The sequence below is a fragment of the Streptomyces fradiae ATCC 10745 = DSM 40063 genome (genome assembly GCF_008704425.1).
GTDB lineage: Bacteria > Actinomycetota > Actinomycetes > Streptomycetales > Streptomycetaceae > Streptomyces > Streptomyces fradiae.
Genome location: NZ_CP023696.1, coordinates 3,308,819 through 3,424,161 on the forward strand (window position 1 = coordinate 3,308,819; position 115,343 = coordinate 3,424,161).

The 115,343-nt window shown below is 72.0% G+C and carries 98 protein-coding genes, 3 tRNA genes and 1 pseudogene (2 of these 102 running past the window's edge); 48 read left to right on the top strand and 54 right to left on the bottom strand.

Translation table 11 applies throughout. From position 1 onward, the window contains the following. The 5 genes in view from paaA to CP974_RS14655 are tightly spaced (each overlapping or abutting the next) and all read left to right on the top strand, a layout consistent with a single transcriptional unit that may run on beyond the window. Window positions 1-646 carry the 3' portion of a 1,2-phenylacetyl-CoA epoxidase subunit PaaA gene (paaA, locus tag CP974_RS14635; RefSeq protein WP_031131854.1) on the top strand. It extends 344 nt beyond the left edge of the window, so the window shows 646 of its 990 coding nt (coding positions 345-990); its start codon lies beyond the left edge, outside the window; it ends in the stop codon at window positions 644-646. Next, window positions 643-930 carry a 1,2-phenylacetyl-CoA epoxidase subunit PaaB gene (gene paaB / locus CP974_RS14640; RefSeq protein ID WP_031131856.1) on the top strand — a complete coding sequence of 96 codons (288 nt, stop codon included), beginning with the start codon at window positions 643-645 and terminating at the stop codon, window positions 928-930. Before paaA ends, paaB begins: the two co-directional genes overlap by 4 nt. After that, window positions 927-1,667 carry a 1,2-phenylacetyl-CoA epoxidase subunit PaaC gene (gene paaC / locus CP974_RS14645; protein WP_031131858.1) on the top strand — a complete coding sequence of 247 codons (741 nt, stop codon included), beginning with the start codon at window positions 927-929 and terminating at the stop codon, window positions 1,665-1,667. The genes paaB and paaC overlap by 4 nt, the downstream gene beginning before the upstream one ends. Next, window positions 1,661-2,161, top strand: a complete 501-nt coding sequence (paaD, locus tag CP974_RS14650) for a 1,2-phenylacetyl-CoA epoxidase subunit PaaD (protein ID WP_031131859.1) — start codon at window positions 1,661-1,663, stop codon at window positions 2,159-2,161. Before paaC ends, paaD begins: the two co-directional genes overlap by 7 nt. Further along, on the top strand, window positions 2,162-3,223 hold the full coding sequence (locus tag CP974_RS14655; protein ID WP_031131862.1) for a 2Fe-2S iron-sulfur cluster-binding protein: 1,062 nt from the start codon (window positions 2,162-2,164) through the stop codon (window positions 3,221-3,223). Window positions 3,224-3,572: 349 nt separating this feature from the next. Here the strand turns inward: CP974_RS14655 and CP974_RS14660 are convergent, their stop codons facing one another. From CP974_RS14660 to CP974_RS14675, 4 genes are all read right to left on the bottom strand, one after another. Beyond that, window positions 3,573-3,917: a rhodanese-like domain-containing protein gene (locus CP974_RS14660; RefSeq protein ID WP_031131863.1), complete on the bottom strand. Its 345-nt coding sequence runs from the start codon at window positions 3,915-3,917 to the stop codon at window positions 3,573-3,575. Window positions 3,918-3,922: 5 nt separating this feature from the next. Then, window positions 3,923-4,930, bottom strand: coding sequence for a hypothetical protein (locus tag CP974_RS14665; RefSeq protein WP_031131865.1), 1,008 nt, complete (start codon window positions 4,928-4,930; stop codon window positions 3,923-3,925). Window positions 4,931-4,964: 34 nt separating this feature from the next. Next, window positions 4,965-6,437, bottom strand: a complete 1,473-nt coding sequence (locus tag CP974_RS14670; protein WP_031131867.1) for a DUF2252 domain-containing protein — start codon at window positions 6,435-6,437, stop codon at window positions 4,965-4,967. A gap of 373 nt (window positions 6,438-6,810) precedes the next feature. Continuing rightward, window positions 6,811-6,897: transfer RNA gene (locus CP974_RS14675), tRNA-Leu, on the bottom strand. A 757-nt stretch (window positions 6,898-7,654) separates the two neighbouring features. Here CP974_RS14675 and CP974_RS14680 point away from each other — a divergent pair. From CP974_RS14680 to pknB, 6 genes are all read left to right on the top strand, one after another. After that, window positions 7,655-8,527, top strand: a complete 873-nt coding sequence (locus CP974_RS14680; protein WP_031134840.1) for an FHA domain-containing protein — start codon at window positions 7,655-7,657, stop codon at window positions 8,525-8,527. Window positions 8,528-8,537: 10 nt separating this feature from the next. Next, window positions 8,538-9,032: an FHA domain-containing protein FhaB/FipA gene (locus CP974_RS14685; RefSeq protein ID WP_031134842.1), complete on the top strand. Its 495-nt coding sequence runs from the start codon at window positions 8,538-8,540 to the stop codon at window positions 9,030-9,032. Between the two features lie 132 nt (window positions 9,033-9,164). Beyond that, window positions 9,165-10,655 carry a Stp1/IreP family PP2C-type Ser/Thr phosphatase gene (locus CP974_RS14690; RefSeq protein WP_031134844.1) on the top strand — a complete coding sequence of 497 codons (1,491 nt, stop codon included), beginning with the start codon at window positions 9,165-9,167 and terminating at the stop codon, window positions 10,653-10,655. 28 nt (window positions 10,656-10,683) lie between these two features. Continuing rightward, window positions 10,684-12,126, top strand: coding sequence for an FtsW/RodA/SpoVE family cell cycle protein (locus CP974_RS14695; RefSeq protein WP_031134846.1), 1,443 nt, complete (start codon window positions 10,684-10,686; stop codon window positions 12,124-12,126). Beyond that, complete coding sequence (locus CP974_RS14700) at window positions 12,123-13,583, top strand: peptidoglycan D,D-transpeptidase FtsI family protein (protein WP_031134848.1); 1,461 nt, start codon at window positions 12,123-12,125, stop codon at window positions 13,581-13,583. Before CP974_RS14695 ends, CP974_RS14700 begins: the two co-directional genes overlap by 4 nt. A gap of 145 nt (window positions 13,584-13,728) precedes the next feature. Then, complete coding sequence (gene pknB, locus CP974_RS14705; RefSeq protein ID WP_031134849.1) at window positions 13,729-15,777, top strand: Stk1 family PASTA domain-containing Ser/Thr kinase; 2,049 nt, start codon at window positions 13,729-13,731, stop codon at window positions 15,775-15,777. 335 nt (window positions 15,778-16,112) lie between these two features. Here the strand turns inward: pknB and CP974_RS14710 are convergent, their stop codons facing one another. The 4 genes from CP974_RS14710 to CP974_RS14725 all read right to left on the bottom strand — a co-directional run bounded on the left by CP974_RS14710 (window position 16,113) and on the right by CP974_RS14725 (window position 19,968). Then, on the bottom strand, window positions 16,113-16,787 hold the full coding sequence (locus tag CP974_RS14710) for a class E sortase (RefSeq protein ID WP_031134670.1): 675 nt from the start codon (window positions 16,785-16,787) through the stop codon (window positions 16,113-16,115). Between the two features lie 23 nt (window positions 16,788-16,810). Further along, window positions 16,811-18,295: a class E sortase gene (locus CP974_RS14715; protein ID WP_031134671.1), complete on the bottom strand. Its 1,485-nt coding sequence runs from the start codon at window positions 18,293-18,295 to the stop codon at window positions 16,811-16,813. Next, window positions 18,292-18,930, bottom strand: a complete 639-nt coding sequence (locus CP974_RS14720) for an aminodeoxychorismate/anthranilate synthase component II (RefSeq protein ID WP_031134673.1) — start codon at window positions 18,928-18,930, stop codon at window positions 18,292-18,294. The genes CP974_RS14715 and CP974_RS14720 overlap by 4 nt, the downstream gene beginning before the upstream one ends. Window positions 18,931-19,200: 270 nt before the next feature. Beyond that, entirely contained in the window at window positions 19,201-19,968 is a 768-nt protein-coding gene (locus CP974_RS14725; protein ID WP_031134677.1) for a DUF881 domain-containing protein, read from the bottom strand. Between the two features lie 144 nt (window positions 19,969-20,112). On the opposite strand from CP974_RS14725, the gene crgA reads away from it, so the two are divergent. Beyond that, window positions 20,113-20,370, top strand: coding sequence for a cell division protein CrgA (gene crgA / locus CP974_RS14730; RefSeq protein WP_023587669.1), 258 nt, complete (start codon window positions 20,113-20,115; stop codon window positions 20,368-20,370). Window positions 20,371-20,661: 291 nt separating this feature from the next. Here crgA and CP974_RS14735 read toward each other — a convergent pair whose 3' ends face one another. Continuing rightward, window positions 20,662-21,540 (bottom strand): rhomboid family intramembrane serine protease, encoded by an 879-nt coding sequence (locus CP974_RS14735; RefSeq protein ID WP_031134679.1) that lies wholly within the window; start codon window positions 21,538-21,540, stop codon window positions 20,662-20,664. Window positions 21,541-21,647: 107 nt separating this feature from the next. Continuing rightward, on the bottom strand, window positions 21,648-22,175 hold the full coding sequence (locus CP974_RS14740; RefSeq protein ID WP_031134681.1) for a peptidylprolyl isomerase: 528 nt from the start codon (window positions 22,173-22,175) through the stop codon (window positions 21,648-21,650). Between the two features lie 194 nt (window positions 22,176-22,369). Between CP974_RS14740 and CP974_RS14745 the strand changes: the two genes are divergently transcribed. Then, window positions 22,370-23,056: a DUF5324 family protein gene (locus tag CP974_RS14745; protein ID WP_031134683.1), complete on the top strand. Its 687-nt coding sequence runs from the start codon at window positions 22,370-22,372 to the stop codon at window positions 23,054-23,056. Between the two features lie 85 nt (window positions 23,057-23,141). Here the strand turns inward: CP974_RS14745 and CP974_RS29630 are convergent, their stop codons facing one another. The 3 genes from CP974_RS29630 to CP974_RS14760 form a co-directional block, all read right to left on the bottom strand. Further along, complete coding sequence (locus tag CP974_RS29630) at window positions 23,142-23,708, bottom strand: DUF6344 domain-containing protein (protein WP_051839823.1); 567 nt, start codon at window positions 23,706-23,708, stop codon at window positions 23,142-23,144. Between the two features lie 340 nt (window positions 23,709-24,048). Beyond that, a complete protein-coding gene (locus CP974_RS14755) occupies window positions 24,049-25,143 on the bottom strand; it encodes a baeRF3 domain-containing protein (RefSeq protein ID WP_031134687.1) in 1,095 nt (364 codons plus the stop codon). A gap of 605 nt (window positions 25,144-25,748) precedes the next feature. Next, window positions 25,749-25,821 (bottom strand) — tRNA-Ala (locus CP974_RS14760). Window positions 25,822-25,970: 149 nt separating this feature from the next. Between CP974_RS14760 and CP974_RS14765 the strand changes: the two genes are divergently transcribed. Then, the gene (locus tag CP974_RS14765; protein ID WP_031137156.1) at window positions 25,971-26,519 is read left to right on the top strand and encodes a transcriptional regulator; all 549 of its coding nucleotides are present in this window, start codon (window positions 25,971-25,973) and stop codon (window positions 26,517-26,519) included. A gap of 30 nt (window positions 26,520-26,549) precedes the next feature. Then, window positions 26,550-27,881, top strand: a complete 1,332-nt coding sequence (locus tag CP974_RS14770; RefSeq protein ID WP_085921232.1) for a serine/threonine-protein kinase — start codon at window positions 26,550-26,552, stop codon at window positions 27,879-27,881. A gap of 205 nt (window positions 27,882-28,086) precedes the next feature. On the opposite strand, the gene CP974_RS14775 is transcribed toward CP974_RS14770, so the two are convergent. The 12 genes from CP974_RS14775 to dnaA form a co-directional block, all read right to left on the bottom strand. Then, window positions 28,087-29,499, bottom strand: coding sequence for a hypothetical protein (locus CP974_RS14775; protein WP_037938858.1), 1,413 nt, complete (start codon window positions 29,497-29,499; stop codon window positions 28,087-28,089). A gap of 405 nt (window positions 29,500-29,904) precedes the next feature. Then, on the bottom strand, window positions 29,905-30,033 hold the full coding sequence (locus CP974_RS30265) for a DLW-39 family protein (protein ID WP_010467770.1): 129 nt from the start codon (window positions 30,031-30,033) through the stop codon (window positions 29,905-29,907). Window positions 30,034-30,409: 376 nt separating this feature from the next. Continuing rightward, a complete protein-coding gene (locus tag CP974_RS14785) occupies window positions 30,410-30,601 on the bottom strand; it encodes a hypothetical protein (protein WP_031134796.1) in 192 nt (63 codons plus the stop codon). A 64-nt stretch (window positions 30,602-30,665) separates the two neighbouring features. Beyond that, window positions 30,666-30,739, bottom strand: a tRNA-Ile gene (locus tag CP974_RS14790). A gap of 58 nt (window positions 30,740-30,797) precedes the next feature. Further along, window positions 30,798-31,364: a DUF3566 domain-containing protein gene (locus CP974_RS14795; protein WP_031134794.1), complete on the bottom strand. Its 567-nt coding sequence runs from the start codon at window positions 31,362-31,364 to the stop codon at window positions 30,798-30,800. A gap of 96 nt (window positions 31,365-31,460) precedes the next feature. Continuing rightward, entirely contained in the window at window positions 31,461-34,121 is a 2,661-nt protein-coding gene (gene gyrA, locus CP974_RS14800) for a DNA gyrase subunit A (protein ID WP_031134792.1), read from the bottom strand. Between the two features lie 41 nt (window positions 34,122-34,162). Then, window positions 34,163-36,295 carry a DNA topoisomerase (ATP-hydrolyzing) subunit B gene (gyrB, locus tag CP974_RS14805; protein WP_078915795.1) on the bottom strand — a complete coding sequence of 711 codons (2,133 nt, stop codon included), beginning with the start codon at window positions 36,293-36,295 and terminating at the stop codon, window positions 34,163-34,165. 784 nt (window positions 36,296-37,079) lie between these two features. Next, entirely contained in the window at window positions 37,080-37,709 is a 630-nt protein-coding gene (locus tag CP974_RS14810; RefSeq protein WP_031128058.1) for a DciA family protein, read from the bottom strand. Further along, window positions 37,706-38,836, bottom strand: a complete 1,131-nt coding sequence (gene recF / locus CP974_RS14815; RefSeq protein ID WP_031128057.1) for a DNA replication/repair protein RecF — start codon at window positions 38,834-38,836, stop codon at window positions 37,706-37,708. Before recF ends, CP974_RS14810 begins: the two co-directional genes overlap by 4 nt. Before the next feature lie 32 nt (window positions 38,837-38,868). Beyond that, window positions 38,869-39,744, bottom strand: a complete 876-nt coding sequence (gnd, locus tag CP974_RS14820) for a phosphogluconate dehydrogenase (NAD(+)-dependent, decarboxylating) (RefSeq protein ID WP_031128056.1) — start codon at window positions 39,742-39,744, stop codon at window positions 38,869-38,871. 102 nt (window positions 39,745-39,846) lie between these two features. After that, window positions 39,847-40,977, bottom strand: a complete 1,131-nt coding sequence (gene dnaN / locus CP974_RS14825) for a DNA polymerase III subunit beta (RefSeq protein WP_031128055.1) — start codon at window positions 40,975-40,977, stop codon at window positions 39,847-39,849. 1,200 nt (window positions 40,978-42,177) lie between these two features. After that, window positions 42,178-44,022 carry a chromosomal replication initiator protein DnaA gene (gene dnaA / locus CP974_RS14835; protein ID WP_078915269.1) on the bottom strand — a complete coding sequence of 615 codons (1,845 nt, stop codon included), beginning with the start codon at window positions 44,020-44,022 and terminating at the stop codon, window positions 42,178-42,180. Between the two features lie 362 nt (window positions 44,023-44,384). Here dnaA and rpmH point away from each other — a divergent pair, with 362 nt between their 5' ends. The 9 genes from rpmH (at window position 44,385) to CP974_RS14880 (ending at window position 50,999) form a co-directional block, all read left to right on the top strand. After that, window positions 44,385-44,522: a 50S ribosomal protein L34 gene (gene rpmH, locus CP974_RS14840; protein ID WP_003975051.1), complete on the top strand. Its 138-nt coding sequence runs from the start codon at window positions 44,385-44,387 to the stop codon at window positions 44,520-44,522. Window positions 44,523-44,540: 18 nt separating this feature from the next. Then, window positions 44,541-44,912, top strand: coding sequence for a ribonuclease P protein component (gene rnpA, locus CP974_RS14845; RefSeq protein ID WP_078915268.1), 372 nt, complete (start codon window positions 44,541-44,543; stop codon window positions 44,910-44,912). Continuing rightward, window positions 44,909-45,235 carry a membrane protein insertion efficiency factor YidD gene (gene yidD, locus CP974_RS14850; RefSeq protein ID WP_031128053.1) on the top strand — a complete coding sequence of 109 codons (327 nt, stop codon included), beginning with the start codon at window positions 44,909-44,911 and terminating at the stop codon, window positions 45,233-45,235. The genes rnpA and yidD overlap by 4 nt, the downstream gene beginning before the upstream one ends. A gap of 3 nt (window positions 45,236-45,238) precedes the next feature. Continuing rightward, window positions 45,239-46,462, top strand: a complete 1,224-nt coding sequence (gene yidC, locus CP974_RS14855; protein WP_031128052.1) for a membrane protein insertase YidC — start codon at window positions 45,239-45,241, stop codon at window positions 46,460-46,462. Between the two features lie 14 nt (window positions 46,463-46,476). Further along, window positions 46,477-46,986, top strand: coding sequence for a Jag family protein (locus tag CP974_RS14860; RefSeq protein ID WP_031128051.1), 510 nt, complete (start codon window positions 46,477-46,479; stop codon window positions 46,984-46,986). A gap of 80 nt (window positions 46,987-47,066) precedes the next feature. Further along, a complete protein-coding gene (gene rsmG, locus CP974_RS14865; RefSeq protein ID WP_373276699.1) occupies window positions 47,067-47,801 on the top strand; it encodes a 16S rRNA (guanine(527)-N(7))-methyltransferase RsmG in 735 nt (244 codons plus the stop codon). Between the two features lie 232 nt (window positions 47,802-48,033). Then, window positions 48,034-49,119 (top strand): ParA family protein, encoded by a 1,086-nt coding sequence (locus CP974_RS14870; protein WP_078915271.1) that lies wholly within the window; start codon window positions 48,034-48,036, stop codon window positions 49,117-49,119. Continuing rightward, window positions 49,116-50,210 (top strand): ParB/RepB/Spo0J family partition protein, encoded by a 1,095-nt coding sequence (locus tag CP974_RS14875; RefSeq protein WP_031128048.1) that lies wholly within the window; start codon window positions 49,116-49,118, stop codon window positions 50,208-50,210. The genes CP974_RS14870 and CP974_RS14875 overlap by 4 nt, the downstream gene beginning before the upstream one ends. Window positions 50,211-50,381: 171 nt before the next feature. After that, window positions 50,382-50,999, top strand: a complete 618-nt coding sequence (locus CP974_RS14880) for a GNAT family N-acetyltransferase (RefSeq protein ID WP_031128047.1) — start codon at window positions 50,382-50,384, stop codon at window positions 50,997-50,999. 81 nt (window positions 51,000-51,080) lie between these two features. Here CP974_RS14880 and trxA read toward each other — a convergent pair whose 3' ends face one another. From trxA to CP974_RS14915, 7 genes are all read right to left on the bottom strand, one after another. Beyond that, window positions 51,081-51,428: a thioredoxin gene (gene trxA, locus CP974_RS14885; protein WP_174887726.1), complete on the bottom strand. Its 348-nt coding sequence runs from the start codon at window positions 51,426-51,428 to the stop codon at window positions 51,081-51,083. A 40-nt stretch (window positions 51,429-51,468) separates the two neighbouring features. Next, on the bottom strand, window positions 51,469-52,443 hold the full coding sequence (gene trxB, locus CP974_RS14890) for a thioredoxin-disulfide reductase (RefSeq protein ID WP_031128045.1): 975 nt from the start codon (window positions 52,441-52,443) through the stop codon (window positions 51,469-51,471). A gap of 121 nt (window positions 52,444-52,564) precedes the next feature. After that, the gene (locus tag CP974_RS14895) at window positions 52,565-53,488 is read right to left on the bottom strand and encodes an RsmA family anti-sigma factor (protein WP_031128044.1); all 924 of its coding nucleotides are present in this window, start codon (window positions 53,486-53,488) and stop codon (window positions 52,565-52,567) included. Continuing rightward, on the bottom strand, window positions 53,485-54,186 hold the full coding sequence (sigM, locus tag CP974_RS14900) for an RNA polymerase sigma factor SigM (protein WP_031128043.1): 702 nt from the start codon (window positions 54,184-54,186) through the stop codon (window positions 53,485-53,487). The genes CP974_RS14895 and sigM overlap by 4 nt, the downstream gene beginning before the upstream one ends. A 33-nt stretch (window positions 54,187-54,219) precedes the next feature. Beyond that, window positions 54,220-55,956 (bottom strand): protein kinase family protein, encoded by a 1,737-nt coding sequence (locus tag CP974_RS14905; RefSeq protein WP_031128042.1) that lies wholly within the window; start codon window positions 55,954-55,956, stop codon window positions 54,220-54,222. Between the two features lie 120 nt (window positions 55,957-56,076). Further along, window positions 56,077-58,407 (bottom strand): murein biosynthesis integral membrane protein MurJ, encoded by a 2,331-nt coding sequence (murJ, locus tag CP974_RS14910; protein ID WP_031128041.1) that lies wholly within the window; start codon window positions 58,405-58,407, stop codon window positions 56,077-56,079. Between the two features lie 45 nt (window positions 58,408-58,452). Continuing rightward, window positions 58,453-60,813: a DUF6049 family protein gene (locus CP974_RS14915; protein ID WP_031128040.1), complete on the bottom strand. Its 2,361-nt coding sequence runs from the start codon at window positions 60,811-60,813 to the stop codon at window positions 58,453-58,455. Between the two features lie 180 nt (window positions 60,814-60,993). Between CP974_RS14915 and CP974_RS14920 the strand changes: the two genes are divergently transcribed. Then, the gene (locus CP974_RS14920) at window positions 60,994-62,439 is read left to right on the top strand and encodes a CCA tRNA nucleotidyltransferase (protein WP_031128039.1); all 1,446 of its coding nucleotides are present in this window, start codon (window positions 60,994-60,996) and stop codon (window positions 62,437-62,439) included. Window positions 62,440-62,524: 85 nt separating this feature from the next. On the opposite strand, the gene CP974_RS14925 is transcribed toward CP974_RS14920, so the two are convergent. From CP974_RS14925 to CP974_RS14935, 3 genes are all read right to left on the bottom strand, one after another. Beyond that, window positions 62,525-63,781, bottom strand: a complete 1,257-nt coding sequence (locus CP974_RS14925) for an MFS transporter (protein ID WP_031128038.1) — start codon at window positions 63,779-63,781, stop codon at window positions 62,525-62,527. 146 nt (window positions 63,782-63,927) lie between these two features. Continuing rightward, window positions 63,928-65,010, bottom strand: a complete 1,083-nt coding sequence (locus tag CP974_RS14930) for an inositol-3-phosphate synthase (protein WP_031128037.1) — start codon at window positions 65,008-65,010, stop codon at window positions 63,928-63,930. 50 nt (window positions 65,011-65,060) lie between these two features. Then, window positions 65,061-65,753, bottom strand: coding sequence for a PadR family transcriptional regulator (locus tag CP974_RS14935; protein WP_031128036.1), 693 nt, complete (start codon window positions 65,751-65,753; stop codon window positions 65,061-65,063). A gap of 355 nt (window positions 65,754-66,108) precedes the next feature. Between CP974_RS14935 and CP974_RS14940 the strand changes: the two genes are divergently transcribed. Both CP974_RS14940 and CP974_RS14945 read left to right on the top strand, forming a co-directional pair. Further along, window positions 66,109-68,856, top strand: coding sequence for a transglycosylase domain-containing protein (locus CP974_RS14940; RefSeq protein WP_031128035.1), 2,748 nt, complete (start codon window positions 66,109-66,111; stop codon window positions 68,854-68,856). 301 nt (window positions 68,857-69,157) lie between these two features. Further along, on the top strand, window positions 69,158-70,684 hold the full coding sequence (locus tag CP974_RS14945) for a glycosyltransferase family 87 protein (RefSeq protein ID WP_037936201.1): 1,527 nt from the start codon (window positions 69,158-69,160) through the stop codon (window positions 70,682-70,684). A gap of 75 nt (window positions 70,685-70,759) precedes the next feature. Here the strand turns inward: CP974_RS14945 and CP974_RS14950 are convergent, their stop codons facing one another. From CP974_RS14950 to CP974_RS14960, 3 genes are all read right to left on the bottom strand, one after another. After that, window positions 70,760-71,791, bottom strand: a complete 1,032-nt coding sequence (locus CP974_RS14950; protein WP_031128033.1) for an alanine racemase — start codon at window positions 71,789-71,791, stop codon at window positions 70,760-70,762. 101 nt (window positions 71,792-71,892) lie between these two features. Then, complete coding sequence (locus tag CP974_RS14955) at window positions 71,893-73,011, bottom strand: lipid II:glycine glycyltransferase FemX (protein WP_031128032.1); 1,119 nt, start codon at window positions 73,009-73,011, stop codon at window positions 71,893-71,895. Between the two features lie 110 nt (window positions 73,012-73,121). Beyond that, window positions 73,122-73,451, bottom strand: a complete 330-nt coding sequence (locus CP974_RS14960; protein ID WP_031128031.1) for a hypothetical protein — start codon at window positions 73,449-73,451, stop codon at window positions 73,122-73,124. Between the two features lie 278 nt (window positions 73,452-73,729). On the opposite strand from CP974_RS14960, the gene rpsF reads away from it, so the two are divergent. The 4 genes from rpsF to rplI all read left to right on the top strand — a co-directional run bounded on the left by rpsF (window position 73,730) and on the right by rplI (window position 75,419). After that, window positions 73,730-74,020 (top strand): 30S ribosomal protein S6, encoded by a 291-nt coding sequence (gene rpsF, locus CP974_RS14965; RefSeq protein ID WP_004950685.1) that lies wholly within the window; start codon window positions 73,730-73,732, stop codon window positions 74,018-74,020. 75 nt (window positions 74,021-74,095) lie between these two features. Beyond that, a complete protein-coding gene (locus CP974_RS14970; protein WP_031128030.1) occupies window positions 74,096-74,674 on the top strand; it encodes a single-stranded DNA-binding protein in 579 nt (192 codons plus the stop codon). 44 nt (window positions 74,675-74,718) lie between these two features. Beyond that, on the top strand, window positions 74,719-74,955 hold the full coding sequence (rpsR, locus tag CP974_RS14975) for a 30S ribosomal protein S18 (protein WP_005315025.1): 237 nt from the start codon (window positions 74,719-74,721) through the stop codon (window positions 74,953-74,955). A 17-nt stretch (window positions 74,956-74,972) separates the two neighbouring features. After that, on the top strand, window positions 74,973-75,419 hold the full coding sequence (gene rplI / locus CP974_RS14980; protein WP_031128029.1) for a 50S ribosomal protein L9: 447 nt from the start codon (window positions 74,973-74,975) through the stop codon (window positions 75,417-75,419). Window positions 75,420-75,562: 143 nt separating this feature from the next. On the opposite strand, the gene CP974_RS14985 is transcribed toward rplI, so the two are convergent. Further along, window positions 75,563-76,900, bottom strand: a complete 1,338-nt coding sequence (locus CP974_RS14985) for an MATE family efflux transporter (RefSeq protein WP_031128028.1) — start codon at window positions 76,898-76,900, stop codon at window positions 75,563-75,565. A 443-nt stretch (window positions 76,901-77,343) separates the two neighbouring features. Between CP974_RS14985 and dnaB the strand changes: the two genes are divergently transcribed. Next, entirely contained in the window at window positions 77,344-78,825 is a 1,482-nt protein-coding gene (gene dnaB, locus CP974_RS14990; protein ID WP_037936197.1) for a replicative DNA helicase, read from the top strand. Between the two features lie 171 nt (window positions 78,826-78,996). On the opposite strand, the gene CP974_RS14995 is transcribed toward dnaB, so the two are convergent. Further along, window positions 78,997-79,563, bottom strand: a complete 567-nt coding sequence (locus tag CP974_RS14995) for a GOLPH3/VPS74 family protein (RefSeq protein WP_078915267.1) — start codon at window positions 79,561-79,563, stop codon at window positions 78,997-78,999. Here CP974_RS14995 and CP974_RS15000 point away from each other — a divergent pair. Further along, a complete protein-coding gene (locus tag CP974_RS15000) occupies window positions 79,562-80,932 on the top strand; it encodes a serine hydrolase domain-containing protein (protein WP_031128024.1) in 1,371 nt (456 codons plus the stop codon). The two genes, CP974_RS14995 and CP974_RS15000, sit on opposite strands and share 2 nt — an antisense overlap. Window positions 80,933-80,951: 19 nt before the next feature. Here CP974_RS15000 and CP974_RS15005 read toward each other — a convergent pair whose 3' ends face one another. From CP974_RS15005 to CP974_RS15025, 5 genes are all read right to left on the bottom strand, one after another. Further along, window positions 80,952-81,404 (bottom strand): GNAT family N-acetyltransferase, encoded by a 453-nt coding sequence (locus tag CP974_RS15005; protein ID WP_031128023.1) that lies wholly within the window; start codon window positions 81,402-81,404, stop codon window positions 80,952-80,954. A 160-nt stretch (window positions 81,405-81,564) separates the two neighbouring features. Next, on the bottom strand, window positions 81,565-82,044 hold the full coding sequence (locus tag CP974_RS15010) for an NUDIX domain-containing protein (protein ID WP_031128022.1): 480 nt from the start codon (window positions 82,042-82,044) through the stop codon (window positions 81,565-81,567). Window positions 82,045-82,105: 61 nt separating this feature from the next. Continuing rightward, entirely contained in the window at window positions 82,106-82,999 is an 894-nt protein-coding gene (locus tag CP974_RS15015) for a LysR family transcriptional regulator (RefSeq protein WP_031128021.1), read from the bottom strand. Between the two features lie 215 nt (window positions 83,000-83,214). Next, complete coding sequence (locus CP974_RS15020) at window positions 83,215-84,357, bottom strand: cystathionine gamma-lyase (RefSeq protein WP_031128020.1); 1,143 nt, start codon at window positions 84,355-84,357, stop codon at window positions 83,215-83,217. Continuing rightward, on the bottom strand, window positions 84,357-84,737 hold the full coding sequence (locus CP974_RS15025) for a phage holin family protein (RefSeq protein WP_031128019.1): 381 nt from the start codon (window positions 84,735-84,737) through the stop codon (window positions 84,357-84,359). Before CP974_RS15025 ends, CP974_RS15020 begins: the two co-directional genes overlap by 1 nt. Window positions 84,738-84,787: 50 nt before the next feature. Between CP974_RS15025 and CP974_RS15030 the strand changes: the two genes are divergently transcribed. From CP974_RS15030 to CP974_RS15045, 4 genes and pseudogenes are all read left to right on the top strand, one after another. Beyond that, on the top strand, window positions 84,788-85,105 hold the full coding sequence (locus CP974_RS15030) for a cupin domain-containing protein (RefSeq protein ID WP_031128018.1): 318 nt from the start codon (window positions 84,788-84,790) through the stop codon (window positions 85,103-85,105). Between the two features lie 126 nt (window positions 85,106-85,231). Further along, the gene (locus CP974_RS15035; RefSeq protein ID WP_031128017.1) at window positions 85,232-85,453 is read left to right on the top strand and encodes a DUF5326 family protein; all 222 of its coding nucleotides are present in this window, start codon (window positions 85,232-85,234) and stop codon (window positions 85,451-85,453) included. Window positions 85,454-85,702: 249 nt separating this feature from the next. Further along, a pseudogene (locus tag CP974_RS15040) lies at window positions 85,703-86,065 on the top strand (helix-turn-helix domain-containing protein); the annotation flags it as partial. A 318-nt stretch (window positions 86,066-86,383) separates the two neighbouring features. Further along, window positions 86,384-86,818: an SsgA family sporulation/cell division regulator gene (locus CP974_RS15045; protein ID WP_031128015.1), complete on the top strand. Its 435-nt coding sequence runs from the start codon at window positions 86,384-86,386 to the stop codon at window positions 86,816-86,818. 128 nt (window positions 86,819-86,946) lie between these two features. Here the strand turns inward: CP974_RS15045 and CP974_RS15050 are convergent, their stop codons facing one another. Continuing rightward, window positions 86,947-88,326: a YibE/F family protein gene (locus CP974_RS15050; RefSeq protein WP_078915266.1), complete on the bottom strand. Its 1,380-nt coding sequence runs from the start codon at window positions 88,324-88,326 to the stop codon at window positions 86,947-86,949. 221 nt (window positions 88,327-88,547) lie between these two features. Between CP974_RS15050 and thiC the strand changes: the two genes are divergently transcribed. Then, entirely contained in the window at window positions 88,548-90,323 is a 1,776-nt protein-coding gene (thiC, locus tag CP974_RS15055) for a phosphomethylpyrimidine synthase ThiC (RefSeq protein ID WP_031128013.1), read from the top strand. Between the two features lie 165 nt (window positions 90,324-90,488). Here the strand turns inward: thiC and CP974_RS15060 are convergent, their stop codons facing one another. From CP974_RS15060 to CP974_RS15070, 3 genes are all read right to left on the bottom strand, one after another. Beyond that, window positions 90,489-91,256 (bottom strand): hypothetical protein, encoded by a 768-nt coding sequence (locus CP974_RS15060; RefSeq protein ID WP_085921233.1) that lies wholly within the window; start codon window positions 91,254-91,256, stop codon window positions 90,489-90,491. A 125-nt stretch (window positions 91,257-91,381) separates the two neighbouring features. Continuing rightward, a complete protein-coding gene (locus CP974_RS15065) occupies window positions 91,382-92,656 on the bottom strand; it encodes a metallophosphoesterase (RefSeq protein ID WP_031128011.1) in 1,275 nt (424 codons plus the stop codon). A 275-nt stretch (window positions 92,657-92,931) separates the two neighbouring features. Further along, a complete protein-coding gene (locus CP974_RS15070) occupies window positions 92,932-94,038 on the bottom strand; it encodes a LacI family DNA-binding transcriptional regulator (RefSeq protein ID WP_150485812.1) in 1,107 nt (368 codons plus the stop codon). Window positions 94,039-94,431: 393 nt separating this feature from the next. Between CP974_RS15070 and hisC the strand changes: the two genes are divergently transcribed. From hisC to CP974_RS15095, 5 genes are all read left to right on the top strand, one after another. Continuing rightward, on the top strand, window positions 94,432-95,517 hold the full coding sequence (hisC, locus tag CP974_RS15075) for a histidinol-phosphate transaminase (protein WP_031128009.1): 1,086 nt from the start codon (window positions 94,432-94,434) through the stop codon (window positions 95,515-95,517). A 530-nt stretch (window positions 95,518-96,047) separates the two neighbouring features. Beyond that, window positions 96,048-97,553, top strand: coding sequence for a cytochrome ubiquinol oxidase subunit I (locus CP974_RS15080; protein WP_031128008.1), 1,506 nt, complete (start codon window positions 96,048-96,050; stop codon window positions 97,551-97,553). Between the two features lie 16 nt (window positions 97,554-97,569). Then, complete coding sequence (cydB, locus tag CP974_RS15085; RefSeq protein WP_031128007.1) at window positions 97,570-98,571, top strand: cytochrome d ubiquinol oxidase subunit II; 1,002 nt, start codon at window positions 97,570-97,572, stop codon at window positions 98,569-98,571. Window positions 98,572-98,596: 25 nt separating this feature from the next. After that, window positions 98,597-102,241 (top strand): thiol reductant ABC exporter subunit CydD, encoded by a 3,645-nt coding sequence (gene cydD / locus CP974_RS15090; RefSeq protein ID WP_031128006.1) that lies wholly within the window; start codon window positions 98,597-98,599, stop codon window positions 102,239-102,241. A gap of 367 nt (window positions 102,242-102,608) precedes the next feature. Beyond that, on the top strand, window positions 102,609-103,766 hold the full coding sequence (locus CP974_RS15095; RefSeq protein ID WP_078915270.1) for a M23 family metallopeptidase: 1,158 nt from the start codon (window positions 102,609-102,611) through the stop codon (window positions 103,764-103,766). A gap of 174 nt (window positions 103,767-103,940) precedes the next feature. Here the strand turns inward: CP974_RS15095 and CP974_RS15100 are convergent, their stop codons facing one another. The 5 genes from CP974_RS15100 to CP974_RS15125 all read right to left on the bottom strand — a co-directional run bounded on the left by CP974_RS15100 (window position 103,941) and on the right by CP974_RS15125 (window position 110,047). Continuing rightward, complete coding sequence (locus tag CP974_RS15100; RefSeq protein ID WP_373276700.1) at window positions 103,941-104,855, bottom strand: Cof-type HAD-IIB family hydrolase; 915 nt, start codon at window positions 104,853-104,855, stop codon at window positions 103,941-103,943. 243 nt (window positions 104,856-105,098) lie between these two features. Beyond that, entirely contained in the window at window positions 105,099-106,004 is a 906-nt protein-coding gene (locus tag CP974_RS15105) for an LLM class flavin-dependent oxidoreductase (RefSeq protein ID WP_031128003.1), read from the bottom strand. Between the two features lie 258 nt (window positions 106,005-106,262). Then, complete coding sequence (locus CP974_RS15115; RefSeq protein ID WP_031128002.1) at window positions 106,263-106,805, bottom strand: RNA 2'-phosphotransferase; 543 nt, start codon at window positions 106,803-106,805, stop codon at window positions 106,263-106,265. A 188-nt stretch (window positions 106,806-106,993) separates the two neighbouring features. Then, the gene (locus tag CP974_RS15120) at window positions 106,994-107,974 is read right to left on the bottom strand and encodes a MerR family transcriptional regulator (RefSeq protein ID WP_051838827.1); all 981 of its coding nucleotides are present in this window, start codon (window positions 107,972-107,974) and stop codon (window positions 106,994-106,996) included. Window positions 107,975-108,277: 303 nt separating this feature from the next. Next, window positions 108,278-110,047 carry an SDR family oxidoreductase gene (locus tag CP974_RS15125; protein ID WP_031128000.1) on the bottom strand — a complete coding sequence of 590 codons (1,770 nt, stop codon included), beginning with the start codon at window positions 110,045-110,047 and terminating at the stop codon, window positions 108,278-108,280. 369 nt (window positions 110,048-110,416) lie between these two features. On the opposite strand from CP974_RS15125, the gene CP974_RS15130 reads away from it, so the two are divergent. The 5 genes from CP974_RS15130 to lpdA form a co-directional block, all read left to right on the top strand. Continuing rightward, window positions 110,417-111,388: an ABC transporter ATP-binding protein gene (locus tag CP974_RS15130; protein ID WP_031127999.1), complete on the top strand. Its 972-nt coding sequence runs from the start codon at window positions 110,417-110,419 to the stop codon at window positions 111,386-111,388. Beyond that, a complete protein-coding gene (locus CP974_RS15135) occupies window positions 111,385-112,263 on the top strand; it encodes an ABC transporter permease (protein WP_031127998.1) in 879 nt (292 codons plus the stop codon). The genes CP974_RS15130 and CP974_RS15135 overlap by 4 nt, the downstream gene beginning before the upstream one ends. A gap of 46 nt (window positions 112,264-112,309) precedes the next feature. Continuing rightward, on the top strand, window positions 112,310-113,221 hold the full coding sequence (locus tag CP974_RS15140) for an ABC transporter ATP-binding protein (protein ID WP_031127997.1): 912 nt from the start codon (window positions 112,310-112,312) through the stop codon (window positions 113,219-113,221). Window positions 113,222-113,236: 15 nt separating this feature from the next. After that, window positions 113,237-113,959, top strand: coding sequence for an ABC transporter permease (locus tag CP974_RS15145; RefSeq protein ID WP_031127996.1), 723 nt, complete (start codon window positions 113,237-113,239; stop codon window positions 113,957-113,959). 151 nt (window positions 113,960-114,110) lie between these two features. Next, window positions 114,111-115,343, top strand: partial view of a dihydrolipoyl dehydrogenase gene (lpdA, locus tag CP974_RS15150; RefSeq protein WP_031127995.1) — the 5' portion only. It continues 171 nt past the right edge of the window; the window shows 1,233 of its 1,404 coding nt (coding positions 1-1,233); its start codon is at window positions 114,111-114,113; the stop codon falls past the right edge of the window.

Consider the following 115,343-nt stretch of genomic DNA (forward strand, 5'->3'; position numbering starts at 1 on the left):
CATCTTCAACTACCCCACGCTGACCTGGGCCGACGTCGGCGCCATCGGCTGGCTCGTGGACGGCGCCGCGATCACCAACCAGGTGCCGCTGTGCCGCTGCTCCTACGGGCCGTACGCCCGCGCGATGGTCCGCGTCTGCAAGGAGGAGTCCTTCCACCAGCGGCAGGGCTACGAGGCGCTGCTCGCCCTCTCGAAGGGCACCCCCGCCCAGCACGCGATGGCCCAGGACGCCGTCGACCGCTGGTGGTGGCCGTCCCTGATGATGTTCGGCCCGCCCGACGACGAGTCGGCGCACTCCGCGCAGTCCATGGCCTGGAAGATCAAGCGCCACTCGAACGACGAGCTGCGCCAGCGCTTCGTCGACATCTGCGTCCCGCAGGCCGAGTCCCTGGGCCTGACCCTCCCCGACCCGGACCTCCGGTGGAACGAGGAGCGGGGCCACTACGACTTCGGCGCCATCGACTGGTCGGAGTTCCGCGAGGTCCTCAAGGGCAACGGCCCGTGCAACGAGCAGCGGATCACGCAGCGCCGCCGCGCCCACGAGGAGGGCGCGTGGGTCAGGGAGGCCGCGGCGGCGTACGCCGCAAGGCACAGCGATCGGAAGACGGGCGACGAGACCCGCGAGACCGGGGAGGCGACGGCATGACGACCAGCGACTGGCCGCTGTGGGAGGTATTCGTGCGCTCGCGCCGCGGACTGTCCCACACCCACGCGGGGAGCCTGCACGCCCCGGACGCCCAGATGGCCCTGCGCAACGCCCGCGACCTGTACACCCGGCGCAACGAGGGCGTGTCCATCTGGGTCGTCCCCGCCACCGCGATCACCGCCTCGTCGCCGGACGAGAAGGACCCGTTCTTCGAGCCGTCCGCCGACAAGCCCTACCGCCACCCGACGTTCTACGAGATCCCCGAGGGGGTGCAGCACCTGTGACGACCACCCTGAACGCGGCGGCCCTCGCCCTCGGCGACGACGCGCTGGTGCTCTCCCACCGGCTGGGGGAGTGGGCCGGCCACGCGCCCGTGCTGGAGGAGGAGGTCGCCCTCGCCAACATCGCGCTGGACCTGCTCGGGCAGGCCCGCGTCCTGCTCTCCCTCGTGGGCGACGAGGACGAGCTGGCGTACCTCCGCGAGGAGCGGGCGTTCCGCAACGTCCAGCTGGTCGAGCAGCCCAACGGCGACTTCGCCCACACGATCGCCCGCCAGCTCTACTTCTCCACCTACCAGCGCCTGCTGTACGGGCGCCTCGCCGCCGCCGCGCCCCGCCCCGGCGACGCGTCCGGCGAGGCCCTGCGGGGCCTGGCCGCGAAGGCGGTCAAGGAGGTGGCCTACCACCAGGACCACGCCGAGCAGTGGACGCTGCGGCTCGGCGACGGCACCCCCGAGAGCCACGACCGGATGCAGCGGGCCTGCGACGCGCTGTGGCGCCTCACCGGCGAGCTGTTCCAGCCCGTCGAGGGCGTGGACGTCGACTGGCGGGAGATGGAGGACGACTGGCTGGCGTCGGTCTCCGCCGTGCTCGCCCGGGCGACCCTGACCCTCCCCGAGGGGCCGAGGAACACGGCCTGGAGCGCGGGCGCCGGACGCCAGGGCGTGCACACCGAGCCGTTCGGGCGGATGCTCGCGGAGATGCAGCACCTGCACCGCAGCCATCCGGGGGCGTCGTGGTGACCATGACACCGCTCGAGGAGGAGCTGAGCCGGCTGGCCGGTTCGGTCCCCGACCCCGAGATGCCCGTGCTCACCCTGGAGGAGCTGGGCGTCATCAGGGGCGTGCGGGTGGAGGACCAGGGCAGGGTGACGGTCGAGCTGACCCCCACCTACACCGGATGCCCCGCCATCGAGGCGATGTCCTCGGACATCGAGCGGGTCCTGCACGACCGGGGCGTCGAGGACGTCGCCGTCGTCACGGTCCTCTCCCCCGCCTGGTCCACGGACGACATCAGCGACGAGGGCCGCCGCAAGCTCGCCGAGTTCGGCATAGCCCCGCCCCGGACGCAGCGGCAGCGGTCCGGGGACCCCGTGCCGCTGACGCTCGCCATCCGCTGCCCGCACTGCGGCTCCACCGACACCGAGCTGCTGAGCAGGTTCTCCTCGACCGCGTGCAAGTCGCTGCGCCGCTGCGCCACCTGCCGCGAACCCTTCGACCACTTCAAGGAGTTGTAGATGTTCCATCCGCTCCGGGTGACCGAGGTCGAACGGCTCACGGACGACTCGGTGGCCGTCACCCTCGCGGTGCCGCCAGAGCTCCGGGAGGCGTTCCGCCACACCCCCGGCCAGCACCTGACGATGCGCCGGACCTCCGCCGCCGGCGAGGAGATCCGCCGTACGTACTCGATCTGCTCCCCGGCCGCCGGTCCGGGCGAGGACCCGGTGCTGCGCGTGGGCATCCGGCTGGTCGAGGGCGGAGAGTTCTCCACGTACGCGCTGAAGGAGCTGTCCGCCGGGGACACGGTGGAGGTCATGGAGCCGATGGGCCGGTTCGTCCTGCCGCCCCGGCCGGGCCACTTCGCCGCGGTCGTCGGCGGCAGCGGGATCACCCCCGTGCTGTCCATCGCCTCGTCGCTGCTGGCGCGCGAGCCGAAGGCCCGCTTCTGCCTGATCCGCAGCGACCGGACGGCCGCCTCCACCATGTTCCTCGACGAGGTCGCCGACCTGAAGGACCGCTACCCGGACCGCTTCCAGCTGGTCACGGTGCTGTCGCGGGAGGAGCAGCAGACCGGGCTGCCGTCCGGCCGGCTGGACGAGGAGCGGCTGACCGGCCTCCTCCCGGCGCTGCTCGCCGTGGACGACGTGGACGGCTGGTTCCTGTGCGGGCCGTTCGGGCTGGTCCAGGGTGCCGAGCGGGCGCTGCGGGGCCTGGGCGTACCGAAGAGCCGGGTCCACCAGGAGATCTTCCACGTGGACGACGGCTCCGCCACGGCCCGCCGCCCCGCGCCGGGCGAGGTCGCCGCGGCGACGCTGACGGCGACGCTGGACGGGCGGTCCGGGTCGTGGCCGGTCCAGGACGGGGAGTCCCTGCTGGAGACGGTGCTGCGCGGCCGGTCGGACGCGCCGTACGCCTGCAAGGGAGGGGTGTGCGGCACATGCCGGGCCTTCCTCGTCTCCGGGGAGGTGCGAATGGACCGCAACTACGCCCTGGAGACCGAGGAGACGGAAGCCGGCTACGTCCTGGCGTGCCAGTCGCACGCGATGACCCCCGAGGTCGAGCTCGACTTCGACCGCTGACGGCACCGCGATCACCCACAGGTCCGCCCTGGGCCCGGCCCCGTTCGCGGGGCCGGGCCCACTCGCGGAACGGGTCCGCGTACGCATCGGGCCCGCGCACGGGCCGGGCTGAGACATCGGCGCCGGGTCGGCCCTGCCGCCCAGCCCGCCGCCCGGCGAGCGCGGCGCCATCCGGTACCGGAAGCGCCGGGAGCCGTTCCCTATCCGGTACTGGAAGCGCCGGGAGACCGTCCCTCCAGGTACCCGACGCGCCGAGGCCCGAGCCCTCCGGGCACCGGCGTTCCGCACCCCTCAAGGCCCGTCGCAGGACCCCGGAGCGGGGCCCGGCAGGAGCCCTGCCGGGCGTCGCTCAGGCGACGGCCGCGGGGCCTCCGTGCTCGCTGACCATGGGACGGCCGGCGCTCTCCCAGGCGAGCATGCCGCCGTCCACGTTCACCGCGTCGATGCCCTGCTGCACCAGGTACTGGGTGACCTGCGCGGACCGGCCGCCGACCCGGCACATCACATAGGCGCGCCGCCCGTCGGCCACCGCCTCCGTCACCTCGCCGAACCGGGCGACGAAGTCGCTCATCGGCACGTGCAGGGCGCCCTCGACGTGCCCGGCGGCCCACTCGTCGTCCTCACGCACATCCAGGACCAGGGCGTCCCCCGGTACGGAGGCGGCGTCCACGGTGGGCAGCGTTGCGAAGTTCATCGGGGTCATTCCCTTTCCTGGGGCGGGTACGGGGACGCCGTCAGCGAAGCCAGCTCCGCCTCGCGCTCGGACGTCCGGGCCAGCAGCTGCTCGGCGACCTCGTCGAGGAGGCGGTCCGGGTCGTCGGGCGCCATGCGCAGCATCGCACCGATCGCGCTGTCCTCCAGCTCCCGCGCGACGGCCGTCAGCATGTCCTTGCGCTGGGCCAGCCACTCCAGGCGCGCGTACAGCTCGTCGGCCGCCCCGAGCGCGGGCTCGGCGGGCGCGGGCCCGGCCTCCCACTCCTCGGAGAGCTGCCGCAGCCGCGCCTCGTCACCGCGGGCGTAGGCGGCGTTGACGCGGGTGAGGAAGTCCTCGCGCCGCTGCCGCTCCGCCTCCTCCGCGGTGAGGTCCGGATGGGCCTTGCGCACCAGCTCCCGGTACAGCTTGCGCGCCTCGTCGCTCGGCCGTACCCGGCGCGGTGCCTGCACCGGCTGCTCGTTCAGCATGGCCGCCGCCTCCGGCGACAGGCCGTCGGAGTCGATCCAGTCGTGGAAGAGCTCGTCCACCCCCGGCATCGGCATCACCAGGGCGCGGGCCTCCCGCGCCAGGCGCAGGTCCTCCGGGTCACCGGTGTGCGCGGCACGGGCCTCGGCGATCAGCGCGTCCAGCTCGTCGAGACGGGCGTACATCGGGCCGAGCCGCTGATGGTGCAGGCGGGAGAAGTTCTCCACCTCGACGCGGAAGGTCTCCACCGCGATCTCGAACTCGATCAGCGCCTGCTCGGCCGCCCGGACGGCACGCGCCAGCCGCGCCTCAGGCGCCTCAGCCCCCTCCCCGGCCCCGTCGTCACCGGCCGCACCGGAAGGGCCGGAAGGGCCCTCCGCGGCCGTCTCCGTGCCGGTCGCCCCCGCGGGGTCGCCGGGCGCCCCGCCGGCCTCGGGCGCGGCGGGTCGCGGGAGCCGCTCGGCAGCGGGCGTGGCGGCGGCCTCGTCCGCGGAGGCGCCGGTCAGGTCGTCGCTCGGGATCGTCACACGACCAGACTACGGGCGACCGGCACCCCTCCCGTCACACTCCCAGCTCGGCGGCGACCCGCCCGGACCGCACGGCCGCGACCAGATCGGCGTGGTCGGCCTCGGTACGGTCCGCGTACGCCACGGCAAACGCGGCGACGGCGGCGTCGAAGGCGTCGCTCTTGCCGCAGTACGCCGCCACCACCCGCGGATCGGCGCTGTGCGCGTGCGCCCGCGCCAGCAGGGCGCCGGTCATCCGCCCGTAGTCGTCCACCTGGTCCGCCGGCAGCACCGCCGGGTCGACGCTGCCCTTCCGGTTGCGGAACTGCCGCACCTGGTACGGCCGCCCCTCCACCGTCGTCCAGCCCAGCAGGCTGTCGCTGACGACCTGCATCCGCTTCTGGCCCAGCACGACGCGGCGTCCCTCGTGCCCGGCGTCCTCGGCGTCGAACCCGGCTTCCGGCAGGTACGGCAGGAGCACCGAGGGTCGCGCCTCCTTCACCTGGAGCACCAGCGGCTCGCCCCGGTGGTCCAGGAGCAGCACCACGTACGACCGGGTGCCCACGCTCCCCGTGCCGACGACCCGGAACGCCACGTCCTGGATGGCGTACCGGGCGAGCAGCGGCAGCCGGTCCGGCGGCAGCGTCGCCAGGTACGGGCCCAGCGCCGAGGCGACGGCGGCGGCCTCGGCGTCGGACACGCGCGACAGCACGGGCGGGGCGTCCACGAACCGCCGCGAGCCGTTCTCGCACAGCTCCGTCGCCTTCGCGGCGAAGCGGGCGCTCGTGTTCCGCCGGGCCTTCTCCGACACCCGCTCCAGCGTGCCGAGCAGGTCCCGCGCGTCCGTGTGCGAGACGAGCTCCTCGTCGGCGATCGCGTTCCACGCGTCCAGCACCGGCATCCGCGCCAGCAGCCGCATGGTCCGCCGGTAGGCGCCCACGGCGTCGTAGGCGGCCGCGCGGCACACGTCCTCGTCCGCCCCGGTCTCCCGCCCGGCCAGCACCAGGGAGGTCGCCAGCCGCTTGACGTCCCACTCCCAGGGGCCGAAGACGGTCTCGTCGAAGTCGTTCAGGTCGATGACCAGCCGGCCGCTCGCGTCCCCGTACAGGCCGAAGTTGGCCGCGTGGGCGTCCCCGCATATCTGCGCGCCCACGCCCGTCACCGGCGTGCCCGCCAGGTCGTGCGCCATCAGCCCGGCGGCCCCGCGCAGGAACGCGAACGGCGTCGCCGCCATGCGGCCCACCCGTATCGGCGCCAGTGCGGGCACCCGGCCCCTGCTGGACTCCTCCACGGCGCGCACCGCGTCCGGGCGCCCGGCGCGCAGCGCCACCATGTCGTGGGAGGCGCGCGGCACCCGCTCGCGCAGCGCCTTGCCGTGCGCCTTGGGCCCCCCGGCGCCGCCGGGTCCGGACGACACCGCGGGGTGCCGTGCGAAGCCCGGCACCACCGGGATCCGCACCCCGGCCGGCACCGGACCGCCACCCTCACCCGTACGCTGCGCGGGCACCGCGGCCCGGAACTCGTCCATACGCCCCCCATCACACGATCTCGACCAGATGTGCGACGACCGTACCCTTCCGCCCCCCACCCGTCTCCCCCTGTGGACGACCGCCACGGCCCCGCCGCACCACGCGTGCCGGAGCTCCGTCGGTACCGGGGCGTCATGGCCGGAACGCCCAACGCCCCCGCGCCTGCGGGCTGCTGGACCGGGCGGCGGCCGTCCCGCCGGGAGCCGGACGACGAACACGTCGGCCGCGTCAGGCACGTGAGGCGTACCGGGGCAACCGAGGAAGGTCGAGAAAGCGGAGAAGACGCTCGGCGGAAGACCACCCACGGGTCGGCCACTCCACGAGAAAGGGCCCCCACCTGGACTTCCGTCCTGGTGGAGACCCTGTCTCCTGTGGTGCGCGAGGGGGGAGTTGAACCCCCACGCCCTTGCGGGCACTGGAACCTGAATCCAGCGCGTCTGCCTATTCCGCCACCCGCGCATTTGGGTGTTGCCACCTCGGGCCCCACCTTCTCGGTGCGACCGCCTGGCGACATCAGAAGATTAGCACGTCGCGGGGGGTGGGTTCACATCCGTTGTTTCGGGGGCCCTCCGGGCGAACAAGGGACGGGGAGGGACACCCCCGAGACACCTCCGACCGCCCCAGGCCCCCGACCGCCCCGCCCACCCCCACCGAGCAGCCCCGCACCGCGCACCCCGCACACCCCACACGCCCCGTGCACATCACCGAAGTGGCACCGGATCGCCGGAACCCCCGCGCACCCGGGCACGGGGAAAGGGCCCGCGGCCACGACGGCAGAGGAACACAGGGACACAGGGACACAGGGGCACAGGGGCACAGGGGCACAGGGGCACGAGAGGACAGGAGATGCACGCACGTGGACGGAAGGGCCGCCGAAGGGAGATCGACGGAAGCACCGCGATGTCACCGGGGAGGCCCCGGGGGAGCACCAGGACCGCTCGGGAGGCATCGCGCCGCGGGGCAGCGGGCATGGACCGGCACGGAACGCACGCCGCGGCCCCGCTCGCCCGGGCCGCGACCCCCGGCCGCCGCCCCCACTCGCCCCGGCCGTGCCCCGAGTGCGGGACACTGTCCACAGGGCGCCTCTACGATCCGTACGGGAGATGTGAGAGGTGACACTTATCCACAGGGCAGAGAAGGGGAACCAGCCGATTTCCCGACGCGTGGATACGATCAGTAAGCAGTACCAGGACGGCAACGACGGAGGAGGTGCCCCATGGGAGTCCTGAAGCGGTTCGAGCAGCGTCTCGAAGGCCTGGTCAACGGCACCTTCGCCAAGGTCTTCAAGTCCGAGGTCCAGCCTGTCGAGATCGCCGGGGCCCTCCAGCGGGAGTGCGACAACAACGCGACGATCTGGAACCGCGAGCGGACCGTCGTCCCCAACGACTTCATCGTCGAGCTGAGCGCACCCGACTACGAGCGCCTCAGCCCGTACTCGGGCCAGCTCGGCGACGAGTTGGCCGGCCTGGTGCGGGACTACGCCAAGCAGCAGCGGTACACCTTCATGGGTCCCATCAAGGTCCACCTGGAGAAGGCCGAGGACCTCGACACCGGCCTGTACCGGGTCCGCAGCCGCACGCTCGCCTCCAGTTCCTCGCAGTCGGCCCAGCCCGTCGACGGCGCCCCGCCGGCCGGCCCGCCGCACGGAGCGGGCGGCCGCCCCGGAGGGTACGGGTACCCCCCGGCCGGCGCCCCGCCCATGCCCGCCGCCCCGCCGCCGGGCGGCGCCCCCGGCGCGCACCGCGCGGGTGCGGGCCCCGCCGCGCACCGCCCGCCGGGCGCCTCCGGCCACATGCCGGGCGCCGGCCAGGTGCGGCGCTGGATCGAGATCAACGGCACGCGCCACCAGATCTCCCGCCCCACCCTCGTGCTGGGCCGCAGCACCGACGCCGACGTGCGGATCGACGACCCCGGCGTATCGCGCCGCCACTGCGAGATCCGGACCGGAACGCCCTCGACGATCCAGGATCTCGGGTCTACCAACGGCATCGTGGTGGACGGGCAGCACACCACCCGCGCTACGCTCCGCGACGGCTCGCGGATCGTCGTGGGCAGCACCACCATCGTTTACCGGCAAGCCGAAGGGTGAAGCGGGGGCAATGTCAGAGCTGACCCTCACGGTCATGCGGTTGGGTTTCCTCGCCGTACTGTGGCTGTTCGTCATCGTGGCCGTCCAGGTCATCCGCAGCGACCTGTTCGGCACGCGGGTCACGCAGCGCGGTTCGCGCCGCGAGGGCGGGCGTGCCCAGCAGGGCGGCCGACAGGCGGCGGCACCGCCGCAGCAGCGCCAGCGCCGCGGCGCCCCGACCAAGCTGGTCGTGTCCGAGGGGACGCTGACCGGCACCACGGTCGCGCTCCAGGGGCAGACCATCACCCTGGGCCGGGCCCACGACTCGACCATCGTGCTGGACGACGACTACGCCTCCAGCAGGCATGCCAGGATCTACCCGGACCGTGACGGCCAGTGGATCGTCGAGGATCTCGGGTCCACGAACGGCACCTATCTCGACCGGACCCGACTCACCACCCCGACCCCGATTCCGCTGGGCGCGCCGATCCGCATCGGCAAGACCGTCATCGAGCTGCGGAAGTAGTACGACAATGAGCGAGCGGAGCGAGCGAGCCGCAGCGGTCCCAGGGGACCGGGGAGGGCTCCCGACCGGAGGGTGGGCAGTGTGGCTCGAGACCGGCTTTACCCCGGGGCAGAGTCGACGGGGCAGGTGCGCATGAGCCTGTCACTGCGCTTCGCCGCCGGGTCGCACAAAGGGATGATCCGCGAGGGCAACGAGGACTCCGGATACGCCGGCCCCCGCCTGCTCGCGATCGCCGACGGCATGGGCGGCCAGGCCGCGGGCGAGGTCGCGTCCTCCGAGGTCATCTCCGCGCTCGTCACGCTCGACGACGACGTCCCCGGCTCCGACATCCTCACCTCGCTCGGCACGGCGGTGCAGCGCGCCAACGACCAGCTCCGGATGATGGTCGAGGAGGACCCCCAGCTCGAGGGCATGGGGACCACCCTGACCGCGCTGCTGTGGACCGGCCAGCGGCTCGGCCTCGTCCACGTCGGCGACTCCCGCGCGTACCTCCTGCGCGACGGCGTCCTCACTCAGATCACCCAGGACCACACCTGGGTCCAGCGGCTGGTCGACGAGGGCCGGATCACCGAGGAGGAGGCCACCACCCACCCGCAGCGCTCCCTGCTGATGCGCGCGCTCGGCAGCGGCGACCACGTCGAGCCGGACCTGTCGATCCGCGAGGTCCGCGCCGGCGACCGGTACCTGATCTGCTCCGACGGCCTGTCCGGCGTGGTCTCCCACCAGACGATGGAGGAGACGCTCGCCGCCTACCAGGAGCCGCAGCAGACCGTGCAGGAGCTGATCCAGCTCGCCCTGCGCGGCGGCGGCCCCGACAACATCACGGTGATCGTCGCGGATGTCCTCGACGTCGACGGCGGCGACGGTCCGGCCGGGCGGCTCAGCGACACCCCGGTCGTCGTGGGCGCGGTGGCCGAGAGCCAGCCGCTGCTCAACGACGGCGGTGCCATGCAGACCCCGGCGGGCCGCGCGTCCGGCCTGGGCCGCTCCGGGCAGCCCCCGGCGGGCGGCTTCGGCCCGCCCGGCAGCGGCGACGACCTCGGCTACGGCGGCATGCCCCCCGAGGACGGCGGCTACGGCACGTACAGCGAGCGGGACCTCAGAAAGCCGCGCGGCGCCGGGCGCAGATGGTTCAAGCGGATCTTCTTCACCCTGCTGGTGCTCGCCCTCGTCGGCGCCGGCGCGTACGGCGGCTGGCGCTGGACGCAGACCCAGTACTTCGTCGGGGCGAACGACGGCCATGTCGCGCTGTACCGCGGCATCAGCCAGGACCTGGCCTGGGTCTCGCTGTCGAAGGTCGAGAAGGACCACCCCGACATCGAACTCAAGTACCTCCCCTCCTACCAGCAGAGGCAGGTCGAGGAGACCATCGCCGGCAGCAGCCTCGCCAAGGCGGAGGCCAAGATCAGGGAGCTGGGCGCCCAGGCGACCGCCTGCCGCAAGCAGGAGGAGGCCCGCGCGGCCGCCGCCGCCCGCCCGTCGGCGCCGCCCAGCGAGGAGCAGGCGGGCGGCACCGCCGGCTCCACCAAGCCCAAGCCCACGCCCACCACAGCCGTTCCCTCCCCGGGCCCCACCCTCACGGAGGACGAGAAGAGGCTGGCCTCGAACTGCGGCAAGCAGTAAGCACCCGTAGGGGGGCCTTTCCACCACCATGAGCGTTGTCACCAACACGACCACGATCGGCGCGATCGACGCGCCGAGCCGCCGCAACACCGAGCTGATGCTGCTCGGGTTCGCCGTGGCGATCCCGGTCTTCGCGTATCTGAACGTGGGCCTCGCCCTCGACGGCGAGATCCCGGCGGGCATGCTCGGCTACGGCCTGGGCCTCGCCCTCCTCGCGGGCATCGCGCACCTGCTGGTGCGCCGGTTCGCCAAGTACGCCGACCCGCTGCTGCTGCCGCTGGCGACGCTGCTGAACGGCCTGGGCCTGGTGCTGATCTGGCGCCTGGACCAGTCGCCGCGGCTGATCGCCGACTCGATGCGCCGCTACGGCACCCACAGCGGCGACGCCCCGCAGCAGCTGATGTACTCCGCGATCGGCGTGGCCCTGTTCCTGCTGGTGCTGGTGTTCCTCAAGGACCACCGCGTGCTCCAGCGCTACACGTACATCTCCATGGTCGTGGCGATCGTGCTGCTGCTGCTGCCGCTCGTTCCGGGGCTCGGCGCGGACGTCTTCGGCGCCAAGATCTGGATCCGGGTCGGCCCGTTCTCCATCCAGCCCGGTGAGTTCGCCAAGATCGTCCTGGCGGTGTTCTTCGCCGGGTACCTGATGGTCAAGCGCGACGCGCTCGCCCTGGCCAGCCGCCGCTTCATGGGCCTCTACCTGCCCCGCGGGCGGGACCTCGGCCCGATCCTCACCATCTGGGCGCTGAGCCTCGCCATCCTGGTCCTGGAGAACGACCTCGGCACCTCGCTGCTGTTCTTCGGCATGTTCGTCATCCTGCTCTACGTGGCGACGGAGCGGACGAGCTGGATCGTCATGGGCCTGCTGATGGCCGTCGGCGGCGCGGTGGCGGTCGGCTCCTTCGCCACGCACGTGCAGTCCCGTGTGGCCGCCTGGCTCGACCCGTTCGAGTGCCTGAAGACGGCTCCCCCGGACACCAACATGGCGTGGGCCTGCGACCAGATGACCCAGGTCCTCATGTCGTTCGGCTCCGGCGGCACGGTCGGCACCGGCCTCGGGCAGGGCAACTCCGACCTGATCAACTTCGCCGTCAACTCCGACTTCATCTTCGCCACCGTCGGCGAGGAGCTCGGGCTGGCCGGCGCCATGGCCTTCATCCTCGTGTACGGCCTGATCGTCGAGCGCGGCCTGCGCACGGCCCTCGCGGCGCGCGACCCCTTCGGCAAGCTGCTCGCGTGCGGTCTGTCCGGGGCCTTCGCGCTCCAGGTCTTCGTCGTCGCCGGCGGTGTGATGGGCCTCATCCCGCTGACCGGTATGACGATGCCGTTCCTCGCGTACGGCGGTTCGTCGGTGATCGCCAACTGGGCCCTGATCGCCATCCTGCTGCGGATCAGCGACACCGCGCGCCGCCCGGCGCCCGCCCCCGCCCCCAGCCCCGACGCCGAGATGACCCAGGTGGTCCGCCCGTGAACAAGCCCCTGCGCCATATCGCGATCTTCTGCGGCCTGCTCGTCTTCGCCCTGCTCCTGAGGGACAACTGGCTGCAGTTCGTCCGCGCCGACGAGCTGAACACCCACGAGCGCAACAGGCGCGTGACGATCGAGCGGTACGCCTCCGTCCGCGGCGACATCATCGTGGACGGCAAGCCGATCACCGGCTCCGTCGACTCGAAGGACCCGCTGTACCAGTACAAGCGGACCTACGTCGACGGCCCCATGTGGGCCCCGGTCACCGGGTACGCCTCCCAGGCGTACGGCTCGAACCAGCTCGAGAAGCTCAACGACTCGATACTCACCGGCAACGACGACCGGCTGTTCTTCGACCGCACGCTCTCGATGTTCACCGGCGAGCAGAAGAAGGGCGGCGACGTCGTCACCACCCTCAACGGCGCCGCGCAGAAGGCCGCCTTCGAGGGCCTCGGCAAGAAGAAGGGCGCCGTCGCGGCGATCGACCCGCAGACCGGCAGGATCCTCGCACTGGCCTCCACCCCCTCGTACGACCCGAGCAGCTTCGCCGGCTACTCCGGCAAGGACGAGAAGGCCTGGGTCGCGCTGGAGAAGGACAAGGACAAGCCGAAGCTGAACCGCGCGCTGCGCGAGATCTACCCGCCCGGCTCCACGTTCAAGGTCGTCACCGCCGCCGCCGCCCTCGAGAACGGCGTCATCAAGGACATCAACGCGCCGACGGACACGCCGGAGCCGTACAAGCTCCCGCTGTCGACCGTGCCGATGAAGAACCACGCCGGCGGCTGCGAGAACGCCTCCCTGAACTACGCGATGGAGGTCTCCTGCAACTCCGTCTTCGCGAAGCTCGGTGACGAGGTCGGCCGCGACAAGATGGTCGAGATGGCGGAGAAGTTCGGCTTCAACAACCCGGAGGTCGACACCCCGGTCCGCGCCGCCGCCTCCGTCTACGACAAGAAGATGGACCGGGGCGGCAACGCCCTCTCGTCCATCGGCCAGTTCAACACCGCGACCACGCCGCTCCAGATGGCCATGGTCACCGCGGCCATCGCCAACGACGGCAAGCTGATGAAGCCGTACATGGTGGACCAGCTCGTCGCTCCGAACCTGGACGTCATCGAGAAGCACGAGCCGGAGGAGATGAGCCGCCCGATGTCGCCGGAGACGGCGCAGCTCGTCCAGAAGATGATGGAGAACGTCGTCGAGAAGGGCACCGGCTCCAAGGCCAAGATCCGCGACGTCACCGTCGGCGGCAAGACGGGTACGGCGCAGCACGGCGAGAAGAACAAGGCTCGCCCGTACGCGTGGTTCATCTCCTACGCCAAGACCGACAGCGGCTCCCCCGTCGCCGTCGCCGTGGTCGTCGAGGACTCCGACGCGACCCGCGACGACATCAGTGGTGGCGGCCTGGCCGCGCCCATCGCGCGCCAGGTCATGAAGGCGGTGCTGGACAGCCGCAAGTGACGGCGAAGCCTGTGTACCGGTCCCGTATCAGCTTCCGGTCCCGGCCGGATCGGCTCGCCCTGGCCGGTAGCCTTTGCGCGGACAGCACACCGCCGGACCAGACACACGGTTGCGGCCGGGACTGACGGAGAGGGCTGGAACAGTTATGGATGAGCCGCGTCGCCTCGGCGGCCGGTACGAGCTGGGCTCGGTGCTCGGCCGTGGTGGCATGGCCGAGGTCTACCTCGCCCACGACACCCGGCTCGGTCGCACCGTCGCCGTGAAGACGCTGCGGGCCGACCTGGCGCGCGACCCGTCCTTCCAGGCCCGGTTCCGCCGTGAGGCCCAGTCGGCCGCCTCGCTCAACCATCCGGCGATCGTCGCCGTGTACGACACCGGCGAGGACTACGTCGACGGCGTGTCCATCCCGTACATCGTCATGGAGTACGTCGACGGATCCACCCTGCGCGAGCTGCTGCACTCCGGGCGCAAGCTGCTGCCGGAGCGCACGCTGGAGATGACGGTCGGCATCCTCCAGGCCCTGGAGTACTCCCACCGCGCCGGCATCGTCCACCGCGACATCAAGCCGGCCAACGTCATGCTCACGCGCACCGGCCAGGTCAAGGTCATGGACTTCGGCATCGCCCGTGCGATGGGCGACGCCGGCATGACGATGACGCAGACGGCGGCGGTGATCGGCACCGCCCAGTACCTCTCCCCGGAGCAGGCGAAGGGCGAGACCGTCGACGCCCGCTCCGACCTGTACTCCACCGGCTGCCTGCTGTACGAGCTGCTGACCGTGCGGCCGCCGTTCGTCGGCGACTCCCCGGTCGCGGTCGCCTACCAGCACGTGCGGGAGGAGCCGCAGCCGCCGAGCGTCTACGACCCGGAGATCACGCCCGAGATGGACGCGATCGTCCTGAAGGCGCTGGTCAAGGACCCGGACTACCGCTACCAGTCGGCCGACGAGATGCGCGCCGACATCGAGGCGTGCCTCGACGGGCAGCCGGTCGCCGCCGCGGCCGCGATGGGCGCCATGGCCGCGCCCGGCGGCTACGGCTACCCGCACCCGAACCAGCAGACGGCCGCCCTGCACCACCCGGCCGACGCGGGCGCGCAGACCTCGATGCTGCCCCCGATGAACCCGGACGACGGCGGCTACGGCTACGACGACCGGGGCGCCGGCCGCCGCAGGCCGCCGCAGAAGAAGTCCAACCTGTCGACGATCCTGCTGGTCCTCGCGGGCGTCCTGGTCCTCGTGGGCGCCATCCTGATCGGCAAGACCGTCTTCGGCGGCGACGACACCCGGCTGGTGACCGTCCCCAGCCTCGTCGGCAAGACCTACGAGGAGGCGAAGTCGACGGCCGAGGGCTCCGGCGTCCGGATCGCCGAGAAGGGGCGGGAGCACTGCGACCAGCCCAAGGGCGCGGTCTGCCGCCAGGACCCCGCCGCCGACGGCACGAGCCAGATGGACGAGAACGGCGAGATCGGCGTCTGGATCTCCGAGGGCGCCGAGAAGGTGAAGGTGCCGACCGTCCTGGAGCAGTCGAAGGAGCTGGCGACGACCACCCTCGAGAAGGAGGAGTTCAAGGTCGAGGTCGTCACCGAGGAGTCCGACAAGCCCGAGGGCACCGTCATCAAGCAGGACCCGGAGGGCGGCTCCGAGCAGGAGAAGGGCGCCAAGGTCACGATCACCGTCGCGGTGAAGGGCAAGGTGCCCGTCCCGAGGGTCGTCGACAGCCAGTTCGACAACGCGAAGGCGCAGCTGGAGACCTTGAAGTTCCAGGTGGTGCGTGAGGACGTGGACTCCGAAGCGCCGGCCGGGCAGGTCCTCGACCAGAACCCGAAGGCCGACGAGCGGGTCGCCAAGGGCTCGACCGTGACGCTGAAGGTGTCGAAGGGCCCGCAGCAGCAGAAGGTCGACGTGCCCCAGGTCACCGGCCTGATGCTGGGCCAGGCCAAGCAGGTGCTGGCGCAGCGCGGCCTCCAGGTGAGCATCGCCGAGGGGCCGGACAACGACATGGTGTTCGTCGTCGACCAGGACCCGAAGCCCGGTAAGAAGGTCGACCCGAACACCCCGGTGACCGTCAAGACCCGCGCGCTCGGCGGGGGCGGCAACGGCAACCCCGGCGGCAACGACGGCGGGAACGAGGACGACGACAACTCCGGCTGGTTCGGTGGCGTGACGGGCACGGCCCTGCGCTCGCGCCCCTAGCCGCCCTTCGCGGCCCTCGGAAGGCCCGGCATCTCCTCGGAGGCGCCGGGCCTTCCGCGTGCCCGGGCGGGGCCGTTCCGGGGGAGAGTGCGGGCTCTGGGTCCTTCGGCCGGACCGGGCCCTGCGCGGAGCCGGACGGGCCGGGTGGGCCGCGCCGGGCCCTGGGCGGAGCCGGACGGGCCGTGTGGGCCGCGCCGGGCCCTGGGCGGAGCCGGACGGGCCGGGTGGGCCGGGCCGGGGGCGGGCGGGGCGCGCCGGGCGCGGGGCTTCGCGGCGGGGCATGGCCCGGCCCCCCAGGGCCCGGGGGGCACGGCGGCCGTCGGCAGGGGGCGGCGTCAGCCCAGTTCGGCGGGCCTGGTGCGGGCGTGGTCGACCTTCTCCGTCCGCACCAGCTCGCCCCAGACGATGTAGCGGTAGTCCGAGGTCAGGATCGGGGTGCAGGTCGTCAGGGTGATGTAGCGGCCCGGCTTGGTCTTGCCGGACTCCTTCGGCACGGGCTGGAGCACGTCCACGTTGAAGCGGGAGGTCTTGGGCAGGGTCTCGTAGACCTTGTAGACGTACCAGGTGTCCTTCGTCTCGAAGACGATCGGGTCGCCGACCTTCAGCTTGTGGATGTCGTGGAACTTCGCGCCGTGGCCGTCGCGGTGCGCGGCGAGCGAGAAGTTGCCCGTGCCGTCCTGCGGGAGGGCCGACTTGACGGGGTCCGTGTAGTACCCGGCGACGCCGTGGTTGAGGACCTCCGGGCCGGTGCCCTCCTTGACCAGGACCTCGTCGCCCATCGCGGGGACGTGGAGGAAGCCCAGGCCGCCCTTGGTGTCGAGGGCTCCGGGGCCCGTGTCGGTCCAGCTCTGGCGCACCGCGTCGCCCTGCTCGCCGGCCACGCGGTCCGCCAGGACGTTCGTCCACCACAGCGAGTAGACGACGAACAGCCCCATCAGCACGCCCGCTGTGATCAGCAGTTCGCCGAAGACACTGATGACGCCGGCGATCCGGCTGCGCGCACGTGCCACTACATCTGTCCCGTCTTGAGGTGTCAGCCCGCGAGCGCGTCCGGTACGCCCTTGCTGCGCGGCCGTTCTTCGACCATCTTGCCCCACACGATCATGCGGTACGTACTGGTGAACTCGGGGGTGCAGGTGGTCAGCGTGAGGTACCGGCCCGGCTCGGTGAACCCGGAGCCGTCCGGGATCGGCTTGAGCACCGAGACGTTGGACGGCGGGGTCTGCGGCAGGATGCTGGCCATCTCGTACGTGTAGTACGCCTCGCGGGTCTCCACCACGATGGGGTCGCCGGGCTTCAGCCGGTTGATGTACCGGAACGGTTCGCCGTGGGTGTTGCGGTGGCCCGCGACCGCGAAGTTGCCCTGCTTGTCGGAGGGCATGGCGGTCTTGAGGGCGCCCTCCGCGTAGTGGCCGGCCATGCCCTTGTCGAGGACCTTCTCCTTGTCGATGCCCTCGGCGACGGGCACGACGACGTCGAGCTTGGGGATGTGGATGATCGCGAAGCCCTCACCGGCCTCGAAGACGCCCGGCGTCCGGTCGGTGCCGCCCTTGGCCCAGTCCTCCGCGATCCGGCTCTTGGCCTTGTCGACCTCCATGCCCGCCTGCACGTTCGTCCACCAGAGCTGGTAGGCGACGAAGAGGAGCATGACCACGCCGAAGGTGATGAACAGCTCGCCCATGACGCGGCTGGCGATGACGCCGAAGCCGTCCTTGGCTGCGCGGGCGGCGCGGCGGGCCTCCACGCGGGAGAGGGGCGCCCCGGAGGGCGAGGCCGCGGAGGCGGGACTGGCGGAGGCGGCGGGAGAGGCCGGGCCCTTCCGCCGGCCGCCGCGGCCCTTCGCCGCGCGGCGCCGCTCCGCGCGGCCCCCGGTCGGCGGCGCACCGGCGTGCCGTGACGGTACGGGGCCGGACCGCGGGTCGTCCTCCGGCAGTCGGCCGGGGCCCGCGTCCGCCGCGGCGGGGTCCGGGCCCGCCGGGTCAGGACGCGGGCTCGACGGGCCGGGGCGCGGGTCCGGCCCGATGGTCGGGAGCACCGCCGTCGCGGAGACGTCGGCGGGCGGCGTCGCGGAGGCGTCCGGGGGCCGGGCGCCCACCGGCGCCCCGGCGGGGGTGTACGGCTGCTCGTAGGGCTCCGCGTAGCCCTGGCGGGCCGCGTACGGGTCGGGGCCGGCCGGGTAGGACCCCGCGGGGTCGTACGGCTGGGGCGGGGCGTGGGACGCGTACGGGTCCTGCGTGACGCCGTCGGCGCCGTAGGCCGGGTGCGCAGAGCCGGTGGCCGGCGGGTAGGCCGGGTCGGTGGGCGCCGGGCCGGTGGACGTCGGGTCGGTGGGCGGCGGGTAGGCCGGGTCGGTGGGCGCCGGGTACGGCTGCTGCGGCCACCCGTGCGGGGCGCCCGCGGCTCCGGGCACGGGCTCCTGGCCCGCCGGGGTGCCCGCCGCCCGGAACCAGGGCGAGCCCTCCGGGCCGTGCCCGTCCCCGCTCCCGGCCGCGTCGTGCTCCGGGCGCGCGGCGGTCACGCGACGGCCTTGCCCACCACCGGCGCGAGGCCCACGGAGCGGCCGACCGCACCGGTGTCACCGCACCGCTCCAGCCAGTTGGCGAGCATCAGGTGGCCGTGCTCGGTCAGCACCGACTCCGGGTGGAACTGCACGCCCTCCACGGCGTGCTCGCGGTGCCGGACGCCCATGATGATCCCGTCCTCGGTGCGGGCCGTGACCTCCAGCTCGTCCGGCAGCCGGGCCGGCTCGGCGGCCAGCGAGTGGTACCGCGTCGCCGTGAACGGCGAGGGCACGCCGGCGAACACGCCCTGTCCCTCGTGGACGACCGTGGACGTCTTGCCGTGCAGCAGCTCGGGCGCGCGGTCCACGACGCCGCCGTACGCCACCGCCATCGACTGCATGCCGAGGCAGACGCCGAAGACCGGGACACCCGTGGCGGCGCAGTGCCGGACCATGTCGACGCAGACCCCGGCCTCCTCGGGCGTACCCGGGCCCGGCGAGAGGAGGACGCCGTCGAAGCCGTCCTGGGCGTGGGCGAGCTCGACCTCGTCGTTGCGCACGACCTCGCACTCGGCGCCGAGCTGGTACAGGTACTGGACGAGGTTGAAGACGAAGCTGTCGTAGTTGTCGACGACGAGGATGCGCGCGCTCACTGACCGTCCACCGTCACATCGTTGAACGGAAGCAGAGGCTCCGCCCAGGGGAACACGTACTGGAAGAGGAGGAAGACGACGCCGAGGGCGAGCACGAGCGAGATCAGTCCCCGCACCCATGCGTTGCCCGGGAGATGCCGCCAGATCCAGCCGTACATGACGTCCGCCGTCCCTTCCTTCGATACCGCACCAGACTACGGGGCGATCCCCACCCGGTGGGGCCCCTGTGGAAAACCGGGACGTGCCCCCGGAGGACCGGGACGCCGCGCGCTAGGCGGCCGGTTGCGCGTAGCGCAGGTCGACGGTGCCCGTGTAGCCGGGCAGGGTCGTCGCGCCGCGCTCCTCGACCTTCCAGCCCAGGCCGTACGCCTTCACGTAGAGCTGGTAGTTCTGGAGGGCGGGGGAGTCGGCGAGGGCCTTGCGGAGCTTCCCGGTGTCCCCCACGGCCGTGACCTTGTAGGGCGGGGAGTAGACGCGGCCCTGGAGGATCAGGGTGTTGCCGACGCAGCGCACCGCGCTGGTGGAGATCAGCCGCTGGTCCATGACCTGGATGCCCTCGGCGCCGCCCCGCCAGAGGGCGTTGACGACGGCCTGGAGGTCCTGCTGGTGGATGACCAGGTCGTTGGCCTGGGGCTCGGGGTAGCCGGGGGCGGCGCGCGCGTCCGGCGGGGCGTCGTCGAGGGTGACGGTGAGCCCGCCGCCGGAGACCTCCGTGGTGCCCGCCGTCTTCTCCAGCGCGCCGAGCCGGGCGTCCTCGGCCTCACTGGAGCCGTCGTCGCGGCGGGCGAGGGCGTCGACCTCGGCGCGCACGGCCGCGGTGGACCGCTCCAGCTCGGCGTTCTTGTCGCTGCGGTCCCGGACGAGGTCCGAGAGCCGCAGCAGCGAGTCGTCCGTGCGGATGTTGGTGCCCTTGGCGGTGTTGAAGCTGGTGACGAAGATCAGGCCGGCCAGCGCGAAGACGGCAGCGGTCAGCAACCGGACCGGCCGCCAGGTACCGCGCCGGGCCGGCTCCGTGGGAGAGTCGGCGGAATTGCTCAACGTACCCTTATCTCCTCAGGCGTCCGGGAAGCACTACGCTAACGGACGCCCGGGCGGGGTAGCGGGCCACCTCGTACCCAGCCCGCGCCAGCACCAGTCACCGTTCCCGCGCGGTCACGCAGCGCATCGACAGGAGAGTCCCTCGTGCCGAAGTCACGTATCCGCAAGAAGGCCGACTTCACGCCGCCGCCCGCCGCGAAGCAGGCGACCGCCATCAAGCTGACCAACCGCAGCTGGGTCGCTCCGGTGATGCTGGCGCTGTTCGCCATCGGGCTGGCCTGGATCGTGGTCTTCTTCGTCACCGACGGCACGCTGCCCATGGAGTCCCTGAGGAACTGGAACGTCGCCGTCGGCTTCGGCTTCATCGCCGCCGGGTTCGCCGTCTCCACGCAGTGGAAGTAGCGGGCCGACCGGTCCCGGCGGTGCGGCGGGGATAGCGGAAGCCCCGTCGCCCCGTCAAGCCCTCGCAAGGGTTATCCACAGCGTTGTGCACAGCCGTGGAAAAGTTCAGACGATCTGTGGATAACTCGCATGCTGTTGACGCCGATGTGACTGCGCCGGCACCCCCGAGCCCACCTCGCCACCCCTCGCCGCTCGCCGAATCCCCAGCTCAGCACCGAGGGGCACAGGTGTTCCCGACCCTGTGCGGCCCGGCCGTCACAGCCTGTGGACAACTCTGGGGAAAGGTGCCGCTCAGGTGAGCGCGGCCGTCCTCATCACGGCCATCACCAGCGTCACGCCGAACACCAGCCCGCAGGCCCCCCACTGGAACAGCGCCCGCGTCGCTCGCGGGCCGCCGACCATGCCGTACGCGATGACGGCACCCGCCACCAGGCCGCCGAGGTGCGCCTCCCAGGCGATGGAGTCCCGGAAGACCACCGTGATGAGCACGTTCAGGGCGATCAGGCCCAGGACGGGGCGCATGTCGTACCGGAGTCGGCGGGCCAGCACGAACGTCGCGCCCATCAGGCCGAACACCGCGCCGGACGCGCCCAGCGAACCCTGGTTGGGCGCCGCGATCACATAGGTGAGGGCACTGCCCGCGAGTCCGGAGAGCAGGTAGAGCGCGAGGTACCGCACCCGGCCGAGCGCCGCCTCCAAGGGACCGCCCAGCACCCACAGGCCGAACATGTTGAACGCGATGTGCCACACCTCCTGGTGCAGGAACGCCGCCGTCAGCAGCCGGTACCACTCCCCGTCCGCCACGCCGACCACCCGGGCCAGCTCCGGGTCGAAGGCCAGCCCGATCATGACCAGCCGGTCGACCAGCCCGGAGACGAACAGCCCGGCCAGGAACACCGCCACGTTGATCCCGATCAGGACCTTGGTGACGAGCTGCTGGTCCCCCGAGGCGATGGCGCCGCCCGCGACGTTCCTCGGCCGGGACACCCCGGGGGCGTGCCCCGTGCCCGAACCGCCGCGCACGCAGTCGGGGCACTGGAAGCCGACCGACGCCCCGACCATGCAGTCCGGGCAGATCGGCCGCTCGCAGCGCGTGCAGCGGATACCGGTCTCCACGCCGGGGTGCCGGTAGCAGCTCGACAGCCCGTTCGGCGCCTGGTCCTGCTCCATGGGAAACCCCTCGTCGTCGTCGCGCGTACCAACGCCCCGTCCATCCTTACGGACGGACGGGGCGGAAAGGTTCCCCGGAGGAACCGGGGGTCGTCCTTCGGGTGACCTCAGCGGGTCTCGACGACGACGGACTCGATGACCACGTCGTTGACCGGGCGGTCCGTGCGCGGGTTGGTCTTCGTCCCGGCGATGGCGTCCACGACCTTCTTGCCGGACTCGCTCACGACCTCGCCGAAGATCGTGTGCTTGCCGGTCAGCCAGGAGGTCGGCGCGACGGTGATGAAGAACTGCGAGCCGTTGGTGCCCGGGCCGGCGTTGGCCATGGCCAGCAGGTACGGCTTGGTGAACGCCAGGTCGGGGTGGAACTCGTCCTTGAACTCGTACCCCGGACCGCCCGTGCCGTTGCCCAGCGGGTCGCCGCCCTGGATCATGAAGCCGCTGATCACGCGGTGGAACACCGTGCCGTCGTACAGCGGGGCGGTGGTCTTCTGGCCCGTCGCCGGGTTCGTCCACTCGCGCTCGCCCTTGGCGAGCTCGGTGAAGTTGCGGACCGTGACCGGCGCGTGGTCCGGGAAGAGCCGGACCTCGATGTCGCCGTGGTTCGTCTTCAGGGTGGCGTAAAGCTGCTCGGCCACGATGTGCCTTCCTTACGGTCTTCTCTTACACCGTCGATCCTCGCACGGAAGGCCGGGCGGGCGGCAAAGCGCGGGAGCGTCGCACGGGAATGCCCCGGATGCCCGCACCGCATGCCGAGCCGGAGGCACCGGGGCATGATTTCCAAAACGGCGGAAAGGTGGGGTATCGACCCGCCACCGAGGAGGAGGATCCCGTGACCCGCATGGACAGCGTGCGCGCCGCCACCGATTCGGCCAAGGAGAGCGTGCTGCACGCCGCGGACGTGGTGGCGCCCTACGCCGGCGCGGCCAGGGAGCACGCCGCGCTCTACGCGCGCGAGGCGCGCGTCAAGATGGCGCCGAAGGTCTCCAAGGCCACACGGCAGGCTCGCGTCGGCTACGACGTGTACGTCGCCCCGCACGTGCCGCCGAAGGTCGACGCCGCCGCGCAGCGCGCCTACTGCGAGACCCGCAGGGCGGCGCGGCAGGCCGTCTCCTACACGGCCCCCCGGCTGGAACAGGCGATGGCCGCCGCCGGCCCCGCCCGCGAGGAGGCCGCGTCCCGCTCGGCGGCGGCCCTCGCGGCGCTGCGGGGCCAGGTGACGGCCGAGGAAATCAAGAAGCTGGTGAAGCGGCACGAGCGCCGCGCCCGCAACCGGCAGGCCCTGCGGACCCTGGCCCTCGTGGGCGCGGTCGTCGGCGGCGCCGTCGCGGTGTGGAGGTGGTGGGACCGGCAGGCCAACCCGGACTGGCTGGTCGAGCCGCCCACGGAGCTGGCCGAGGGCGCCACGCTCACGTCCGTCGACGGCAGCGGTCCGATGTCGGCCCGGACCGGGAGCGGGTCGGAGACGCTCGGAGCGGAGAGCCCGGAGAAGCCGGAGAACGGCGACGAACCGCGCTGAGACAGACGGGCGGTCGGGTCGCGATCGCCCGGATGGCGGCCGGGCGCCGGCGGTGAGGCGGGGCGCCTCTCCGCACGCGGGTTCGTCAGCAGGCAGCAGGGGCGGCGGGCGTCCAGGGCCCGGCCGCCGCTCCGGCGTGCACGGGGCGTACGCCCGCTTCGGCGCCCGCGCCGCCGGCGGCGGCGCTCTCCGGCCTCACCGGACCGCTCGCCGCCTCGCTCGTCCGGTCGGCCGCCGGGTGGCCGGCCGCCGGGTCCGCCGGGTCCGCCGGGTGGCCGGCCGCCAGGGCAGCGGCGGCGGACAGACGGCGTACGGCGGGGGAGGCGCCGTGGGCCTCGGCACGGATGCGCTGCTTGATCGTCGGCGGCAGGGCCCGGTCCCGCTCCACTCGCCGGGCTCGACCGGCCACGGCCCCCTTCCCGCGTCCGGCCCCGAGTCCGTCCCGCGCCGGTGCGCGGACCGCGGCTCCGGCGGCGCGCTGCGCCGGAAGGGCGAGCGCCTCGGCGGAAGCCGTGAGGACGGCCGGGGAGGCGGACCCGCCCCACCGGCCCGCGACGGACGCGACGGGCGCCGCCGCGCGGAGCGAGGCGAGAAGCTCGCAGAAGAAGGAAACGATCGCGGTCCAGAACTGCTTGACCCTGTCGGCGGCCATGGCCCCTCGCTTTCCCATCGCGTTGCGGATCGGGCGATCTACATACCTTTCTCATGATGTGTACGCATCTCGGCATGCCAGGGAGCGACGCCCTCAGCGCGCAGATCTTCCGATGAACACCACCCGTACGGCCCACCCGAGTGGCGCTCCCGCCCGGAGTGGGTCCGCGGACGTGCGCCGCACGGTCGGCAGGCGGCAGGCGCGCCAGAGCCCTCCCGGCCGCGTCGGGAGGGCTCTGGCGCGGTTGCGGCCCCGGCCCCGGCCCCGCGAGGAGACCGACGGGCAAGTTGCGCGCGCGAAGCGGGCAGGTCCGTTGGCGGACGTGCCGCCCGGCGCGGGGTCAGAACCGGAGCACGGCGGCGATGCGGCCCGCGTCCGCGAGGGTGTCGTCCGGTACGAAGCGCACCTCGGCGCCGTTCTCCAGGGCCCTCTCGACGATCTCGTCGACGATGTCGTCCCGCGCGCCGGACGCACCGGGGTCCGCCGGCTCCAGGTGATCGCCGCGGTCCCGCACGACGGCGCGGTGGTGCTCCTCCACGGCGAGCAGCCCGATACGGCCCTCGCCGGCCGCCCGCCACACCTCGTCGAGGCCTCCGGCGTACTCGTGCCGCCCCCGCGCCGCCTCCAGCTCCGCGGAGACGGTCGTGGCCAGCGCCTCGTCCCGCGCGCCGCGCACGGGGCCGACGGCTTCGCGCACGGCCTCCGCCGGCCCCCTGGCGAGCCCGCCGTGCCGGACCGTCAGGGTGCCCTGGGGCAGGGGCCCGGTCTCCTCCAGCAGGGCGAGCGCGGGGGCGTCGCCGAACACGGTCAGCGGCCTCGGCGCGGCGTCGAGGACCGTCCGCAGGGCGCCGTGCACCGCGCGGAAGAAGGCACGCGTGTCCTCGTCCCGGTAGCTGCTGGCGAGATCGCCGACGCGCTGCTCGCGCTCCGCGTCGGGGACCTCCAGGCTGCGCGTCAGCGGGAACCCGCCCCCCGTGTACTCCACGGCCCGCTCGGGCCCGGCGCTCCACAGGGACACGTGGTCGGCGGCCAGGGCCATCGCCCACTGCGGCTGCTCGGCGGCGTGGGCCGCGACGAGGTTGCGCGTGAGGAAGGTGTCGGAGACGACCACCCGTTCCGGCACGGTGCGGGCGAGGGACCACGCCTGGTGCTCCCCCGGCGCCGCGTAGAGCACCAGCCCGTCCTCGGCGTACGCCAGGTCGAACTCGGCGACGGCCCGCTCCAGCTGCTCCAGCACGTCGGCGCGCCGTTCCCGCGTGATCGCCGGGTCGTCCTGGAGCGCCCTCTCCGCCCTGGCCACGAGCGTGCGCAGCCGCACCGGGTCCTGGGCGTTGTCCGGCTGCCGGCGGTGGGTCGGCATCGTCAGGGACAGCGCGGGGTACGGGCGCGGCCGTCTGAGCTCGGCGAGCACCTCGGTGCTGAGTACGGGATGCATGAGGAGCCTTTCGTGTGGGGGCGCGGACACGGCCGGCCCGTCCCGCGGGGCCTTCCCCGCCCCGGTCCCGCGGGCGGGGCGGCGCACCCGGGGCCGGTCGGCCGGGTACGCGGCGGCCCCGGCCGCGAGCGGCGGGCAGGGCGCCCTCCCCCCGGCCCGTGCGACCACGGGGGCCGCGGGCACTCCGGGCGAGCCGGGGCCGCGGTGGCCGGGAGCAGCGGCACGGGCGGAGGGCGCCGTGTCCGCCTCCCCGGCGACGGGCGCGGGACGCACCGCTGTCCACGATTCGGCACGCGCGCCCGCCCCGCACCTTTTCGCCCGCCGGTCGGGCGGACGCGGTGCCCGCCCACGCCCACGCGTGTCCCGTACCGCGTCCCGCCCACCCCGGCCGACCGCGTCCCCGGCGTTCCGCTCCGGCCCGCGGATGCCCCCTCAGCCCGCTGGCCGGGCCATGGAGCCGGGGGCCGGGCGACCGGGGGCCGGGCGACTGGGGGCGGGGCCGGGGCCGGGGGCGGGGCCGGCCGGGGGCGGGGCCCGGCCGGCCGCGGACGTACGCGAGAACCCCTCCGACCTGGTTCTCGCAGGTGGGAGGGGTTCTCGGGAAGTGGAGCCTAGGGGAGTCGAACCCCTGACATCTGCCATGCAAAGACAGCGCTCTACCAACTGAGCTAAGGCCCCGTGGACCGCCGGGTCGCGGTGGTCGCAGACCAGAGTACCGGGTGGCGGGGGGTGCGCCGCAAAAAGATTGGGGCTCCCCGTCGGCAACCGCCCTCCGTAAGATGCTCCGCGAGGTTCGCAGCAGCGAACCGAAGCGATGGGGAGACGCCATGGATGCTGCACAGCAGGAAGCGACCGCCAGAGCCAGAGAGCTCCAGCGCAGCTGGTACGGCGAACCGCTGGGGGCCCTCTTCCGCCGGCTGATCGACGACCTGGGCCTCAACCAGGCACGTCTCGCCGCCATACTCGGGCTGTCCGCCCCCATGCTGTCGCAGCTGATGAGCGGTCAGCGGGCGAAGATCGGCAACCCGGCCGTCGTGCAGCGCGTCCAGGCCCTCCAGGAGCTCGCCGGGCAGGTCGCCGACGGCAGCGTCAGCGCGGTCGAGGCGGCGGACCGCATGGAGGAGATCAAGAAGTCCCAGGGCGGTTCGGTCCTGACGGCCTCCGGCCAGTCCCCCGTCGGCTCGGGCGCGCCCACCGTGCGCCGCGTCGTACGGGAGATCCAGTCGCTGCTGCGCTCGGTCGCGGCGGCCGGCGACATCATCGACGCCGCCGACTCCCTGGCACCCGCCCACCCCGAACTCGCCGAGTTCCTGCGGGTGTACGGGGCCGGGCGCACCGCCGAGGCGGTCGCCCACTACGAGTCCCACCAGAGCTGACGGCAGCGGCAGGGGGAGCGGTACAGCGCGATGGGCGAGGTCTTCGCGGGACGGTACGAGCTGATCGACCCGATCGGGCGGGGCGGCGTGGGCGCCGTCTGGCGCGCCTGGGATCAGCGCCGCCGCCGGTACGTGGCGGCGAAGGTGCTCCAGCAGAGCGACGCGCACGCGCTGCTGCGCTTCGTACGCGAGCAGGCGCTGCGCATCGACCACCCGCACGTCCTCGCCCCCGCCAGCTGGGCCGCCGACGACGACAAGGTCCTGTTCACCATGGACCTGGTCCGCGGCGGCTCCCTGGCGCACCTGATCGGCGACTACGGGCCGCTGCCGCCCCGCTTCGTGTGCACCCTGCTCGACCAGCTGCTGTCCGGGCTGGCCGCGGTGCACGCGGAGGGCGTCGTCCACCGCGACATCAAGCCGGCCAACATCCTGCTGGAGGCGACCGGTACGGGACGGCCGCACCTGAGGCTGTCCGACTTCGGCATCTCCATGCGCAAGGGCGAACCCCGCCTGACCGGGACCGACTACGTGGTCGGCACCCCCGGGTACTTCGCGCCCGAGCAGCTGATGGGCGAGGAGCCGGACTTCCCCGCCGACCTGTTCGCGGTGGGCCTGGTCGCCCTGTACCTCCTCCAGGGCCGCAGGCCCGACTCGCAGGCCCTGGTCGCGCACTTCCTGGCGCACGGCACCCCGGGCGCCCCCGCGGGCATCCCCGAGTCGCTGTGGCAGGTCGTCGCCGGGCTCCTCCAGCCGGACCCGCAGGCCCGGTTCCGCACCGCGAACGGCGCCCGCAAGGCGCTGGCGTCGGCGGTGGAGCTGCTGCCGGAGCCGGGCGGCGAGGGCGACGAGGTCGAGGTGTTCGACCAGCTCGGCCCGCTGCCGGCCGGGTACGGACCGGAGGGCCCCGTGCCGGTGACGGCACCGGCGCCCGTGCCTTCCCGGACACCGGCGCCCCACGCCGTACCGCCCCAGGCCCCGGCGCCCTCCACGCCACCGCCCCCGGCGTCCGCGTCGGAGACGGGCAGCTTCCACCTGGCCCCGCCGCCCCGGCCCCACCCGGCACAAGCGCCGGCCCCGGCGTCGGCACAGCCCCCGGCGGCCCAGCCGTACAGTCCGTACCCGGCGGCCCCGTATCCGGTCGCCGTCACCCCGCAGTACCAGGCCGCGGCGCCGCCCCAGGCCACCGCCCCGGCCCCGGGGGCCGCCCCCACCGCGCCGTCGGCCCCGGCGGGCGGCGGCGCCGCGCTCCCCACCCCGGCGCCCCGCCGCCGCCCCGGCCCACCGCCGGCGGTGGCCGTACCGGTCGTGCTGCTGGCCCTCGCCTGCTACGCCGTGGCCATCTGGGCACTCGTCAGCGCCTGACGGCACCGACGGCCCCCGGGCACCCGTCAGCCCTGACAGCCCCGGCACCCGTCAGCCCTGACGGCCCCGGCAGCCGAGGCACCCGCTCTACCGCCCCACGCCAGCGGCCCAAGGCACCGCCCTACGCCGCGGCCCCACGCCGCAGCCCCACGCCACCGCTCGGAGCGCAGGGCCCCGGCCCCCGGCGCGAGCGACCGGCTGCGAGCTACCAGCCCCGCCCCCGCGGCGGCCCGGAGCCCGCGGGCGCGTCCGCCGACGGCGGCACGGGCCCACCGGCCGCACCCACCGCACCCACCGCACCGGCCGCACTGGCCGCACCGGCAACCGAACCGGGAGCCGTCCCGCCCGTCGGCGGCCCGCCGGCCGCGCCCGCGCGCCGCCGCGCCAGCACCGTCCACAGCCCGAGCCCGGCGAGCAGCACCGTCCCCGCCCCGAACCCGCCGGCCGCGACGAGCCGCATCGTCCCGGCGTCCGGCGCGGCCTCCGCGCCGGTGCCGCCGTCGGCCGCCGCCCGCCGGTCGTCCTCGGTCACCGCGAAGATCCCGGCCGGCCCCGCGTACGGAGGCGCCGCCTGCGGCTCGCCCTCCACGTTGACGCGCAGCGTCAGCCCGTATCGCCGGTCACCGAACGTCTCCCCGACCTTCGGATGGAGGCTGACGCTCAGGTAGTACCAGCCCGCGAAGCGGACGTTGGAGGTCGCGGAATCCGAGGCGAAGCGGTTCTCGTACGCGACCGGCGGCAGCGGGTCGAAGGCCGCCGACTTCTGCCTGCCGTCGTACGAGAGCGAGTCCGCGCTGTCGACGAGGCCGAGCGCCGGGTTGTACAGCGACACGGGCAGCGCGCTGCCGACGAAGCCGGTCCCCGCGGAGCTGCCCAGGTCGGCGCTGACGAACAGCTGCTGGCCCCAGTCGACGGGGACCCGGTAGAAGCGGCTCTCGCCGGGCCTGATCCGGTCGGTCCACTCGCCCTCGGTGAGGCCGGGGGCGTCGGCGAAGCCGGTGCCGCCCGCCCGTTCGCGCGGTCCCCCCGCGGGCGGCGCGGGGGAGGCGCTGGGCCAGCCGCCGGGCGCCTCGGTCGGCCCGGCCGCCTTGGGCTTCGGCTCCAGCACATGCCGCAGCTCCAGCCCCCAGGGGGCCCCGGACGACGACTCCTTGCCGTCGCGCTCGACGACGACGTAGTACGAGCCCGCCTCCTGGCACAGCGTCCGGTCGGGGTCCAGGGCGCGCTCGGCGTGCGCGGCGACGGGCCGGGCGAACCCGGCGGAACCGAACCGCGCCGAGCCGCTCCCGCAGTCGAACCCGTCCCGGTCCTGCAAGGAGACCTTCACGCCGTCCTGGAAGGACAGCGCGGCGCCCTGCGGCGGTACGGCCACGGCGGAGACGTACGCGTGGCCGGCGTCGTCCAGGTCGACGCGGTAGACCAGCTTGCCGCCCTTCGGCAGGGTGTCCCGGTAGACGGCGCCGGCCTCCAGCCGCGGGGCGTCGCTCGTGGTCGAGGCGCCGCGGACCGGCCGGGCGTCCGGCGCGTAGGCGTACGGACCGGCCTCACCGGCCGCCAGGGCCTGCGGCGCGCCCGCACCGGACGCGAGGAGGAGCGCCCCGGCGGCCAGCGCCGCCACACCGCCCCGCACCGCACGCGGCCCCCGCGCCCCGCGCGAGCCCCGCACCGCGCGCCGGACGCGCGCACCCGCCGCGTCTCCGGCCCCCGCAGCACGCCCTGTGCGCCCCCTGAGCCCCGCGCGCGGCGCAGGCGATCCGTCGCCCCCGGCCACGCCCCGGCTCCAGCTCCGCCCATCCACGCGCTTCTCCTCGTCGTCTCACCGGCTCTCCTCGTCTCACCGGCCGCACCATCCTGCCCCGAGGCGCCCGGCCGTGTCTGCGACGGGGCCCGACCAGCCCGCTTCGCCCGCCCCCGCGACCACCGCCACCCCCGAGCACCCCCGGGAAAGCAGCCCGGGCGCCCCCGGGAAAGCAGAAGGCCCCGGCCGCTTCGGCGGCCAGGGCCCTTCACGCGTGGGGCGCGCTCACGAACCTGCGGGCACGGAGTCGGTCGCCTCCGTCCACAGATCCTGCTCGGCGCGATCCGCCTGGATCTGGCGGTACACGAGGAGCCCGCCGATGGCGGCCAGTGCGACCAGGAGAAGCTTCTTCACCGCGCGACCTCGTCTTTCGTTGACGTAGGGGACCTTATGGCGCCCGACTATACACACCAACCGATATCAATCGGTGACCTAGCCAGGGACGACAGTACGCCACCGTCCCGACGCCCCGTCGGGCACCCCCGTCGAGCACTCCGGACACCCCCGGCACCCCGAGCACCCGCGTACCCCCCGCCGCTGTGGGACCGACCGGCGTGCGAGCCCGTGACCTCGTCCTTGTCGCGTCGATCACGGGAAGCCGGGGCTCGCGGCAGCTCTGCCCCGCGTCCGGCTCCGCGTGCACCGGGCTCGGGCGCCGACCGCTTCGCGTGCGTAGCCGCCGGTGCCGGACGTCGATGCCGGAGCACCGGGAAGCCCTCGACCCGTCGTGCTACTGGCTGGCGGCCACGGCGTGGACGAGGATGACGGCGCCCGCCAGGAAGACGACGACAGCGGCGATCACGGTGATGCCCAGCAGGCCCGTAAGACCCGCGATGGCCCTCCATCCGATCCGGGTCATCCGCTCGGCCCGCTCGACCGCGTCCTCGTAGTCGCTGTCGTCGTACCAGTCCCGCTCGGTCATGGCCCCCCCGGCTCATCAACGGTGAAGACCCCCGACCGGAACCGGTCGGGGGTCTTCACCACTGTGGGGCTAACAGGATTTGAACCTGTGGCCTCATCCTTATCAGGGATGCGCTCTAACCAACTGAGCTATAGCCCCTCCGCGCTGCGCGCTGACCTCTGAAGATTAGCGCACAGGACGGCTCCCGCCAAAATCGCTACTCGTCCTCGGCGAGGGTGAGCTCCACACCGCCCACGAACCCGGCCGCCAGGTTGTAGATGAAGGCGCCCAGCGTGGCCAGCGCGGTGGCCAGCACGACGTCGATCACGGCGATGACCGCCGTGAACGTGAGGACGCGCGGCAGCGACAGGAAGGCCTGGAGGTCGAATCCGTTGCTCTCGGTCGAGCCCGTCGCGTCGCTGATCGTCGCGCCGACCGTCGAGAAGACGCCCATCGCGTCCATGACCATCCACAGGACGGCCGCCGCGACGACCGTGCAGATGCCCAGTGCGATGGAGAGCAGGAAGCTGACCTTCATCACCGACCACGGGTCGGCCTTGGCGACCCGCAGCCGCGCCTTGCGCGTCCGCGGGGTCGTCTTGGCGCCCGTACGGGGCCGGCGCACCGCCGCGCCGCCCTGGACGCCGCCTCGGGCGCCCTGGGCCGCGTATGCCTGCGGCGGGTGGTACGGCTGGGACGCCTGCTGGGTGGACGACCGCTCACCGGGGAGCGGGCCGTCGTCGTACGTCTCGTACGGGGGCTTCGGCCCCCGGGTGTCGGTCACCGCAACCCCCTGGGAGTCCGTGGCAGGGCCACGGGCACCGTTCTTTCCCGAAGCGGCCGAGCCGGCCGTACCGGCGCCCGTGGCTCCGCTCACGCTTTACTCCTCGTGCTCCCCGGCCGGGGACGGCGTGTCCCCGGCTGCCTCGACCGCGGCGCCGGTACCGGCGGCGGCCTCGGTCCCTTCCGCGTCCGCGACCTCGCCGTCCGCTCCGGCGGTCTGCTCGACCTCCTCGGCTTCGGCACCGGCCTCGGCGTTCCGCGCGATGCCCACGACGGCATCCCGCTTCCCCAGATTGATCAGCTGGACGCCCATGGTGTCACGGCCGGTCTCCCTGACTTCGCTGACGCGCGTGCGAATCACACCGCCGGACAGCGTGATGGCGAGGATCTCGTCACCCTCCTCGACCACCAGCGCGCCGACGAGCGAACCGCGGTCCTCCACGATCTTCGCAGCCTTGATGCCGAGACCGCCACGACCCTGCACGCGGTACTCGTCGACAGCCGTCCGCTTGGCGTAGCCGCCGTCCGTCGCCGTGAAGACGAACGTACCGGGACGGACGACGTTCATCGAGAGCAGCTCGTCGCCCTCGCGGAAGCTCATGCCCTTCACACCGGACGTGGCCCGGCCCATCGGGCGCAGCGCCTCGTCCGTCGCGGTGAAGCGGATCGACTGCGCCTTCTTGCTGATGAGCAGCAGGTCGTCCTCGGCGGAGGCCAGCTCGGCGCCGATCAGCTCGTCGGCGAGGCCCTCGTCGCCGTTGTCCCGCTCGCGCAGGTTGATGGCGATGACGCCGCCCGAGCGGGGCGAGTCGTAGTCCTTGAGCGGGGTCTTCTTCACCAGGCCCGCCTTGGTGGCCAGGATCAGGTAGGGCGCGGCCTCGTAGTCGCGGATCGCGAGGATCTCGGCGATCTGCTCGTCCGGCTGGAAGGCCAGCAGGTTGGCGACGTGCTGGCCGCGCGCGTCCCGCCCGGCGTCGGGCAGCTCGTACGCCTTGGCTCGGTAGACGCGGCCCTTGTTGGTGAAGAACAGCAGCCAGTGGTGCGTGGTGGAGACGAAGAAGTGGTCGACGATGTCGTCTTCCTTCAGCTTCGTGCCGCGCACGCCCTTGCCGCCGCGCTTCTGCGAGCGGTAGTCGTCGGTCTTCGTCCGCTTCACGTAGCCGCCGCGCGTGATGGTGACGACGATGTCCTCCTCGGCGATCAGGTCCTCCATGGACATGTCGCCGTCGAAGGGCACGAGCTGGGTGCGCCGGTCGTCGCCGAACTTCTCCACGAGCAGCGCCAGCTCCTCGCTGACGATCTGCCGCTGGCGCGACGGGGACGCGAGGATCGCGTTGTAGTCGTTGATCTTCGCCTGGAGCTCGTCGTGCTCCGCGACGATCTTCTGGCGCTCCAGGGCGGCCAGCCGGCGCAGCTGCATCTCGAGGATGGCGTTGGCCTGGATCTCGTCGATCTCCAGCAGGCCCATCAGGCCCTCGCGGGCGACCTCGACCGTGTCGCTGCGCCGGATGAGGGCGATGACCTCGTCGATCGCGTCGAGCGCCTTGAGCAGGCCGCGCAGGATGTGCGCCCGCTCCTCGGCCTTGCGCAGGCGGAAGCGCGTACGGCGGACGATGACCTCGATCTGGTGGGTCACCCAGTGGCGGATGAACGCGTCCAGCGAGAGGGTGCGCGGCACGCCGTCGACCAGCGCGAGCATGTTCGCGCCGAAGTTGGTCTGGAGGTCGGTGTGCTTGTACAGGTTGTTGAGGACGACCTTGGCGACCGCGTCCCGCTTGAGGACGATGACGAGGCGCTGTCCCGTGCGGGAGCTGGTCTCGTCGCGGACGTCCGCGATGCCGCCGATCTTGCCGTCCTTCACCAGGTCGGCGATCTTCTGCGCGAGGTTGTCCGGGTTGACCTGGTAGGGCAGCTCCGTGACGACCAGGCACTGCCGGTTCTGGATCTCCTCGACCTCGACGACCGCGCGCATCGTGATGGAGCCGCGGCCCGTGCGGTACGCCTCCTCGATGCCCTTGCGGCCCACGACGAGGGCGCCGGTCGGGAAGTCGGGGCCCTTGATGCGCTCGATCAGCGCGTCCAGCAGCTCCTCGTGGGTGGCCTCGGGGTGCTCCAGCGCCCACTGGGCGCCGGACGCGACCTCGCGCAGGTTGTGCGGCGGGATGTTGGTCGCCATGCCGACCGCGATGCCGGCGGAGCCGTTGACCAGGAGGTTCGGGAAGCGCGACGGGAGGACCGTCGGCTCCTGGTTGCGGCCGTCGTAGTTGTCCTGGAAGTCGACGGTCTCCTCGTCGATGTCCCGGAGCATCTCCATCGACAGCGGCGCCATCTTGCACTCGGTGTACCGCATGGCGGCGGCCGGGTCGTTGCCCGGGGAGCCGAAGTTGCCGTTGGAGTCCACCAGCGGCATGCGCATCGACCAGGGCTGGGCCAGGCGGACCAGGGCGTCGTAGATGGAGGTGTCGCCGTGCGGGTGGTACGTGCCCATGACGTCGCCGACGACGCGGGCGCACTTGTAGAAGCCCTTCTCGGGCCGGTACCCGCCGTCGTACATGGCGTACAGGACGCGGCGGTGGACGGGCTTGAGGCCGTCCCGCACGTCGGGCAGCGCGCGCGACACGATGACGGACATCGCGTAGTCCAGGTACGAGCGCTGCATCTCGGTCTCGAGCCCGACGGGCTCGACGCGCAGGCCCACACCGGGGGCGGCGGGCTCCTCTTCGGGCGTCACGGCGGCGGGGGTGTTCTCGTCGGCCATTGCTGTTCTTCGGTCCTTTCGTGCGGTCAGCTGAGACCGACTCAGATGTCGAGGAAGCGGACGTCCTTGGCGTTGCGCTGGATGAACGAGCGCCGCGCCTCCACGTCCTCACCCATCAGCACGGAGAACAGGTCGTCGGCCTGGGCGGCGTCGTCCAGCGTGACCTGGCCGAGCACCCGGTGGTCCTGGTCCATGGTGGTGATGCGCAGCTCCTCGGCGTTCATCTCGCCGAGGCCCTTGAAGCGCTGGATGGAGTCCTCGCGGATGCGCTTACCGTTCTGCTTGCCGAGCTCGACGAGCGCGTCGCGCTCGCGGTCCGAGTAGGCGTACTCGAAGTCGTCCCGGCCCCACTTGATCTTGTACAGCGGGGGGCGGGAGAGGTAGACGTGGCCGGCCTCGACGAGCGGGCGCATGAAGCGGAAGAGGAAGGTCAGCAGCAGGGTGTTGATGTGCTGGCCGTCGACGTCGGCGTCCGCCATCAGAATGATCTTGTGGTAGCGGAGCTTCTCGATGTCGAAGTCCTCGTGGACCCCGGTGCCGAAGGCCGAGATCAGCGCCTGCACCTCGGTGTTCTGCAGGATCTTGTCGATCCGCGCCTTCTCGACGTTCAGGATCTTGCCGCGGATCGGCAGGATGGCCTGGTACATCGGGTTCCGGCCGGACTTGGCGGAGCCGCCGGCGGAGTCGCCCTCGACGATGAAGATCTCGCACTTCGTCGGGTCGTTCGACTGGCAGTCGGAGAGCTTGCCCGGCAGGGAGGCCGACTCCAGCAGGCCCTTGCGGCGCGTCAGGTCGCGCGCCTTGCGGGCGGCGACGCGCGCGGTGGCGGCCTGGATGGCCTTGCGGACGATGTCCGCCGCCTCGTTCGGATTGCGGTCGAACCAGTCCGTCAGGTGCTCGTGGACGACCTTCTGCACGAAGGTCTTCGCCTCCGTGTTGCCCAGCTTGGTCTTGGTCTGGCCCTCGAACTGGGGCTCGCCGAGCTTCACGGAGATGATCGCGGTCAGACCCTCGCGGATGTCCTCGCCCGTGAGGTTGTCGTCCTTCTCGCGCAGCAGCTTCTTGTCGCGCGCGTAGCGGTTGACCAGGCCGGTCAGCGCCGCGCGGAAGCCCTCCTCGTGCGTACCGCCCTCGTGGGTGTGGATGGTGTTCGCGAAGGAGTACACGCCCTCCGTGTACTGCGAGTTCCACTGCATGGCGATCTCGACCGAGAGCATCCGCTCCCTGTCCTCGGCCTCGACGTCGATGACCGTGGGGTGGATCAGCTCGCCCTTGCGGGAGTTGAGGTACGTGACGAAGTCGACGATGCCGCCCTCGTAGTAGTACGTCACCGTCCGGGCCGGCTGCTCCTCGACCGCCTCGGCGGAGGCGTCCGCGTCGTCGGCGTTCATCGTCGCCTTGGCCGACCGGCGCTCGTCGGTGAGCGTGATGGTCAGGCCCTTGTTGAGGAACGCCATCTCCTGGAAGCGCCGCGACAGCGTCTCGAAGGAGTAGTCGGTGGTCTCGAAGATGTCCGGGTCGGCCCAGAAGGTGACCGACGTCCCGGTCTCCTCGGTGGCCTCGTGCCGGGCGAGGGGGGCGGTGGGGACGCCCAGCTTGTAGTCCTGCGTCCAGCGGTAGCCGTCGGTCCTGACCTCGACGGCCACCCGCGTCGACAGCGCGTTGACCACGGAGACGCCCACGCCGTGCAGGCCGCCGGACACCGCGTACCCGCCGCCGCCGAACTTGCCGCCCGCGTGCAGGACGGTGAGGACGACCTCGACGGCGGGCTTGCCCTCGGAGGGGACGATGCCCACCGGGATGCCGCGGCCGTTGTCGATGACGCGGACGCCGCCGTCCTCCAGGATCGTGACGTCGATGGTGTCCGCGTGGCCGGCCAGGGCCTCGTCGACGGAGTTGTCGACGACCTCCTGGACCATGTGGTGAAGTCCACGCTCACCGGTCGAGCCGATGTACATGCCAGGCCGCTTGCGGACCGCGTCCAGACCCTCGAGGACGGTGATCGCGCTGGCGTCGTACGCCGAGGAGCCCGGCGCCGGGCCCTCGCCGCTCTCGCCGGCAGGAGTGGACGGAATGTTCTCGTTGGGGTTGCCGGAATCGGCCACGAAGCGCCCTTTCTGGCACAGCGCGAGCCACCTCTCGGGGTGCCCCGGAGTGGCTGCGTCGTTCGACATGTTCCGCAGTGGGCGGGATTACCCACCAGTCTACCGGTAGCGCTGACACTCATGGGGGTTTGCCGGTACCTGGGCACGCATGTGCCGACCTGAACCGGCGCCCGCCGACTCCCCATATTCGGGACGGGGTGCCAAGAGGCTCACGCGGGCACTCAGCGCTTCGGCATGTCAACCACCCGCTACCGGCCCGGCCGCCCGCTGCCGCGGCCGCCGGGGCTCACCCGGAAGGGTGCCCCGTGACCTCGGAAACCGCAGGTCAGCGCGCTTGCTCCAGGCTCGGCGGCGCTTGGGGAAGCGGGTCCGCCGGCCCCCGGCGCCCCGGCCCGGGCCCGCGCGGCCCCGGCAGCGGTGGGCCCGGGCCGCGCGATGGCCGGGTTCCGCCCCCTGGCGGAGCCCCGCGCGGATGCCCGCGGAGAGGGCCGGGGGAGGCCGGGGGACGGGGTGGGCGGGGTGGCGTGGGGGGCGGGGCGAGGCGGTCGTCCCGGACCGTCGGTTCCGGGTCGCCGGCCTCCCGGTCAGGCGAGGCCGGCTCTGTGGGTGACGGGGGCTGAGGGAGCTGGGACCTGTGGGTGTCGGGCCCGTAGATGAGGGGGCCGCGTGCCGGCGCCGGTCCCGCCGAAGTGCCGGTGAGCCCCGTCGGGCGTGACTTCCCGGTCACCCCCGTCCCTGCCGCCGCGGGGCACGGACCTGCCGCCGCGCCCGCGGCCACCGCGCCCCGCGCATCCGCCCAGCCGCGGCTACGGAGCCCCGCCCATCCCCCGGCACGGCTCCCTCCCCGGAACCGTCACCCGTACGTGTCCCCCGCACCCGTACTGCCGGGCGCCCGCAGCGGCCCGTACCCCCGGCGCGGACCGCCCGGCCCGAGCACGCGGATCTGCCGTACGGTCCCGTGCCCCAGGTCCTCGTTGAGCCGGGCCACCAGCCGGGGCGCGAGCAGCCGCAGCTGGGTCGCCCACGCCGTGGAGTCGCACTGCACGGTGAGCACCCGCTCGCCGGGGTCCTCGTCGTACCGCAGCGGCACGCAGTGCTTCGCCAGGTCCTCGCCGACGATCTGCGGCCAGCGGCCCATGACACCGCCGACCGCCGCCGGGGTCTCCCAGCCGCGCTCGGTGATCAGCCGGTTGATCGCCGCGCCCAGCGGCAGCGGGTCCCGCCCGTCCGCGCGGGCGCCGGAACGCAGCCCTCCGCCGCGCCGTGCCTGCTTCTTCTGCTGCGCGGCGGCGCCCCGCGCCTTCGCCTGCTCCTTGGCCGCGCGCAGCGCCACGCGCGCGAGGTCGACGCCCGAGGGCTCCGGCACCGGAGCGGCCTGCGGGCCCGCCGCCCACGGCTGCTCCGCCGCGGACGGGGCCGGTGCGGGGCCCGGCGCCTGGGGCAGCGGCGCGGACCGCGGCTGCCAGTGCGGCTGGGTACTCATACGCGCTCCACCTCCCCTTCCGACACCGCGTACCGCGCACCCGCCAGCACGCCCGGCACGTCGTCGTCGACCGCGGCCGTCACCAGCACCTGCTCGCCGGGAGCGACCAGTTCCGCCAGCCGCTCCCGCCGCCGCGCGTCCAGCTCCGCGAAGACGTCGTCCAGCACGAGCACCGGTTCGTTGCCCTCCGCGCGCAGCAGGTCGTAGGAGGCCAGCCGGAGCGCCAGCGCGTACGACCAGGACTCGCCGTGGCTCGCGTACCCCTTCGCCGGCATCTGCCCCAGCATCAGCGCGAGGTCGTCCCGGTGCGGCCCGACGAGGGTGACGCCCCGCTCGATCTCCTGCTTGCGCGCGTCCGCGAGCGCGGCGAGCAGCCGCTCGTACAGCGCCTCCCGGTCGGCCGGGGCGTGCCCCTCGCCGCCCGCGGAGCCGCGGTACTCCAGGGTGACGGGGCCACCGCCGGGGGCGAGCTGCTCGTACGCCTTGTCGGCGAGGGGCTGGAGGGTGGCGACCAGGTCGAGGCGGTGCGCCAGCAGTTCGGCGCCCACGCGGGCCAGGTGCTGGTCCCACACGTCGAGCGTGGACAGGTCCAGGGAGCGGCCGCCGTGGCGGCGGGCCATGGCGGCGCTCTTCAGCAGGGTGTTGCGCTGTCTGAGGACCCGGTCGTAGTCGGACCGCACCCCCGCCATCCGCGGCGAGCGGGCGGTGACCAGCTCGTCGAGGAACCGGCGCCGCTCGCCGGGGTCGCCCTTCACCAGGGCGAGGTCCTCGGGCGCGAACAGCACCGTCCGTATGATCCCCAGCACGTCACGCGGTCTGACCTGCGAGGACCTGTTGATTCTCGCGCGGTTGGCCTTGCCGGGGTTGAGCTCCAGCTCCACCAGCTGCTGCCGCTCGCCCTGGCGCACGGCAGCCCGGATCACGGCCCGCGGGGCGCCCATCCGCACGAGGGGCGCGTCGGAGGACACCCGGTGGCTGCCGAGCGTCGCCAGGTAGCCGACGGCCTCCACCAGGTTGGTCTTGCCCTGCCCGTTGGCGCCGACGAAGACGCTGACGCCCGGGTCGAGAGGGACCTCGACCCGGGCGTACGAGCGGAAGTCGGCCAGCGACAGATGCGTGACGTGCATGGATGTGCGCCGACCTCTCCCGGCTGAGCGTGTTACTTGTTCTCCACCGCGTGGCCGCCGAACTGGTTGCGCAGCGCGGCGATCATCTTCATCTGCGGCGAGTCGTCCTGGCGGGACGCGAACCGCGCGAACAGCGACGCGGTGATCGCGGGCAGCGGCACGGCGTTGTCGATGGCGGCCTCGACCGTCCAGCGGCCCTCGCCGGAGTCCGCGGCGTAGCCGCGCAGCTTCTCCAGGTGCTCGTCGTCGTCGAGCGCCCGGACCGCCAGGTCGAGCAGCCAGGAGCGGATGACCGTCCCCTCCTGCCAGGAGCGGAAGACCTCGCGGACGTCCGTGACGGAGTCCACGGCCTCCAGCAGCTCCCAGCCCTCGGCGAAGGCCTGCATCATCGCGTACTCGATGCCGTTGTGCACCATCTTCGCGAAGTGGCCGGCGCCGACCTTGCCCGCGTGGACGGCTCCGAACTCACCCTCCGGCTTCAGCGCGTCGAAGACCGGCTGCACCTTGGCGACGTCCTCGGCGTCGCCGCCGTACATGAGGGCGTAGCCGTTCTCCAGGCCCCAGACGCCGCCGGAGACGCCGCAGTCGACGAAGCCGATGCCCTTGGCGGCCAGCTCCTCGGCGTGCTTCTCGTCGTCCGTCCAGCGGGAGTTGCCGCCGTCCACGACGACGTCGCCGGGGGAGAGCAGCTCCGCGAGCTGGTCGATGGTGGTCTGGGTGGCCTCGCCGGCCGGGACCATCACCCACACGACGCGCGGGCCCTTCAGCGCGCCCACCAGCTCCTCGAGGCTGTGGACATCGGCGAGGTCGGGATTGCGGTCGTACCCGACGACGGTGTGGCCCGCGCGGCGGATGCGCTCGCGCATGTTGCCGCCCATCTTGCCGAGGCCGATGAGACCGAGCTCCATCAGATCTTCCTTACGCGTTGTGTGCGGTTCGTACCCGTGTCCGAGACTACGCCCGGACACGGGTGCACACCTGTGGGGTCAGCCGCTCGTTCGGCGCCCGACTCAGCCGCTGAGGCGCACCGGCATGATCAGGTACTTGTACGCCTCGTCCGCCTCCGCGTCGACGGCCGGCTTGCCGTTGAGGAGCGCGGGCTTGGTGGACGTGGTGAAGGAGAGCTGGGCGACCGGGGCGTCGATGGCGCTGAGGCCGTCGAGCAGGAAGGTCGGGTTGAAGGCGATCGAGATGTCGTCGCCCTCCAGCTGCGCGTCGACACGCTCCACAGCCTGTGCGTCGTCGCTGGAACCGGCCTCCAGGATGAGCACGCCCTGCTCGAAGCTGAGCCGCACCGGGGTGTTCCGCTCGGCGACCAGCGCCACGCGCTTCACGGCCTCCACGAACGGCGCCGTCTCGATCGTCGCGACCGAGTTGAACTCCGTCGGGAACAGCGTCCGGTACTTCGGCAGGTCGCCCTCGAGCAGCCGCGTGGTGGTGCGGCGGCCCGCGCCCTCGAAACCGATCAGGCCTTCGCCGGCACCGGAGCCCGCCAGCGCCAGCGTCACCGTGTCACCGCTGGTGAGGGCCTTGGCCGTGTCGAGCAGCGTCTTGGCGGGGACCAGCGCGACGGCGGAGGCGTCCGGGGACTCCGGCTTCCACAGGAACTCGCGGACCGCGAAGCGGTAGCGGTCGGTGGAGGCCAGCGTGACGCGGTCGCCCTCGATCTCGATGCGCACACCGGTCAGGACCGGCAGCGTGTCGTCACGGCCAGCGGCGATCGCCACCTGGGCGGCGGCGGAGGCGAAGACCTCGCCGGGCACCGTGCCGGTGGCGCTCGGCATCTGCGGCAGTGCGGGGTACTCCTCCACAGGCAGTGTGTGGAGGGTGAAGCGCGAGGAGCCGCAGACCACCGTGGCGCGCACCCCGTCCGTGGAGATCTCCACAGGCCTGTTGGGGAGCGCCCGGCAGATGTCGGCGAGCAGCCGCCCGGACACCAGGACCGTGCCGTCCTCCTCGACCTCGGCCTCGACGGAGACCCGCGCGGAGACCTCGTAGTCGAAGCTGGAGAAGCTCAGCGCACCGTCCTCGGCCTTCAGCAGCAGGCCCGCGAGCACGGGCGCGGGCGGCCGGGCCGGGAGGCTGCGGGCCACCCAGGCCACCGCCTCCGCGAGTACATCGCGCTCCACCCGGATCTTCACCGTAAGCCGCCTCCTGCTGTTGCTGGCTCGCCCTGCTGGCCTTCCTCGTCCGGCATCCGGTCGGTCCACCGCCGCAGCGGTCGCATCGGGATGCCGGGGTCCAGTCTGACGTACGCCGCCGACAGTCGGTGCGGCTCGGGGTCAAGTCGGGACGGGGCGCGGCCGGAGCTCCGGCGCCGAGTTGTGCACAGGCCCCGCTTCGAAGCGGAATCCGAGCTAACTCTGAGTGGGGGTAGTAGTAGGGCTTGTGGAAACCGTGGATAACCCTGTCCGCGCAGGTCACAGCCCGAATTTTGTCCACCGGCCCTGTGGGTGGCGACGGTGGACAACCGAGGTCTTCTGTGGACACGGCCGAGTTGTGCACAGTCGATGCACAGGCTGCGCCGACTTCTCCCCAGTGCCGTCCCCAGTTTTACCCCGGTTCCCCACAGCCCAACCGCGCCCCTTGGTGTGACGGCTTTCACTCCTCTCGGTGACCGGCGGTGTCAGGTTGCCGAACAGTGGACGGCGGTGTGGAGAAGCTGTGGATCAAGCGCCCCAGCCTGTGGGTCGCCGGTGGACAACGGTGATCACAGCCTGTGGACGACGAGACTGTCCACAGGGTGTGGAGATCGTCCGGCCACAATTCCACAAGTGGCTGACCTCGGCTGATCGTCTCGCATCGGGCCCGCCTGTGGACGGGGTTCGGATAACTTCCCGGTCCCCAGCCTGTGGACGGCAGATCGGCGGCGGTCCTGTGGAGAACGACGTGACCGGCGCAGCTATTCGAACGTTCCATGCGCGCCGGCTCGCCCCACTCCCGTTTCACCGCGGGCCCTTCGAGACGTCCCGCACGGCGACGCACCGGCTCGTACGACGCCGGAGCCGGCGCGAGGGGCACCCGCGGAGCGTTCGGGCCGCAGCGGAGACGGGCGGCCCCGAGCGACTGCGGAAGGCGGAGGAGGGGCCCGAGGGAGACGGACGAGACAGCGCGGGAGACGGCTCGGGGCGCCCCCGGGAGCCGCCCGGAGCGCCCCTCGGCTCCCGGGGCCCTTTGAGCCCGTCGAAGCCCCTCCATCGAAGCCCACCGGAGCCCATCGGAGCTCTCCGTGCCCTGGCCCCGACGCGTACGGCAGACCCACGGCCGGCCTTCGACGGGCCGGCCCTCGCACCCTCGCGCCCGCGCCGTCCGGCAGGGGCGTCCGGACGCTCCGCGCCCGGTCAGCCGTTCTTGATGCGGTTCGTCAGCTCCGTCACCTGGTTGTAGATGGAGCGTCGCTCCGCCATCAGCGCGCGGATCTTGCGGTCGGCATGCATGACCGTCGTGTGGTCCCGGCCGCCGAACTGCGCGCCGATCTTCGGCAGGGACAGGTCGGTCAGCTCCCGGCACAGGTACATGGCGATCTGCCGGGCCGTCACCAGCACCCTGCTGCGGGACGATCCGCACAGGTCCTCGACGGTCAGCCCGAAGTAGTCCGCCGTCGCCGCCATGATGGCGCCCGCGGTGATCTCCGGCGCCGTGTCCTCACCGCCCGGGATCAGGTCCTTCAGCACGCTCTCGGTGAGCACCAGGTCCACGGGCTGGCGGTTGAGGCTCGCGAAGGCCGTGACCCGGATCAGCGCGCCCTCCAGCTCGCGGATGTTCCGCGAGATCCGCGAGGCGATGAACTCCAGCACCTCCGGCGGGGCGTTGAGCTGCTCCTGCACCGCCTTCTTGCGGAGGATCGCGATACGCGTCTCCAGCTCCGGCGGCTGCACGTCCGTGGTCAGGCCCCACTCGAAGCGGTTGCGCAGCCGGTCCTCCAGCGTCATCAACTGCTTCGGCGGCCGGTCGGAGGAGAGCACGATCTGCTTGTTGGCGTTGTGCAGGGTGTTGAAGGTGTGGAAGAACTCCTCCTGCGTCGACTCCTTGCTCGCCAGGAACTGGATGTCGTCCACGAGCAGGATGTCCACGTCGCGGTAGCGCTTGCGGAAGGTGTCGCCCTTGCCGTCGCGGATGGAGTTGATGAACTCGTTGGTGAACTCCTCGGAGCTCACGTACCGCACCCGCGTCCCCGGGTAGAGGCTGCGCGCGTAGTGCCCGATGGCGTGCAGCAGGTGGGTCTTGCCGAGCCCCGACTCCCCGTAGATGAAGAGGGGGTTGTAGGCCTTCGCCGGCGCCTCGGCCACCGCGACCGCCGCCGCGTGGGCGAAGCGGTTGGACGAGCCGATGACGAACGTGTCGAAGAGGTACTTCGGGTTCAGCCGCGCGTGCTGCTCACCCGGCGCCCCCGTACCGCCGGAGCCGCCCCGGCCCGGTCCGCCCGCGCCGCCCATGGAGCCGGGACCGGGCATCGGGCCCGCGCCGCCCATGGAGCCGGGCGACGGCATGCCGGCCCCGCCGCGCGGCCCCGGGCCGCCCGGCCGGTGCCGCGCGCGCTCGTCGTCGAGCTCCCGCCGCTCGGCGCGCGGGGAGTCGTACCCGCCGTGGTCGCCGCCCTGCGGCGCGCCGTAGTCGTGGCGCGGCTGCGGCCTGGCCGTGGCGTACGGGTCGCGCTCCTGGAAGCCCAGGCGCGGCTGCTGCCAGGAGAGGTCCTCCTGGGACCGCGGCCAGGAGCCGGGCTCCGGGCGCTGCGGGTAGTCGGGGTAGGCGGGCCGCACGGACGGCAGGCCGTCGTCCGGCACCGGCCGCCCGTAGGAGTCGTACGCGTCGCCGTGGCCACGGTCGTCGTAACCCTGGCCGCCGCGCTCGTCGTAGCGGGGGCGGTCCTGCTGGTGCCGGTCGGGTGCCGAGGGCGGCGGCGCCTGGTCGCCCGCCGAGTCGTCGACGGTGATGGCGATCCGGATGGGCCGACCGCACTCGCGGCTGAGCGTGTCGCTGATCAGGGGGGCCAGGCGGCCCTCGAGGACCCGCTTGCCCCATTCGTTCGGGACGGCGAGGAGGGCGGTGTCGGCCACCAGCGCGAGCGGCTGGCACCGCTCGATCCACTGCTTGTCCTTGGGCTCGATGCCCTGCTGCCCCTCGCCGAGGAGCTGCTCCAGCACTCGCGGCCACACTGCGGCAAGATCAGCAGGTACGTCAGCCACGGGGCACGCTCTCTCACGGGTCCCACGAATGTGTGCTTCTTGGGACGGGATGGGAAGGACAGGCAGGAAAGGAGTCCGAGTCCAGTCACGGTAGTCGTGGCGGCTCGCGCGGTTCAAGTTGTTGTCCACAGCCTGTGTACAGCGATGGACCGCTGTCCTGCCGGTTTGACCGGATGGCTCAGCCCCACGTACCGTAACCAGGTCGAGTTGTCGATGGCTGCTGCCGCCTGCCTCCGATGGGCAAGATCGCTTCATTGTGATCGTTTAGCGGTGCACTCGGGCGTATTGCGAGCTACTCGTGGGCGCACGGTGACAGCCAAGCGATGCCCCGCCACCCCACGAGTCATTTCTGGAGCCCCCGAGTGAGCAAGCGCACCTTCCAGCCGAACAACCGTCGTCGCGCCAAGACCCACGGCTTCCGCCTGCGGATGCGTACGCGTGCCGGCCGCGCGATCCTCGCGACCCGCCGCAGCAAGGGTCGCGCCCGCCTGTCCGCCTGATCGCGGCCAGGTCATGACGTGCTGCCTACCGAGAATCGGCTGAGGCGGCGCGAGGACTTCGCGACCGCGGTACGCCGAGGCCGCCGGGCAGGCCGCCCGAGCCTCGTCGTCCACCTGAGCAGCGGTGCAACGGACCCGCACGCGCCTGGGGAGAGCGCTCCCCCGACGCGTGCGGGTTTCGTCGTCAGCAAGGCCGTCGGCGGCGCCGTCGTCCGCAACAAGGTGAAGCGCAGACTGCGGCACCTGATGCGGGACCGGCTCGCCGCACTGCCCCCCGGTAGCCTGGTGGTAGTACGAGCGCTGCCCGGCGCGGGCGACGCCGACCAAGCACAGCTGGCCCGAGACCTGGACGCCGCCCTGCGACGGCTCCTGGGAGGGGGCGCGCGATGAAGTACCCGCTGCTGGCCCTGATCAAGCTCTACCAGTGGACGATCAGCCCACTGCTGGGGCCCGTCTGCAGGTACTACCCGTCGTGCTCCCACTACGGGTACACCGCGATCGACCGGCACGGTGCCGTCAAGGGCACGGCCCTCACCGCCTGGCGCATCCTGCGCTGCAACCCCTGGTCTCCCGGCGGGGTGGACCACGTGCCGCCGCGCAAGCGCCCCCGCTGGCACGAACTGCTGCGCGCCCGGCTGCGCGGAGACGAGGGCGGGCGCTCCGACGGGGCGAGCCCGGCCGCGGAGACCTCGCCCAATGCTCAAGGAGCCTGATTAGTGGACACGATTGGAAATCTGTTCAGCTTCATCACCGGACCTGTCTCGTGGATCATCGTCCAGTTCCACAAGCTGTACGGTGCGATCTTCGGGCCCGACACGGGGTGGGCCTGGGGTCTGTCCATCGTGTCCCTGGTGATCGTCATCCGCATCGCCCTGATCCCGCTCTTCGTGAAGCAGATCAAGTCGATGCGGAACATGCAGGCGCTCCAGCCGAAGATGAAGGCGATCCAGGAGCGCTACAAGAACGACCGGCAGCGCCAGTCCGAAGAGATGATGAAGCTGTACAAGGAGACGGGCACCAACCCGCTCTCCTCGTGCCTTCCCATCCTGCTGCAGTCGCCGTTCTTCTTCGCGCTCTACCACGTGCTCAGCAAGATCGCGTCCGGCGACACGATCGGCAGTCTCAACCAGCAGCTGGTGGACAGCGCCCGTGAGGCGCACATCTTCGGTGCTCCGATCGCCGCGAAGTTCATGGACGACCCCGGCACGGTGGAGGCGCTCAACGCCTCGCTGCTCGACGTCCGGATCGTGACCGCGATCATGATCGTGATGATGTCGGCGTCCCAGTTCTTCACCCAGCGCCAGCTGATGCAGAAGAACGTGGACCTGACGGTGAAGACCCCGTACATGCAGCAGCAGAAGATGCTGATGTACATCTTCCCGATCATCTTCGCCGTGATGGGCATCAACTTCCCCGTCGGCGTCCTCGTCTACTGGCTCACCACCAACGTGTGGACCATGGGCCAGCAGATGTACGTGATCAACCAGAACCCGACGCCGGGCAGCAAGGCGCAGGACCAGTACCTGCAGCGGCTCCTCAAGAGCGTCACCCAGCACGGCGAGGTGCGCGGGCGCCGCAAGCGCACCGTCGTCCAGGCCATCGTCGCCAAGGGCCCGGACCGCAACGACAACGAGCGCCGCTTCGTCGGCAGCCTCGCCAAGGCCGGCTTCACCCCGCAGGCCGACGGCACCGTGCGGAAGGTCGACCCGGCCGAGGCCGAGGCCGAGGCCGCCGCGGCCCGCCGCCAGCAGCCCAAGCGCCAGACGAAGGCGAAGCGCCAGGCCGCCACCGCGCAGCCCGGTGCCAAGACCTCGCTGGAGAAGACGGACCAGGCGAAGGCCGAGCAGCCCGAGCCGGGCAAGAGCGGCTCCACCCGCCAGGCCAAGTCCGGACAGCGCAAGGGCCAGCAGCGGCCCAAGCACCCGTCGTCCAAGAAGTAAGAAGGAGTCCATCCGTGACGGAAGGCACCACGTCCGCCGCCCAGGGTGGGGACACCCTGACCCGCCTGGAGCAGGAGGGTGAGATCGCGGCCGACTACCTCGAGGGCCTGCTCGACATCGCCGACCTCGACGGCGACATCGACATGGACGTCGAGGGAGACCGCGCAGCGGTCTCGATCATCAGCGACGCGAGCAGCCGCGACCTGCAGAAGCTCGTGGGTCGTGACGGTGAGGTGCTGGAGGCGCTGCAGGAGCTCACGCGTCTCGCGGTGCACCGCGAGACCGGGGACCGCAGTCGGCTCATGCTGGACATCGGCGGGTTCCGTGCCAAGCGGCGCGCGGAGCTGTCGGAGCTGGGAGCGAAGGCCGCGACCGAGGCCAAGAGCACCGGCGAGCCCGTGAAGATGCAGCCGATGACGCCGTTCGAGCGCAAGGTCGTCCACGACGCGGTGGCCGCCGCCGGTCTGCGCAGCGAGTCCGAGGGCGAGGAGCCGCAGCGCTTCGTCGTCGTGCTCCCCGCCTGACCCCCTCGTAGTGTCGGCCCCGTCTGTTCGCAGGCGGGGCCGATCCTTGTCAGCCTGATAGTCAGCCATCCAGCGCGGTAGTGCGGTACGGAAGGACGGTTCCCGTGTCCGAGGCAGAAGAACTTCCCCCTGCGCCCCAGGAGGCGCACACGGTCTTCGGTGAGTTCTTCCCGGAAGCGGTCCGGTACGCGGAGTTGCTCGCGGACGCGGGTGTGAAGCGCGGCCTGATCGGGCCCCGAGAGGTGCCGCGCCTGTGGGAGAGGCACCTGCTGAACTGCGCGGTCCTCTCCGAGGTCGTGCCGGAGGGCGTCACCGTGTGCGACGTGGGTTCCGGCGCCGGGCTGCCCGGCATCCCCCTCGCCCTGGTACGCCCCGACCTGAAGATCACCCTTCTGGAACCGCTGCTCCGCCGGACGAACTTCCTCCAGGAGGTCGTCGAGCTGCTCGGGCTGGACCATGTGACGGTCGTCCGCGGGCGGGCCGAGGAGATGCTCGGCAAGCTGACGCCGGTGCACGTGGTCACGGCCCGTGCCGTCGCTCCGCTCGACCGGCTCGCCGGCTGGGGCGTTCCGCTGCTCCGCCCGTACGGCGAGATGCTCGCGCTCAAGGGAGACACGGCCGAGGAGGAGATCCAGGGCGCCCGCGCCGCCCTCAGCAAGCTCGGCGTGGTGCGCACCTCGGTGGTGCAGGTCGGGGAGGGCGTCGTCGACCCCCTGTCCACCGTGGTCCGGGTCGAGGTGGGGGAAAGCCCCGGCGGTGTTCGGTTCGCCGCCAAGCGGGCCAAGGCGGCGAGGACGTCTCGACGGCGTCGCTGACGACCCTTTGCTCCCTTGTATCCCGTTTCGGAGTGTCGTGGCGTGGTGACCTCCCTGCGCGTGCATCGTGTTTCACGTGAAACGTCGCTCACTGCTGCAGGGAATCATCAGCCGCGGCCGTGCGGCCGCCACGCCACGACGCCACAGGTCCCCCGAGGGGGCGACGGAGTTGTCCACAGACGTGGATTCGTCCACAGAACGCCGGGCCTCGCTGGTTCACGACCCCGAACCCATGGCAGGCTCTGTTCATCGTGAGCCAGCAGCCGAGGAGAGTGAATCCTTGCGGTCCGACGCCGACATCGCGGGACCGATGACCGACCCGGTCCCCGGTCCCCGTACCGAAGTGCCCGGGGACGATGTTTCACGTGAAACACCGCCCCCGCTGGATGACACCTCCACGGGTCCCGCCGCTCCACTCGCCGCGCAGGCCCTGGGCCGGGCCGGTCAGGGACTCCCGCGGCCGGAGCAGACCCGCATCATGGTCGTCGCCAACCAGAAGGGCGGCGTGGGCAAGACGACCACCACGGTCAACCTCGCCGCTTCCCTGGCCTTGCACGGCGCCCGCGTCCTCGTGATCGACCTCGACCCGCAGGGCAACGCCTCCACGGCGCTCGGGATCGACCACCACGCGGAGGTCCCCTCCATCTACGACGTCCTCGTGGACGGCAAACCGCTCTCCGATGTGGTGCAGCCGGTACAGGACGTCGAAGGCCTCTTCTGCGCCCCGGCCACCATCGATCTCGCCGGTGCGGAGATCGAACTGGTGTCGCTGGTGGCGCGGGAGAGTCGGCTTCAGCGGGCGATCAAGGCGTACGAGCAGCCGCTCGACTACATCCTCATCGACTGCCCGCCGTCGCTCGGCCTGCTCACGGTCAACGCCATGGTGGCCGGCGCGGAAGTGCTCATCCCCATCCAGTGCGAGTACTACGCACTGGAGGGCCTGGGGCAGCTGCTGCGCAACGTCGACCTGGTGCGGGCGCACCTCAACCCGGACCTGCGGGTGTCGACGATCCTGCTCACCATGTACGACGGCCGGACGAGACTCGCCTCGCAGGTCGCCGAGGAGGTGCGCAGCCACTTCGGGGACGAGGTGCTGCGCACCAGCATCCCGCGTTCCGTCCGCATCTCCGAGGCTCCGAGCTACGGCCAGACGGTCCTCACGTACGATCCGGGGTCCAGTGGCGCGCTCTCCTACCTGGAAGCCGCCCGCGAGATCGCCTTCCGGGGGGTGGGCATGTACTACGACGCCCAGCAGGCCCACACGGGCAGGCACTATCAGCACAGTCAGCAGCAGAACATGTCGGAGGGGATCCAGTGAGTGAGCGACGTAGGGGGCTGGGACGCGGGCTCGGCGCACTGATCCCCGCCGCTCCGCAGGAGAGGCAGACCACGTCCATCGGTACGGCCTCCACCTCGCCCACCGCCATTCCGGCCCTCGGCGACCGGGGGATCGCCGCCGCCAAGGTGGCGACGCTCGCCGGCCCGGCGGCCGACGACAGTGCGGTGGCCGTCCCGGAGCAGCCCGCCGGTGAGGCCGGGGAAGTCGCGGGGGCCCACTTCGCCGAGCTGCCGCTGGACGCCATCACGCCCAACCCGCGCCAGCCGCGGCAGGTCTTCGACGAGGACGCCCTCGCCGAGCTCGTCGCCTCCATCAAGGAGGTGGGCCTGCTCCAGCCCATCGTCGTCCGCCGTACGCCGGGCACGGAGCGGTATGAGCTGATCATGGGCGAGCGCCGCCTGCGGGCGTGCCGCGAAGCGGGCCTGGAGCGTGTCCCGTCGATCATCCGCGAGACCGAGGACGAGAAGCTCCTGCTGGACGCCCTGCTGGAGAATCTGCACCGGGCGCAGCTCAACCCGCTGGAGGAGGCCGCCGCCTACGACCAGCTGCTGAAGGACTTCGACTGCACCCACGACCAGCTCGCCGACAGGATCGGACGGTCGCGCTCCCAGGTGTCCAACACGCTGCGGCTGCTCCGCCTCTCCCTCCCGGTCCGGGCACGGGTCGCGTCAGGAGTGCTGACGGCAGGGCATGCGCGGGCGCTGCTGCCCGTCGAGGACGCGGAGGCGCAGGACGAACTGGCGGCCCGCATCGTCCGGGAAGGGCTCTCCGTCCGCACGGTGGAGGAGATCGTGCAGCTCATGGCCTCCGAGCCGCGCAAGGCGGCCAAGGCGAAGGGACCGCGTGCCGGTACCCGCGTCTCCCCGGCGCTGAGCGAACTCGCCACGCGGCTCTCGGACCGCTTCGAGACGCGGGTGAAGGTCGACCTCGGTCAGAAGAAGGGGAAGATCGTCGTCGAGTTCGCCTCGATGGAGGATCTGAACCGCATCCTCGGCACTCTCGCCCCCGACGAGGGCCGAGTGTTCGACCAGGGGCTCTCCGAGGGGCCGGACCCGGACAAGGCAGGCTGACCCGACGCGGGACCACCGCCCGAGGGCGGACCTCTCTCCACGTTCACCGGAGTGAGGTCCGCCCTTCGGCCTTTCCCCGTATGCGTGCCATCACCCGATCGATACGATGCGTTCGGGTATGCGCATCCGCCGCCTCCTGTGCGGCAGGCGAAGGAAGTGAGGGACACCTTCATGGGGCGTCGGCTCGTACCGCTCACACTGGACAACCTTCCGGACCTCCCCAAGCGCTGCCGCACCTGCGTCTTCTGGGAGCTCGACCCGGTCAGTGGCGAGGCCGCCGCCAAGGCGGGAACGCCCGAGCTGGAGAAGGAGGCGTGGATCTCCGCCGTCCTTCTCGACTGGGGCTCCTGCGGGCGGGTCGTCTATGTGGACGAGGTTCCGGTGGGGTACGTCATGTACGCGCCGCCCGCCTACGTGCCGCGCTCCCTGGCCTTTCCCACCAGCCCCGTCTCCTCGGACGCCGTGCAGTTGATGACGGCGTGGATCACACCGGGCTACCAGGGCCAGGGACTCGGCCGGGTGATGGTGCAGACGGTGGCGAAGGACCTGCTGCGTCGTGGCTTCAAGGCCGTCGAGGCGTTCGGTGACGCCCGATGGAAGGAGCCGGCCTGCGTCCTGCCCGTCGACCACCTCCTGTCGGTGGGGTTCAAGACCGTCCGTCCGCACCCGGTGCACCCCCGGCTGCGGCTGGAACTGCGGAGCAGCTTGTCGTGGAAGGAAGACGTGGAGATGGCTCTGGACCGCCTGCTCGGCGCCGTCCAGAAGGAGCCGGTTCTGCGTCCGCTCTGACCGTGAGCACACGAACGGCCCACCCCTGGAGGGGTGGGCCGTTCGTGTTTCACGTGAAACGGCGTTCCGGGTGGAACGGTGTCAGGCCTTCGTGGCCTCGTCGCTGATGAAGTCCGACAGCTCGCGCACGAGGGCGGCCTTCGGCTTGGCACCGACGATCGTCTTGGCGACCTCGCCCTGCTGGTAGACGTTGAGGGTCGGGATCGACATGACGCCGTACTTGGCGGCCGTGGCCGGGTTCTCGTCGATGTTGAGCTTGACGATCTCGATCTGGTCGCCGTACTCGTCGGCGATGGCCTGCAGGGACGGCGCGATCTGGCGGCACGGACCGCACCACTCGGCCCAGAAGTCCACCAGTACGGGCTTCTCGCTCTTGAGGACGGCCTCCTCGAACGAGGCGTCGGTCACTGCCTTGAGGTCGGCCACGATGGCCTCCTTCGCTTGTGCGGGGTGTGGGGTGGGGATGACGTCAGACCGCGGGGGTCTTCTCCGGCTCGGCCTGCTTCTCCGTGTCGGCCAGGGAGGCGAGGAAGCGCTCGGCGTCCAGAGCGGCGGCGCAACCCGTGCCCGCGGCCGTGATGGCCTGGCGGTAGGTGTGGTCGACCACGTCACCGGCGGCGAAGACGCCCCTCACGTTGGTGCGCGTCGACGGTGCCTCCACCTTCAGGTAGCCCTCGTCGTCGAGCTCCAGCTGGCCCTTGAACAGCTCCGTCCGCGGGTCGTGGCCGACGGCGATGAACAGCCCGGTCACCGGCAGCTCCGTCGTCTCGCCGGACTTGGTGTTGCGCAGGGTGAGACCGCTCAGCTTCTGGTCGCCGTGGATCTCCGCGACCTCGCTGTCCCAGGCGAACTTGATCTTCGGGTCGGCGAAGGCGCGCTCCTGCATCGCCTTGGAGGCGCGCAGGGTGTCCCGGCGGTGGACCACGGTCACGGACTTGGCGAACCGGGAGAGGAAGGTCGCCTCCTCCATGGCCGTGTCACCACCGCCGACGACGGCGATGTCGTGCTCCTTGAAGAAGAAGCCGTCGCAGGTGGCGCACCAGGAGACGCCGCGGCCGGAGAGAGCGTCCTCGTTCGGCAGGCCGAGCTTGCGGTGCTGGGAGCCGGTCGCCACGATGACCGCCTTGGCACGGTGCACCGTGCCGGCGGTGTCCGTCACGGTCTTGACCTCACCGGTCAGATCGACGGCGACGATGTCGTCCGGGATGAGCTCCGCGCCGAACCGCTCGGCCTGAGCCCGCATGTTGTCCATCAGCTCGGGGCCCATGATGCCGTCACGGAACCCCGGGAAGTTCTCCACGTCGGTCGTGTTCATCAGGGCGCCACCGGAGGTGACGGCGCCCTCGAAGACCAGCGGCTTCAGCGACGCGCGTGCGGTGTAGAGCGCCGCGGTGTAACCGGCGGGCCCGGAGCCGATGATGATCACGTTTCGGACGTCGCTCACGGGTTTCTTCCTCGTCTCTGCAGACTGCGCCTACGGGGGCCGGGTCAAGCCTCTCACCCCACCCAACGGATCCTAAGGGGCGAGCATTCCCGCACGGTCGATGCCGCAGCGCGTGCACCGCTCAGGGGCGGGGCTGCGTCTGCTTGAGCAGGACCTCTCCGGCAGGGGAGCCCTGAGCCGTCGTGCAGAGCGTGTCCACGATGTAGACATCGACCCGCGTCCCGGTTCCGGGATGCGGCAGCACGACGAGGTAGGACGACCGTCCTCGGTACTCGCCCCGCTCCACCGCGAGCGGCTGCTCACCGCGGCCGATCCCCCGCTGGACGCATTCGGGGACCTGCGGCCCGGCCGTTTCGTCGAGCAGCCGGTTCGGCGTCTCCTCCGACTCGGCCGCGCCCTCCGACCGCATCCGCGGTGTGGTGGCGGCACGGCTCTGCTCGGAGGAGAGGAGGAGGCTGCGCACCTTCTCCGTGAGCTCCGTACCGGAGAATCGGGCGGCCTCGACGCCGGGCTCTCCTGCGACGCGGGTGGCGCTGGGCCGCTCCCCGGCCGGGTCCGCTCCCTGGAGGAAGACCACGCCCAAGCCGACCGCGGCCAGACCGCAGACAGTGCTCAGTACCGCGTAGCGGCGCCGCCGGCGAGCGGGCGCCCGTCCCGGGCCCTGCTGTCCGGGATTCTGGCCGACCGGGGCGGTCGGCGGGCGCTCAGCCGCCTGAGCGCGTACCGAAGGGCGCGCTGTGGGCGGCGTCGCTGTTTCACGTGAAACAGTGTCCGTGTCGTCCGGGGCGGTGGCATGGAGTAGGGCTTCGGCGGCGAGCGCGGCGTCGATGCGTTCGGCGACGTCGACCGGCATGCGGGGCGGTCCCGGCAGCGTGCCGAGCAGGCCGCGGATCTCCTCCAGAGAGGCGCGGACGTCCGCGCACAGGTCGCAGCGGTCCAGATGGCGGCGCACGTCCACCGTCCGGGCCGGCGGGAGGATGCCTTCGGCGAGATCCGCGATCTCCGAGACGTCCGGGTGCTGAGTCGTGTCGGCCGTGGATGTCACGTGCGTCCACCTCCGCCCTTCACAGCAGCAGCGTCATTCGGTCCGGAAGCCCTCGGCCCCGACGCCGATGGGACGGATGCCCCCGGCGTCCGGTTCCTTCCCCCATCGGCGGGCGCGCTATCCACGGGGCCGCCACGCAGATGAGTGAGCAGAGGGGCGAGACGGGCGCGGCCCCGCGCGCAGCGGCTCTTGACCGTCCCGACGGGCACGCCGAGAACGTCGGCCGCCTCGGCCACGGCGTAGCCCTGCATGTCGACGAGCACGAGGGCGGCGCGCTGGTCCGGAGGCAGCGTACTCAGAGCGGAGAGCAACTGGCGGTGCAGGTCGTGCCGCTCCGCGGGCGCCTCGGCCGACTCGTGGGGCTCCAGAAGCTGCTCGAGTCGGTCGGTGTCGTTCACGGGCGAGGTCCTGCGCGAGACGGTCTTGCGGGCCCGGTCGAGGCAGGCGTTGACGGTGATGCGGTGCAGCCAGGTGGTGACGGCTGAGTGGCCCCGGAAGGTGTGGGCCGCCCGGAAGGCCGAGACGAGGGCGTCCTGGACGGCGTCCGCGGCCTCCTCCCGGTCGCCGAGCGTGCGCAGTGCCACCGCCCAGAGCCGGTCGCGGTGGCGCCGCACCAGCTCCCCGAAGGCGTCCGGGTCCCCGGCGACATGCCGGGCCAGCAGGATATCGTCCGGCACGTCGGCGGGGCCGTGGGCCATGCGGTTCCTCCCCTGGGGTCGGAGCAGGTGCCTCTAGGGCTGGGACTGTCCCGTGAAGACGACCTCGGTGATCGCCTGCTTGTGCCCGGCTCGGCTGTACTGGTCACCCGTCGTGTAGGGCATGGCGGTCATCCACAGCAGCACGTAGCGGCTCTTGACCGGCTTCTCGGCGGTCACCTCCAGGGACTGGCCCCCGGTGCGCCCTGTGGCGATCTTCGGCATCGCCTTGACCGGTGAGCTCGGGGAGAGGCCGTCCGCGGCGTAGAGGGTGATGGTGGTGTGGTCGCCGGCGTAGCGCAGGGCTATCGCGGCCTTGGACAGGTCCTTCTCCGCACCGAGGTCGTAGACGATGCCGACGCCGGCCTTCACGGAAGGTGCGAGGTCCGGACCGTCGTCGTAGCTCTTGCTGCGCCAGTAGGTGGCGGGGTCGCCGTCATGGGTGTTGCCCACGTCGGACGCGTCCTGGGGATAGCCGTCCGGCGCGAACTCCCTGGATTCGCGCACCGGCAGCGGGACGAGCTGGGGGGCGGCCTTGTCGTCGAGGGACACGTCCGGGGACGGCTGCGTCGTTCCGGGGTCGCTCTGGGTGCCGCGCTGGTCGAGGAGGTGGTCGGCGATCTGCCAGCTGCCCAGCCCCAGGGCGGCGATCAGCAGCGCGGACACCGCCCACTTCAGCGCCTTGCCGGTGCGGGTCTCGAGAGGGGCGGGCGGTGGAGGCACGGGCTGGGTGACGGCCACGCCGGGGTGCTGCGCCCGGCCGTATGTGCCCTGCTGGTAGGTCGTGCGCTGGTAGTCCGGCGCGGCGGGGAACTCGGGCTCCGGCGGCCGGATGCGGGGCATCGCCGCGACGGCCTTGGCGAGTTCCTCCGGTGTCGTGCAGGGCGGGTCCTGGCGGGAGGCCGTCGCGCCGTCGTTGACGAGGGCACGCATGGCCAGGTCGGACAGGCCCCGGTGGACCCCGGCGCGCACCTGGTCGGGGGCGATCAGCCCCATGCCCTTGGGCAGCCCCGCCAAGCCGTGGGCGTCGTTCTCGTACGGCCAGCGCTGGGTGAGCGCGGCGTAGAGGAGGGCGCCGATAGCCTCGGTGTCGGTGCGCTGGGGGCGCTCCACGGTGATGCCGCGCAGGGCGGCGTTCACGGCGAGGCCGCGGATGCGGTACTGGCCGGTGGAGGTGCGCAGTACGGCGCTCGGCGTCAGGCGCAGGTGCGCCAGGCCCTCGCGGTGCGCGGCCGCCATCGCCTGGGAGACCTGGGTGACGAGCTGGTAGGCGTCGTAGGGCTCCAGGGGGCCGGAGGCGAGCAGGGTGGTCAGCTCGGTGGCGTCGGGAAGCCACTCGTGCACCACGTAGACGAGGTCGTTCTCCTCGACGGCGTCGAGGACCTGGACGAACCGGGGGTCGCCGAGCAAGGCGGAGGCGCGTGCGGCGGCCAGGACCGAACGGGCTCTCGGGTGGTCGGAGGGCAGGACGTGTACCCCGACGGCGCGGCGCAGCTTCTCGTCGACCGCCCGCCAGCTGCTGAACCCGTCCAGGCGGGTGACGCACTCCTCGAGCCGGTAGCGCCGGGCGAGCTTGTGCCCGCTGTGCAGCTCCGGTGTCCTGATGGCGGGGTCTTCGGCGCTTTCCCTCTCGCCGTCCGTGTTCCGGGAAGACATGTCCGTCGCGTCCTGCGCTTCCGCCCCGTCGGCCGTGGTCGTGTCCGCCTTGGCGGTCAGCGGGTTGTCACCGCTGTTGTCGGCCACGTCGACGGCAGCCGTGCTACGTTCCGCCACCGTCGTTCCTGCCTCCCCATCCGATGCGCCATATCCAGCAGCCATGCCAATTGTGCCCACAGTCCACCGCTATGCACGACACGCGATGGGCGGCGATGGTTGTGCGGCACCCCCCTTCTTCTAGCGGCCGAGACGTCCCCGGACCATGCCGACCATGGCGTTGAGCTCCTCGATCCGCATCTTCCGCGCCGCCACGAAGAACACGCCGACCAGGGCGACGCCGCCGGCGGCGAGCGCCACGACGGAGCCCAGCGCGCCCATGCCGAGGACGCCGAGGATGCCCCAGGCGACGGCGCCGGCGACCAGCGCCGCCGGGACCGATGCCATGCAGAGGCGGGCGTACGTCCGGACGACGTGGGCGCCGTCGAGGTCGCCGCCGAGCCGGTTGCGCAGCCGCCGCCAGGCGACGCCGACGCCGACCATGTACGCCATGCCGTAGCTCGCGGCCATTCCGGCGACGGCCCAGCGGGGCGGCAGCAGCAGGTAGCAGAGCGCGGAGGCACCGGCGTTGACGGCCGCCACGATGACCGTGTTGTAGAAGGGGGTGCGCGTGTCCTCGTAGGCGTAGAAGCCGCGCAGGACGACGTACTGCACGGAGTACGGGATCAGGCCGAGGCCGAAGGCCATCAGCATGAAGCCCATGCCCGTTGCCGCCTGCTGGCCGCTGGAGGCGTAGAGCAGGGTGCACAGCGGCACGCCGAGCGCGAGGAAGCCGAAGGAGACCGGCACGATGGCGACGGCCGAGTTGCGCAGGCCGTGCGAGATGTCGTCCCGGACGGCGCCGGGGTCGTTGTCGTGCGCGGCGCGGGAGAGACGGGGCAGCAGTGCGGCCATGACGGAGACCGTGATGATGGCCTGCGGCATGCCCCAGATCAGCTGGGCGTTGGAGTAGGCGAGGATGCCCGCGCCGGCCGTGCCGGACGCCTTGCCGGCGGCCGTGGCGAGCTGCGTCACGACGACGACGCCGGCCTGGTTGGCGAGGACGAACAGGACCGTCCACTTGGCCAGCTTGAGCGTCTTGCCGAGGCCCTGGCCCTTCCAGTCGAAGCGCGGGCGGAAGCGGAAGCCCGCTTCCCGCAGGTACGGGATCATCGCCAGCGACTGGACGACGAGACCGAGCAGCATGCCGACGCCGAGCAGCCGGACGCCCTCGTCGGGGATGACGGTGACGTCCATCTTCGTCTCGGAGTAGGAACCGTAGACCCAGATGAACAGGCCGAAGGTGAAGATGACGACGATGTTGTTGAGGACCGGCGTCCACATCATGGCGCCGAAGCGGTTGCGCGCGTTGAGGATCTGACCCATCACCACGTGCACGCCCATGAAGAAGATGGTGGGCAGGCAGAACCGGGCGAAGGTGACGGCGACGCTGTTGGCGTCGGGGTCGTTGGCGATGGTCGGCGACATCGCGTGGACCAGCAGCGGCGCCAGGAACACGACGACGCCCACGATCGCGGCGAGCGCGACCATCACCAGGGTCAGCAGCCGGTTCGCGAACGCCTCGCCGCCGTCCTCGTCGTTCTTCATGGAGCGGACGAGCTGGGGCACGAACACCGAGTTGAGTCCGCCGCCCACGGTCAGGATGTAGATCATCGTCGGCAGGGTGGAGGCGACCGTGAACGCGTCACCGAGCAGCGCCGCGCCCAGGGCGCCGGTGATGACCAGGGTCTTGAGGAAGCCGGTGAGCCGCGACACCAGGGTGCCCGCCGCCATCAGGGCGCTCGACTTCAGCAGTCCCCCGCCCTTGCCCCCCGCCTTCTCCGGCGGTGCCGGCGCCACCGGCTCCGCGGGCGCCGGCGGCTCCACCGGCTCGGCGACCGGGACGGCCGTCGCCTGCCGCCCCTGGACCTGCTGGTCCCGGTACAGGTGGGCGAAGGCGTCGGGGGCCGGCTGGTCGTCGGCGGCGTGCGTCACCAGGTCGTCCACGCCGGTGAACTGCACCGTCCGCGCGTCGTCGCCGTACGGGAGGTGGCGGGAGGGGCCGGAGGGCTCGGGGGCCGGTGTCTGCGCCCACACCCGCGGGTCCGGCGCGTAGGGGGGCGCGGCGGGCTGCTGGTAGAGGGGGCGGGGCTCCTCGTAGGTGCCGGGCGGGGGTGGCGGGTGTGCCGCCCGGTCGTAGAGCGCCTCGCCGACCGGGTCCTGCGAGGAGAGGTCGTGGGAGCGGTACGGATCGTGGGTGTAGGCGTCCTGGAGGTAGGGGTCCTGCGCGTGGGGGGCCTGGGCCTGCTGGTCCGGCGTCTGCGCGTACATGTCCTGTGCGTAGGCGCCGTGGGCGTAGGGGCCCTGCGGGTACGGGGCCTGGTCGCGGTCCGGGTGGGGGTGGTGCCCCTGCGGGTGCGGCACGTCGGCGGCCGGTACCGGCCCCGGCACGGGGGCGGACGGTGTCCCGTCCGGCGGCACACTGCCGCCACCCGCGCCCTGACTGCGGTCACCGTCGTACGGCGCGTTCATGGTTACCCCACCTCATCGTCCCCGGCCGGCCGGCCACGACATCGCTCAATGCTCCACTTTCTCACCCGGGCCCGACGGGTCCGCGCTTTGCCGTCCGGTGTCCGTCGCGGGGTCACTCGGCTGCACCGGATCGTCGCTGTCCGCGACGGACGGGGCGGGATCGGCGTCCTCGGCCGCTTCCGGGCCCTGGGCAGCGGCAGTCGCCTCGGCATCGTCGCCCCGTGCCGCGGCACGCTTGCGCTGGCTGTACATCCTGACACCGGCGAGGACCAGGAGCAGCACGCCCCCGGCGATGACGAGCATCACGGTCGACGTGATCTCGGAGACCTTCACGGTGAACTGCATGGGCTGGCCGTAGGGCCGGCCGTCCTCCGTGTACAACTGCGCCTCGACGGGGACGGGGCCGTTGGCGTTGGCGGAGGCCGTGAACTTCACGGACTGGCTGTGGCCGCCCGCGACGCGTACGGGCAGCTCGGCGGCCGCCTCGCCGTCGTTGAGCTTCAGTCGCGTGGGCTTCTTGGACGTCAGCCGCAGTACCAGGTGGTCGACGCCCTGCACCAGCTGGTTCTGCACGGTCACCGGGATCGTGGCGCTGCGCCCCGAGAGGGTGAGGTCCGACTTGTCGATCAGCTTCACCTCGCCGGTGAGGCTCTGCAGATGGGTCTGGACCCCCTGCCCGTACGCGGCGGCCTCCTGCGGGCGGCCCCGCCACGAGGTGGACATCTCCCGCTTGATCGCGTTCCCGATGGGCGTGACGACCCGGTAGGCGGCGGTGAGGATGACCTTGAAGTTGTCCAGGGTGTCCTGGGTGGTGCGCACCTGCTGGAACACCGTTTCCGGCAGCTCCTGCCGGCTGAGCGCCCGGGGGTACTGCCGGGCGGAGGGCACGTTCGTCGTCGCCTTGGGGTCGGGCTTGGCGGTCGTGGCGGTGACCAGGTCCGAGCCCTGCGACCACCGCTCGTCCCCCAGCGCCCGCAGGGCGCTCGCCATGGACTCCGCCTGCGAGGCCGTCGGCATCCGCTGCGGGGCGACCACGACGCTGCGGCCCGTCCCCGGACGCTCGTGGGTGACCGCGAGAGTGTGCGCGAGGAACCTCTGCACGGCCGCCGTGGAGGCGCCCGCACGGGTCATGTCCCCCTCGAAGGCCGTGGACAGCACGGCGTCGGTCACGACGGCGGTCGTCCCGCCGCCGATCGGCCGCGCCGCGTTCGGCGTGTACGAGAGGTGTTCCCGCATGCTGTCGCTGCGGGCGATCACCTTGTCCGCGCCGGCGGACGTCGCCACGTCCACGATCGACGGGTCCAGCGCGCCGTTCGCGGGCCAGGCGTACTCGACGGACGGTTTCACGTGGAGGATCGTCTCCACCGTCGACACGGCCAGCTCGGTGGCCGGCCGGAGGTGGCTGAGGGAGCCGGAGATCCGCTTGCCCCGATGGGCGAGCGACGCGAGGTCGGGGTCGCCGTAGGGCAAAGCGATCACCTTGTCGCCCTGCACCGCCTTGTCGAGGGCGTTCAGCCACTGCTTGGCGACGGCCTGGTTCCGCCCGGGCACGGTCGTGTCCCCGCTCCGGACCTGGTAGTCGCGGGTCATCGCCTCGGCGGTGGCGAGCAGGTCCGGGTCGACGACCCAGGTGACGGGCAGCTCGGCGCCGAGCGTGACCATACGCTCCAGCCGGCCGCCCGGCGCCAGCTCCGCCGCCAGCGCGTCGCTCTCGAAGAGCGGGGTCTGCTGGTCGTCGGAGCCGGTCTCGGCGGACAGGTGGGCGGAGGAGACCAGCGGCCACATGACCGTGAGCTGCGTCTTGCTCTTCGCGGCGGCCGGCTGCCAGGGCAGGAAGGTCCGGCCGGCGCCGAGGACCTGGTCGTAGGGGTCGCTCGGTGTCTGCCCGGACAAGGAGACCCCGAGCGGGTACACACCCGCGTCGTCCACGCCCAGCTTGTCGACCGGTACGGCGATGGAGAACTCCCGGCTGGCCCCGGACGGGATCTCCGCGAGCGGCACCGCGTACGCCCCGCCGAGGGGCTCGCCTTCCCTGCCTTCGGAGAACCCGGTGCGCCGCGCGACGTCCTCGATCGCGCCGCGGCTGGAGAGCCGTTCGCCGAGGTGCACGTCGACCCGCGCCTGCCGCACCGTCTCCCTGCCCTTGTTGGTCACGGTGCCGCTCAGCGTGAGGACGTCCCCCTTCACCGGCGCGCTCGGTGTGACTGTGTCCAGGGACACAGTCACGGTGCGGGATCCGGTCGCCGCCGCGGCGGTGTGCGTGGCCGGGGCCGCCGCGACGGCGTGCGCGGCGGGGGCTACCAGCCCCACCAGGAGGGGCAGGGCGGCGACGGCCGCGGCGGCCCGCCGTAGCAGGTGACGGGCAGGGGAGGGATCGATGCCCTGGAAGTCTGCCGCCTCGGCCACGCGCTCGTCCGTCCTCGTCGTCTGGTGCCGTCGGTCCCTGCCGGTTCCCGCGTCCACGCATGGTAACGAGACGCGGGGCCGCGAAGTGCTGGGGAGTCGACGCAAGCGGCCGGGGAGCACGGCCGGGCCGGGGTGAAACGGGGAGGCCGCCCGTGGCGGCGACCCGTACCCTGTTCTGTTGTGCCGAACGCCAACGAAGACAACCCGACTGCCCTGAGCCAGGTGCAACGCCGCGCGGTCAGCGAGCTGCTGCGCGTGTCACCTGTCGCCGACGACCTCGCCCGCCGTTTCCAGGAGGCCGGGTTCCGCCTCGCCCTGGTCGGCGGCTCGGTACGGGACGCTCTGCTCGGCAGGCTCGGCAACGACCTCGACTTCACGACCGACGCCCGCCCCGAGGACGTACTGAAGATCGTCCGCCCGTGGGCGGAGGCGGTCTGGGAGGTCGGGATCGCGTTCGGCACGGTCGGGGCGCAGAAGGACGGCTACCAGATCGAGGTGACGACGTACCGCTCCGAGGCGTACGACCGCACCTCCCGCAAGCCCGAGGTCTCGTACGGCGACTCGATCGAGGAAGACCTGGTCCGCCGTGACTTCACCGTCAACGCGATGGCCGTGGCCCTCCCGGAGAAGGAGTTCATCGACCCGCACGGCGGCCTGGAGGACCTCGCCGCACGGGTGCTGCGCACGCCGGGCACACCGGAGGAGTCCTTCTCCGACGACCCGCTGCGGATGATGCGCGCGGCCCGCTTCGCCGCTCAGCTGGGCTTCGAGGTCGCGCCCGAGGTCGTCACGGCGATGTCGGAGATGGCCGAGCGCCTCGACATCGTCTCCGTCGAACGCGTGCGGGACGAGCTGAACAAGCTGATCCTCTCGGCGCACCCCCGCGAGGGGCTGACGCTGCTCGTGGACACCGGGCTCGCCGACCGCGTCCTGCCCGAGCTGCCGGCCCTGCGGCTGGAGAGCGACGAGCACCACCGGCACAAGGACGTGTACGAGCACTCGCTGATCGTGCTGGAGCAGGCCATCGGCCTGGAGGAGGACGGCCCCGACCTGGTGCTGCGCCTCGCGGCGCTCCTGCACGACATCGGGAAGCCCCGCACCCGGCGCTTCGAGCCGGACGGCCGGGTCTCCTTCCACCACCACGAGGTGGTCGGCGCGAAGATGACCAAGAAGCGGCTGACCGCGCTGAAGTACCCCAACGAGATGATCAAGGATGTCTCGCGGCTGGTGGAGCTGCATCTGCGCTTCCACGGCTACGGGACCGGGGAGTGGACCGACTCGGCCGTCCGGCGCTACGTCCGCGACGCCGGGCCGTTGCTGGCGAGGCTTCACAAGCTGACCCGTTCCGACTGTACGACCCGCAACAAGCGCAAGGCCGGCGCGCTCTCACGAGCCTACGACGGACTGGAGCAGCGGATCGCCCAGCTCCAGGAGCAGGAGGAGCTGGACTCCATCCGCCCGGACCTGGACGGCAACCAGATCCAGGACGTGCTGGGGATCAAGCCGGGTCCGGCGGTGGGACGGGCGTACAAGCACCTGCTGGAGCTGCGGCTGGAGAACGGCCCGATGGAGCACGACGACGCCGTCGCCGCGCTCAAGGAGTGGTGGGCCGAGCAGCAGAGCTGACCGGACGCGCGGCCGTGTTTCACGTGAAACACGGCCGCTGAGGTCATCGCCTGGGGCGCTGTTTCACGTGAAACAGCGCCCCAGGTCATGTGCGCCGACGGCGCCACAGCATGGCAGCGCTCAGCGCGTACAGGCAGGCGACGAAGACGATCAGCGCGGGTGAGCGGCCGTCCGGGGGCAGCATCAGGGCGGCCACTCCGGCGGCGGCGACGAACGCGACGTTGAAGAGCATGTCGTAGAGCGCGAAGATCCGCCCGCGGTAGGCGTCGTCGACGGTCCGCTGGACCACGGTGTCCGTGGAGATCTTCGTCGCCTGCGTGGTGAAGCCCAGGACGCAGGCGGCCACCATGGTGGGCACGGGGGCGAAGGGCAGCCCCAGGGCGGGCTCCAGCACGGCGGCCGCGGCGGCGCACGCGGCCATCCAGCCGACCGTGCCCCACCGGGCCGCCGCCCAGGGGGTGACCACGGCGGCGAGGAAGAACCCGGCCCCGGAGACCGCGACGGCGATCCCCAGCAGGGCCAGCCCGTCGGACTCGTCCCCCGCCCACGCGTATCGGCTGAGCATCAGCACCATGACGGTCAGCGCCCCGTAGCAGAACCGGGCGAGCGCCATCGCACCCAGCGCCCGTGCCGCGGGGCGCCGCCCGGCCAGGTGGCGCAGCCCGCTCCACAGGCCCCGTGCGGTCGAGGCCAGGGCCGCCCCGAGCCGGGGCACCCTGACATCCGGGTCGGGACCGAGGAGTTCGCGGCCCAGACGGAGTGAGGCGAGCGCCGACGCGAGGTAGAGCGCCGCGCCCAGCAGGACCACGGCGGCGTCGGAGCCGTCGGCCACCAGCCGCGCCAGGAAGGCGAGCCCGCCACCTGCGGTCGCGGCGAGGGTGCCGGCGGTCGGGGTGAGCGCGTTGGCGACCAGGAGGCGGTCGCCGTCGACGACGCGTGGGAGGGCGGCCGAGAGCCCCGCCAGGACGAAGCGGTTGACGGCGGTCACGGCGAGGGCGGAGGCGTAGAAGAGCCAGTCCGCCACCGAAGCGAGGACCAGCAGGGCGGTGCCCGAGGCCAGGGCGGCCCGGAGCAGGTTGCCGTACAGGAAGACCTGGCGGCGGCTCCAGCGGTCCAGGAGCACGCCGGCGAACGGCCCGACCAGGGAGTACGGGAGCAGGAGCACCGCCATGGCGGAGGCGATCGCGCCGGGCGTGGCCTGCCGTTCCGGTGAGAAGACGACGTACGTGGCGAGCGCGACCTGGTACACGCCGTCGGCGCCCTGGGAGAGGAGCCGGACGGCGAAGAGACGGCGGAAGTTCGTCAGGCGCAGGAGTACGCGCAGATCACGTACGACGGGCATGGCAGCAAGCCTCACACACGGTGAGGCCCCCGGGCACACGCCACGGGGGCCTCAACACCTGGTGGACCAGCCTCCTTTGCACGGTCTCAGGAGGGGCCCGGTCAGACCCGCTCCCAGGCCGCGGGAGGGTGTCCCGGGCGGACGTCCTAGCGCTCGACCTCGCCCTTGATGAACTTCTCGACGTTCTCACGGGCCTCGTCGTCGAAGTACTGGACCGGCGGGGACTTCATGAAGTACGAGGACGCGGAGAGGATCGGACCGCCGATGCCCCGGTCCTTGGCGATCTTCGCGGCGCGCAGGGCGTCGATGATGACACCCGCCGAGTTCGGGGAGTCCCACACCTCGAGCTTGTACTCCAGGCTCAGCGGGACGTCGCCGAAGGCGCGGCCCTCAAGGCGGACGTAGGCCCACTTGCGGTCGTCGAGCCAGGCCACGTAGTCGGAGGGGCCGATGTGGACGTTGCGCTCGCCCATGTCCCGGTCGGGGATCTGGGAGGTGACGGCCTGCGTCTTGGAGATCTTCTTGGACTCCAGCCGGTCGCGCTCGAGCATGTTCTTGAAGTCCATGTTGCCGCCGACGTTCAGCTGCATCGTGCGGTCCAGGACGACGCCCCGGTCCTCGAAGAGCTTCGCCATGACGCGGTGCGTGATGGTGGCGCCGACCTGCGACTTGATGTCGTCGCCGACGATGGGCACACCGGCCTCGGTGAACTTGTCGGCCCACTCCTTGGTGCCGGCGATGAACACCGGGAGGGCGTTGACGAAGGCGACCTTGGCGTCGATGGCGCACTGCGCGTAGAACTTCGCGGCGTCCTCGGAGCCGACCGGGAGGTAGCAGACGAGGACGTCGACCTGCCGGTCCTTCAGGACCTGGACGATGTCGACCGGCTCCTCGGCGGACTCCTCGATGGTCTCGCGGTAGTACTTGCCGAGCCCGTCCAGGGTGTGGCCGCGCTGGACCGTCACACCGGTGGACGGCACGTCGCAGATCTTGATGGTGTTGTTCTCGCTGGCGCCGATGGCGTCGGCGAGGTCCAGGCCCACCTTCTTCGCGTCCACGTCGAAGGCGGCCACGAACTCGATGTCCCGCACGTGGTAGTCGCCGAACTGGACGTGCATCAGCCCCGGCACCTTGCCCGCCGGGTCGGCGTCCTTGTAGTACTCGACGCCCTGCACCAGCGAGGCGGCGCAGTTGCCCACGCCGACGATGGCTACGCGAACCGAACCCATTCCGGTTGCTCCCTGTTTGTTCTCGACGAACCCCTGCGCTGCGCGGGGGTTCACTTGGTGGTGTCGTCGGACGGATCCGGCCGGGTACTGCCCCCGTGCCGGGGCAGGCCGCCCGTCTCTCCAGATGTGTTGTGCTGCTCCGCGGGGCCCGCAGGCGACTCCGGGCCGGATCGTCGCTGATCCCGGCCCGCCCGCTCGCTCTCGATGAGCTCGTTGAGCCAGCGCACCTCGCGCTCCACGGACTCCATGCCGTGCCGCTGGAGTTCGAGCGTGTAGTCGTCCAGGCGCTCGCGGGTGCGCGCCAGCGAGGCGCGCATCTTCTCCAGCCGCTCCTCGAGACGGCTGCGGCGCCCTTCCAGCACCCGCATTCGCACCTCGCGCTCCGTCTGCCCGAAGAAGGCGAAACGGGCCGCGAAGTGCTCGTCCTCCCAGGAGTCCGGCCCCGTGTGGGACAGGAGCTCCTCGAAGTGCTCCTTACCTTCGGCGGTCAACCGGTAGACGATCTTCGCGCGTCGTCCTGAGAGGGAGGCGGCGAGAGCGTCCTCGGGGGCACTGCCCGGCTCCTCGATCAGCCAGCCGTTTGCGACCAGTGTCTTGAGGCAGGGGTAGAGGGTGCCGTAGCTGAAGGCGCGGAAGATGCCCAGCGAGGTGTTGAGCCGCTTGCGCAGCTCGTATCCGTGCATCGGAGCTTCTCGGAGCAGACCGAGGACGGCGAACTCCAGGATGCCGGAGCGCCTGCTCATCAGCCGCCTCCTCCTCCGTGTCGCTCTTTATGCCGCCCTGATGTATCGGTTCGATACATCATGACGATAGAACGGTGCACCCTTGTCGACAAGTAGGGTGATGGTGAACGGCGTCACATCGGCGATTCGCATCAGCGAGTTGCCTGATTTGGGCGGAAGTTCGGCTCAAGAGGGGTTTTCGCCGTGCGTAGTCTGTGCGGCATGCATACCACCGGGAACCACGGGACGACGGGGGAACGTCATCGTCGTGGATGCATGGCGGGCGCCCCGGCGGGCGCGCCCCAGCCATTTCGGGGGGACCGGAACTCAGCTGCCGCTTCCAGGCGTCATCGCCTGCCCGAGGAGTAGTCGTTCGATGAGCGAGCACCGTCGTAAACCGCCGCAGCCGCAGGGTGGCGGCCGCGCCGCGGCCCGGCGCGCTGCCCAGCCGCCCGGCCGCGGGCCGGCCCCGGCGCGGGATGTCAGTACAGGATCCCCTTCCGAGCCGTACGGCGAGGCACGGCCCTACGGCGGCCGTGCCGAGGCCCGGCGCGCGGCGCAGCGCGGGGGCCGGCGGCGCGTCCCCGAGGGCGTGGGCGCGGGTGGCGCCGGGGGTCGTGGCGGTGGGCGCCGCGGCACCGGCAGCGGAGGCCGCGGGGGCCGGGGGCCGGGTGACGGCCACCCCGGCAAGAAGCGGTTGATCGACTATCCGCGCCACGACAAGTACGGCTGGCGCCGGTGGGTGCCGTCATGGAAGCTCGTGAGCGGGCTGGCCCTCGGCTTCGCCGTGCTGCTGATGGGCGGCGCGACGCTCGCCTACACGATGGTGGCTTTGCCGATCCCGGCCAAGGCCGCGACGGCGCAGAACAACGTCTACTACTGGTCGGACGGCACGCAGATGGCCGCCACGGGCGGTGAGGTGAACCGGCAGATCATCGCCTACACCGAGATCCCCCAGGCGATGCAGGACGCCGTGGTCTCCGCCGAGAACAAGACCTTCTGGACCGACTCCGGCATCGACCCGATGGGCATCGGCCGCGCCCTGTTCAACATGGCGACGGGCGGCGAGACCCAGGGCGGCTCGACCATCACCCAGCAGTACGTCAAGAACAACCGGCTCAACAACCAGTCGCAGACGCTGGACCGGAAGTTCAAGGAAATGTTCATCTCCATCAGGGTCAACAACGAGTTGTCCAAGAAGGAGATCATGCGGGGTTACCTGAACACCTCGTACTTCGGCCGGGGCGCCTACGGTCTCCAGGCGGCGGCCCGCACCTACTACGGCAAGAACGCCGCGGACCTCTCGGTCGAGGAGTGCGCGTTCCTCGCCTCCCTGCTCAAGGGGTCGACGTACTACGACCCCGCGGGCGCGCCCGAGATCGACCCCAAGGCGACCCCCCAGGCCAACCTCGACCGGGCGACGAAGCGCTGGAACTGGATCCTCGACGAGATGGTGAAGGACGGGTCGCTGCCCGCCGCCGATCGCGCCGGAATGAAGTTCCCCGACCCCGACCCGCCGCAGAAGCAGGCGAAGCTGGGCGGTCAGATCGGCTACCTGGTGGACCTCGCCAAGGCCTACTTCATCAACAACAACGACCAGGGCATCACCGCGGAGGACCTCACCAAGGGCGGCTACGAGATCTCGACGACCTTCGACAAGAAGAAGGTCGACGCCCTCGCAAAGACCGTCAAGGACGTCTACGACAAGCACATCGACCCGGAGAAGCGCCCCGACACCGACACCCACGTCGAGTTCGGCGGCGCCTCCGTCAACCCGAGCACGGGCGCCATCGAGGCCATCTACGGCGGCGCCGACGCGACGAAGCACTTCACCAACAACGCCGACCAGACCGGCGCCCAGGTCGGCTCGACGTTCAAGCCGTTCGTCCTCGCCGCCGGCATGACGCACGGCGTCCGGGACCCGCGCAAGGGTGAGCAGCAGGGGCCCGAGGACCGCACGGTCATCGACCCCGACACCGCGATCTACAGCGGCAAGAACAAGCTGAAGATCCGCAGGTACGACGGCTCCATCTGGCGCGACGAGAACAACAAGGAGTGGCTCCAGGTCAACGACGACGATGCCGACTACGACAACATCGACCTGCGCGAGGCGATGATCCACTCGGCGAACTCGCCGTTCGTGCAGCTCGGCATGGACATCGGCATCCCGCAGGTCCGGGAGACGGCCATCAGGGCCGGCCTCCTCAAGGGCAGCCTCGCCCAGGGCGACGTGCCGTCGTTCTCCATCGGCATCTCCGACCCGAGCGCCATCCGCATGGCCGCCGCCTACGGCACCTTCGCCTCCAACGGCGAGCAGCGCGATCCGTACTCCGTCACCGAGGTGAAGAAGAACGGCATCGCCATCTACAAGCACGAGGACAAGCCGACGCGGGCGTTCACGACCGCCGTCAGCAGCAACATCACCGACGTGCTGGTCGACGTCGTGGAGAAGGGCACCGGCAAGAAGGCGCGCCTCCCCGACCGTCCGTCGGCCGGCAAGACCGGTACCACGGACGGCAACAAGTCCGCCTGGTTCGTCGGCTACACCCCGCAGCTCGTGACGGCGATCGACATGTACCGCCTGGACGACGACGCCTCCAACAAGGACCGCAAGTTCGAGGAGATGTTCGGCACGGGTGGCCGCGAGAAGGTCCACGGCTCGTCCTTCCCGTCCGAGATCTGGAAGGCGTACATGACCGAGGTCCACAAGGGCCTGGAGGTCAAGCAGTTCCCGGCGCCGGAGCCGCTGGACGCCGAGCCCGTGTACGGCGGCGGCGCCAAGAGCCCGGAGCCGTCGCCGTCCAGCTCGCCCTCGCCGTCCCCGTCGCCGTCCACCTCCCCGTCGCCGTCCCCGTCCCCGAGCAGGTCCAAGGAGCCGGAGAAGCCGGGCAAGTCCTGCGACCCGTTCGACTGGGACTGCGAGCCGCCCACGGGCGGCACCACCGACGGCGGCATGACGGGAGGCGCCGACGGCGGAGGAACGACCGGCAGCACCGACGGCGGCACCACCGACGGCGGCACCACCGAGGGCGGTGAGACGAGCCCGTCCCCCGGGACCGGAGGCAACGGCAACGGGAACGGCAGCGGCGGCAGCGGAGGCACTCCGGGCGGCTGGTTCGGCTGATCCGGCGGCCGGCGCCGCCGCTCCCCGCCCCCACGGGTGACCCCGCAGTCCGGTCCCGTACCGGGCACCGGACGCCGAGGGCCGCCGCACCCCGTACGCGCACCACGCGCGCGCACACCGGGTGCGGCGGCCTTCGCCGTTTCCGGGCACGACGGAGCGGGGTGCCGGCGCGGCGGCCTTCGGATACGGACGGCCCGGGCCTCGGCCCAGGCCCGCGGCCGTCCGTTCGGGTATGGCGGCCCTAGGCCGGGGTGCGGCGGTCCCCGGCGTTTCGGCGGGGCCGTACGGCAGGATGTCCCCCATGCCGAGCCCACAGCAGACGCCACCGCAGCCGCGCGTCCCCCACGACGGGCGGCCCGTCGTGTGCCCCACCCGCGAGGACGAGGTCGCCGCCACGGGCAGCGAGGTGATCGGCGGTCCCGTCGGCCGCCGCGCCCGGCTCGGTACCGACCCGCTCACCCCGGTGCGGGTCGTCGTACTCGTCGCCCTCGGCACGTTCGCCCTCGGCATGGTGCAGAAGCTGCCCTGCTACAACTGGGCCTGGTTCCGGGGGGCCGCGTCCCAGTACACCCACGCCTGCTACTCCGACATCCCGCACCTGTTCGCCGCGCGCGGTTTCTCCGACGGGCTCGTCCCGTACTTCGACCGCTTCTCCGGTGACATGCAGTACCTGGAGTACCCGGTGCTCACCGGGGCGTTCATGCAGGTCGCGGCCTGGCTGACGCCGGGCGGCGGGGACCTGCAGTACCGGGAGCAGATGTACTGGCTGGTCAACGCCGGCATGTTGCTCGCCTGCACGGCGGTCATCGCCGTGTGCGTCGCGCGCACGCACCGGCGGCGCCCGTGGGACGCGCTGCTGGTCGCCCTCGCTCCCGCCTTCGCGCTGACCGCCACGATCAACTGGGACCTGCTCGCCATCGCGCTGACCGCCGCGGCGATGCTCATGTGGAGCCGTGGCCGCGCCCTGGCGTCCGGTGTGCTGCTGGGCCTGGCCACGGCCGCGAAGCTCTACCCTTTCCTGCTGCTCGGACCGCTCCTGGTGCTCTGCTGGCGCGCCGGGAAGTGGCGGCGGTTCGCCGCGGCGCTGCTCGGCGCGGCGGGAGCGTGGCTGGTGGTGAACCTGCCGGTCATGGTGCTCGCCCCGGAGGGCTGGAAGCGGTTCTACGTCTTCAGCCAGGAGCGGAGCGTCGACTTCGGTTCCTTCTGGCTGGTCCTCACCCAGCGCTTCGGCCTCGACCTGCGCATCGAGACGGTCAACACGACGTCGAGCGTGCTGATGCTGCTGGCCTGCGCCGGGATCGCCGCGCTGGCGCTGGCCGCCCCGCGCCGCCCGCGCTTCGCGCAGCTGGCGTTCCTCGTCGTGGCGGCCTTCATCCTCACGAACAAGGTCTACTCGCCGCAGTACGTGCTGTGGCTGATCCCGCTGGCCGCCCTGGCCCGGCCGCGCTGGCGCGCCTTCCTCGTGTGGCAGGCGTGCGAGGTGGCGTACTTCCTCGGCATCTGGATGTACCTGGTCTACGTCACCACCGAGCACAAGCAGGGCCTGCCGCTCGACGGCTACCACGTGGCGATCGTCCTGCACCTGGCCGGGACGCTGTACCTGTGCGCGCTGATCGTGCGGGACGCGCTGCGGCCCGAGCGGGACCCCGTACGGCAGGACGGGTCCGACGACCCCTCCGGCGGCGTGCTGGACGGCGCCGAGGACGTCTTCACGGTCGGAAGGGCGGCACGGAAGGCGCGGAAGGCGCGAGTGGCGCAGGAGGCCGCGCAGGAGGGGCGCACCGCGGTGGCGGGCGCCGGGGGGCGGGCGGACGCGCCGCCGGTGTGACGGGCGCGCCACCGCGCGGGCGGGGGCAAGGGCCCGGGCCGCATCCCGCGCCCGGGCCACGCCCCGTACGGCGTCCTACCGGTCGACGAGGCGGTCGTACTGCGTCGTGGTGTGCCGCAGGTGGGCGACCAGCTCGTCGCCGACCTTCGGCTCCTGCGCGTCCACCGGCACGAACAGGATCGACACCTGCATGTGCGGCGGCTCCGCGAACCAGCGCTGCTTGCCCGCCCACACGAACGGCGAGAGGTTGCGGTTGACCGTGGCCAGGCCGGCGCGCGCCACGCCCTTGGCGCGCGGCATCACACCGTGCATCGCCTTGGGGGCCTCCAGGCCCACCCCGTGCGAGGTGCCGCCCGCGACGACCACCAGCCAGCCGTCGGACGCCGCCCGCTGCTGCCGGTACCCGAAGCGGTCGCCGCGCGAGACGCGGGTGACGTCCAGGACCGCGCCCCGGTACTCCGTCGCCTCGTGGTCGCCCAGCCACAGCCGCGTACCGATCCGTGCGCGGAAGCGGGTCTGCGGGAACTGCTGCTGGAGCCGGGCCAGCTCCTCCGCCCGCAGGTGGCTGACGAACATCGTGTGCAGCGGGAGCCGCGCGGCCCGCAGCCGGTCCATCCAGCCGATGACCTCCTCGACGGCGTCCGAGCCGTCCGTGCGGTCCAGCGGCAGGTGCAGCGCGAAGCCCTCCAGGCGGACGTCCTCTATCGCCGAGTGCAGCTGCGCCAGCTCGTGCTCCCCGATGCCGTGCCGCTTCATCGAGCTCATGCACTCGATGACGACCCGCGCGCCGACCAGGGCGTGCACACCGTCCACGGACGACACGGAGCGGACGACCCGGTCCGGCAGCGGCACCGGCTCCTCACCCCGCCGGAACGGCGTCAGCACCAGCAGGTCCCCGCCGAACCAGTCCTTCATCCGGGCCGCCTCGTACGTGGTGCCGACCGCGAGCATGTCGGCGCCGAAGCGGTTGACCTCCTCCGCGAGGCGTTCGTGGCCGAAGCCGTAGCCGTTGCCCTTGCAGACCGGGATGATCCCCGGGAACTGGTCGATCACGGACTTCTGATGCGCCCGCCAGCGAGCGGTGTCGACGTACAGGGTGAGCGCCATGACCGGTCCGGACCCTTCCTTTGGCTGTCTGTGGCTGTGGCTGTGGGGTGTCGGGAGGGGAGAGATGAGAGATCCGTACGAGCGTACGGAACGCCGCGGTGTCAGCGACGCGACATGTAGATGTCGAGCGCCTTGTGCAGCAGCTTGTTCAGCGGGAAGTCCCATTCGCCGATGTACTCCACGGCCTCGCCGCCCGTGCCCACCTTGAACTGGATCAGGCCGAAGAGGTGGTCGTTCTCGTCGAGCGAGTCCGAGATGCCGCGCAGGTCGTACACGGTCGCGCCCATGGCGTAGGCGTCGCGCAGCATCCGCCACTGCATGGCGTTGGACGGGCGGACCTCGCGGCCGATGTTGTCGGAGGCGCCGTACGAGTACCAGACGTGCCCGCCGACCACGAGCATCGTGGCGGCGGAGAGGTTCACGCCGTTGTGCCGGGCGAAGTAGAGGCGCATCCGGTTGGGGTCCTCGTTGTTGAGGACGGTCCACATGCGCTGGAAGTACGACAGCGGGCGCGGCCGGAAGCGGTCGCGGACGGCCGTGATCTCGTACAGCCGCTGCCACTCGGCCAGGTCCTCGTAGCCGCCCTGGACGACCTCGACGCCGGCCTTCTCGGCCTTCTTGATGTTCCGCCGCCACAGCTGGTTGAAGCCCTTGAGGACGTCGTCCAGGGAGCGGTTGGCCAGCGGCACCTGGAAGACGTAGCGCGGCTGCACGTCGCCGAAGCCGGCGCCGCCGTCCTCGCCCTGCTGCCAGCCCATCTTGCGCAGCCGGTCCGAGACCTCGAAGGCGCGCGGCTCGATGTGCGTCGCCTCGATGTCGCGCAGCCGCTTGACCTCGGGGTCCTGGATGCCCGCCTTGATGGCCTGGGCGTCCCAGCGGCGGATCACGACGGGCGGGCCCATCTTGACCGAGAACGCACCCTGGTTCCTCAGGTGCTGCAGCATCGGCCGCAGCCAGTCGTCCAGGTTGGGCGCGTACCAGTTGATCACCGGGCCCTCGGGCAGGTAGGCGAGGTACCGCTTGATCTTCGGCAGCTGGCGGTAGAGCACCAGGCCCACGCCGACCAGCTGCTCGTCCCGGTCGAACCAGCCCAGGCTCTCCGAGCGCCACTCGGTCTTGACGTCGGCCCACGCCGGAACCTGGCAGTGACTCGCCGCCGGAAGGCTCTGGATGTACGCCAGATGCTGCTCTCGGCTGATGGTCCTCAGGGTCAGGCTCATGCGGGGCGCTCCTCGGCAGGTATGTCCCCCATCGGTACAGGGGTTCCAGCTCTCGCGCCGAAGCCTACTGGCACGGAGGAGCGCCCCGACTGGGCCTACGCCGGGACGGGCTAGCCGATCACTCCCCCGAACAGGCCGCCGCGGGCCATACCGAGGAAGAAGCCGACGGCGGAGGCGCCCAATCCGATGATCAGGAAGGTGCGCTCACGGGTCGTCTCCGAGATGAACTGGCCGTACGCGCCGGTGATGACGCCGATCAGGCCGGACCACGAGGCGACCAGATGGAGGCTGTGGAACTGGGCGGTGACGAAGGAGAGCACGCCCAGGGCCAGGGTCACGGCCATCAGGGTGTCCTGGAGCGGATGGGGCTTGCCGTCCGTCGCGAACAGGGAGGAGGGGTGTCGGTGGTGACGTGGGTGACGCTGGAATGCCTGAGCCATGAGGCACCTCCTGGCTTGCCGGAGGGCGGCGCACGGTAGCGCCACCCGCACCCGATGTGTACAGATTGCGTCCGCTGACCACCGGATTTCAACCGGAAGCCGCTGTGCGGGTACTCTGTACGGTCTGCACCGGTGTCTGTCCATGCCCGGATACGCGCCAGTCCCTGGCCCGTCCTCCGCGGCCGTTGTCAGTGGGCACGGCTACCGTTGCGCACGCATCACGACCCTCCTGCCACGGAACGACCGTGGCCGCTGAGTCCAAAGGAGGTGGGTTCCACATGCGTCACTACGAGGTGATGGTCATCCTCGACCCCGATCTCGAGGAGCGCGCTGTCTCCCCGCTGATCGAGAACTTCCTCTCCGTCGTCCGTGAGGGCAACGGAAAGGTCGAGAAGGTCGACACCTGGGGCCGTCGTCGTCTCGCTTACGAGATCAAGAAGAAGCCCGAGGGCATCTACTCGGTCATCGACCTGCAGGCCGAGCCTGCGGTCGTCAAGGAGCTCGACCGCCAGATGAACCTGAACGAGTCGGTCCTCCGGACCAAGGTCCTCCGCCCCGAGACCCACTGAGCTTCCCGCTCACTGGTCATCGGGTCCGAGTAGCAGCAGCAAGCAGCCAGAAGCAAACCCGCCGAGAGGTTCCCCATGGCAGGCGAGACCGTCATCACGGTCGTCGGCAATCTTGTCGACGACCCCGAGCTGCGCTTCACCCCTTCCGGTGCGGCGGTCGCGAAGTTCCGTGTCGCGTCCACCCCCCGCACCTTCGATCGCCAGACCAATGAGTGGAAGGACGGCGAGAGCCTCTTCCTGACCTGCTCGGTCTGGCGCCAGGCGGCGGAGAACGTCGCCGAGTCGCTCCAGCGGGGCATGCGCGTCGTCGTGCAGGGCCGGCTGAAGCAGCGGTCCTACGAGGACCGCGAGGGCGTCAAGCGCACGGTCTTCGAGCTGGACGTCGAGGAAGTCGGTCCGAGCCTCAAGAACGCCACGGCCAAGGTCACCAAGACCACCGGCCGCGGCGGTCAGGGAGGCTACGGCGGCGGCCAGCAGGGCGGCCAGGGCGGTCAGGGCGGCTGGGGCGGTGCCCCGGGCGGCCAGCAGGGTGGCGGCGGCGCTCCCGCCGACGACCCCTGGGCCGGCGGCGCGCCGGCCGGCGGCCAGCAGGGCGGCCAGGGCGGCTGGGGCGGCAGCTCCGGCGGCGGCTACTCGGACGAGCCCCCCTTCTAGGGCCGGGCTCGTACCCCACTTCTTGATCACACAGGAGAAACACCATGGCGAAGCCGCCTGTGCGCAAGCCTAAGAAGAAGGTCTGCGCGTTCTGCAAGGACAAGACCGCGTACGTGGACTACAAGGACACGAACATGCTGCGGAAGTTCATCTCCGACCGCGGCAAGATCCGTGCCCGTCGCGTGACCGGCAACTGCACGCAGCACCAGCGTGACGTCGCCACGGCCGTCAAGAACAGCCGTGAGATGGCGCTGCTGCCCTACACGTCCACCGCGCGATAAGGAAGGGTGACCTACTGATGAAGATCATCCTTACCCACGAGGTCTCCGGCCTCGGTGCGGCCGGCGACGTCGTCGACGTCAAGGACGGCTACGCTCGCAACTACCTGGTCCCGCGCGGTTTCGCGATCCGCTGGACCAAGGGTGGCGAGAAGGACGTGGCGCAGATCCGCCGCGCCCGCAAGATCCACGAGATCGCGACGATCGAGCAGGCCAACCAGATCAAGGCCCAGCTCGAGTCCGTCAAGGTGCGTCTGGCCGTTCGCTCCGGCGACGCCGGCCGCCTGTTCGGCTCCGTCACCCCGGCTGACATCGCCTCGGCGATCAAGTCCGCCGGTGGCCCGGAGGTCGACAAGCGCCGTGTCGAGCTCGGTTCGCCGATCAAGACCCTGGGCTCGCACCAGGTGTCCGTGCGTCTGCACCCCGAGGTCGCCGCGAAGCTCGGCGTCGAGGTCGTCGCTGCCTGAGTCCCGCTCTCGCAGAACTGACTGCTGAAGGGCCGCACCCATAGGGTGCGGCCCTTCGTCGTGTTTCACGTGAAACAGGGTGCGCAGCGGCCTCCCCCCCCCCGGTGGTGTTTCACGTGAAACACCAGGCGACCCGTGCCGGGTCAGCGGGTGGCGCCGATGACGAGCCAGCGACCAGAGCGCATACGCAGCCAGAGCGTCGCCATCCGTGTGGTCATCATGAGGAGCATGGCCCACCAGAGCGCGGTGAGTCCGCCACCGAAGGCGGGAACCAGCAGGGCGACCGGAGCGAAGACCGCCAGGGTGACCACCATGGCCCCGGCGAGGTAGGGCCCGTCTCCCGCGCCCATCAGTACGCCGTCGAGGACGAAGACCACCCCGGCGACCGGCTGGGAGAGCGCGACGACCAGCAAGGCGGGCAGCAGGGTGTCCATCACGGCGTCGTCACTGGTGAAGAGCGGGATGAAGAGCGGGCGGGCGATGACGACCAGGGCTCCGAGAACGATCCCCGAGGCGATGCCCCACTGCACCATCCGGCGGCAGACCGCGCGTGCCCCCTCCGTGTCGCCCGCGCCGAGGTAGCGGCCGATGATGGCCTGCCCCGCGATGGCGATCGCGTCGAGCGCGAAAGCCATCAGGCTCCAGAGCGACAGGATGATCTGGTGCGCGGCCACTGAGGTGTCACCGAGCCGTGCGGCGATGGCCGTCGCGATCATCAGTACGGCACGGAGGGAGAGCGTACGGATGAGGAGCGGGGTCCCGGCCCGGGCGCTGGCCCGGATCCCCGCGCTGTCGGGGCGGAGCGAGGCGCCGTGGCGCCGGGCCCCCCGGACGACCACGGTCAGGTAGGCGAGGGCCATGCCGCACTGGGCGATCACGGTCCCCCAGGCGGAGCCGGCGATCCCCAGCCCGACGCCGTAGACGAGTACGACGTTGAGGGCGGCGTTGGCGGTGAACCCGGCCACCGCCACGTACAGGGGGGTCCTGGTGTTCTGGAGGCCCCGCAGGACTCCGGTGGCGGCGAGCACGACGAGCATCGCCGGGATGCCCAGGCTGGAGATCCGCAGATAGGTGACGGCGTGCGGGGCGGCGGTGCCGGAGGCTCCGAACGCTTCCACGACCCAGGGGGCGGAGGGGAGGGCGACGGCGATGACCGCCGTGCCGAGGAGGAGCGCGAGCCAGACGCCGTCCATGCCCTGGCGGATGGCGGCCGGGAGGTCGCCGGCGCCGACCCTCCGGGCGACGGCCGCCGTCGTGGCGTAGGCGAGGAAGACGAAGACGCTGACGGCGGTGGACAGCAGCGCCGCGGCGACGCCGAGTCCTGCCAGCTGAGCGGTACCCAGATGGCCGATGACCGCACTGTCGACGAGCACGAAGAGGGGCTCGGCGACGAGCGCCCCGAAGGCGGGGACGGCCAGTGCGAGGATCTCGCGGTCGTGTGAACGGCGGGTGGTGTCGGGCGTCGGCGAAGCCTGGGTCATGACGCTCAATGTAATCGTCCACAGGTAAGAGATGCAATGAGTCTGTGGTCCTTACTGTGAAGCCCTGTGGCGGCGGCTCCCTGGGCTGTTTGCGCGGAACCCGGAGCGGGCGGCGAACTTTTTCTCCCCCACAGCCCGTGGACGGAGAAACTGCAGCTCAGGGCAGGTGCATGGGGCGGGCTATGAGTTTGTCCACACAGCTGTCCCCCGGTCCGTGCACAGGATCAGGGCGGTTGTCCACAGCATCGTGGCGTTCACCCACAGGCCCTGTGGATAACCAGATTGGCTGACGGTGCCGCGGGGCCTAACGTTGTCCGGCACCCGACGTGCCGCGAGGCGGAGTGGGTGCCTCTTACTTGTCAGCGCCGTGACGTAGAAAGAGTGACACGGCAAGGTCCGCGGTGCGGACGGGAGGAGGTGGGCCGGTGACCATTCCGGAGCCATTGGACGACCCCTGGACCGACAGCGGCCCGAGCGACCGACTGCCCGTCTCGCGGCGCGGCGCCGAAGCACCCGTGGGTGGTCGCGCCCGCGGCCGGGGCCGCGACGACCAGCACGAGCGCGGTGCCGAGAGCGGCCCCTGGGACAGCGGTGCCGGTGGCTTCGAACGGGTCCCGCCGCAGGACCTCGACGCCGAGCAGTCCGTCCTCGGCGGCATGCTCCTCTCCAAGGACGCCATCGCGGACGTCGTGGAGATCATCAAAGGCCACGACTTCTACCGTCCGGCCCACGAGACGATCTACCAGGCGATCCTCGACCTGTACGCCAAGGGCGAGCCGGCCGACCCCATCACCGTGGGCGCGGAACTCACCAAGCGCGGCGAGATCCACCGGGTGGGCGGTGCGTCGTACCTCCACACACTGGTGCAGTCCGTGCCGACCGCGGCCAACGCCTCGTACTACGCGGAGATCGTCCACGAGCGTGCGGTGCTGCGCCGGCTCGTGGAGGCCGGCACCAAGATCACGCAGATGGGATACGCGGCGGACGGGGACGTCGACGAGATCGTCAACCAGGCCCAGGCCGAGATCTACGCCGTCACGGAGCAGCGCACCAGCGAGGACTACCTGCCCCTCGGCGACATCATGGAGGGCGCCCTCGACGAGATCGAGGCGATCGGTTCCCGCAGCGGCGAGATGACGGGTGTACCGACCGGGTTCACCGACTTCGACGCGCTGACCAATGGCCTCCACCCCGGTCAGATGATCGTCATCGCGGCCCGTCCCGCCATGGGCAAGTCCACCCTGGCACTGGACTTCGCCCGCGCCTGCTCGATCAAGCACAACCTGCCAAGCGTGATCTTCTCCCTCGAGATGGGCCGCAACGAGATCGCGATGCGCCTGCTCTCCGCCGAGGCACGGGTGGCGCTGCACCACATGCGCTCCGGCACGATGACCGACGAGGACTGGACGAGACTGGCTCGGCGCATGCCCGACGTCTCGCAGGCCCCGCTCTACATCGACGACTCTCCGAACCTGTCGATGATGGAGATCCGCGCGAAGTGCCGTCGGCTGAAGCAGCGCAACAACCTCAAGCTCGTGGTCATCGACTACCTCCAGCTCATGCAGTCCGGCGGCTCCCGTCGCGCCGAGAGCCGCCAGCAGGAGGTCTCGGACATGTCCCGTAACCTCAAGCTTCTCGCCAAGGAGCTGGAGGTCCCGGTCATCGCGCTGTCGCAGCTCAACCGAGGTCCCGAGCAGCGCACGGACAAGAAGCCCATGGTCTCCGACCTGCGAGAGTCCGGCTCCATCGAGCAGGACGCCGACATGGTGATCCTGCTGCACCGGGAGGACGCCTACGAGAAGGAGTCCCCGCGCGCCGGCGAAGCCGACCTGATCGTGGCCAAGCACCGAAACGGCCCCACAGCGACCATCACCGTCGCCTTCCAGGGCCACTACTCCCGCTTCGTCGACATGGCCCAGACCTGATCGGCCGTCACGTGCTGGACCTACGGGGTCGGACCCCGGCGCACAACGGCTGAGCCCTCGGCCCGGAGGCTTCGAGCCTGCGGAAGCGGCGGCTTCGTTCGATCGCCTTCCTACGAGGTCGCCGGGGCCGGACAGGGAGAAGGGCATGCCCACCCGACTCGGAACGTGGCGTCAGGTGCAGGACGCGATGGTGGCCGCCGTCACGGCGGCCATCGTCGCCTGCATCTCGCGGATGGCCCGGCGAACGCCGTCGGCCGCCCACTGCCCCTCCGCGATGGCGGCCATCCTGGGTTCGATCTCCCTGCGGGGCACGCCGGGGAAGGCGGTGCCGTGCAGTCTGGCGCCGTGCAACAACGCGATCAGCGATGACGTGCGGTCGTCGGGGCGGGTGCCGTGCAGGACGACCCGCTCCAGCCGGTCGCGCAGCTCACGCTCCACGGTGCCGTCGGCCTCCGGGTAGCGGCGCACCGGGAAGAGCCCGAGTGCGCGGTGCCGTTCCTCGATGACCAGACCGCGCTCGCACAGGCTGACCACCGTGGCGCGGACGGAGGTCGTCTGGTCCTTCGCCAGCCATTCGGTGACCTTCGCGGAGCGGCGCCCACGGGCCCACGCACCGAGGCGGTGGAGCCTTTCGTCCAGGAGGCCCTCATGAGTCGGCGAGGTGTCGGCCACGGTCATCCGGGAGGACGCCCCCCCGCAGGCCATGAGGTTCCGCCCTGTGCGGTACACCTGGCCCATGACCTCATCCTCCGTACCGCTCCTGCCCTCCACGGAGCGCGCGTTGCTGCACCGGATCGCCGTGGCCCAGTCCGAGGGCCGGACGCCCTCCCTCGTCGGGGCGGTGGCCCGGAGCGGCCAGCTCGTCTGGACCGCTTCGCGAGGCGATGTCGCCTCACCGGCCGACACCCAGTACCGGGTGGGTTCGATCACGAAGACCTTCACCGCCGTCCTGGTGATGCGGCTGAGGGATGAGGGGCTGCTCGATCTGGACGCCCCGTTGGAGAGGTACCTGCCCGGCACCGGGGTGGGCGACGTGACCGCGGCCCAACTGCTGTCTCACAGCGGCGGCCTCGCGGCCGAGACGCCGAGTCCCTGGTGGGAGCGGACACCCGGCGAGACGCGCCCCGACCTCGCCTCCGTACTCGGCGAGCGGCCGCTCGCGCACCCGCCGGGACGCCGCCACCACTACTCCAACACCGGCTACACCCTGCTCGGCTCGCTGGTCTCCGCGCTGCGCGGAACCTCCTGGGAGGAGTCACTGCACGCGGAGATCCTCGAACCTCTGGGCATGGCCCGGACCACATCGCTCCCCGTGGCGCCGTACGCGACGGGCTGGGCGGTGCACCCCTGGGCTGACGTGCTGCTGCCGGAGCCGGCCGAGGACCTGGGCCTGATGGCGCCCGCGGGTCAGTTGTGGTCGACGGCCACCGACCTCTGCCGCTTCGCCACCTTCCTCGCGGAGGGGGACGAACGGGTGCTGTCCCGTGAGTCGGTGCGGGAGATGCGGACGCCCGCGGCGCCACCCCTCGCGGGGGATGGGGACGGCGGCTACGGGCTCGGCGTGCAGCTGGCCCGGCGGGAGGGCCGGACGCTCGTCGGCCACTCCGGTTCCCTGCCCGGCTTCGTCGCCGGCCTGTGGACCAGCGTGGACGATGATGTCGCCGCAGTGGTCCTGGCCAACGCCACCTCCGGGCCGCAGCCGGGTGCGCTCGCCGCGGACCTCGTACGGATCGTCGCCGAGGCGGAGCCTCGCCTTCCCGAACCCTGGCGGCCCCTGCCCCAGGTGGATCCGGATCTGCTGGCCCTCACCGGACCGTGGTACTGGGGCACCTACGCGTATGGGCTGAAGGTACGCGCGGACGGGGAAGTGGAGCTGCAGCCGCTCCGCGGTGCCGGGCGTGGCTCACGGTTCCGGCCGCGTCCGGACGGTACCTGGACCGGTCTCGACGGCTACTACGACGGCGAGGTGCTGCGTGTGGTGCGCCGCCGGGACGGGTCGGTGAGCCACCTCGACCTCGGCTCGTTCGTCTTCACACGCGAGCCGTACGAGCCAGGTGATGCCGTCCCGGGCGGGGTCGACGAGGGAGGATGGCGGGGTATGCCCTGAGGTTTCACGTGAAACAGGCTCATAGCGCCAGCTTGAACCCGAGGTGCGAGGCGGTGAAGCCCAGGCGCTCGTAGAAGCGGTGGGCATCCGTACGGCTCACGTCCGAGGTGAGCTGGACGAGCGCGCAGTTCTGGCGGCGCGACTCCTCGATGGCCCACTCGACAAGGACCGTCCCCAGCCCGGTCCCCCGGGCGTCGGCGTGCACCCGTACCGCCTCGATGAGCGAGCGGGTGGCGCCCCTTCGGGATAGGCCCGGTATGACGGTGAGATGGAGCGTGCCGACGACCTTGCCCTCGCGGACCGCGACCACCAGATGCTGGTGGGGGTCGGCAACCACTCGCTCGAAGGCGGAGAGGTAGGGGGCGAGGTCGTCGGGCGACTCCCGCTGGGCGCCGAGCGGGTCGTCGGCGAGCAGGGCCACGATGGCGGGTACATCGCTGGTCGTCGCACGCCTGATCGCAAGATCACTCATGAGGTGGACCCTACCCGCCTGATCGGGGCCGGTAAGGCGAGCGGAACCGGCGGCGGTTTCACGTGAAACACGTCTCGGCGGCGAGGCCGGCTGGTCGGTTGCCGGCGTCCTCGGCCGCGTGTGCGCCCACTCCGTCTCGGTGACGTAAGCGAGGCCCCGTTCAGCCCAGGTCGGGGGCGTGCATCGCGCGTACGCCCTCGATGTTGCCGTCCAGGTAGTGGCGCAGCGACAGGGGGACGAGGTGCACGGCGGCGATGCCGACGCGGCTGAACGGCACGCGGACGATCTCGTACTCGCCGATCGGCTCCTCCACCTCGGGGCCGTGCCGCCGGCTCGGGTCCATGGACTCCAGGCGGCAGACGAAGAAGTGCTGCACCTTCACGCCGGAGACGCCGCCGTCCTCGATGTGCTCGACGGTGTCGACGAAGCAGGGCACCACATCCTCGATCTTCGCCCCGAGTTCTTCGTGAACCTCCCGGTGCAGGGCGTCCACCACGGTCGCGTCGCTCGGCTCGACGCCGCCGCCGGGCGTGACCCAGTAGGGGTCCATCCCCGCCTTGGTGCGCTTGATCAGGATCAGGTCGTCGCCGTCGAGGAGGATGGCCCGTGCCGTGCGCTTGACCACTGGACGTTCGGTCATGGCATGAAAATGGCCCGTCGCGTTCCGCTTGAAACGCCCGGCGGATGACGATCGCCGACCGTCACCAGCCGACCGCCGCGCGCAACAGGGCTTCGTGGGCCCGCGCGACATGGGTCAGGGCGAGCGCTCCTGCGCGCACGACGAGGAAGTAGGTCCGCAGGGGCGGCACGGGCGGGTCCAGAAGCTCGACGAGGCGGCCCGACGCCAGGGCTTCCTCGCAGAGGTAGCGGGGGAGGACGGCGAGGCCCGCACCCGAGGCGGCGCACTCCAGGACGGCGCGCAGGTCCGGGACCACGACCGTCGCGGAGGCGGCGGGCTTGGACTCGAGTACGGACGACCAGTACCGGGTCACGAACGGCAGCGACTCGTGGACGTCCACTACCGGCAGCCGGTCCAGGCCTGAGCATGACGTGCCCAGCCGGTCCGACGCGGCGCGGGAGGCCCAGTGGGGGGCCGCCACCAGCACATGCTCCTCGTCGCACAGCGGGGTAGCCGCCAGCAGCCCGCCCCGCGGCCGCGCCGTGGACAGGACCAGGTCGTGGCGTCCGGCGGCCAACCCGTCGAGGGTCTCCTCTGGCCCGGTGAACAGGGAGGTCCGCAGTGCGAGGCCGTCGGCCACGAGCGGCGACAGCGCGGGTAACGCCCGGAGCGACAGGATCTCCGGGGGCCCGGCGAGATGGAGGGTGCGGCCCGCGATCCGCCCGTTCAGCCCGGTTTCGGTGATCTCGGCCAGCGCGTCCAGATGCGGGGCGGCCCGGTGGGCGAGCTCGTCGCCGACCGTGGTGGGCGTGACGCCCCGGGCCTGCCGCAGGAACAGCGGCCGGCCGAGCTGGCGCTCCAGCGTACGGATCTGGCTGGTCACCGCAGGCTGGGAGAGGCCGAGGAGGGCCGCGGCGCGAGTGAACGAGCCGGCGCGGTGCACCGTGACGAAGGTCCGCAGCAGGCCCAGATCCATGCCCCTCCTCTTCCAGGACGGCCCCTCCTCTCCCGGGGGCCGTACAACTATAAATATGTCGATAGGTTGCTGTCGCTAGCGTGATTGGACACTGACGTACAGTCAACTAGCCTGGTTCAGAACGGGCTAAGGCATACAAGCGGGACGGTCCGAGCCACGAGGGGGGAGGCTCGGACCGTCCGTTCTCCACGGACGGGCCCGTCGGCTGCCGATCGTCAGTGCCGCTCGCCGGCCGCGTCCAGGGCGCGCAGCACGTCCGCGACGAGGTCGTCCGGGTCCTCCGCGCCCACCGAGAAGCGGATGAAGCCCGGCGGTACGGCATCGCCGCCCCACCGGCCGCGCCGCTCGGCCGTGGACCTCACACCGCCGAAGCTCGTCGCGTCGTCCACCAGGCGCAGAGCGTCGAGGAACCGCTCCGCGTGCTCCCGGCCGTCGAGGATGAACGACACGACCGACCCGAAGCGGCGCATCTGCCCGGAGGCGGTCTCGTGCGACGGGTCGTCCGGGAGCCCGGGGTATCGCAGCCCCGTGACGTCGTCGCGCACGGACAGCGCCCGCGCGAGGGCCAGCGCGTTGCCACACTGCCGGTCGATCCGCAGCTGGAGCGTCGCGAGCGACCGGTGAGCGAGCCATGCCTCCATGGGGCCGGGGATGGCGCCGACGATCTTCCGCCAGTGTCGTACACCGGCGGCCAGCCCCGGGTCGCGGCAGGCGACATGGCCGAGGAGGATGTCGCCGTGTCCGGTCATGCCCTTGGTGTCGCTGGCCACCGAGAAGTCGGCGCCGAGCGCGAGAGGCCGCTGCCCGAGCGGTGTGGCGAGCGTGTTGTCGACGGCGACCAGGGCGCCGGCCCCGCGGGCCGCCGCGACCATCCGCCTGATGTCGCACACGTCGAGGCCGGGGTTGGACGGAGTCTCCAGCCACAGCAGCCTGGCGCCGTCCAGGACCGCCAGCTGGGCATCGCCGCCGGTAGGCGCGGTCCGCACCTCGATCCCGTACGCCTCCAGCTGGGCCCGTACGAGTGGGAGCGCCTGGTAGCCGTCCGCCGGGAGCACCACGGCGTCGCCCGCCTTGAGCTGCGAGAACAGCACCGCGGAGATCGCGGCCATACCGGAGGCGAAGACCACGGTCTCCACCGCGTCGTCCCCTGGCGCCTCCAGCTCGCCGACCGCCCGCTCCAGGAGCGTCCATGTCGGATTCTCGTCGCGTCCGTACGTGTACGGGCCGGTGGGCTCTCCGGGCAGGTGGAAGTGCGCGGCGAAGACCGGGCCGGGCAGTGTCGGCTCGTACTTCCGGGGCTCGGGCAGGCCGGCGCGTACGGCGCGGGTGCCGTCGCCCCAGTCGGGGAGCGCCTCCATCAGTCGCGCCCGTCGGGGAGCACGACGTTCAGGGCCCACGAGACGACCGAGATGATCAGGCCGCCCAGCACGGCGGTCCAGAAGCCCTCGACGTGGAAGCCCAGGTCGAGCGTGTCGGCGAGCCACGAGGTGAGGAGCAGCATCAGGGCGTTCACGATCAGCGTGAACAGGCCCAGTGTGAGAATGAACAGCGGCAGTGTGAGGACCTGTACGAGCGGCTTGACGAGGATGTTGACCACGCCGAAGACCAGGGCGACGAGGACGAGCGTCAGTGCCTTGTCGCCGGTGCTGTCGCCGGTGAGCGTGATGTCCCCCAGCAGCCAGATGGCCACTGCCAGCGCTCCCGCGTTCGCGAGCGTCTTGACTACGAAATTCATCATGTGTCTGATCGTTGCAGACATGATCGGACCGAGGCAGGGGGCAAGAGGGCATGAAGGCATTCCGGCTGGACGAACTCGAGGCGGAGCGCGTCGCCAACGACGGCGCTTACCTGCAGTTCCTGCGGGAGCGCACCATGTCCGTGGGGCTCTACGCGCTCGACGCGGGACAGCTCGATCCGCAGAAGCCGCACAAGGAGGACGAGGTCTACTTCGTCGTCAGCGGCCGCGGCTCGATCACGGTCGGATCGGAGACCACCCAGGTGGGGCGCGGCAGCGTCGTGTACGTGCCGGCGGGGGTGCCGCACCGGTTCCACCACATCACCGAGGACCTGCGGGTCATGGTCGTGTTCTCCCCTCCGGAGAGCTGACCCCGCCGGCCTTCCCTAGGGGACGGGTCAGGGAAGGACAAGGGATGCGGAGCCCCCGTCCGCGGCCTCCACGCCCCTAGCATCGGTAGCGTTCACCGTTGCGACGCAGAGAGAAGAGGCAGGGCGATGGCGGTAAAGGAGCTCCTCACCGGGATGCCGTGGTGGGTGAAGTGGGTGGCGATACCCGTGATCGCCGTCGTCGTTTTCGGCGGCCTCATCGCGTCCGCCGTCTTCTTCGTGGTCAAACTGCTGTTCAAGGTCCTCGTATTCGTCGTACTCGTGGCCGGACTCGTGTACGTCGTACGGAAGTTCAAGGGGTCGGGGGGCTCCGGAGACGGCCGGTGGTGAGGCCGGCGGGCCATTAGGCCGGCCGAGGGAAAGCCTGTGAGGAATCCACCCCCGAACGGACTCTGCCATTAGAGTGGCAGAGCTTCCGCGGCCCTTGCATTCAGGGGCTGACTGAACGCCTTACCTGCGGTTTGTACGACTGTTGCGACTGTATGCCGCGTGATTCCGTGTGATCCGAGACGCGCGGAGGTGTACGGCGGTGGCAGTGACATCGCTCGTGGGCACATGCCCTGGGGGTGACCTTCGGTCATGGCTTCGACTACCACCGCCCCGACCCTGATCGGCTCCGTGCAGCGGGCACTCAGACTGCTGGAGGCCGTGGGCGCCCATGCGGACGGGGCTCCCGCCAAGCAGCTCGCGCGGGAGACCGGGCTGCCGCTCGCGACCGCCTACCACCTGCTGCGCACGCTGACCCATGAGGGATACCTGGTCCGCGACAAAGGGCTGTTCACGCTGGGGGAGGCAGCTCGGCGACTGGCCGCGGCAGGGTCGCTGCAGAATCGTCGCAGCAAGATCGAGGATTCCCTGGCGCGCTGGCGGGACGTGATCGGGGCCCCTGTCTGCTTCGCCGTCTACCGGGACGGTGAGATCGAGCTGGTCGCCGTCTCCGACCACCTTGCCACGACCGCCGCTCCCCCTCCCGGTGACCGGGCCGAGCACCGGCAAGTCGAGAGCACCATGGCCATTTCCCTACCCCTGATGCGGGACGCGGGCGCCGCTCCGGAACTGGAGCGTCTGCGCGGCGAAATGAGGGAGCTCCTCCGGTTACTCGCCGTCTCTATCAGTATCTGAAATTTCACTCCTTGTGATCTGCTAGCGCGTGCAGGACTATTGCGTCAAGAGGGCCAGGAGGGATCAATCCTGGCCAGTTTTGTCGTGGCTACTGCTTTCAGAACTGCATCGAGACATACATCAACAGCGGGGTACATGATGCGCGAGTCGGTTCAGGCCGAGGTCCTGATGAGCTTCATCGTCTCGGAGGAGCTCTCCTTCAGGATCCCGGTCGAGCTCGGGTACGAGACTAGGGACCCCTTCGCGGTCCGGATGACGTTCCATCTGCCCGGCGACGCTCCGGTGACCTGGACCTTCGGGCGGGAACTGCTCGTCGACGGGATCAACAGCGCCACCGGGGACGGCGATGTGCGGATCGAGCCGACCGAGGCCGAGGAGTTGTCCGACGTGCACATCCGGCTGCGGGTCGGCTCCGACCAGGCGCTGTTCCGCGCCAGTGCGCCCCCTCTCGTCGCCTTCCTCGACCGTACGGACAAGCTGATCCCGCTGGGCCAGGAGTGCTCGCTCGGTGACTTCGACGAGGGGTTGGAGCAGGTGCTCGGCCGCATCCTCGCTGACGAGAACGCCGGCTGAGGCGTAGCGGTGATGCCCTGGGACGTGCGCGGGCCCGGCCCGGCTCCCCCAAGGGAACCGGGCCCGTCCGTCCGAGCCGGGGCAGTCGTCCAGCGGCCGCAGACGCTCCCGTGGCGCCCTGACCTTCCCTACCGCTTGCGCCTTCGACCCCGCCCCGTACGCGCGGGAGCCGAGTCGCTCTTGACGCCGGCGGCGCCCGCGCCGCCGGACGGCCGGTCCGCCGAGACCACCAGCGCCGCCAGCCCCGTGGTCACCGGCACCGACGCCACCAGACCGATCGAGCCGACCAGCGTACGGACGATCTCCTGCGCGACCAGTTCGCTGTTGGCCACCGTTCCCACGCTGCTCTGCGCGATCGAGAAGAGCAGCAGCAGCGGCAGCGCGGCACCCGCGTACGCGAGCACCAGGGTGTTCACGACCGAGGCGATGTGGTCCCGGCCGATGCGGATCCCCGCCCGGTACAGCGCCCGCGGCCCCATCTTCGGGTCGGCCTGGTGCAGCTCCCAGACCGCCGAGGTCTGTGTGACCGTCACATCGTCGAGCACGCCGAGCGATCCGATGATGACCCCGGCGAGAAGCAGGCCGGACATGTCGATGTTCGGGTACAGCCCGTGGATCAGGCCCGTGTAGTCGTCCGTGTTGCCGCTCAGCCGGGCCCAGCCGATGAAGAGCGAGCCGAGCAGGCCGATGAGGAGCAGCGAGATCAGGGTGCCCAGCACCGCCACGGAGGTGCGCGCACTCAGCCCGTGGCTCAGGTAGAGCGCGACGAGCATGATGGCGCTGGAGCCGACCACCGCCACGATCAGCGGGTTCGACCCCTGGAGGATCGCCGGCAGGATGAAGAAGGTCAGGAAGACGAAGCTGGTCGCGAGCGCGATCAGCGCCATCACGCCGCGCATGCGGCCGACCGCGACCACCGCCAAGGCGAAGATCACCGCCAGCAGGAGCAGGGGGAACTTCCGGTCGACGTCCGTCACCGAGTACTGGAGGTCCTCCGGGGCGTCCGGCGCGTACGCCACGACGACTCCCTGCCCCTCCTCCAGCTGGCGGGGCGCGTCGGGCTGGACGATCTCGGTGAACCGCCGGCCCTGGTGCTCACCGCTCGTCACCTCGATGGTCGCGCGCTCGCAGTCGCCCTGCTGGGCGTTGACGGCCTCCCTGCCCTGCGGGGTCGTCGTGTCGCCGGTCGGCGGGACCTGAGCGGCGTTCACGTCCTTGCAGTCGACCCGCTCGACCTTGACGACTCTGCCCGACTCCGTCTGCCGGTCGAATCCGACACCGGTGCGTTCATGTGCCGGCGCGCCACCCGGCCACAGTACGGCCAGGCCGACGACGACCGCCGTGGCGAAGGGGATCAGCACTGCGGCGATGACCTTGCGCAGATGCTGGGAGACGGGCGCGGCCGGTCCGTGGGCATGTGCGTGGACGTGCGCGAGGGCTTCGGGGGTCGGATGGTGCTCGGAGCCGTGGTCCGACCCGTTGTCCGGATGCTGATGCGAGGAAGTCACCGACCGATCATCGCAAGAGCGAGAGAGGCCCCCTGTTCAGCGTGGCCGGAATGACGCTAGCGTGGTCACACCTTTGCACACGCGGGAGCTCGGAGCACCGGGCTGAGAGGGCGCTGACCTCCGTCCTTGCGATGTTTCACGTGAAACACTCGCCGACGGAAGCCGCTGCGTCGACCGCCGAACCTGTTACCGGGTAATGCCGGCGTAGGGAGTAGGTCAGGATGACCGTTCAGGACGCACGCACGCCTGCCTCCAGCAACGAGGAGAGCGGGAAGTCCATCGGCTGGCACAAGGGATACGTCGAGGGCTCGCGCCCCGACATCCGGGTGCCGGTCCGCAAGGTGCACCTCACCAACGGCACGGACGTCACTCTGTACGACACGTCCGGCCCGTACACCGATCCACAGGTCGAGACCGACGTACGCCGTGGGCTTCCGGCGCTCCGGGAGAACTGGATCGTCGCGCGCGGCGACACCGAGGAGTACGCGGGCCGCCCCGTCAGGCCGGAGGACGACGGCATCAAGCACACGGCTCCCCGCGGGGGGCTGCGCAATCTCGACGCCGTCTTCCCCGGTCGTCCGCGCCAGCCGCGACGCGGCCGCGACGGACAGGCGGTCACGCAGCTCGCGTATGCCCGCAGGGGCGAGATCACACCGGAGATGGAGTTCGTCGCGGTCCGCGAGAACGTGTCGCCGGAGGTCGTACGCGAGGAGATCGCGGCGGGGCGGGCCGTGCTGCCCGCCAACGTCAACCACCCGGAGACTGAGCCGATGATCATCGGCAAGCGGTTCCTGGTGAAGGTCAACGCGAACATCGGCAACTCCGCTGTCACCTCCTCCATCGAGGAGGAGGTGGAGAAGATGACCTGGGCGACCCGCTGGGGCGCCGACACGGTCATGGACCTCTCCACGGGCCGCAACATCCACACGACGCGTGAGTGGGTGCTGCGCAACTCCCCCGTGCCGATCGGGACCGTGCCGCTCTACCAGGCGCTGGAGAAGGTCGACGGCAAGGCCGAGGAGCTGACCTGGGAGATCTACAAGGACACCGTCATCGAGCAGGCCGAGCAGGGCGTCGACTACATGACCGTCCACGCCGGTGTGCTGCTGCGGTACGTGCCGCTGACGGCCCGGCGCAAGACGGGCATCGTCTCGCGCGGTGGGTCGATCATGGCCGCATGGTGCCTGGCGCACCACAAGGAGTCGTTCCTCTACGAGAACTTCGAGGAGCTCTGCGAGATCCTCGCCGCCTACGACGTGACGTTCTCGCTCGGTGACGGCCTGCGGCCCGGCTCGATCGCCGACGCCAACGACGAGGCGCAGTTCGCGGAGCTGCGCACGCTCGGCGAGCTCAACAGGATCGCCAAGGCGCACCACGTCCAGACGATGATCGAGGGCCCGGGGCACGTCCCGATGCACAAGATCAAGGAGAACATCGACCTCCAGCAGGAGATCTGCGAGGAGGCGCCGTTCTACACGCTCGGTCCGCTCACCACCGATGTGGCCCCGGCGTACGACCACATCACGTCCGGCATCGGCGCGGCGATGATCGCGTGGTGGGGTACCGCGATGCTCTGCTACGTCACGCCCAAGGAGCACCTGGGGCTGCCGAACCGCGACGACGTGAAGACCGGCGTCATCACGTACAAGATCGCGGCTCACGCGGCGGACCTCGCCAAGGGGCACCCCGGCGCGCAGGAGTGGGACGACGCGCTGTCCGACGCCCGGTTCGAGTTCCGGTGGGAGGACCAGTTCAACCTGGCCCTCGACCCGGACACGGCGCGGGAGTTCCACGACGAGACGCTGCCCGCCGAGCCGGCGAAGACCGCGCACTTCTGCTCCATGTGCGGTCCCAAGTTCTGCTCGATGAAGATCTCGCAGGACATCCGGCGGGAGCACGGGGGCGATCTGGAGCAGGAGATCGAGGCCGGGATGGCGGAGAAGTCGAAGGAGTTCGCCGCGAGCGGCAACCGCGTCTACCTGCCCCTCGCGGACTGACCCGACGGGCTCCGCGGCCCGCCGCTCGGGCCGTCGTGTGCCGGTTCGCTGCCCGCCGGCCCACGGCGCGTCGACCGCTGCCGCCCGGTCGCGCCCGGGCGGCAGCGGGCCGGGCGCCAGCCGACTGGGCGGCGGTGTGCCGACGGCGGGCCGGGCGGGCGGTGCTCATTGCGTGCTCGGCCCCCGCCACGTCAGGTCGGGGCCGGCGGCGGAGGCCGCGGAGTCCCGGCCTCGTGCCGGGGGAAGGGCGCGCGGAGGTCCGGAGACGGGGGCGCGGGATGCGGCGCGGGGGCCGGCCGGTTCGGTGAGGGCCTCGCGGAGGAAGGGCACGATGCCGCACTCCAGCAGGGCGCGGTGCCATGCCTCGCGGGCCCGCGCCCACTCCTCCGGAGGGCCGGTGCCCGGTTCCCGCGAGGCCGTCGCGGCGGGGCGGTTGCGCGCCGCGGTGACCAGCAGGCCCGCGGCGGCGACCAGGAGACCGGCGGCCGCGACCGCGGCGAAGACCCAGCCGGCCGTGACCAGCGGCCCGGCCACCTCCGGCGGCGGGTCGAGCATCTTGAGCGTGTGTCCCAAGAGCAGAAGGACCAGTGCCGCAGGGCCGGCCAGGATCGGTGTGAGGACGGTGACGACGACGGCGAACCCGGCTCCCGGTGCGGCTTCCTCGCCGGGACGGGCGAGGACGGAGGCCATCACGGATACGCCCGAGGTGCTCCGGTGGGCGTACCGGACCCGCACGAAGTGCTCGTACTCGGCGGCAGCGGCCGTGTTGATCAGCTCCGCGGCGCTCAGGGCGGCGGCGCGGAGCTGAGCGGCGTCGAGCCGCCGGCCGCCGGTGGCCGGGTCCGGGCGGCCGACGGCGGTGCGCAGTGCTTCGTCGAGGAGGCGCTCGAAGTCGGCGCGGTCCTCGGGCAGCAGGTGTGGAGCCCTGTTCATGTGCGTCCCCCGATATCCCTGGGGCGTGGAGCCCGCGGAGAAACGGCAGTTTGGGAACGCCGATGGTAGAGCGGGGAAGCGGACCAGTCCCGTGGGTTTCGGGAATTCGCGTGTTCCGGTCGCGCTCAGTGAGGTAGCGGAAGCTGCTGCACGAGGAGCTTGCCGGCCATGGTGACGCCGCCGTCCATGGCGATGGCCAGGCCGTCCGCGTAGACGTGCGGCCCCTCGACGACGGGCCCGGTCTCGTCGTCCGCGTCCTCGGTGCCGACCTCGCCGAGCAGGTACGGGATGGGGCTGTGGCCGTGCACGATGCGCTCGCCGCCGTAGGCGTCCAGCAGTTCCCGCACGGCGTGGGCGCCGCCTTCGTCACGGAACGCGAACCGCTTGGTGAACTTGCGGAACAGGTCCCAGCACTCGTCGGCGTCGTTGCGGGTGAGGATCTCGTGGACGGTGTCGTTCACGTCCTCGATCGTGCCGCCGTACTCGAGGTACGCCGTCGTGTCGGAGTGCAGGAGCAGGTGGCCGTCCTCCTCGACGATCGCGTCGAGGCGGGACATCCACTGGAGGTGCACGTCCTGGAGACGGTCCATGTCGCTCTTCTGACCGCCGTTGAGCAGCCAGGCGGCCTGGAACGTCGCCGTGCCGGCGCCGGAGTTCACCGGCGTGTCGCCGAACCGCTTCGCGCCGAGCAGCAGCAGCTCATGGTTGCCCATCAGGGCCTTGCAGTAGCCGCCCGCGGCCGCGGCCTCGGCGGAGAGCCGCATGACGAGGTCGATGACGCCGATGCCGTCCGGGCCGCGGTCGGTGAAGTCGCCGAGGAACCACAGGCGGGTGTTGCCGGCGGCCCAGTGGCCGTCACCGTCGACGAGTCCCTGCTCGTGCAGGGCGGCGAGCAGTTCGTCGAGGTAGCCGTGGACGTCGCCCACGACGTAGAGCGGGCCGGGGCCCTGACCGGCGTGCGGGGACGGGGCGGGTGCCGGGGCGGGCGGCGGTGCCACGCTGACCTGGAGGGTGTCACCCCGGTTGATCACCGGCAGGTCGCGCTCGGTGGGCGTGTACCCGTCGGGATACTCGTCGTCCGGGACAACGTCGCCGGGATGCGGCGGCGGGGCGGTCTGCGCCGGGGGGTGCGGGACCTGGTGCTGCGCGGGGTGCGGCGGCTGAAGGTGCTGATGGGCCGACGGCTGTTGCGCCTGAGCGGGGACGCGGTGCTCGGGCGCCTGCGGGTCGGACTGCGGATGCGCGGGCGGCGGAGCCGGGTGCGCCGCCGGCTGGTGGGGCTGCTCGGGCCGCGGATGTTCGGTATGACCCTGTACGGGCACCTGGGCGTACGGAGGCACGCGGAAGTCGCGCAACGTCGCCGTCCGCACCACGGGTCCCTGACCGGCCCCCTGAGTCATCGACCCCTCCACCACCGTCGCGACGCCCTCACAGCGCGGACCGGCCTGGTCGGAGCGGCCCGCACTGTCGTGCGCCCATCATAGGAATGAGGCATGTGCTGTGTGACGCACCAGGGGTGGTGAATCGGCGAGCACGCCCGGTTCGCCTGATGTTTCGCCCTTTTTGGGAAGGTCTGGAAGGGGGAGGGCGGGTCCCCCGTCAGGATGCTGCCGGGGGACCCGCCGCTCCGTGGCGCGTTTCTATCCCATTCTGTCCAGGACTGGCCGTAGGTGTCCTAATCCTGGCGTGGCTGGCGCGGAGGGCTCACGGTCCTGCGCGGCGGCCTGCGCTGCGACGACGTCCTGACGATCAGCTCTGTCGGTATCACCTGCTGGACCGGCCGCTCCTGTTCGACGCCCTCGATCGCGTCGATGAGCAACTGGACGACGGCGGTGCCGATCCGGCGCGGTTTGAGTGACAGCGTGGTGATCGGCGGCTCCGTCGTCGCGTACACGGTGGACTCGCTGCAGCAGACGAGCAGCAGGTCCTCGGGGACGCGCAGCCCGTACCGGCGCGCCGCGGCCAGCAGGTCGGTGCCGTTCGGGTCGAACAGCCCGTACACCGCGTCCGGGCGGTCGGGGCGGGCCATCAGCCGGTCGGCGGCGAGGGCGCCCGCGCACGGGTCGTGCGCCGGGTACGCCTCGTACACCGGGTCCTGGCCGACGCGCTCGCACCAGCTGAGGTAGGCGGTGGTGGAGAGGCGGGTGTACGTGTCGGTGCTGGTGCCGGTGAGCAGGCCGATGCGGCGGGCGCCGGCTTCGGCGAGGTGGTCGAGGACGGCCGCCTCGTGGTCGTTGTCGACCCAGGCGGTCACCGGGAGCGATCCGGCGGGGCGGCCGTCGGAGACGACGGGCAGACCCTGGCGGACCAGCTCGGCGACGACGGGGTCGTGGTCGGAGGGGTCGATGACCACCGTGCCGTCGAGGGCCACGTTCGACCAGATGTCGGCGGGGCTGCGGCGGGAGGTGGCGGGCAGGATGACGAGGGCGTAGCCGCGGGCGAGCGCGGCGGAGGTGGCCGCCCTGGCCATCTCGGCGAAGTAGGCGAACTCGGTGAAGGTGAAAGGTTCATCCCCGTAGGTCGTCACGGTCAGGCCGATGAGGCCCGACTTGCCGGTACGGAGCGTGCGGGCCGCCGCGGAGGGCCGGTAGCCCAGCCGGTCGGCGACCTCGCGGACGTGGCGGCGGGTGGCGTCCGGGAGCCTGCCCTTGCCGTTGAGCGCGTCGGAGACAGTCGTGATGGAGACCCCGGCCGCGGCGGCCACATCCCGGATGCCTGCGCGCCCCTGCCGGCTCCCCCGGGTCTGTGCCCGGCTCACCTGGTGCTTCCCTGCTGCTGTCATGGCGAGCCGATAGTAGGGGGACGGCAACGGAGCGCGATGGGCGCGTGGCCTCGCGTTGACAGGCACGTTTCTGCATGGTCCAAAGCCCTCGGCGGCGATGAAACGCAAGGGCATCGGGTGGTTCTTCGGTGGGCGGCAGGCTGTCCACGCGCATAGTCCAGGCCGTCGGGCGGCGGGACGGGACGTCTCCAACTCACCCCCACGGGGGACGCGCGCCAGGGCGCGGGCCACCCGCGTGCGCCAGGGTCGCGCGCGCCCCACCGTGCCGGGCGGCGGGCCCGGACGCCCATCGGCTCTCCCGCCGCGCATTGGCGTCATTCGGCCATTCGCAGGAGCGGGGAATCCTCATAAGGTGTGCAGTATCCGTGGGACATACGGTCGAGGAGGACCACAGTGAGCGAGACAAGCCCCAAGCTGCGCGCCGTGCTGGACAACATCCCCACCTACAAGCCGGGGAAGCCGGCCACCGCCGCCGAAGGCCGCGTTGCGTACAAGCTGTCCTCCAACGAGAACCCGTACCCGCCGCTTCCGGGCGTGATGGAGAAGGCGCTGGCCGCCGCGGCCAACCTCAACCGCTACCCGGACCTGGCCTGCACGGAGCTGGTGAACGAGCTGGCCGACCGCTTCGGCGTGCCGGTGACGCACGTGGCGACCGGCACGGGTTCGGTGGGGATCGCCCAGTCGCTGGTGCAGTCCACGGCCGGGCCGGGCGACGAGGTGATGTTCGCCTGGCGTTCCTTCGAGGCGTACCCGATCGTCACGCAGATCGCGGGTGCCACGCCGGTGATGGTGCCCCTCACCGAGGACGGCACCCACGACCTGGACGCCATGGCGGAGGCGATCACCGAGCGCACGCGCCTGATCTTCGTCTGCAACCCCAACAACCCCACCGGCACCGTGGTGCACCGGGCCGAGCTGGAGCGCTTCCTCGACCGGGTGCCGTCGGACGTCCTGATCGTCCTGGACGAGGCGTACATCGAGTTCATCCGGGACAGTGAGGTGCCCGACGGCATCGAGCTCTACCGCGACCGGCCGAACGTCGCCGTGCTGCGGACCTTCTCCAAGGCGTACGGCCTCGCGGGCATGCGGGTGGGCTTCGCCATCGCCCACGAGCCGGTGGCCGCCGCGCTGCGCAAGACGGCCGTGCCGTTCGGCGTCACCCAGGTCGCGCAGGACGCGGCGGTGGCCTCCCTGCGTTCCGAGGACGAGCTGCTGGGCCGTGTCGGCTCGCTGGTGAGCGAGCGCGCGCGGGTGGTCGAGGCGCTGGCCGCCCAGGGCTGGGAGCTGCCGGTGACGCAGGCGAACTTCGTGTGGCTGCCGCTCGGCGAGCTGTCGGGCGCCTTCACCGCGGCGTGCGAGGAGGCGGGCGTCGTCGTGCGGCCGTTCGCTCCCGACGGGGTCCGGGTCACGATCGGCGAGGTCGAGGCGAACGACATCTTCCTGCGTACCGCCGAGGCGTTCCGCAAGGAGAGGTTCTGACGGCCGGCCGTCGTCCTTGCGGACCGTGAACCCGCCCGCCCGCTGACAGGCCGAAACCTGACTCCGGGCGCCTGAACGCGAGTCCCGCCGCCGAGGGCCGAGGCCCGGTGCGGCGCGGTGCCGGGCGCCGGGTGCGGGCGGCGCCGGTGCCGTCCGCGGTCCGGTGTGACGAAGTAGACGTCCTCGCCCCGCCGGGGTGGTGGAGCCGTCCTGCAAGGCCCCCATGAGCGTCCCGCTCGTGGGGGCCTTGTCGTTCAGGTGGCCCTTTCACCGTTCTGACCTGCGGTTTTGTGGGTGTGAGGGGTCGGGTTCGAGCAAAGCCCCGTAGTGCGGGGCCGTGGTCGGGCGCCTGGGGAAGAGGGGACCCCGCGGAAGGGTGCGTTTTCGGCCTGAGTCATAATGTTTGTGATTGTGAACGCATTCACAAGCGCGCCCTGGTTCCTCCCGAGATCAGCCGGAATCGGTGGGCGAAGGACAGGCCGTCGGGCCGAGAGGCCGCGGGGCTGCTAGGCCGTAAGGAGAAGATCGTCGTGGACCTGGCTCTGGCGCCAGAGACGCTGGCGCGGTGGCAGTTCGGTATCACCACCGTCTACCACTTCCTCTTCGTCCCTCTGACCATCTCACTCGCCGCGCTCACGGCCGGTCTGCAGACCGCCTGGGTGCGCACCGACAAGGAGAAGTACCTCCGGGCCACCAAGTTCTGGGGCAAGCTCTTCCTGATCAACATCGCGATGGGTGTCGTCACCGGCATCGTGCAGGAGTTCCAGTTCGGCATGAACTGGTCGGACTACTCGCGGTTCGTCGGCGACGTCTTCGGCGCCCCTCTCGCCTTCGAGGCGCTGATCGCGTTCTTCTTCGAGTCGACCTTCATCGGCCTGTGGATCTTCGGCTGGGACAAGCTGCCGAAGCGCATCCACCTCGCGTGCATATGGATGGTGTCGATCGGCACCGTCCTCTCCGCCTACTTCATCCTGGCCGCCAACTCCTGGATGCAGCATCCGGTCGGCTACGCCATAGACAAGGAGTCCGGGCGCGCCGAGCTGACGGACTTCTGGGCCGTCCTCAGCCAGAACACGGCCCTCACCCAGTTCTTCCACACCATGACGGCCGCCTTCCTGACCGGTGGCGCGTTCATGGTCGGCATCGCCGCCTTCCACCTGGCGCGGCGCAAGCACATCCCCGTGATGAAGACCTCGCTCAGGCTCGGTCTCGTCACCGTGGTGGCCGCCGGCATGCTGACCGCCGTCAGCGGCGACCTGCTCGGCAAGGTCATGTTCAAGCAGCAGCCCATGAAGATGGCCGCTGCGGAGGCGCTGTGGGACGGCGAGGCCCCCGCCCCGTTCTCCGTCTTCGCCTACGGTGACGTCGACGAGGGCCACAACAAGGTGGCCATCGAGATACCCGGCCTGCTGTCGTTCCTCGCGAACGACGACTTCTCCTCGTACGTGCCCGGCATCAACGACACCAACAAGGCCGAGCAGGAGAAGTACGGACCCGGCGACTACCGGCCCAACATCCCCGTCGCCTACTGGTCGTTCCGCTGGATGATCGGGTTCGGCATGGCCTCCTTCGCGCTCGGGCTGCTCGGCTTGTGGCTGACACGCAAGAGGTTCCTCCTGCCGCGCTCCCTGCGCGTCGGCGACGACGAGGTGCCGCACCTGGTCCTCTTCACGAAGCCGCTCAGCCACCGGCTGACCAGGCTGTACTGGCTCGTCGCCCTCTGGACGCTGGCGTTCCCGCTGATCGCCAACTCCTGGGGCTGGATCTTCACCGAGACCGGCCGTCAGCCGTGGGCCGTGTACGGCGTGTTCCGCACCAGCGACGCGGTCTCCCCCGGCGTCTCCCAGGCCGAGGTCCTCACCTCCATGATCGCCTTCACCCTGCTCTACGCGGTGCTCGCCGTGATCGAGTTCAAGCTGCTGGTGAAGTACGTGAAGGCGGGCCCGCCGGAGCTCACCGAAGCCGATCTCAACCCGCCCACCAGGATCGGCGGCCACGACCGCGACGCCGACCGCCCCATGGCCTTCTCGTACTGAGGAAGGGGAGCGAGGCATGGAACTCCACACCGTCTGGTTCATACTCATCGCGGTCCTGTGGACCGGCTACTTCTTCCTGGAGGGCTTCGACTTCGGCGTCGGCGTCCTCACCAAGCTGCTCGCCCGCGACCGGGTCGAGAAGCGCGTCCTCATCAACACCATCGGGCCCGTCTGGGACGGCAACGAGGTGTGGCTGCTCACAGCGGGCGGTGCCACCTTCGCCGCCTTCCCCGACTGGTACGCCACCCTCTTCTCCGGCTTCTACCTGCCACTCCTGGTCATCCTGCTCTGCCTGATCGTGCGCGGTGTCGCCTTCGAGTACCGGGCCAAGCGGCCCGAGCACCGCTGGCAGCACAACTGGGAGCAGGCCATCTTCTGGACCTCGCTCATCCCCGCCGCCCTGTGGGGCGTGGCCTTCGGCAACATCGTGCGGGGCGTCGAGATCGACGCGTCGAAGGAGTACGTCGGCGGCCTCTTCGACCTGCTCAACCCGTACGCGCTGCTCGGCGGGGCGCTCACCCTGACCCTCTTCACCTTCCACGGGGCGGTGTTCACCGCGCTGAAGACGGTGGGGGACATCCGGGCCCGTGCCAGGAAGCTGGCGTGGAACCTGGGGCTGCTCACCGCCGTCGTGGCGCTGGTCTTCCTCACCTGGACGCAGACGACGCGCGGTGACGGTACGAGCATGGTCGCCATGGGCATCGCCGTGGCGGCGCTCGTCGGCGCGATCGGCGCCATCAAGGCGGGACGCGAGGGCTGGTCCTTCGCGCTGTCCGGCGTCACCATCGCGGCGGCGGTCGCCATGCTGTTCCTGACGCTCTTCCCGAACGTCATGCCGTCCTCGCTCGACCCGGCCTGGAGCCTGACCGTGACCAACGCGTCGTCCAGCCCGTACACCCTGAAGATCATGACCTGGTGCGCGGCCGTCGCCACCCCGCTCGTCCTCCTCTACCAGGGCTGGACCTACTGGGTGTTCCGCAAGCGCATCGGCACCCAGCACATCGCCGACGCCCACTAGGCGCCACTGGCAGGGGATGTTTCACGTGAAACCGATCGACCCGCGACTGCTCCGGTACGCCCGCGCCACCCGCTTCTTCCTGCTGGCGGTGGTGCTCCTCGGCCTGGTCGGGGCGGGGCTGGTGGTCGCCCAGGCGATGCTCGTCGCCGAGGTCGTCGTCGGCGCCTTCCAGGACGGGATGGCCGTCGACGACCTCACCCTGCCGCTCGTCCTCCTCGTCGCGGTCGCCGTCGGCCGCGGGCTCGTCTCCTGGCTGACCGAGCTGGCCGCCCACCGGGCCAGTGCGGCCGTCAAGTCCGAGCTCCGCGGCCGGCTGCTGGAACGGGCGGCGGCGCTGGGCCCCGGCTGGCTCGGTGGCCAGCGGACCGGTTCACTGGTGGCCCTGGCCACGCGGGGCGTGGACGCGCTGGACGACTACTTCGCCCGGTACCTGCCCCAACTCGGGCTCGCCGTGGTGGTGCCGGTGGCCGTCCTCGCGCGGATCGTCACCGAGGACTGGGTGTCCGCGGCGATCATCGTCGTGACCCTGCCGCTGATCCCCGTCTTCATGATCCTCATCGGCTGGGCCACCCAGGCCCGCATGGACCGGCAGTGGAGGCTGCTCTCCCGGCTGTCGGGGCACTTCCTCGACGTGGTGGCCGGGCTGCCGACCCTGAAGGTGTTCGGCCGGGCCAAGGCGCAGGCGGAGTCGATCCGCGCCATCACCGGTCGGTACCGGCGGGCGACACTGCGCACCCTGCGGGTCGCCTTCCTCTCGTCGTTCGCGCTGGAACTGCTCTCGACCCTGTCGGTGGCACTGGTCGCCGTCGGCATCGGCATGCGCCTCGTCCACGGCACCCTGGACCTCCACACCGGCCTCGTCATCCTGATCCTCGCCCCGGAGGCGTACCTGCCGCTGCGCCAGGTCGGCACCCAGTACCACGCCGCGGCGGAGGGGCTGTCGGCCGCCGAGGAGGTCTTCGCGGTCCTGGAGTCCCCCATGCGGGAGCCCGGCACCGAGGTCCTGCCGGGCGGGCCGGTCCGGATCGAACTGGACGCGGTGACCGTACGCCACGAAGGCCGCTCCGAGCCGTCGCTGGACCGGGCGTCGCTCGTGGTGGAACCGGGCGAGACGGTGGCCCTGACCGGTCCGAGCGGCGTCGGCAAGTCCACCCTGCTGGACGTCGTGCTGGGCTTCACCGTCCCGGACGCGGGAACCGTGCGGGCGGGCGGCACGGACGTCGCCGCACTGGACCCGGAGCGGTGGCGGGAGCACATCGCCTGGGTGCCCCAGCGGCCGTACCTGTTCGCCGGGACGATCGCCGAGAACGTGCGCCTGGCCAGGCCGGAGGCGGACGACGACGCCGTGCGGGCGGCGCTGCGGGAGGCTGGCGCCGACTTCGTGGACCACCTGCCGGCGGGCGTCGGCACGCCACTCGGTGAGGACGGTGCCGGGCTGTCGGCCGGCCAGCGGCAGCGGCTCGCCCTCGCCAGGGCCTTCCTCGCCGATCGGCCCGTGCTGCTCCTCGACGAGCCGACCGCCGCGCTCGACGGTGCGACCGAGGAGGCCGTCGTGGAGGCCGTGCGGAGGCTGGCCGCGGGGCGGACGGTGCTGCTGGTGGTGCACCGGCCCGCACTGCTGGCCGTGGCGGACCGGGTGGTCACGCTGCGGCCGGGCGGCGGAGCGGGTGGCGCGGTGGCGGCGGTGGCCGGGGCGGACGGTGCGGGATCGACGCCGACCGGCGAAGGGGTGCCGGCCGGTCGTGCGGGGGCGGCCGACGCGGCCGGTGGAGCGCCGGCGGCGCGGGGCGGCGTGTCGTCCGCGGCGGGAGTCGGTACGGACATGGTCGATGACGCCTTCGGCGTCGTCGGTGGCCTGTACGGCGGCCAGTCACCCGACCGCGCCGGGCTCGCGGTCACCGGGCCGGCCACCCCGCGGGGGGCGCGGCGCGTGCTCGCCCGGGTCCGTGGCATGGCGGGCGAGTCGCGGGGGCGGCTCGCGCTGGCGCTGCTGCTCGGCAGCCTGGCCCTCGCGTCGGCCGTGGGCCTCATGGCGGTATCCGGCTGGCTCATCTCCCGCGCCTCCGAGCAGCCGCCGATCCTGCACCTGATGGTCGCCGTCACCGCGACCCGCGCCTTCGGCACCGGCCGGGCCGTCTTCCGGTACGCGGAGCGCCTCGTGTCGCACGACGCCGTGCTGCGGATGCTCGCCGACCTGCGGGTGGCCGTGTACCAGAGGCTGGAGCGCATAGCCCCGGCCGGGCTGCGCCGCACCGGGCGGGGCGACCTGCTGTCGCGGCTCGTCTCCGACGTGGACGCCCTCCAGGACTACTGGCTGCGCTGGCTCCTGCCCGCCGGAACGGCCCTGCTGGTCGGCGCCGGGGCCGCCGGATTCACGGCGTGGCTGCTGCCCGAGGCCGGCGCCGTCCTCGCGGTCGGCCTGCTCCTCGCGGGTGTCGTCGTCCCGGCGGTGGCCGGTGCCTTCGCCCGCCGCGCCGAGCAGCGGCTCGCCCCCGCCCGAGGCGCTCTGTCCGCCCGTGTGGTCGACCTGCTGCTCGGCTGCGCCGAGCTGACCGTGGCGGGTGCGCTGCCGGACCGTGTCGCGCGGGCCCGCGAAGCGGACGGGGCGCTCACCCGGATCGCCGCCCGGCAGTCCGCCGCGACCGCCCTGGGCGGCGGGCTCATCGCCCTGGCCACCGGGCTCACCGTGGCCGGGGCGGCGCTGGCCGGCGTCGCGGCGGTACGGGACGGGCGGCTCGACGGGGTGGCCCTGGCGGTCGTCGTACTGACCCCGCTCGCCGCGTTCGAGACCGTGGCCGGGATGCCGCTGGCCGTGCAGTACCGGCAGCGGGTGCGGCGCAGCGCGGAGCGCGTCTTCGAGGTGCTCGACGCGCCCGTGCCGGTGACGGAGCCGGAACGGCCCGCCGCCGCGCCCGGAAACCCGTTCCCCCTGGAGCTGCGTGCGGTGGCGGCCCGGCACCCCGGCCAGGACCGGGACGCCCTGACCGCCTTCGACCTGCGCCTGGAGCAGGGCCGGCGCGTCGCGGTCGTGGGCACGTCCGGAGCGGGCAAGACGACGGTGGCGCAGGTGCTGCTGCGGTTCGTGGACGTGGCGTCCGGTACGTACCGGATCGGTGGCGCGGACGCGACGGAGCTGGACGGGGACGACGTACGGCGGTTCGTCGGCCTGTGCGCCCAGGACGCGCACCTCTTCGACAGCACGGTACGGGAGAACCTGCGGCTGGCCAGGCCCGACGCGAGCGACGACGACCTGCGGTCGGTGCTCGCCGAGGCGCGGCTGCTGGACTGGGTCGACGCGCTGCCGGACGGTCTGGACACCCCCGTCGGGGAACACGGGGCGCGCCTCTCCGGCGGCCAGCGGCAGCGGCTCGCCCTCGCCCGCGCGCTGCTCGCCGACTTCCCCGTGCTCGTACTCGACGAGCCGGCCGAGCACCTCGACCTGGCCACCGCCGACGCGCTCACCGAGGACCTGCTGCGGGCGACGCGTGGCCGGACCACGGTCCTGATCACGCACCGGCTGCGCGGACTCGACGCGGTGGACGAGGTCGTCGTCCTGGCCGACGGAGAGGTCGTGCAGCGTGGACCGTACGCCGAGCTGGTGGCCGAGGAGGGGCCGCTGCGGCGCATGCGGGAACGGGAGCGGGCGGCGGACCTCCTGCTGGGTGCGTGAGCCGGTGCCGGTCGCGCGTGCGCGGGCGGCGGAGCGGAGGCCAGGCGGCCGCCGGGTGGCGGGGATGGTGCGGTGGCGGCTGCGGGGCGGGGGTCCGGCGCGGTGGCGGAGGTGCGGTGCGGTGGGCGCGCGGGGCTGCGGGCGGCTGCGCGGCGGGGTGCTGACGTGGCGGGCCGGTGGAGCGGTGGGGATGCGGTCCGGGCGATGCTGCGGGATGGGCCGGTCGGCGGTACGGCCGTAGCCCGGATGGCGGTACGGCGGCGGGCGGGGCGGCGAGATGCCGGGGAAGCGGCGGCCGAGGCGCCACCATCCCAGGATGCGTCCTCCTCTTGGCCGACCGTTCCCGTCCGGACCGGTGGTGTCCGCGATGGCCGTGCTCCTCGCCCTCGCGGCCCCGGCCCTCCCGGCGTCGGCCCTCCCGGCGTCGGCGCTCCCGGCGTCGGCGCTCCCGGCGTCGGCGCTCCCGGCGTCGGCCGCCGTCCGTGCGGCCGCCGCGCCGGGAGCCGCGGCGACGGTGGCCCCGGAGCATGCCGCCCCGGGGGCGCACGGCCCCGCGGTCAGCGCCGAGGTGGCCCGCCTGCTCGCGGAGGCGTCGAAGGTGACGGCGGCATACGAGCGGGACCGGCGCGCCGCCGCCGCCCAGCGGGTCCGGGCCCAGGGGCTCCAGCGGGAGCTGGACGGCAGGAGGCGCGAGCTGGCGGCCCTGCACGGACGGGCCGGCAAGGTGGCGCGCGCCCAGTACCGGACGGGGGGCCCGCTGTCGGTGACCGCGCGGCTTCTGCTCGCGGACGACGCGGACGACGCGCTGCGCGCCGAGCGGGCCGCCCGGCAGGCCGGCCGGGCCGTGAACCGGCTGCTGCGGGACACCGACCGGGCGGAACGGCAGCTCAGGACGGCGGCGGCCCGGGCGCGTGCGGCCTGGCGGGACCTGGAGGCCCGGAACGCGCGGCTGGCGGAGCTCAAGCGGGGGCTGGAGGGGCGGCTGGAGCGGGCGCGCCAGCGGTTGCAGGCGGAGGCGGACCGGAGCGTGGCGGCGGGTAGCTGCCGGGGCCCGGCCAGGCTGGGGAAGCCGGCCGCCGCGCGCACGGCGGACACCGGCAGGGCGTGGGTGGCGCCGGTGGCGGAGGAGGACGGGTACGCACTGTCCGCCGGGTTCGGCGGCGCGGGGCGGCACTGGGCACGGCGGCACACGGGGCAGGACTTCGCCGTGGGCATCGGGACGCCGGTGCGGTCCGTCGGCTCCGGCCGGGTCCACACCGTGGCGTGCGGCGGCCCGTTCGGTATCGAGGTGGTCGTACGGCATGACAACGGCTGGTACTCGCAGTACGCGCACCTGGCGTCGACGGCGGTGGAGCGGGGGCAGCGGGTGGCGGCCGGCCAGTGGGTCGGCCAGGCGGGCACGACCGGCAACTCGACCGGTCCGCACCTGCACTTCGAGGTCAGGCTGACCCCGCACCTCGGTTCCGGTGTCGATCCGCTCCCCTGGCTGCGCGAGCACGGCGTCGTGCTGGGGACGGCCCGGTAGGGCGGCGCGCTGAGCCGCGACGGCCGCCGCCGGAGCCTGCGACCGTGGACTCTGACGCCACCCGGGCCGCTCGGCGTGGTCCCCCCCCCGGTGCGCCCTGCCGTCAGCGGGGCCCGGCGCCCGCCAGGCCGGCCGACGGCGCCGGCTGGGGGCGGGCCAGGGCGGAAGCGGGTCTCAGCAGTGGGCGAGGATGTCCTCGATCACGGCCGCGACGCCGTCCTCCTCGTTGGCCGCGGTCCGGTCGGAAGCGGCGGCGAGGACGTCCGGGTGGGCGTTGCCCATGGCGTACGAGCTGCCGGCCCAGGTGAGCATCTCGATGTCGTTGGGCATGTCGCCGAAGGCCACGACCTCCTCCGCCGAGATGCCCCGCTCGGCGCAGCACAGGGCGAGCGTGCTGGCCTTGGAGACGCCGAGCCCGCTCACCTCCAGCAGCGCCGTCGGGCTGGAGCGGGTGATGCTGGCGTGGTGCCCGGCTGCCGTGCGGGCCAGGGCGAGGAAGCCGTCCGGGGTGAGGTCGCGGTGGAGGGCCAGCAGCTTCAGCAGGGGCGCCCCGGCGCTGGGGAGGTCCTCGTGGAGGAGCTTCTCGGCGGGTCCCACGGTGAGGGCGGCGTCCAGGTGGAGCGGCGGGTAGTCCGGTTCGTGCCGGATGCCGTCCGTGAACTCCATGGCGAAGGCCGTACCGGGGGCCTCCCGCCGCAGCGTCTCCACCACGTCGTGCGCGGTGCGCCGCTCCAGCTCGCGTACCTCCACGATGCTCCGCCCGGCGTGCAGGTCGACGACGGCGGCCCCGTTGGAGCAGATGGCCAGGCCGTGGCCGTGGACGTGCTCGCTGACGACGTCCATCCAGCGGGCGGGACGGCCGGTGACGAAGAAGACCTCGATCCCGGCCTCCTCGGCGGCGGCCAGCGCCGCGACCGTCCGGTCCGACACGGTCTTGTCGTCGCGCAGAAGCGTTCCGTCAAGATCGGTGGCGATCAGTCGCGGGCGGGGCCGTGACAGCGGACGGCTGCGGGTGAAGGTCGTCGGTGAGGTCACGCGCCCATTGTCCCGTATGGACCGTGCGGTGATTGCACGGACGTGCGAATCCATGCGCATTTGAGCCGCATGCGGGACCGGGACGTACCGGGCGGAACGGGAGCGTTGCGGGCGGCTCTCTCCGGCCGCGGCCATGCGGCGGCGCACACCAGAGGGGGCGGGGACGCCCGGAAGGCCGGACGGAAGCGCACGGAAGGCTGGTCCGGGCCGCTCGGAAGGCACGCCGAGGCCTGCGGGACCTGCCGCCCGGTCCAGCCGGCCCGGTCCCGCCCGGCCCTGGGCGCCGCCCCCGGGCTCTCAGCCGTTCACCTGGGCGATTCCCTCGGTGGCGATCCGCTCGAAGACGACCTCGTCCGCGGCGAACACCGAGCCGGGGATGGGCGCGTGCACGACGATCTCGTCGAAGCCCAGCTCGGCGTGGCGCCCGGCGAAGTCCACGAACGCGTCCACGGAGTCCAGGACTCCGTTGGCCTCCGGGGTGAAACCGGTCAGCAGGATCTTGTCCGGTTCGGCGGCGTCCCGGCCGATCTCCGCGCATGCCTTGCCCAGGTTGTCCAGCTGCTCGCGGAGCGCGGCGCGGGACTGCTCGGGCGTGCCCGTCTCGAACAGCTTCGGGTCGCCGGTGGTGACCCACGCCTGGCCGTGCCGCGCGGCGAGCCGCATCCCGCGCGGCCCCGTCGCGGCCACGGCGAACGGCAGGCGCGGCCGCTGGACGCAGCCCGGTACGTTGCGCGCCTCGACGGCGGAGTAGAGCGTGCCCTCGTGGGTGACGGCGCCCTCGCTGAGGAGCCGGTCGAGCAGCGGGACGAACTCGGCGAACCGGTCGGCCCGCTCGCGCGGCGTCCACGCCTCCTGGCCGAGCGCCGTGGCGTCGAAGCCGCTGCCGCCCGCGCCGATGCCGAGCGTGATCCGGCCGCCGGAGATGTCGTCCAGGGAGATCAGCTCCTTGGCGAGGGTGACCGGGTGGCGGAAGTTCGGCGAGGTGACGAGCGTGCCGAGGCGCATCCGGCGGGTGGCCGTCGCGGCCGCGGTGAGGGTCGGCAGCGCGCCGAACCAGGGGCCGTCGCGGAAGCTCCGCCAGGACAGGTGGTCGTAGGTGTACGCGGCGTGGAAGCCCAGTTCCTCGGCGCGCGTCCACTGGTCGCGGCCCCCCTCGTGCCAGCGGCGGACGGGCAGGATCACGGTGCTCAGGCGCAGGGTCATGGCTTCGAGCCTACGGGCCGGGAGGTGCGGGTGGCCCTGTCACCCGGGAAGTCCAGGTGGTGGGATCGGCCCCTGCCATGGCGGGTGGCCCAGGCGGTGGGTGCGGGCTCCCGTCTCGGCGGGTGGCCCTGGCGGTGGGTGCGGCTCCCGTCTCGGCGGGAGGCCCAGGTGGCCATCCCAGCGCCCGTCACGGCGGGAGGCCCTGGCATGAGGGCGGGTCCTGCACGACCGGGCAACCAGGTGGGACGGCCGGCTCCATCAGGCCGGGAAGCCCAGATGGCGCGGCGGCACGTGGGCGGTGAGCCAGACGCCGTTGGCGCTGACGTGGAAGACATGGCCGTCCCGGTGCATCGCGCCCGCGTCGACGGTGAGGACGACCGGACGACCGCGCCTCGATCCCACCCGGACCGCGGTCTCCCGGTCGGGGGAGAGGTGGACGTGGTGGCGGTTCATGGGGCGTAGCCCCTCTGCGCGGATGGCCTCCAGAGCGGCGGCGACCGTGCCGTGGTGGAGGAGCGAGGGCGGTACGGCGGGCGGCAGTCCGAGGTCCACGGCGACGGTGTGGCCCTGGCTGGCCCGGATGCGGTCGCCGTCGAGGGCGAAGCGCCGCTTGTCGTTCGTCGCGACGACGTGCTCGAGCTCGGTCCGGGTGAGGGGCACGCCGTGCCGGGCCAGCGCACGCAGCAGATCGTCGACGGCGACCCAGCCCTGCTCGTCCAGGACGAGGCCGATCCGCTCGGGCTGGTGCCGCAGATGCCGGGAGAGGTACTTCGACACTTTCACGGTGCGCCGGTCGTCCATGTCGGCAGCGTGGCAGGGATCACCCCGTTCCGCCACAGAAAAACGGCGGAACAGGTTTGGTCCACAGTCAAGTCAGCTTATCCACAGGGTTGTTCGGTGTTTCTGTGGACAACCGGGCGGCTGTCCACCGCCCCGTCCGACAGGCGTCGGCCGAGGGGTATCGGCGGGCCTGCCCCAGGAGCCGCCCCTCAGGACCCGCGCGCGTCCGTTCCCCCCGCGGGCGGGCCCTCCTCGGCCGCGCGGCCGGCCCGCCCGGAGAGCGCGTCCAGTGTCCGCGCCCGCACCTCGCGCTCGGCCGCCGCGGCGATGAACGCCGCCGTGTTCTCGGTGCCGACCAGCTCCCGCACGGACCGGACCGTCGCGGCGGGCAGGACGACCGTACGCGGGTCCTCGTCCCGCCGGGGCGGGCCGCCCGGGGCGAGGTGGTCCCGGAGGTGGCGGTTGGCGAGGGTCCGCATGGCACGGGCCAGCTCCGCGTCCACCGTCTGCCGGGCGAGCGGGCGCAGCCGCCGCACCAGCCGGGCCGCCTCCGCCGTGTCGGCGTCGGTCGGCGGGTGGTGGGCGAGGTAGCGGCCGAAGACGTGCTCGGTGGTGAACTCGAGGAACCGCAGGGCGATGTGCTCCACCTGCGCCCGCAGCTCGCGCAGGTGCCCGGCCACGGCGAGCAGTGGCACGCCCGCCGCGTAGAGCTCGGCTGCCACGGCCAGCTCCTGCGGGCTGGGCACCAGGAACTCGTCGTCGCGACCCGGCACCCGTTCGAGTACGCCCAGCTCGACGGCCTCCTCGACGGCGTGCTCGTCCGGGGCGCCGCCGAACGCCGCGTCGAGCTCCGCGCGTGTGATGCGGTCGGCCCGCTCGTCGCTCCACGGCCCGTCCACCTCGGCGACCAGGCCCAGCACACCGCTCAGGCCCCGGCCCGTGTCCCAGGCGTCCAGCAGCTCCTTGATGGAGGCGAGACTGTAGCCCCGGTCCAGCAGGTCGGCGATCTGGCGCAGGCGGGCGAGGTGCGGCTCCCCGTACACGTTGGACCGGCCGCGCCGCTCGGGTCGCGGCAGCAGTCCGCGGTCCTGGTAGGCGCGGATCGTCCGGACCGTGGCGCCGCTCAGGTGCGCCAGGTCCTCGATCCGGTACTCGACCGCCGGGCGCCGGCCGGCCGGTTGCTCGGACACACTCGCTCCCCACTGCCCCGGACGGTCCTGCCAGGGATGGTACGGCCACGCCCATCGGCCCGCTCGCGCCCGTTCTCGATCCGCTACGGGGCACCCTCGGCGACGGCCTGGGGCATGGCAGTCGCCGGCGGTGTCCGCCAACCGGCCAGGTCATCCGCTGTCCTGGTGGCCAAGGAGTCGGTGACCTCGTGAAGATGCCACCTCGGGTTGTGCGAACGGGTGTGCCCGACCACGCCGTTGATGTGCCCGCCGCCCAGGGCCGCCCAGGGTCGTCCAGGCCCGGCCCCGGCCCGCCGCCCCGGGTCAGAGCCGCGGCGACCTCCTCGCCAGGGCCCGCACCGCGCCCGGCGCGAGGCGGGACAGCAGCAGGGCCACGCGGGCCTCGGGCGTGACCGGCACCAGGGGCCGGTTCTCCACCACCGCGCGCAGGATCGCGGCGGCGACCCTCTCCGGCGGGTAGCCCCGCAGTGCGTACAGCCGGGTCGAGCGCTGCCGCAGCCGCCTCTCCTCCGCCTCCGACGCCCCGGCGAAGCGGGCGGTCGCCGTGATGCCGGTGCTCACCACCCCCGGGCATATCGCCGTCACGCCGATGTCCCGGTCGGCGAGCTCGGCCCGCAGGGACTCGCTCAGCGACAGCACGGCGGCCTTCGACGCGCCGTACGCGGACAGCACGCGCAGCGGCTGGTAGGCCGCCATCGAGGCCACGTTCACGATGTGGCCGCCCTGCCCGCGCTCCAGCATCTGGCGGCCGAAGAACCGGCAGCCGTGGACGACGCCCCAGAGGTTGACGTCGAGGACCCTCCTCCAGTCGTCCGCCGTCGTGTCGAAGAAGGCGCCGGACAGCCCGACCCCCGCGTTGTTCACCAGCACGTCCACCGTGCCGTGCTCCGCCGCGACCCGCGCGGCGAGCTTCTCCACGGCCCCCTCGTCGCCCACGTCCGCGACCTCCGGCCACGCACCCGCGGCCCCGGCCCGCAGCGCGCGCTCCGCCGTGCGCGCCGCGCCCTCCGCGTCCCGGTCGACGGCGACCACCCGCGCCCCGGCGTCCGCGAACGCCAGGGCGGTCGCCCGGCCGATCCCGCCGGCCGCGCCGGTCACCACCACCAGCCGGCCGCCGAACCGGTCGGCGTACCGCCGGCCCGACGCGACGGCGGGCGGCAGCGACGCGCCCTCCTCCTCGTGCGCCGTGACGAACTCCGCGATCCAGGCGGCCAGCTGGTCCGGTCGCGTACGCGGCACCCAGTGCTTCGCCGGCAGCGAGCGCCGCACCAGCCGGGGCGCCCACCGGTCGAGGTCGTCGTACAGCCGCTCCGACAGGAACGCGTCACCGGTCGGTGTGATCAGCTGCACCGGCACGTGCGCGTACGCGTCCGGGCGCGGCCGCAGCATCCTGGAGCGCACGTTGTCCCGGTAGAGCCAGGCCCCGCGGGCCGCGTCCGAGGGCAGCGAGCCGGTGGGATAGCCCTCCCCGGACACCTTCTCGGCGCGCCGCAGCAGCGCGGGCCACCGCCTGCCGAGCGGCCCGCGCCAGGCCAGCTCCGGCAGCACCGGGGTGTGCAGCGCGTACACGTACCAGGACCTGGCGCCCTGCCCGAGCACCTGGGCCGCGCGGCGGGGCGTCGGCCGCCGCAGCCGCTCCGTGATCCAGTGGCCGAAGTGGTCGAGCGACGGGCCGGACAGCGACGTGAAAGAGGCGATCCTGCCCTCGGTGCGCCGGACGGTGGCGAACTCCCAGCCCTGCACCGATCCCCAGTCGTGGCCCACCAGGTGGACCGGGCGATCGGGGCTGACCGCGTCGGCGACCGCCAGGAAGTCGTCCGTCAGCTTCTCCAGCGTGAAGCCGCCGCGCAGCGGCACCGGAGCCGTCGACCGGCCGTGGCCCCGCACGTCGTACAGCACGAGGTGGAACCGGTCGGCAAGCCGCGCGGCGACCTCCGACCACACCTCCTTGGAGTCCGGGTACCCGTGCACCAGGACGACCGTCGGCCGGCCGGGATCGCCCAGCTCCGCGACGCACAGCTCCACCCCGCCGGTGCGGACCCGGCGCTCACGCGCGCCCTCCGGCAGACTCATGCCACCACCCCCGGTCCGAGGCGGCCCGCACGGCGGCGGCGCCTCCCGTCACCACGTTGACACCCACGACTGTGACAATGCCCGGCGGCGGCGTCAAGGGCGCCGAACCGGCCTGTGGACAACCCGCCCGAGCGGCCGTCGGCAACCCCCTGCGGGTCGCCGTCGGCACCCCCGCGGGTCGCCGTCGGCACCCCCGCGGGTCGCCGTCGGCATCCCCGCGGGTCGCCGTCGGTGCCCCTGCGAGTGGCGGTCGGGGACCCGTACGCCCTACCCCTCACGTACGGGTCCGTACGCCTGGAGTCGGACACGGAACCAGCCGTCAGGGCTGACGTGCTCCGTGGCGCCCGCCCCTACGGTCGAGTGGTGACTGTGATCGCCACCGAAAGCCTCAGCAAGCGGTTCCCACGGGTGACCGCTCTCGACCGGCTCTCCCTGGACATCGGGCCCGGCGTGACCGGACTGGTGGGTGCCAACGGAGCCGGCAAGTCCACGATGATCAAGATCCTGCTCGGCCTGTCCCCGGCCTCCGAGGGCCGCGCCGAGGTACTCGGCCTCGACGTGTCGAAGGACGGCCCCGCGATCCGCGAGCGCGTCGGGTACATGCCGGAGCACGACTGCCTGCCGCCGGACGTCTCGGCCACCGAGTTCGTCGTCCACATGGCGCGCATGTCGGGGCTCCCGCCGGCCGCCGCCCGCGAGCGCACCGCCGACACGCTGCGCCACGTCGGCCTGTACGAGGAGCGCTACCGCCCCATGGGCGGCTACTCGACCGGCATGAAGCAGCGCGTCAAGCTCGCGCAGGCCCTGGTCCACGACCCGCAGCTGGTCCTCCTCGACGAGCCGACGAACGGCCTGGACCCGGTCGGCCGCGACGACATGCTGGGCCTGATCCGCCGGGTGTGGACCGACTTCGGCATCTCCGTGCTGGTCACGTCGCACCTGCTCGGCGAGTTGGAGCGGACCTGCGACCACGTCGTCGTCATCGACGGCGGCCGGCTCCTGCGCTCCAGCTCCACCCGCGACTTCACGCAGACCACGACCACCGTCGCGGTCGAGGTCACCGACTCCGACGCGCACCCCGACGGCACGGCCGCCCTGCGCGCCGCCCTCGCCGCCGCCGGAGTCGCCCTCCACGCGCGCGAGGAGGAGGGCCTGCCCGGAGCGGGCCACGTCCTGCTGCTGGAGGCCACCGGCGAGGAGACCTACGACATCGTGCGCGACGCCGTCGCCGACCTGGGCCTCGGCCTCGTCCGCATGGAGCAGCGCCGCCACCACATCGCCGAGGTGTTCCGCCCCGGCCCCGCCGAGGCCGGACAGCCCCTGGAGGTGCGAGCCCGATGAGTACCGAGACGCAGATCCACAACATCGGGTACCGCAAGTACGACGGACCCCGCCTCGGCCGCGCCTACGCGCGCAGGTCGCTGTACAGCCAGTCGCTCCGCGGCGCCTACGGACTCGGCCGCAGCGCCAAGTCGAAGGTGCTGCCGATGATCCTCTTCGGCATCATGTGCGTTCCGGCGCTGGTCGTGGTCGCGGTGGCCGTGATCACCGAGTCGGACAAGCTGATGCTGGGCTACACCCGCTACGCCATCGCCCTGCAGATGGTGATCTACCTGTACGTGGCCGCCCAGGCCCCGCAGTCCGTCTCCCGCGACCTGCGCTTCCGCAGTGTCCCGCTGTACTTCTCGCGGCCCATCGAGCGGTTCGACTACGTCGTCGCCAAGTTCGGCGCGATGGCGTCCGCCCTGTTCGTCCTGACCGCCTCGCCGCTGCTGATCCTGTACGTGGGCTCCCTGCTGGCCAAGATGGACTTCGCCGAGCAGACGCGGGACTTCGCCCGGGGGCTGGTGTCCGTGGCGCTGCTGTCGCTGCTGTTCAGCGGCATCGCCCTGCTGCTGGCGGCCCTGACGCCGCGGCGCGGCTTCGGTGTCGCCGCGGTGATCGGCGCGCTGTTCATCTCGTACGGCGCCGTCACCACCGTCCAGGCCATCGCCTGGGCCACGGACAACCTGACCGCGGTGACCTGGCTCGGCCTGTTCTCGCCGATCACGCTGATCGACGGCGTGCAGACCGCCTTCCTCGGCGCCTCCACGTCCTTCCCCGGCGAGGCGGGCCCCGACGGCGCCACCGGCGCGGTCTACCTCCTGGTCGTCCTCGCGCTCATCGCCGGCTCGTACGCCGCGCTGATGGGCCGCTACCGAAAGGTCGGGCTGTGACCTTGCTCCCGTCGCCCACCACCCTCCCCGAGAAGGGGCCGCGCCCATGAGCGTCCTCTCGATCGACCGCGTCTCCCGCTGGTTCGGCAACGTCGTCGCCGTCAACGACGTCACCATGTCCATCGGCCCGGGAGTGACCGGCCTCCTCGGCCCGAACGGCGCGGGCAAGTCCACCCTGATCAACATGATGGGCGGCTTCCTGGCCCCCTCCACGGGCGCGGTCACCCTCGACGGGCAGCCGATCTGGCGCAACGAGTCCGTCTACCGCCACATCGGCGTCGTCCCCGAGCGGGAGGCCATGTACGACTTCCTCACCGGCCGCGAGTTCGTCGTCGCCAACGCCGAACTGCACGGCCTCGGCGGGAAGGAGGCGGGGCGCGCGCTCGCCACCGTCGAGATGGAGTACGCCCAGGACCGGAAGATCAGCACGTACAGCAAGGGCATGCGCCAGCGCGTGAAGATGGCGTCGGCCCTCGTGCACGACCCGTCCGTGCTCCTGCTGGACGAGCCGTTCAACGGCATGGACCCGCGCCAGCGCATGCAGCTGATGGACCTGCTGCGGCGCATGGGCGCGGAAGGCCGCACCGTCCTGTTCTCCTCGCACATCCTGGAGGAGGTCGAGCAGCTCGCCTCCCACATCGAGGTGATCGTCGCCGGACGGCACGCGGCGAGCGGCGACTTCCGCCGCATCCGCCGGCTGATGACCGACCGGCCGCACCGCTACCTGGTGCGCTCCAGCGACAACCGGGCCCTGGCCGCCGCGCTGATCGCCGACCCGTCCACCGCGGGCATCGAGGTCGACGTGCGCGAGGGAGTGCTGCACGTGCAGGCGGTGGACTTCGGGCGGTTCACGGAGCTGCTGCCGAGGGTCGCCCGCGAGCACGCCGTCCGGCTGCTGACGGTCTCGCCGTCCGACGAGTCCCTCGAGTCGGTCTTCTCCTACCTCGTCGCGGCCTGAAGGGAGCCCTCGACCATGTACCACCCCACAGTCGCCCGGCTCACCTACCGCGGCCTCCTGGGCCGCCGCAGGGCGGCGATCCTCTTCGTCCTGCCCGCGCTGCTGATCGCCATCTCGGCCGCCGTCCGCGCCTTCCAGGGTGCCGACGACCAGGTAGCCGCCGACCTCCTCGCCGGTTTCGCGCTCGCCACCATGGTGCCCCTGATCGGCGTCATCGCGGGCACGGGCGCGATCGGCCCGGAGATCGACGACGGATCGGTCGTCTACCTGCTGGCCAAGCCGGTGAAGCGGCCGACGATCATCTTCACCAAGCTGATCGTCGCCATCGGCGTCACCATGGTCTTCTCGGCGGTGCCGACGCTCGCCGCCGGGCTGATCCTCAACGGCAACGGCCAGCAGGTCGCCGTCGCGTACACCGTCGCCGCGCTCGTCGCCTCGATCGCGTACAGCGCCGTGTTCCTGCTGCTCGGCACGGTCAGCCGGCACGCCGTCGTCTTCGGCCTCGTCTACGCGCTGGTGTGGGAGGGGCTGTTCGGCAGCCTCATCTCCGGGGCGCGCACGCTGAGCGTCCAGCAGTGGGCCCTGGCGGTGGCCGAGAAGGTGACGCGCGGCGAGGGGCTGGTCTCCTCCGACGTGTCGCTGCCGGTCGCCGTGGTGCTCCTGGTCGCGGTGTCCGCCGCCGCCACCTGGTTCGCCGGGCGGAAGCTGCGCACCCTCACCCTGGCGGGTGAGGAGTAGGCGTCTATCGGAGGCGCCCCGAGGGGCCCTCGGAGGGTTTTCCACAGGGAGACGGCCGTCGCAGCGCCCGGCGCCCCACGGGATTACTGTGGGGCCCGGGCGCGACCCGTACGGCCCGTACGAACCACACTCACACCCTGGGGAGCAAGCCATGTCAGACCGCTTCGACGTCGTCGTGCTGGGAGCCGGCCCCGGCGGTTATGTCGCTGCGATCCGCGCCGCCCAGCTCGGCAAGCGGGTCGCGGTGGTGGAGGAGAAGTACTGGGGCGGCGTCTGCCTGAACGTCGGCTGCATCCCGACCAAGGCGCTGCTGCGCAACGCCGAGCTGGCGCACATCTTCACCCGCGAGGCGAAGACGTTCGGCATCAAGGTCGACGGCGAGGTCTCCTTCGACTACGGCGAGGCGTTCCGGCGCAGCCGCCGTGTGGCGGACGGCCGGGTCAAGGGCGTCCACTTCCTGATGAAGAAGAACAAGATCACGGAGTTCTCGGGCCGGGGCACCTTCCTGGACGCGAACACGCTCCAGGTCGCCCAGGCGGACGGCTCGACCGCCACCCTCGCGTTCGACCACTGCATCATCGCGACCGGAGCCACCCCGCGCCTGCTCCCGGGGACGCGCCGCAGCGACCGCGTGGTCACCTACGAGGAGCAGATCCTCACCGAGGACCTGCCGCGCTCCGTCGTCATCGCGGGCGCGGGCGCGATCGGCGTCGAGTTCGCGTACGTGATGCACAACTACGGCGTGAAGGTCACGATCGTCGAGTTCCTCGACCGGATCGCGCCGCTGGAGGACAAGGAGGTCTCGGCGGAGCTGGCGAAGCAGTACCGCAAGCTCGGCATCGACGTCATGACCTCCACGCGCGTGGAGACGATCGACGAGTCGGGCGAGCAGGTCCGTGTCACGGTCACCGGCAAGGACGGCGCGCAGCAGGTGCTGGAGGCCGACAAGGTCCTCCAGGCGATCGGCTTCGCGCCGAACGTGACGGGCTACGGCCTGGAGGCGACCGGCGTACGGCTCACCGAGCGCGGCGCCATCGACGTGGACGGCCGCTGCCGCACCTCGGTGCCGCACATCTACGCCATCGGCGACGTGACGGCGAAGCTGATGCTGGCGCACACGGCCGAGTCGATGGGCGTCGTGGCAGCCGAGACGATCGCGGGCGCCGAGACGATGGAGCTCGACTACCCGATGATCCCGCGGGCGACGTACTGCCAGCCGCAGATCGCCAGCTTCGGCTGGACGGAGGAGCAGGCGCGGGAGAAGGGCTTCGACGTCAAGGTCGCCAAGTTCCCCTTCACGGCGAACGGCAAGGCGCACGGCCTGGGCGACTCGACGGGCTTCGTGAAGCTGATCAGCGACGCGAAGTACGGCGAGATCATCGGC

Excerpts from the sequence above, each read along its gene's own strand:
- thiC (WP_031128013.1), top strand. The coding sequence starts at position 88,548 with ATGACCGTTCAGGACGCACGCACGCCTGCCTCCAGCAACGAGGAGAGC.
- CP974_RS15115 (WP_031128002.1), bottom strand. The coding sequence starts at position 106,805 with ATGGACGACCGGCGCACCGTGAAAGTGTCGAAGTACCTCTCCCGGCAT.
- cydB (WP_031128007.1), top strand. The coding sequence starts at position 97,570 with ATGGAACTCCACACCGTCTGGTTCATACTCATCGCGGTCCTGTGGACC.
- CP974_RS14925 (WP_031128038.1), bottom strand. The coding sequence starts at position 63,781 with ATGCCCGTCGTACGTGATCTGCGCGTACTCCTGCGCCTGACGAACTTC.
- CP974_RS14935 (WP_031128036.1), bottom strand. The coding sequence starts at position 65,753 with ATGAGCAGGCGCTCCGGCATCCTGGAGTTCGCCGTCCTCGGTCTGCTC.
- CP974_RS14985 (WP_031128028.1), bottom strand. The coding sequence starts at position 76,900 with ATGACCCAGGCTTCGCCGACGCCCGACACCACCCGCCGTTCACACGAC.
- CP974_RS14955 (WP_031128032.1), bottom strand. The coding sequence starts at position 73,011 with ATGAGCCTGACCCTGAGGACCATCAGCCGAGAGCAGCATCTGGCGTAC.
- CP974_RS14670 (WP_031131867.1), bottom strand. The coding sequence starts at position 6,437 with ATGGACGAGTTCCGGGCCGCGGTGCCCGCGCAGCGTACGGGTGAGGGT.
- recF (WP_031128057.1), bottom strand. The coding sequence starts at position 38,836 with ATGCACGTCACGCATCTGTCGCTGGCCGACTTCCGCTCGTACGCCCGG.
- CP974_RS15095 (WP_078915270.1), top strand. The coding sequence starts at position 102,609 with ATGGCCGTGCTCCTCGCCCTCGCGGCCCCGGCCCTCCCGGCGTCGGCC.
- CP974_RS14995 (WP_078915267.1), bottom strand. The coding sequence starts at position 79,563 with ATGGGCCAGGTGTACCGCACAGGGCGGAACCTCATGGCCTGCGGGGGG.
- CP974_RS15015 (WP_031128021.1), bottom strand. The coding sequence starts at position 82,999 with ATGGATCTGGGCCTGCTGCGGACCTTCGTCACGGTGCACCGCGCCGGC.
- pknB (WP_031134849.1), top strand. The coding sequence starts at position 13,729 with ATGGATGAGCCGCGTCGCCTCGGCGGCCGGTACGAGCTGGGCTCGGTG.
- CP974_RS15000 (WP_031128024.1), top strand. The coding sequence starts at position 79,562 with ATGACCTCATCCTCCGTACCGCTCCTGCCCTCCACGGAGCGCGCGTTG.
- CP974_RS14870 (WP_078915271.1), top strand. The coding sequence starts at position 48,034 with ATGGCAGGCTCTGTTCATCGTGAGCCAGCAGCCGAGGAGAGTGAATCC.
- CP974_RS15025 (WP_031128019.1), bottom strand. The coding sequence starts at position 84,737 with ATGATGAATTTCGTAGTCAAGACGCTCGCGAACGCGGGAGCGCTGGCA.
- CP974_RS15140 (WP_031127997.1), top strand. The coding sequence starts at position 112,310 with ATGAGCGTCCTCTCGATCGACCGCGTCTCCCGCTGGTTCGGCAACGTC.
- CP974_RS15035 (WP_031128017.1), top strand. The coding sequence starts at position 85,232 with ATGGCGGTAAAGGAGCTCCTCACCGGGATGCCGTGGTGGGTGAAGTGG.
- CP974_RS14695 (WP_031134846.1), top strand. The coding sequence starts at position 10,684 with ATGAGCGTTGTCACCAACACGACCACGATCGGCGCGATCGACGCGCCG.
- CP974_RS15030 (WP_031128018.1), top strand. The coding sequence starts at position 84,788 with ATGAAGGCATTCCGGCTGGACGAACTCGAGGCGGAGCGCGTCGCCAAC.
- CP974_RS15005 (WP_031128023.1), bottom strand. The coding sequence starts at position 81,404 with ATGAGTGATCTTGCGATCAGGCGTGCGACGACCAGCGATGTACCCGCC.
- rpsF (WP_004950685.1), top strand. The coding sequence starts at position 73,730 with ATGCGTCACTACGAGGTGATGGTCATCCTCGACCCCGATCTCGAGGAG.
- CP974_RS14755 (WP_031134687.1), bottom strand. The coding sequence starts at position 25,143 with ATGCATCCCGTACTCAGCACCGAGGTGCTCGCCGAGCTCAGACGGCCG.
- CP974_RS14930 (WP_031128037.1), bottom strand. The coding sequence starts at position 65,010 with ATGGGTTCGGTTCGCGTAGCCATCGTCGGCGTGGGCAACTGCGCCGCC.
- CP974_RS15060 (WP_085921233.1), bottom strand. The coding sequence starts at position 91,256 with ATGAACAGGGCTCCACACCTGCTGCCCGAGGACCGCGCCGACTTCGAG.
- CP974_RS15045 (WP_031128015.1), top strand. The coding sequence starts at position 86,384 with ATGCGCGAGTCGGTTCAGGCCGAGGTCCTGATGAGCTTCATCGTCTCG.
- yidD (WP_031128053.1), top strand. The coding sequence starts at position 44,909 with ATGAAGTACCCGCTGCTGGCCCTGATCAAGCTCTACCAGTGGACGATC.
- CP974_RS14950 (WP_031128033.1), bottom strand. The coding sequence starts at position 71,791 with ATGGCGCTCACCCTGTACGTCGACACCGCTCGCTGGCGGGCGCATCAG.
- rpsR (WP_005315025.1), top strand. The coding sequence starts at position 74,719 with ATGGCGAAGCCGCCTGTGCGCAAGCCTAAGAAGAAGGTCTGCGCGTTC.
- CP974_RS14765 (WP_031137156.1), top strand. The coding sequence starts at position 25,971 with ATGGATGCTGCACAGCAGGAAGCGACCGCCAGAGCCAGAGAGCTCCAG.
- CP974_RS14880 (WP_031128047.1), top strand. The coding sequence starts at position 50,382 with ATGGGGCGTCGGCTCGTACCGCTCACACTGGACAACCTTCCGGACCTC.
- CP974_RS14945 (WP_037936201.1), top strand. The coding sequence starts at position 69,158 with ATGCCGAGCCCACAGCAGACGCCACCGCAGCCGCGCGTCCCCCACGAC.
- murJ (WP_031128041.1), bottom strand. The coding sequence starts at position 58,407 with ATGAACGCGCCGTACGACGGTGACCGCAGTCAGGGCGCGGGTGGCGGC.
- CP974_RS14735 (WP_031134679.1), bottom strand. The coding sequence starts at position 21,540 with ATGGAGCAGGACCAGGCGCCGAACGGGCTGTCGAGCTGCTACCGGCAC.
- CP974_RS14655 (WP_031131862.1), top strand. The coding sequence starts at position 2,162 with ATGTTCCATCCGCTCCGGGTGACCGAGGTCGAACGGCTCACGGACGAC.
- CP974_RS14940 (WP_031128035.1), top strand. The coding sequence starts at position 66,109 with ATGAGCGAGCACCGTCGTAAACCGCCGCAGCCGCAGGGTGGCGGCCGC.
- CP974_RS14685 (WP_031134842.1), top strand. The coding sequence starts at position 8,538 with ATGTCAGAGCTGACCCTCACGGTCATGCGGTTGGGTTTCCTCGCCGTA.
- CP974_RS15135 (WP_031127998.1), top strand. The coding sequence starts at position 111,385 with ATGAGTACCGAGACGCAGATCCACAACATCGGGTACCGCAAGTACGAC.
- paaB (WP_031131856.1), top strand. The coding sequence starts at position 643 with ATGACGACCAGCGACTGGCCGCTGTGGGAGGTATTCGTGCGCTCGCGC.
- CP974_RS15010 (WP_031128022.1), bottom strand. The coding sequence starts at position 82,044 with ATGACCGAACGTCCAGTGGTCAAGCGCACGGCACGGGCCATCCTCCTC.
- CP974_RS15145 (WP_031127996.1), top strand. The coding sequence starts at position 113,237 with ATGTACCACCCCACAGTCGCCCGGCTCACCTACCGCGGCCTCCTGGGC.
- CP974_RS14690 (WP_031134844.1), top strand. The coding sequence starts at position 9,165 with ATGAGCCTGTCACTGCGCTTCGCCGCCGGGTCGCACAAAGGGATGATC.
- CP974_RS15105 (WP_031128003.1), bottom strand. The coding sequence starts at position 106,004 with ATGACCCTGCGCCTGAGCACCGTGATCCTGCCCGTCCGCCGCTGGCAC.
- CP974_RS14680 (WP_031134840.1), top strand. The coding sequence starts at position 7,655 with ATGGGAGTCCTGAAGCGGTTCGAGCAGCGTCTCGAAGGCCTGGTCAAC.
- gnd (WP_031128056.1), bottom strand. The coding sequence starts at position 39,744 with ATGGAGCTCGGTCTCATCGGCCTCGGCAAGATGGGCGGCAACATGCGC.
- CP974_RS29630 (WP_051839823.1), bottom strand. The coding sequence starts at position 23,708 with ATGGCCGCCGACAGGGTCAAGCAGTTCTGGACCGCGATCGTTTCCTTC.
- rplI (WP_031128029.1), top strand. The coding sequence starts at position 74,973 with ATGAAGATCATCCTTACCCACGAGGTCTCCGGCCTCGGTGCGGCCGGC.
- CP974_RS14660 (WP_031131863.1), bottom strand. The coding sequence starts at position 3,917 with ATGAACTTCGCAACGCTGCCCACCGTGGACGCCGCCTCCGTACCGGGG.
- sigM (WP_031128043.1), bottom strand. The coding sequence starts at position 54,186 with ATGGCCCACGGCCCCGCCGACGTGCCGGACGATATCCTGCTGGCCCGG.
- CP974_RS14785 (WP_031134796.1), bottom strand. The coding sequence starts at position 30,601 with ATGACCGAGCGGGACTGGTACGACGACAGCGACTACGAGGACGCGGTC.
- CP974_RS15070 (WP_150485812.1), bottom strand. The coding sequence starts at position 94,038 with ATGACAGCAGCAGGGAAGCACCAGGTGAGCCGGGCACAGACCCGGGGG.
- CP974_RS14960 (WP_031128031.1), bottom strand. The coding sequence starts at position 73,451 with ATGGCTCAGGCATTCCAGCGTCACCCACGTCACCACCGACACCCCTCC.
- CP974_RS14770 (WP_085921232.1), top strand. The coding sequence starts at position 26,550 with ATGGGCGAGGTCTTCGCGGGACGGTACGAGCTGATCGACCCGATCGGG.
- gyrB (WP_078915795.1), bottom strand. The coding sequence starts at position 36,295 with ATGTCGAACGACGCAGCCACTCCGGGGCACCCCGAGAGGTGGCTCGCG.
- CP974_RS15125 (WP_031128000.1), bottom strand. The coding sequence starts at position 110,047 with ATGAGTCTGCCGGAGGGCGCGCGTGAGCGCCGGGTCCGCACCGGCGGG.
- CP974_RS15020 (WP_031128020.1), bottom strand. The coding sequence starts at position 84,357 with ATGGAGGCGCTCCCCGACTGGGGCGACGGCACCCGCGCCGTACGCGCC.
- CP974_RS15065 (WP_031128011.1), bottom strand. The coding sequence starts at position 92,656 with ATGACTCAGGGGGCCGGTCAGGGACCCGTGGTGCGGACGGCGACGTTG.
- gyrA (WP_031134792.1), bottom strand. The coding sequence starts at position 34,121 with ATGGCCGACGAGAACACCCCCGCCGCCGTGACGCCCGAAGAGGAGCCC.
- CP974_RS14810 (WP_031128058.1), bottom strand. The coding sequence starts at position 37,709 with ATGAGTACCCAGCCGCACTGGCAGCCGCGGTCCGCGCCGCTGCCCCAG.
- CP974_RS15100 (WP_373276700.1), bottom strand. The coding sequence starts at position 104,855 with ATGGATTCGCACGTCCGTGCAATCACCGCACGGTCCATACGGGACAAT.
- CP974_RS14970 (WP_031128030.1), top strand. The coding sequence starts at position 74,096 with ATGGCAGGCGAGACCGTCATCACGGTCGTCGGCAATCTTGTCGACGAC.